The sequence below is a fragment of the Streptomyces sp. B15 genome, from assembly GCF_018070605.1.
GTDB classification, from domain to species: Bacteria; Actinomycetota; Actinomycetes; order Streptomycetales; family Streptomycetaceae; genus Streptomyces; species Streptomyces smyrnaeus.
On sequence record NZ_JAGPXJ010000001.1, the window covers coordinates 1 to 113,003 of the forward strand.

General features: G+C 70.4%; 104 protein-coding genes, 4 tRNA genes and 6 pseudogenes (1 of these 114 running past the window's edge). 69 read left to right on the forward strand and 45 right to left on the reverse strand.

All coding sequences use genetic code 11. The annotated features are described in order from the left end of the window. Positions 1-52: 52 nt before the first annotated feature. Positions 53-139: transfer RNA gene (locus KBY19_RS00005), tRNA-Ser, on the forward strand. 864 nt (positions 140-1,003) lie between these two features. On the opposite strand, the gene KBY19_RS00010 is transcribed toward KBY19_RS00005, so the two are convergent. From KBY19_RS00010 to KBY19_RS00060, 11 genes are all read right to left on the reverse strand, one after another. Further along, positions 1,004-2,236 carry a site-specific integrase gene (locus KBY19_RS00010; protein WP_210964829.1) on the reverse strand — a complete coding sequence of 411 codons (1,233 nt, stop codon included), beginning with the start codon at positions 2,234-2,236 and terminating at the stop codon, positions 1,004-1,006. A gap of 14 nt (positions 2,237-2,250) precedes the next feature. After that, positions 2,251-2,469, reverse strand: coding sequence for an excisionase family DNA-binding protein (locus KBY19_RS00015; RefSeq protein WP_210964927.1), 219 nt, complete (start codon positions 2,467-2,469; stop codon positions 2,251-2,253). A 350-nt stretch (positions 2,470-2,819) separates the two neighbouring features. Then, positions 2,820-4,793, reverse strand: a complete 1,974-nt coding sequence (locus KBY19_RS00020; protein ID WP_210964830.1) for a YfjI family protein — start codon at positions 4,791-4,793, stop codon at positions 2,820-2,822. 88 nt (positions 4,794-4,881) lie between these two features. Beyond that, the gene (locus tag KBY19_RS00025; RefSeq protein ID WP_210964831.1) at positions 4,882-5,169 is read right to left on the reverse strand and encodes a hypothetical protein; all 288 of its coding nucleotides are present in this window, start codon (positions 5,167-5,169) and stop codon (positions 4,882-4,884) included. A gap of 117 nt (positions 5,170-5,286) precedes the next feature. Next, on the reverse strand, positions 5,287-5,502 hold the full coding sequence (locus KBY19_RS00030) for a hypothetical protein (protein WP_210964832.1): 216 nt from the start codon (positions 5,500-5,502) through the stop codon (positions 5,287-5,289). Between the two features lie 17 nt (positions 5,503-5,519). Further along, a complete protein-coding gene (locus KBY19_RS00035; protein ID WP_210964833.1) occupies positions 5,520-5,714 on the reverse strand; it encodes a hypothetical protein in 195 nt (64 codons plus the stop codon). A gap of 21 nt (positions 5,715-5,735) precedes the next feature. Then, positions 5,736-5,987 carry a hypothetical protein gene (locus tag KBY19_RS00040; RefSeq protein WP_210964834.1) on the reverse strand — a complete coding sequence of 84 codons (252 nt, stop codon included), beginning with the start codon at positions 5,985-5,987 and terminating at the stop codon, positions 5,736-5,738. Positions 5,988-6,127: 140 nt separating this feature from the next. Continuing rightward, a complete protein-coding gene (locus KBY19_RS00045) occupies positions 6,128-8,320 on the reverse strand; it encodes an FtsK/SpoIIIE domain-containing protein (protein ID WP_210964835.1) in 2,193 nt (730 codons plus the stop codon). Positions 8,321-8,423: 103 nt separating this feature from the next. After that, a complete protein-coding gene (locus KBY19_RS00050) occupies positions 8,424-9,437 on the reverse strand; it encodes a DUF2637 domain-containing protein (RefSeq protein ID WP_210964836.1) in 1,014 nt (337 codons plus the stop codon). 50 nt (positions 9,438-9,487) lie between these two features. Beyond that, positions 9,488-9,775, reverse strand: a complete 288-nt coding sequence (locus KBY19_RS00055) for a hypothetical protein (protein WP_210964837.1) — start codon at positions 9,773-9,775, stop codon at positions 9,488-9,490. A 95-nt stretch (positions 9,776-9,870) separates the two neighbouring features. Further along, complete coding sequence (locus tag KBY19_RS00060; protein ID WP_210964838.1) at positions 9,871-10,224, reverse strand: hypothetical protein; 354 nt, start codon at positions 10,222-10,224, stop codon at positions 9,871-9,873. 293 nt (positions 10,225-10,517) lie between these two features. On the opposite strand from KBY19_RS00060, the gene KBY19_RS00065 reads away from it, so the two are divergent. The 4 genes and pseudogenes from KBY19_RS00065 to KBY19_RS00075 all read left to right on the forward strand — a co-directional run bounded on the left by KBY19_RS00065 (position 10,518) and on the right by KBY19_RS00075 (position 13,174). Beyond that, a complete protein-coding gene (locus tag KBY19_RS00065) occupies positions 10,518-10,877 on the forward strand; it encodes a GntR family transcriptional regulator (RefSeq protein WP_210964839.1) in 360 nt (119 codons plus the stop codon). 127 nt (positions 10,878-11,004) lie between these two features. Then, positions 11,005-11,256, forward strand: a pseudogene (locus KBY19_RS37690) (helix-turn-helix domain-containing protein); the annotation flags it as partial. A gap of 195 nt (positions 11,257-11,451) precedes the next feature. Beyond that, on the forward strand, positions 11,452-12,453 hold the full coding sequence (locus KBY19_RS00070; protein WP_247690446.1) for a DNA-binding protein: 1,002 nt from the start codon (positions 11,452-11,454) through the stop codon (positions 12,451-12,453). Between the two features lie 43 nt (positions 12,454-12,496). Beyond that, positions 12,497-13,174: a dihydrofolate reductase family protein gene (locus KBY19_RS00075; RefSeq protein ID WP_210964841.1), complete on the forward strand. Its 678-nt coding sequence runs from the start codon at positions 12,497-12,499 to the stop codon at positions 13,172-13,174. Between the two features lie 217 nt (positions 13,175-13,391). Here KBY19_RS00075 and KBY19_RS00080 read toward each other — a convergent pair whose 3' ends face one another. The 3 genes from KBY19_RS00080 to KBY19_RS00090 form a co-directional block, all read right to left on the reverse strand. Beyond that, positions 13,392-15,029: an ATP-binding protein gene (locus KBY19_RS00080; protein ID WP_210964842.1), complete on the reverse strand. Its 1,638-nt coding sequence runs from the start codon at positions 15,027-15,029 to the stop codon at positions 13,392-13,394. A gap of 23 nt (positions 15,030-15,052) precedes the next feature. Then, positions 15,053-15,562 (reverse strand): HEPN domain-containing protein, encoded by a 510-nt coding sequence (locus tag KBY19_RS00085; protein ID WP_210964843.1) that lies wholly within the window; start codon positions 15,560-15,562, stop codon positions 15,053-15,055. Between the two features lie 284 nt (positions 15,563-15,846). Next, a complete protein-coding gene (locus tag KBY19_RS00090; protein ID WP_210964844.1) occupies positions 15,847-16,608 on the reverse strand; it encodes a GntR family transcriptional regulator in 762 nt (253 codons plus the stop codon). Positions 16,609-17,317: 709 nt separating this feature from the next. Here KBY19_RS00090 and KBY19_RS00095 point away from each other — a divergent pair. After that, positions 17,318-17,620 (forward strand): hypothetical protein, encoded by a 303-nt coding sequence (locus KBY19_RS00095; RefSeq protein WP_210964845.1) that lies wholly within the window; start codon positions 17,318-17,320, stop codon positions 17,618-17,620. Then, complete coding sequence (locus KBY19_RS00100; RefSeq protein WP_210964846.1) at positions 17,614-18,033, forward strand: hypothetical protein; 420 nt, start codon at positions 17,614-17,616, stop codon at positions 18,031-18,033. The genes KBY19_RS00095 and KBY19_RS00100 overlap by 7 nt, the downstream gene beginning before the upstream one ends. Before the next feature lie 424 nt (positions 18,034-18,457). Here the strand turns inward: KBY19_RS00100 and KBY19_RS00105 are convergent, their stop codons facing one another. Further along, positions 18,458-18,979 carry a cupin domain-containing protein gene (locus tag KBY19_RS00105; RefSeq protein ID WP_210957321.1) on the reverse strand — a complete coding sequence of 174 codons (522 nt, stop codon included), beginning with the start codon at positions 18,977-18,979 and terminating at the stop codon, positions 18,458-18,460. An 87-nt stretch (positions 18,980-19,066) separates the two neighbouring features. Next, entirely contained in the window at positions 19,067-20,299 is a 1,233-nt protein-coding gene (locus KBY19_RS00110) for an MFS transporter (RefSeq protein WP_210964847.1), read from the reverse strand. A 118-nt stretch (positions 20,300-20,417) separates the two neighbouring features. On the opposite strand from KBY19_RS00110, the gene KBY19_RS00115 reads away from it, so the two are divergent. Then, positions 20,418-20,930: a MarR family winged helix-turn-helix transcriptional regulator gene (locus tag KBY19_RS00115; protein WP_210964848.1), complete on the forward strand. Its 513-nt coding sequence runs from the start codon at positions 20,418-20,420 to the stop codon at positions 20,928-20,930. 389 nt (positions 20,931-21,319) lie between these two features. Here the strand turns inward: KBY19_RS00115 and KBY19_RS00120 are convergent, their stop codons facing one another. Beyond that, positions 21,320-22,768, reverse strand: coding sequence for an MFS transporter (locus KBY19_RS00120; protein WP_210964849.1), 1,449 nt, complete (start codon positions 22,766-22,768; stop codon positions 21,320-21,322). 138 nt (positions 22,769-22,906) lie between these two features. Here KBY19_RS00120 and KBY19_RS00125 point away from each other — a divergent pair. From KBY19_RS00125 to KBY19_RS00150, 6 genes and pseudogenes are all read left to right on the forward strand, one after another. After that, positions 22,907-23,458 (forward strand): annotated as a pseudogene (locus KBY19_RS00125) (CGNR zinc finger domain-containing protein); the annotation flags it as partial. A 1,025-nt stretch (positions 23,459-24,483) separates the two neighbouring features. Continuing rightward, positions 24,484-25,431: an NADP-dependent oxidoreductase gene (locus KBY19_RS00130; protein ID WP_210964850.1), complete on the forward strand. Its 948-nt coding sequence runs from the start codon at positions 24,484-24,486 to the stop codon at positions 25,429-25,431. A 369-nt stretch (positions 25,432-25,800) separates the two neighbouring features. Further along, positions 25,801-25,965: a hypothetical protein gene (locus KBY19_RS00135; protein WP_180289686.1), complete on the forward strand. Its 165-nt coding sequence runs from the start codon at positions 25,801-25,803 to the stop codon at positions 25,963-25,965. 304 nt (positions 25,966-26,269) lie between these two features. Next, a complete protein-coding gene (locus tag KBY19_RS00140) occupies positions 26,270-27,115 on the forward strand; it encodes an RNA polymerase sigma factor SigF (protein WP_099882573.1) in 846 nt (281 codons plus the stop codon). Positions 27,116-27,314: 199 nt separating this feature from the next. Continuing rightward, positions 27,315-28,289: an RNA polymerase sigma factor SigF gene (locus tag KBY19_RS00145; RefSeq protein ID WP_185017549.1), complete on the forward strand. Its 975-nt coding sequence runs from the start codon at positions 27,315-27,317 to the stop codon at positions 28,287-28,289. Between the two features lie 303 nt (positions 28,290-28,592). Further along, the gene (locus tag KBY19_RS00150) at positions 28,593-29,423 is read left to right on the forward strand and encodes a hypothetical protein (RefSeq protein WP_210957324.1); all 831 of its coding nucleotides are present in this window, start codon (positions 28,593-28,595) and stop codon (positions 29,421-29,423) included. A gap of 104 nt (positions 29,424-29,527) precedes the next feature. Here the strand turns inward: KBY19_RS00150 and KBY19_RS00155 are convergent, their stop codons facing one another. Then, positions 29,528-29,752 carry a hypothetical protein gene (locus KBY19_RS00155; protein ID WP_180289687.1) on the reverse strand — a complete coding sequence of 75 codons (225 nt, stop codon included), beginning with the start codon at positions 29,750-29,752 and terminating at the stop codon, positions 29,528-29,530. Positions 29,753-29,955: 203 nt separating this feature from the next. On the opposite strand from KBY19_RS00155, the gene KBY19_RS00160 reads away from it, so the two are divergent. From KBY19_RS00160 to KBY19_RS00170, 3 genes are all read left to right on the forward strand, one after another. Next, the gene (locus KBY19_RS00160) at positions 29,956-30,435 is read left to right on the forward strand and encodes a MarR family winged helix-turn-helix transcriptional regulator (RefSeq protein WP_099886621.1); all 480 of its coding nucleotides are present in this window, start codon (positions 29,956-29,958) and stop codon (positions 30,433-30,435) included. A gap of 230 nt (positions 30,436-30,665) precedes the next feature. Next, positions 30,666-33,134 (forward strand): MFS transporter, encoded by a 2,469-nt coding sequence (locus tag KBY19_RS00165; RefSeq protein ID WP_210957325.1) that lies wholly within the window; start codon positions 30,666-30,668, stop codon positions 33,132-33,134. 185 nt (positions 33,135-33,319) lie between these two features. Then, on the forward strand, positions 33,320-34,252 hold the full coding sequence (locus KBY19_RS00170; protein ID WP_210964851.1) for a YceI family protein: 933 nt from the start codon (positions 33,320-33,322) through the stop codon (positions 34,250-34,252). A gap of 74 nt (positions 34,253-34,326) precedes the next feature. Here the strand turns inward: KBY19_RS00170 and KBY19_RS00175 are convergent, their stop codons facing one another. Together KBY19_RS00175 and KBY19_RS00180 are read right to left on the reverse strand one after the other, a co-directional pair. After that, entirely contained in the window at positions 34,327-35,157 is an 831-nt protein-coding gene (locus KBY19_RS00175) for a TetR/AcrR family transcriptional regulator (protein ID WP_210964852.1), read from the reverse strand. 97 nt (positions 35,158-35,254) lie between these two features. Beyond that, positions 35,255-35,593: pseudogene (locus KBY19_RS00180) on the reverse strand (winged helix-turn-helix domain-containing protein); the annotation flags it as partial. Between the two features lie 261 nt (positions 35,594-35,854). Here KBY19_RS00180 and KBY19_RS00185 point away from each other — a divergent pair. Next, entirely contained in the window at positions 35,855-36,370 is a 516-nt protein-coding gene (locus KBY19_RS00185; RefSeq protein ID WP_210964853.1) for a hypothetical protein, read from the forward strand. A 74-nt stretch (positions 36,371-36,444) separates the two neighbouring features. Then, positions 36,445-37,140 (forward strand): hypothetical protein, encoded by a 696-nt coding sequence (locus KBY19_RS00190; RefSeq protein WP_143674894.1) that lies wholly within the window; start codon positions 36,445-36,447, stop codon positions 37,138-37,140. A gap of 71 nt (positions 37,141-37,211) precedes the next feature. Here the strand turns inward: KBY19_RS00190 and KBY19_RS00195 are convergent. Continuing rightward, a pseudogene (locus tag KBY19_RS00195) lies at positions 37,212-37,346 on the reverse strand (TerD family protein); the annotation flags it as partial. Positions 37,347-37,448: 102 nt separating this feature from the next. Here KBY19_RS00195 and KBY19_RS00200 point away from each other — a divergent pair. Both KBY19_RS00200 and KBY19_RS00205 read left to right on the forward strand, forming a co-directional pair. Continuing rightward, on the forward strand, positions 37,449-38,246 hold the full coding sequence (locus KBY19_RS00200; protein WP_210964854.1) for a S9 family peptidase: 798 nt from the start codon (positions 37,449-37,451) through the stop codon (positions 38,244-38,246). Positions 38,247-38,571: 325 nt separating this feature from the next. Continuing rightward, a pseudogene (locus tag KBY19_RS00205) lies at positions 38,572-38,751 on the forward strand (site-specific integrase); the annotation flags it as partial. Between the two features lie 92 nt (positions 38,752-38,843). On the opposite strand, the gene KBY19_RS00210 reads toward KBY19_RS00205, so the two are convergent. Together KBY19_RS00210 and KBY19_RS00215 are read right to left on the reverse strand one after the other, a co-directional pair. After that, positions 38,844-38,916, reverse strand: a tRNA-Arg gene (locus KBY19_RS00210). Between the two features lie 229 nt (positions 38,917-39,145). Then, a tRNA-Ser gene (locus tag KBY19_RS00215) sits at positions 39,146-39,235 on the reverse strand. 506 nt (positions 39,236-39,741) lie between these two features. Here KBY19_RS00215 and KBY19_RS00220 point away from each other — a divergent pair. Both KBY19_RS00220 and KBY19_RS00225 read left to right on the forward strand, forming a co-directional pair. After that, on the forward strand, positions 39,742-40,254 hold the full coding sequence (locus KBY19_RS00220) for an SSI family serine proteinase inhibitor (RefSeq protein WP_099882597.1): 513 nt from the start codon (positions 39,742-39,744) through the stop codon (positions 40,252-40,254). 335 nt (positions 40,255-40,589) lie between these two features. Further along, positions 40,590-45,611: a PAS domain-containing protein gene (locus tag KBY19_RS00225; protein WP_210964856.1), complete on the forward strand. Its 5,022-nt coding sequence runs from the start codon at positions 40,590-40,592 to the stop codon at positions 45,609-45,611. A gap of 213 nt (positions 45,612-45,824) precedes the next feature. Here KBY19_RS00225 and KBY19_RS00230 read toward each other — a convergent pair whose 3' ends face one another. The 8 genes from KBY19_RS00230 to KBY19_RS00265 form a co-directional block, all read right to left on the reverse strand. Next, complete coding sequence (locus KBY19_RS00230; RefSeq protein WP_099882599.1) at positions 45,825-47,483, reverse strand: long-chain fatty acid--CoA ligase; 1,659 nt, start codon at positions 47,481-47,483, stop codon at positions 45,825-45,827. Between the two features lie 385 nt (positions 47,484-47,868). Beyond that, positions 47,869-48,477, reverse strand: coding sequence for a SigE family RNA polymerase sigma factor (locus KBY19_RS00235; RefSeq protein WP_247690447.1), 609 nt, complete (start codon positions 48,475-48,477; stop codon positions 47,869-47,871). 212 nt (positions 48,478-48,689) lie between these two features. After that, on the reverse strand, positions 48,690-49,826 hold the full coding sequence (locus KBY19_RS37135) for a glycoside hydrolase domain-containing protein (protein ID WP_282106769.1): 1,137 nt from the start codon (positions 49,824-49,826) through the stop codon (positions 48,690-48,692). An 81-nt stretch (positions 49,827-49,907) separates the two neighbouring features. After that, positions 49,908-51,068: a lipid-transfer protein gene (locus KBY19_RS00245; protein WP_210964857.1), complete on the reverse strand. Its 1,161-nt coding sequence runs from the start codon at positions 51,066-51,068 to the stop codon at positions 49,908-49,910. Beyond that, positions 51,065-51,631: a MaoC family dehydratase gene (locus tag KBY19_RS00250; RefSeq protein ID WP_307843408.1), complete on the reverse strand. Its 567-nt coding sequence runs from the start codon at positions 51,629-51,631 to the stop codon at positions 51,065-51,067. The genes KBY19_RS00245 and KBY19_RS00250 overlap by 4 nt, the downstream gene beginning before the upstream one ends. A gap of 35 nt (positions 51,632-51,666) precedes the next feature. After that, on the reverse strand, positions 51,667-52,638 hold the full coding sequence (locus tag KBY19_RS00255; RefSeq protein ID WP_210964929.1) for a bifunctional MaoC family dehydratase N-terminal/OB-fold nucleic acid binding domain-containing protein: 972 nt from the start codon (positions 52,636-52,638) through the stop codon (positions 51,667-51,669). A gap of 29 nt (positions 52,639-52,667) precedes the next feature. Next, positions 52,668-52,865: a hypothetical protein gene (locus KBY19_RS00260; RefSeq protein ID WP_210957333.1), complete on the reverse strand. Its 198-nt coding sequence runs from the start codon at positions 52,863-52,865 to the stop codon at positions 52,668-52,670. A 275-nt stretch (positions 52,866-53,140) separates the two neighbouring features. Continuing rightward, on the reverse strand, positions 53,141-53,422 hold the full coding sequence (locus KBY19_RS00265; RefSeq protein ID WP_099882605.1) for a hypothetical protein: 282 nt from the start codon (positions 53,420-53,422) through the stop codon (positions 53,141-53,143). A gap of 368 nt (positions 53,423-53,790) precedes the next feature. Between KBY19_RS00265 and KBY19_RS00270 the strand changes: the two genes are divergently transcribed. Next, positions 53,791-54,762 (forward strand): bifunctional DNA primase/polymerase, encoded by a 972-nt coding sequence (locus tag KBY19_RS00270; protein ID WP_210955852.1) that lies wholly within the window; start codon positions 53,791-53,793, stop codon positions 54,760-54,762. 79 nt (positions 54,763-54,841) lie between these two features. On the opposite strand, the gene KBY19_RS00275 is transcribed toward KBY19_RS00270, so the two are convergent. Beyond that, on the reverse strand, positions 54,842-55,495 hold the full coding sequence (locus tag KBY19_RS00275; RefSeq protein ID WP_210955853.1) for a TIGR03086 family metal-binding protein: 654 nt from the start codon (positions 55,493-55,495) through the stop codon (positions 54,842-54,844). Between the two features lie 299 nt (positions 55,496-55,794). Beyond that, entirely contained in the window at positions 55,795-58,206 is a 2,412-nt protein-coding gene (locus tag KBY19_RS00280; protein WP_307843409.1) for an excinuclease ABC subunit UvrA, read from the reverse strand. Between the two features lie 494 nt (positions 58,207-58,700). Here KBY19_RS00280 and KBY19_RS00285 point away from each other — a divergent pair, with 494 nt between their 5' ends. Next, complete coding sequence (locus tag KBY19_RS00285) at positions 58,701-59,489, forward strand: NUDIX domain-containing protein (protein ID WP_210964859.1); 789 nt, start codon at positions 58,701-58,703, stop codon at positions 59,487-59,489. On the opposite strand, the gene KBY19_RS00290 is transcribed toward KBY19_RS00285, so the two are convergent. Further along, entirely contained in the window at positions 59,473-60,483 is a 1,011-nt protein-coding gene (locus KBY19_RS00290) for an XRE family transcriptional regulator (RefSeq protein ID WP_210964930.1), read from the reverse strand. The genes KBY19_RS00285 and KBY19_RS00290 overlap by 17 nt on opposite strands. A gap of 999 nt (positions 60,484-61,482) precedes the next feature. On the opposite strand from KBY19_RS00290, the gene KBY19_RS00295 reads away from it, so the two are divergent. The 21 genes from KBY19_RS00295 (at position 61,483) to KBY19_RS00390 (ending at position 75,930) form a co-directional block, all read left to right on the forward strand. Beyond that, complete coding sequence (locus tag KBY19_RS00295; RefSeq protein ID WP_210964860.1) at positions 61,483-61,794, forward strand: hypothetical protein; 312 nt, start codon at positions 61,483-61,485, stop codon at positions 61,792-61,794. Continuing rightward, entirely contained in the window at positions 61,791-61,913 is a 123-nt protein-coding gene (locus tag KBY19_RS37140; protein WP_282106770.1) for a hypothetical protein, read from the forward strand. The genes KBY19_RS00295 and KBY19_RS37140 overlap by 4 nt, the downstream gene beginning before the upstream one ends. 336 nt (positions 61,914-62,249) lie before the next feature. After that, the gene (locus KBY19_RS00300; RefSeq protein WP_210964861.1) at positions 62,250-62,504 is read left to right on the forward strand and encodes a DUF6284 family protein; all 255 of its coding nucleotides are present in this window, start codon (positions 62,250-62,252) and stop codon (positions 62,502-62,504) included. Then, positions 62,504-62,791 (forward strand): DUF6303 family protein, encoded by a 288-nt coding sequence (locus KBY19_RS00305; protein WP_210964862.1) that lies wholly within the window; start codon positions 62,504-62,506, stop codon positions 62,789-62,791. The genes KBY19_RS00300 and KBY19_RS00305 overlap by 1 nt, the downstream gene beginning before the upstream one ends. Beyond that, positions 62,788-63,792 (forward strand): DUF2637 domain-containing protein, encoded by a 1,005-nt coding sequence (locus KBY19_RS00310; protein ID WP_210964863.1) that lies wholly within the window; start codon positions 62,788-62,790, stop codon positions 63,790-63,792. The genes KBY19_RS00305 and KBY19_RS00310 overlap by 4 nt, the downstream gene beginning before the upstream one ends. Continuing rightward, positions 63,789-64,304: a hypothetical protein gene (locus tag KBY19_RS00315; protein ID WP_210964864.1), complete on the forward strand. Its 516-nt coding sequence runs from the start codon at positions 63,789-63,791 to the stop codon at positions 64,302-64,304. Before KBY19_RS00310 ends, KBY19_RS00315 begins: the two co-directional genes overlap by 4 nt. Before the next feature lie 154 nt (positions 64,305-64,458). After that, a complete protein-coding gene (locus tag KBY19_RS00320; protein ID WP_210964865.1) occupies positions 64,459-64,800 on the forward strand; it encodes an RRQRL motif-containing zinc-binding protein in 342 nt (113 codons plus the stop codon). A 20-nt stretch (positions 64,801-64,820) separates the two neighbouring features. After that, a complete protein-coding gene (locus tag KBY19_RS00325; RefSeq protein ID WP_210964866.1) occupies positions 64,821-65,036 on the forward strand; it encodes a hypothetical protein in 216 nt (71 codons plus the stop codon). A gap of 92 nt (positions 65,037-65,128) precedes the next feature. Further along, positions 65,129-66,751, forward strand: a complete 1,623-nt coding sequence (locus tag KBY19_RS00330) for a hypothetical protein (protein WP_210964867.1) — start codon at positions 65,129-65,131, stop codon at positions 66,749-66,751. 1 nt (position 66,752) lies between these two features. Then, positions 66,753-68,903, forward strand: coding sequence for a hypothetical protein (locus KBY19_RS00335; protein WP_247690449.1), 2,151 nt, complete (start codon positions 66,753-66,755; stop codon positions 68,901-68,903). Between the two features lie 212 nt (positions 68,904-69,115). Further along, positions 69,116-69,583, forward strand: coding sequence for a hypothetical protein (locus tag KBY19_RS00340; RefSeq protein ID WP_210964868.1), 468 nt, complete (start codon positions 69,116-69,118; stop codon positions 69,581-69,583). A gap of 10 nt (positions 69,584-69,593) precedes the next feature. Then, the gene (locus KBY19_RS00345; protein WP_210964869.1) at positions 69,594-69,782 is read left to right on the forward strand and encodes a hypothetical protein; all 189 of its coding nucleotides are present in this window, start codon (positions 69,594-69,596) and stop codon (positions 69,780-69,782) included. A 19-nt stretch (positions 69,783-69,801) separates the two neighbouring features. Beyond that, positions 69,802-70,119, forward strand: a complete 318-nt coding sequence (locus KBY19_RS00350) for a hypothetical protein (protein WP_210964870.1) — start codon at positions 69,802-69,804, stop codon at positions 70,117-70,119. A 12-nt stretch (positions 70,120-70,131) separates the two neighbouring features. Then, positions 70,132-70,584, forward strand: a complete 453-nt coding sequence (locus KBY19_RS00355; protein ID WP_210964871.1) for a single-stranded DNA-binding protein — start codon at positions 70,132-70,134, stop codon at positions 70,582-70,584. Between the two features lie 91 nt (positions 70,585-70,675). Continuing rightward, on the forward strand, positions 70,676-71,452 hold the full coding sequence (locus KBY19_RS00360) for a hypothetical protein (RefSeq protein ID WP_210964872.1): 777 nt from the start codon (positions 70,676-70,678) through the stop codon (positions 71,450-71,452). Beyond that, the gene (locus tag KBY19_RS00365; protein WP_210964873.1) at positions 71,449-72,363 is read left to right on the forward strand and encodes a bifunctional DNA primase/polymerase; all 915 of its coding nucleotides are present in this window, start codon (positions 71,449-71,451) and stop codon (positions 72,361-72,363) included. The genes KBY19_RS00360 and KBY19_RS00365 overlap by 4 nt, the downstream gene beginning before the upstream one ends. Further along, complete coding sequence (locus tag KBY19_RS36090) at positions 72,360-72,719, forward strand: hypothetical protein (protein ID WP_247690450.1); 360 nt, start codon at positions 72,360-72,362, stop codon at positions 72,717-72,719. Before KBY19_RS00365 ends, KBY19_RS36090 begins: the two co-directional genes overlap by 4 nt. Further along, positions 72,716-73,948 (forward strand): DUF3631 domain-containing protein, encoded by a 1,233-nt coding sequence (locus KBY19_RS00375; protein ID WP_210964874.1) that lies wholly within the window; start codon positions 72,716-72,718, stop codon positions 73,946-73,948. Before KBY19_RS36090 ends, KBY19_RS00375 begins: the two co-directional genes overlap by 4 nt. Positions 73,949-74,105: 157 nt before the next feature. Further along, positions 74,106-74,276, forward strand: coding sequence for a hypothetical protein (locus KBY19_RS00380; protein WP_210964875.1), 171 nt, complete (start codon positions 74,106-74,108; stop codon positions 74,274-74,276). Between the two features lie 2 nt (positions 74,277-74,278). Beyond that, the gene (locus tag KBY19_RS00385; protein ID WP_173871371.1) at positions 74,279-74,470 is read left to right on the forward strand and encodes an AlpA family transcriptional regulator; all 192 of its coding nucleotides are present in this window, start codon (positions 74,279-74,281) and stop codon (positions 74,468-74,470) included. A 59-nt stretch (positions 74,471-74,529) separates the two neighbouring features. Next, entirely contained in the window at positions 74,530-75,930 is a 1,401-nt protein-coding gene (locus KBY19_RS00390) for a site-specific integrase (RefSeq protein WP_210964876.1), read from the forward strand. Positions 75,931-76,069: 139 nt separating this feature from the next. Here the strand turns inward: KBY19_RS00390 and KBY19_RS00395 are convergent. Both KBY19_RS00395 and KBY19_RS00400 read right to left on the reverse strand, forming a co-directional pair. Further along, positions 76,070-76,156: transfer RNA gene (locus KBY19_RS00395), tRNA-Ser, on the reverse strand. Positions 76,157-76,198: 42 nt separating this feature from the next. Continuing rightward, positions 76,199-78,052: a S1C family serine protease gene (locus tag KBY19_RS00400; RefSeq protein WP_185017560.1), complete on the reverse strand. Its 1,854-nt coding sequence runs from the start codon at positions 78,050-78,052 to the stop codon at positions 76,199-76,201. A gap of 572 nt (positions 78,053-78,624) precedes the next feature. Here KBY19_RS00400 and KBY19_RS00405 point away from each other — a divergent pair. From KBY19_RS00405 to KBY19_RS00415, 3 genes are all read left to right on the forward strand, one after another. Then, a complete protein-coding gene (locus KBY19_RS00405) occupies positions 78,625-79,641 on the forward strand; it encodes a glycerophosphodiester phosphodiesterase family protein (protein ID WP_210964877.1) in 1,017 nt (338 codons plus the stop codon). Positions 79,642-79,939: 298 nt separating this feature from the next. Beyond that, positions 79,940-80,461 (forward strand): ATP-binding protein, encoded by a 522-nt coding sequence (locus tag KBY19_RS00410; RefSeq protein ID WP_247690476.1) that lies wholly within the window; start codon positions 79,940-79,942, stop codon positions 80,459-80,461. Positions 80,462-80,606: 145 nt separating this feature from the next. After that, positions 80,607-81,620, forward strand: coding sequence for a DUF5926 family protein (locus KBY19_RS00415; RefSeq protein ID WP_099882652.1), 1,014 nt, complete (start codon positions 80,607-80,609; stop codon positions 81,618-81,620). Between the two features lie 268 nt (positions 81,621-81,888). Here KBY19_RS00415 and KBY19_RS00420 read toward each other — a convergent pair whose 3' ends face one another. Together KBY19_RS00420 and KBY19_RS00425 are read right to left on the reverse strand one after the other, a co-directional pair. Then, complete coding sequence (locus KBY19_RS00420; protein ID WP_210964878.1) at positions 81,889-82,575, reverse strand: hypothetical protein; 687 nt, start codon at positions 82,573-82,575, stop codon at positions 81,889-81,891. 238 nt (positions 82,576-82,813) lie between these two features. Then, positions 82,814-83,539: a bifunctional DNA primase/polymerase gene (locus KBY19_RS00425; RefSeq protein ID WP_099882656.1), complete on the reverse strand. Its 726-nt coding sequence runs from the start codon at positions 83,537-83,539 to the stop codon at positions 82,814-82,816. A 955-nt stretch (positions 83,540-84,494) separates the two neighbouring features. On the opposite strand from KBY19_RS00425, the gene KBY19_RS36095 reads away from it, so the two are divergent. The 3 genes from KBY19_RS36095 (at position 84,495) to KBY19_RS00440 (ending at position 88,708) form a co-directional block, all read left to right on the forward strand. Continuing rightward, positions 84,495-85,898 carry a PP2C family protein-serine/threonine phosphatase gene (locus KBY19_RS36095; RefSeq protein ID WP_307843410.1) on the forward strand — a complete coding sequence of 468 codons (1,404 nt, stop codon included), beginning with the start codon at positions 84,495-84,497 and terminating at the stop codon, positions 85,896-85,898. A gap of 171 nt (positions 85,899-86,069) precedes the next feature. Next, positions 86,070-87,509, forward strand: coding sequence for an aminopeptidase P family protein (locus KBY19_RS00435; protein WP_185017563.1), 1,440 nt, complete (start codon positions 86,070-86,072; stop codon positions 87,507-87,509). 158 nt (positions 87,510-87,667) lie between these two features. Beyond that, entirely contained in the window at positions 87,668-88,708 is a 1,041-nt protein-coding gene (locus tag KBY19_RS00440) for a PP2C family protein-serine/threonine phosphatase (protein WP_247690478.1), read from the forward strand. A 98-nt stretch (positions 88,709-88,806) separates the two neighbouring features. Here KBY19_RS00440 and KBY19_RS00445 read toward each other — a convergent pair whose 3' ends face one another. Then, positions 88,807-89,250 carry an ATP-binding protein gene (locus KBY19_RS00445; protein ID WP_099882664.1) on the reverse strand — a complete coding sequence of 148 codons (444 nt, stop codon included), beginning with the start codon at positions 89,248-89,250 and terminating at the stop codon, positions 88,807-88,809. Between the two features lie 289 nt (positions 89,251-89,539). On the opposite strand from KBY19_RS00445, the gene KBY19_RS00450 reads away from it, so the two are divergent. From KBY19_RS00450 to KBY19_RS00490, 9 genes are all read left to right on the forward strand, one after another. Further along, the gene (locus KBY19_RS00450) at positions 89,540-90,442 is read left to right on the forward strand and encodes a hypothetical protein (protein WP_099882666.1); all 903 of its coding nucleotides are present in this window, start codon (positions 89,540-89,542) and stop codon (positions 90,440-90,442) included. Between the two features lie 194 nt (positions 90,443-90,636). Continuing rightward, positions 90,637-91,350 (forward strand): YcnI family protein, encoded by a 714-nt coding sequence (locus tag KBY19_RS00455; protein ID WP_210955857.1) that lies wholly within the window; start codon positions 90,637-90,639, stop codon positions 91,348-91,350. Continuing rightward, entirely contained in the window at positions 91,338-92,000 is a 663-nt protein-coding gene (locus tag KBY19_RS00460; protein WP_099882670.1) for an SCO family protein, read from the forward strand. Before KBY19_RS00455 ends, KBY19_RS00460 begins: the two co-directional genes overlap by 13 nt. Further along, the gene (locus KBY19_RS00465; RefSeq protein ID WP_099882671.1) at positions 91,997-92,527 is read left to right on the forward strand and encodes a copper chaperone PCu(A)C; all 531 of its coding nucleotides are present in this window, start codon (positions 91,997-91,999) and stop codon (positions 92,525-92,527) included. Before KBY19_RS00460 ends, KBY19_RS00465 begins: the two co-directional genes overlap by 4 nt. Positions 92,528-92,658: 131 nt before the next feature. Then, positions 92,659-94,602: a copper resistance protein CopC gene (locus KBY19_RS00470; RefSeq protein WP_210964933.1), complete on the forward strand. Its 1,944-nt coding sequence runs from the start codon at positions 92,659-92,661 to the stop codon at positions 94,600-94,602. Positions 94,603-94,621: 19 nt separating this feature from the next. Further along, a complete protein-coding gene (gene efeB / locus KBY19_RS00475) occupies positions 94,622-96,019 on the forward strand; it encodes an iron uptake transporter deferrochelatase/peroxidase subunit (protein ID WP_185017566.1) in 1,398 nt (465 codons plus the stop codon). A gap of 42 nt (positions 96,020-96,061) precedes the next feature. Continuing rightward, positions 96,062-96,991: a prephenate dehydratase gene (gene pheA, locus KBY19_RS00480; protein WP_099882675.1), complete on the forward strand. Its 930-nt coding sequence runs from the start codon at positions 96,062-96,064 to the stop codon at positions 96,989-96,991. A 629-nt stretch (positions 96,992-97,620) separates the two neighbouring features. Continuing rightward, on the forward strand, positions 97,621-98,898 hold the full coding sequence (serS, locus tag KBY19_RS00485) for a serine--tRNA ligase (protein ID WP_185017567.1): 1,278 nt from the start codon (positions 97,621-97,623) through the stop codon (positions 98,896-98,898). Then, a complete protein-coding gene (locus KBY19_RS00490) occupies positions 98,895-99,743 on the forward strand; it encodes an HAD family hydrolase (RefSeq protein WP_185017568.1) in 849 nt (282 codons plus the stop codon). Before serS ends, KBY19_RS00490 begins: the two co-directional genes overlap by 4 nt. Before the next feature lie 71 nt (positions 99,744-99,814). On the opposite strand, the pseudogene KBY19_RS36100 reads toward KBY19_RS00490, so the two are convergent. Together KBY19_RS36100 and KBY19_RS00495 are read right to left on the reverse strand one after the other, a co-directional pair. Continuing rightward, positions 99,815-99,916, reverse strand: a pseudogene (locus KBY19_RS36100) (AsnC family transcriptional regulator); the annotation flags it as partial. A gap of 139 nt (positions 99,917-100,055) precedes the next feature. Further along, on the reverse strand, positions 100,056-101,135 hold the full coding sequence (locus KBY19_RS00495; RefSeq protein WP_099882679.1) for a YafY family protein: 1,080 nt from the start codon (positions 101,133-101,135) through the stop codon (positions 100,056-100,058). A gap of 120 nt (positions 101,136-101,255) precedes the next feature. Between KBY19_RS00495 and KBY19_RS00500 the strand changes: the two genes are divergently transcribed. The 6 genes from KBY19_RS00500 to KBY19_RS00525 all read left to right on the forward strand — a co-directional run bounded on the left by KBY19_RS00500 (position 101,256) and on the right by KBY19_RS00525 (position 107,534). Beyond that, positions 101,256-101,876 carry a TIGR03086 family metal-binding protein gene (locus KBY19_RS00500; RefSeq protein WP_307843411.1) on the forward strand — a complete coding sequence of 207 codons (621 nt, stop codon included), beginning with the start codon at positions 101,256-101,258 and terminating at the stop codon, positions 101,874-101,876. 42 nt (positions 101,877-101,918) lie between these two features. Continuing rightward, positions 101,919-103,322, forward strand: coding sequence for an FAD-binding oxidoreductase (locus KBY19_RS00505; protein ID WP_210964881.1), 1,404 nt, complete (start codon positions 101,919-101,921; stop codon positions 103,320-103,322). A gap of 328 nt (positions 103,323-103,650) precedes the next feature. Beyond that, a complete protein-coding gene (locus KBY19_RS00510; protein WP_210964882.1) occupies positions 103,651-104,460 on the forward strand; it encodes a hypothetical protein in 810 nt (269 codons plus the stop codon). A 183-nt stretch (positions 104,461-104,643) separates the two neighbouring features. After that, a complete protein-coding gene (aroQ, locus tag KBY19_RS00515) occupies positions 104,644-105,216 on the forward strand; it encodes a gamma subclass chorismate mutase AroQ (RefSeq protein WP_210964883.1) in 573 nt (190 codons plus the stop codon). 103 nt (positions 105,217-105,319) lie between these two features. Next, positions 105,320-106,126, forward strand: coding sequence for a FadR/GntR family transcriptional regulator (locus KBY19_RS00520; RefSeq protein WP_247690452.1), 807 nt, complete (start codon positions 105,320-105,322; stop codon positions 106,124-106,126). 52 nt (positions 106,127-106,178) lie between these two features. Further along, positions 106,179-107,534 (forward strand): MFS transporter, encoded by a 1,356-nt coding sequence (locus tag KBY19_RS00525; RefSeq protein ID WP_099886630.1) that lies wholly within the window; start codon positions 106,179-106,181, stop codon positions 107,532-107,534. A 109-nt stretch (positions 107,535-107,643) separates the two neighbouring features. Here KBY19_RS00525 and KBY19_RS00530 read toward each other — a convergent pair whose 3' ends face one another. From KBY19_RS00530 to KBY19_RS00545, 4 genes are read right to left on the reverse strand one after another with little or no spacing between them, the layout of a single operon-like run. Further along, positions 107,644-108,366, reverse strand: coding sequence for an ABC transporter permease subunit (locus KBY19_RS00530; protein ID WP_099882688.1), 723 nt, complete (start codon positions 108,364-108,366; stop codon positions 107,644-107,646). A gap of 22 nt (positions 108,367-108,388) precedes the next feature. Continuing rightward, a complete protein-coding gene (locus tag KBY19_RS00535) occupies positions 108,389-109,339 on the reverse strand; it encodes an ABC transporter ATP-binding protein (protein ID WP_099882690.1) in 951 nt (316 codons plus the stop codon). Between the two features lie 49 nt (positions 109,340-109,388). Next, a complete protein-coding gene (locus KBY19_RS00540) occupies positions 109,389-110,333 on the reverse strand; it encodes an ABC transporter permease subunit (protein WP_107488704.1) in 945 nt (314 codons plus the stop codon). Next, positions 110,323-111,303 carry an ABC transporter ATP-binding protein gene (locus tag KBY19_RS00545; RefSeq protein WP_185017572.1) on the reverse strand — a complete coding sequence of 327 codons (981 nt, stop codon included), beginning with the start codon at positions 111,301-111,303 and terminating at the stop codon, positions 110,323-110,325. Before KBY19_RS00545 ends, KBY19_RS00540 begins: the two co-directional genes overlap by 11 nt. A gap of 446 nt (positions 111,304-111,749) precedes the next feature. On the opposite strand from KBY19_RS00545, the gene KBY19_RS00550 reads away from it, so the two are divergent. Then, entirely contained in the window at positions 111,750-112,601 is an 852-nt protein-coding gene (locus KBY19_RS00550; RefSeq protein ID WP_210964884.1) for a M24 family metallopeptidase, read from the forward strand. Continuing rightward, positions 112,598-113,003 carry the start of an SDR family oxidoreductase gene (locus tag KBY19_RS00555; protein WP_210964885.1) on the forward strand. It continues 1,406 nt past the right edge of the window, so only the first 406 of its 1,812 coding nucleotides appear in the window; the start codon lies at positions 112,598-112,600; the stop codon falls past the right edge of the window. The genes KBY19_RS00550 and KBY19_RS00555 overlap by 4 nt, the downstream gene beginning before the upstream one ends.

Consider the following 113,003-nt stretch of genomic DNA (forward strand, 5'->3'; position numbering starts at 1 on the left):
GACCCCGATACCGATTTCGATCCCGGGCCCTCCTTGAGCTAGAGTTCCTCTCGGTAGCGTGTCCGAGCGGCCGAAGGAGCTCGCCTCGAAAGCGAGTGAGGGGGCAACTCCTCCGTGGGTTCAAATCCCACCGCTACCGCTTCTGAGCAGGACGAATGAAGGGGCTGGCCTACACGGGCCAGCCCCTTCGCCGTGCTCCGTCTCAGTTTCCGTCTCAGTTGTCCACCGAGGCGATACCCGGACGCGGGCCGCGCAGCAGTGCGTCTCGTGCCGCTTCGCCGAACGCGTTGAGAGTGACGCCCGTAGCAGGTGCAAGTTCCTCAGCTCGCTCCCGGGCCACCCTCATGCGATCACGACTAGTCCGTTGACGCTGATGACGGAGCCTCCGCTGTTCGGACGTCTCCTGTTCGGGCCTCTCCAGATCCATTTGCAGGAAGCGGCGGCGCCACTCGATGACAGCATCAGCATGATCACGGACCACGTCCCGAAGTCTTTGCGCCGCCGCAGAAACGTCATCGGGGCCGACAAGCTTGACCCGCGAGTAGCCCCGCTCCACTGCATCGACAGCCGGACCAATCTGATGCTCCCGGACACGCTCAGACGCAGAGACGTCCCCGTCTAACAGGCTCTTCATAGCGGTGACAGCATCTACGTACTGGTCATACGACGAGTAGAGCCGGTGCATTGCCTCCAATCGTTGTTGATGTAGCCACTGATGGTGTCCAACCTCTGCTTGATCACGTACTTGTTGCTCTGTCGCACGGGCGGCGGTCTCGGCAGCGACCCGAGCACCGTGTACCGCAGCCAGTCCACCCACCGCCGCGCCTAGGACCGCACCCACCAAACCCATCCCAGCCGCGATCACGGCTGCTACGCCTCCATCCATCCCCACAGGATTGCCTCTCCCAGCCGAACGCAAAATGGCCCGCTGCCCGGCCTGGAGTCCCCAAGATGAGCTCCCACCCAGCGCGGGCCATCTCGCGACACGCGGAGTTGACGACCGTTAGTGAGCCCGTTCGGTCTCCCAAATGAGCCCGTCGACCTGGGCAGCGATACCGTCGCGGACCGTGTCGACCATGTGCTGGTACCTCGCGGCCATCGAGGTCGAGGACCAGCCCATGAGGCCCATGACGGCTCGCTCCGGTACGCCGAGGATCAGCAGCACCGTCGCGGCGGTGTGGCGCGCGTCGTGCAGGCGGCCGTCTCGGACCTTCGCGTCTCGTAGCAGCTCCTTCCACTCGTCGTAATCGATTCGGGTGGACGTACCGCGACCGGTCGGCGTGGCGAACAGCCAGCCCTCGTCGTGCCAGTCGGCTCCTGCCGACGCCCGTTCGGCGTCCTGCTTCACCCGGTGGGCGCGTAGCAGCTCCACAAGCTGTGGAGGCAGCCCTACGGCGCGTCGACCGGCACGCGACTTCGTGTCAGCCGTCTCCGGGTTGGTCCGGCGACGCTGAGGGCAGTAGCCGGCCTTCCTGCCGCACGTGTCGCCGCAGCCGTGGGCGTAGCGGGGACGTCGCCGACTGCGGCGGACCCACAGGACACCGTTGGACAGGTCCACGTCCGTCCACTGGAGGCCCAGCGCCTCCCCCTGCCGTAGCCCCAGCGCCAGGGCGACGGCCCAGCGCGCTGAGTTCCGGCGGTTCTCTGCCGCACGGAGGATGCGGCGGACCTCCTCCACCGTGTACGGCTCGATCTCTTCCTCGTTGACGCGAGGGGCCTTGGCGAGGCTCACCGGATTCTTGCCGAGGTGGCCGCGTCGGACGGCCTCGTTCAGCGCAGTACGGAACGTTCGGTGCACCTGGTGGGCCGTGGCGGGCTTGCTTCCGTTGGCCTGCATCTTGGCGTAGAAGCGCTCGATGTGTTCCGGGCTGAGCTTGTCCAACCGGTGCGCTCCGAGGCCGGGTACGAGGTGAATGCGTACGGCGACGCCGTAACCGACCATGGTGTTCTCACCGACACCGAGCGGCGCGATGTTCTCCACCCAGTGCATGAGCCAGCTCTCGACAGTCCAGGCCCTACCGGCCTTCCGCACGGTGTTGGAGTCGCGCTGCTTCTCCAGTTTCTGGACGGCCTCCGTGACCTCAGCACGCGTCTTGCGCTCGACATGCCGCCGGTCGGGCTTCCCGTCGTCACGTACGCCGACAGTGACGCGGCCGTGCCACTTCCCGTCCTTCCCCCGGTAGATGGAGGAACGGCCGTTGGGCTGGCGGGTGCGGCGGTTCTTCTCGTCTCCCATGGTGTTCTCCCCCTTCAGGCAGCGGTACGGGCGGTCGTGCGGAGCCGTGCGACGTATTCGGGCACAGCGTCTGCGGGAACGCGACGGAGACGGCCGACCGTGACCGACTCAAGCTCTCCGGAACTGATGAGCCGGTAACAGACGGTCCGGCCGATGCCGAGTCGGCGAGCTGCCTCTTCAACCGAGAGCAGTGCGAGGGTGGGGTCGGTCTCGCCGGGATCGTGGGCGCTCAAGACGTGCTGCACGGTGCTACCTTCAGCCCTGGAAGTACGCCGGTCCGTCGCAGAAACCGCAGAATCCGCAGAAACCCGCGAACTTGACTGCTGACCTGGGGTGTTGTGGTTGTCAGGGTCGGCGCCGCAGAAAGTGCGGGGTTTGCCGCAGAAATACGGGGCGGCCAGGCCCTCCGGGCTGACGTCAGCCACGCACGGGCATTTGTGCGGCGGTTCCGCTGCTTTCTGCGGCGGCTGGCCCGACGTGGTGCCGAGGGTGCTGCGCTGCTGGTCAGCGTGCATGGCGTGGGGTTTTTGTTGTTTTTGCGGTTTGTGCGGCCGAGCGGCGGCGCGGGTGGCTGTGCGTGTGGTCATGCCAGCCCCTCCCTCACCTGGGGGTGGACGAGATAGCGCGGGGCCGGTGGACGGCCACGCTTGCCGTTCCGGGGCGGTGTGTGGGTGCGCAGGTAGCCGTGCTCTTCCAGAAGAGCGATGGCCGGCTCCATCTCGGCGACCGTGGGGAACTCGGAGCGGGAGAGCTTGGCGAACAGGTCGCGTCGGCTGACCGTCTCCCAGCCGTTCGCGGCAAGCACCTCCAGCAGAGTCCGAGCCCGCGACTGGGCCGCGTCCGCGCCCATGAGGTCGAAGACGTTCAGGGCGTGGTCCGCGAAGTACTCGCCGATCTCGATGGCAGCCAGCATGGTGGCGTCATCGATCGGCTTGCCGTACCCGTCGTGCAGGTGCGCGGCTAGGTGCAGCAGTCCGGCGATGCGGGCGACGGCGCCGACCAGCTTGCCCGCCCATTTCTGGAGGTGGCCCAGCTTGCCGCCCTTGGGCCTGAGCTGGATTTCCAGTTCCTCCTGGTAGCTCTTCAGCGCCTTGTCAGCGACCGAGGTGAGCTGAAGTGCAGCCGGGTCCGTCCAGTCCGCCAGGGAGAGCGTCAGGGCGACGATGTTGCGCTCGTAGCGGGCAGCGACAGCAGCCGACACCGGGTCGGGGTCGCTGTTCCGGTAGCCGACCAGGGATTCCGGCATGGAGTAGAGGAAGCGGGCCAGGAGGCCGCGACCGTCGAATCCGCGGTGCTTGCCGATGTCCTCCAGAACGGTCGGCTGCACTGCCAGGCCCATGGTCAGCGCCGGGGCCTCGATGGACTCCTCGCGGGAGCGGCGGTCGACGCGCAACCGGTCTCCCGCGTGCCCCTTCAAAAAGACTTCCATGTTGGGGGTGCCGGAGTAGCGGCCGGCGATGATGTCGAAGATGCCGCCCTCGGCCGACATGACGGCCAGGCGCCCGCCCTGCTCGGCCATGAGGGAAGTGACCGTTTCCGGCGTGGAGTCGTCGGCCAGCAGCCGGGGCCGTGCGGGCACGGTGAGCCCTTCGGCTTGCTGCGCCAGGCCGATTGCCTCGGCGACGAGCGAGTCACGCTCAGGGCCCTCGGCCGCCGCCGCGCGGGCGGCGGCCTTGTCGGCTGCCTCTTGAGCCATCTTCCGCGTCAACTCGGCCTCAACGATGCGCCCGGCCATCTCATCGGCCAGCGACTTCTCCGCTTCGTAGAGCGGTCCGGTCATCGCGGAGAACACGGCGCTCTTGCGGTTGGCGGGCGGGAGCGCGACGACCACGTACAGGTTGGTCGGTTCGTGCCACCGGCCACGCACCTGCACGGCACTGCGGCCACCGGCGGCCGTCGCCAGAACGGAGAGGGCCAGGGAGCCGGCCATATCGACGGGTGTCTGCGTCTCCTCGGCAATGCCGGCGGCGAAGTCGCGCAGCCAGTCGGGGAAGGTGTGCAGCGGGAAGGGCGGGAGCGTCGGGCGGGTGTTGAGGGGGATGGGTTCCTGCCAGGTGTCCGGCCGTTTCTCGTCGCTGAGGGCGAGTGCTTCCCGTACCTCGGCCGCTGAGGCGTCCGGGGTGGATGCGGCTTGCACGAGGCGCGTACCGGCCTCGATGAGGCGGCGCCGCTCGGCCAGCTCGTGAACGATCTCGGCGTAGTATCCGGCGTTCGCGGCTGTGGGCACTGCTTGGACGAGGGACTGAACGTAGCCGGGGCCACCGACGCGACGCAGCTCGCCGAGGCGGTCCAGGTGGTGAGTGAGGGTGATCGGGTCTACCGGCCGTCCCTCGTCGTGCTGGGCGAGGATGGCGCGGTGGATCGTCTCGTGAGCGGGCCGGTAGTAGTCCTCCGGGCTCAGGGTCCCGGTCACCTCGGTGATGACCTCGGCGCGGAGCATCATCGCGCCGAGCACTGCGGCCTCGGCTTCCACGTCGCTCGGGGGGCCGCTGCTTTCGGACTGATCGAAGAGAGCGCGCACATTGCTGTACGGCACGTCGACGGGCTCAGATGGCATGCTGGTGCCCTCCTGGTTCCTGGTTGGGATAGGGAGACCGGAGGCGGCGGGCGACCTTGGTCGGGAGTGCCGCCGCCTCCGGGCGCAGCTAGGAGTCGGTACGGACCTTGAGCCAGGCCAGATACTCCTGGCGGACGTACGGCCGGTACGACCGGCCGGGCGGGTTCAGCAGCGGCTTGATGGGGCCGCGCGTCGTGTAGTGGGTGTGGTCGAAGTCGGCGAGCCGTCCGGCCGCCTCTTCCGCCGTCTCGACTGCTGCGGCAGCGACCTCGGGCGCATACGTGTCGACCTCGGCAAGAGCGACGCGGTCGAGTAGAGCAGCCTTCCGGAGCCAGAATTCGCGCCCCACCGGTACGCCGAATTTCTTGTCGGCCACTGCGCCCGCAACCCATGAGAGCTCTCGGCTGATGCGGGGTGCGTGTCCGTACGCGGTATCGGGGGACGGACACCTTGCGGCATGCGGATCGGGGATCACTTCGCCTCCTCGGTTGGCCTACTGCTGGGGTTCGAGTGCTCTGATCAGGTCGGCGACGCTTCCGCCGAGGGTGGTGAGGCGGTGTTCGATGGCTCGCCAGGAGTCGGGGTCGATGGCCATGAGGCTGGCGACCGCGGTTCCTCGGTCGCCGCGTTCGAGGGCGGTGAAGGCGTCGCGCAGTTCACCGGCGGCCATGAGTGAGATGCGCTCCTGGCGTGGCGATATGGCGTTCAAAGGGTTCTCCCTTCTGCTCAGTTGCCGATGCCGGCCACGACGTCGCTGAGGGCGCCGATGAACTGGCTGATGGTGGGCGCCGCGTCGGTGCTGGAGAGGCTGAAGCCGAAGAGCGCGACGAGGATGAAGGCGCCGACGCCGATGGCGCGGAACTTCAGCGCGACGGCGACGAGGACGCCGAGGACGAGCACGACGGAAACCGTGAGGGTCATGGCAGCAGGGCCTTTCTCGGGTCAGCGGGTGCCTTGGTCGTGGAGTCGGGTGGCGCGGTTGTAGAGCCAGCGGCCGAGGCGGATGCGCTTGCCGTGGCCGTCGCAGCGGCGGCAGTCCTTGCCGCGCCGGAGCTGGCCACGTCGGTTGGTCTTGAGGTGGAAGCCGAAGCCTCGGCACTTGCGACAGGTGCCGAACGGCGAGATCGCGCACAGCGCGGCGTAACACAGTGTGAGGACGAGTAGGCCGGGTATAGCGGCCAGGACATCGGTCATGGAGCCCTCCCTGGGCGGGTTTCCGGGCGTGCGAGGAGAGGGCCGCTTTCCGCTAGCGGCCTGATCAGGTGGGTGATGGGGCGCTAGCGGGGCCGCTAACGTTAGCGATCAGCGCTGCTAGCGTCAGCGGCCCCGGGCGCTCATCCGGCGTCGCGCTTCTCGTCACGCTCCGCAGCGATGCGGGCGAGGTCGGCGCGGACGATGCCGCGCCGGTTGACGACCTTGCCGTCGATGCGGCAGCCGATCTGGGTTGTCTCGATGCCGAACGGCTTGAGCGCGGCGGTCAACTGTTCGGCGCCCCAGCCCTCATAGGTGTCGGGGCGCAGTTCGGCCAGGCGCTCGATGAGCGTCTCGTTCCACACCTTGGCTTCCTTGGGCGGGATGACGGCCAGGATGTCGGCCAGCAGTGTCTCGTTGCGCCCCTCGCGCTGGGGCTCCTCGCCGGCGGCCAGGCCGCTGAGGGTGCCTGCCTTGATGCGCGCTTGGCGGGCGCGCTCACAGACGCTGTCGGCCTGGGGGTTGTCGAGGTAGTTGCCGCGTACGATCTGCGGCTCGTCGACGGCGCCGACGAGGTAGCCGATACCCAGGTCGGACTTGGTGAAGGTGCTGGCCTGGATACCCCGCTTGTACATCGAGGTGCCGAGGATCATGTCGTTCTCCGTCTGCCCCATCACGCGCAGGCAGAAGCGGGTGCCGACGTTGGCGCTGATGGCCGTGGGAAGTGAGTCCTTGTCCGGGCGCTGTGTGGCCAACAGCAGGATGACGCCCAGAGCGCGGCCGCGCTTGATGATGGCCGTGCACAGGTTCGCTGCTTCCTTGCGGTACTTCTCGTGCGTGAAGAGCTCTTGGCACTCGTCGATGGCCAGGACGAGCGGGTGCAGGCCCAGGCTCTTGTTGTTGGCCAGTTCGGCGGTGACCTTGTTCTCCGGGCACTTGTCCTTGGGCAGTGAGGCGATGACCTTCGCCCGACGCTCCAAGTCCCGGTAGACGTAGCGCAAGGACTCCAGAGCAGCGGCGCCCGTGGCGTCATCCGGACCGCTGCCGTAGTCGGCCGCGACCCTGGCCAGGGGCGCCAGGTCGCCGGTTCCCTTCAGCTCCCACACCAGCAGCTCGGCACGCACGTCCAGCGCGGCGGCCAGCAGCAAGTTGCGCAGTGCGAAGGTCTTGCCCATGCCCGGCATGGCGCCGATGAGGACGTTGTCGTACATCAGCGTCAGGTCGACGCCTCGGCCGCGCTGGTCGGTGCCGAACGGAACGGGCTTGAACAGCGAGAGTGTCCCGCTGTTGAGCAGCGGTCCGGGGTTGGGCTTGCCCTTGTTGAGAGCCTGATGTCCGACCCACAGCATCATGCGTCCGGCGTGCTCGTCCGGTACCGGCTCGGGCCACACACAGCCCAGCGGTCGGCGCAGTCCGGAGGCGAGGCGTTCGCGGCGGTCGAGGATGTCGGCCACCGTCACCCCGTACGGCAGGTCGACATCCGCGCGCCACCCGGGGCCGTCCTGCCGGATCGGGTGCGGGAAGGTGACGCCCTCCCCGCCCTTGCCGAGCGCCTTGTTGATCTCGGCGATGCCCAGCGCGCCCAGTGCGCGCTCGATCATCGGGGAGGTCAGCCGCTCCACATGCGTGGGCACAACCGCCTGCGAGATGATCGGCTTGTCAGCGGGCGCCCCTACTCGGCCGAGAATGAGTACCAGCGCTGTGCCCGAGAGGGCCAGCAGCCCGGTCGGAGCCAGGACGTAGCAGGCGAGTGCAGCCGGAAGGCCGACCAGCAGCGAGAGCGCCGTGACAGCGCCGCGCCAGCGCACGCGCCGGTCACGCTGGCGGGAGAGCTTCAGATACTCCCCGATGTCCTCACTGGCTGCGGCTGCCTTCCGAAGCGGCTCCCCCTCGGTGTCGGAGACCCACCGCAACGTGCCCCCGACGACCTTGGCCGCGCCCAAAGGAGAGCGGACCGCGAGGTTCGCCGCGTAGAAGGGCGTCCGGATCGCGTGATACGCGGCAGTGTGGCCGACGTACCCGACCAGCCAGCCGGCCGCGTCCAGCAACTCGGGCTTGGAGCGCAGCCAGCCAGGCAGCAGCGCATTGCGCCGCGCTCCCCGGATGCGCTCCATCAGCCCGGGGCCGGAGACCTTCGGCGGGTCCACCATCACGGGCCGGTCGTCCGACTCGCGGGCGCTCTCCTCTTGGCTGCCGGCCGAAGAGTTGCTGTCCGCCTCGGCCGAGGCTGCACGGGCCGATCGGGCCTTGCCGAAGTCGAGCACCCTGCCCGACTCCTCCCCCGCCATTTCCGATTCGAGCCGCTTGAACAGCTCGTTCTCATCCTCGTGGTTCACTGACTTTTCCTTCCTGGTTGGGAGGAGCCAGGGGTCCGGCCGCTGCTTTGGTCGGTTCGTGACCGGACCCCTGGGCTCATTGAGGGGCTGCTCTGGCCAGTTCTCAGGCCACGGTTTGAAGTTCGCGCATACGGGCGCTGACCCAGCCGACGGACCAGCCGGTCAGCTCTGCGAGCTCCCGTACGGTGTCGTCCGCGTCGGCGGTACGGATGGCCTCCAGGGCCTCCTCCTCGCTCAGCTTTGCGGGCCTTCTGCCGGACTTCGGCGACGGCGGCTTGCCCTCCACGCTGGAGCGCTGCTGGCGTTCATGGGCGGTGTGCTCAGCGCGTTCATGAACGGAGCGCTGGTGCTTGCGCTGTTCACGCTGCTGGCGCTGCTGGCGCTGCTGCTGTTCACGACGTTCACGGTCGGTCCGTTCGCGCTCCTCGCGGGCCAGCTCGAACTCCCGCTGTTCACGCTGCTCGCGCTCAGCCCGTTCCGCGTCCAGGCGACGCAGCCGCTCTTCGTGCTCACGCTGCTCGCGACGCTCGGCCGCTTCCCGATCGGCGCGCTGCTGCTCCACCTGGGCTGCGTGCTCGCGCGCCTCCCGTTCACGGCGCTCAGCAGCCTCGCGCTCCCGCTCGCGCTCCTCACGCGCCAGACGCGCTTGATCTTCACGCTCAGCCTGTTCGCGCTGCGCCTGTTCACGCTGTTCACGATCGATGCGTTCAAGCGCGGCTGCGATCGCGCGCCGGTAGGCCAGTCCCGCCTCGGCGGTGACGATGAGCAGCGTGGGCGCGACTGCGTGAACAGCCACACCGACCAGGTCGCCGCGAAGCGCCGAGTCGCCGACGTTGAGGGCGAGGGTCATGACGCCGGTCAACCAGCGCAGCACGGTCGGCCAAGGCCCGGCCGAGGCTCCGAGGCGGGCAACGGTGGAGTCGAGACGTACGACGATCACGACTGCGGCGTCCACCACCAACGGCAGTACGGGGGCCGTCGACTCCCAGCCGTTCGGAGTCACGCTGCGAACGAGCGGCGTGACGGTCAGAACGGAGTAGAGGATCGCGCCGAAGGTGATGCTCCACGTTCCGGCCGACAGCGTTCGCTCGGCGGAACGGATCTGGCTCGTGCTCATGGTGGTGAGCCGCGGTGCGCCTACCACTCGGTGAGGTTCAGGAGTCGGGCTCAAGCTGCCTCACCGCCCAGCAGCGCTTCGGCAGAGCTGACAGCCGAGCGAGCCGACAGCGGCACCGGAACGCATGGCAGGCCCTTGGCGACGAGGGCCGTGACCCGGTCGTACAGCTCGGGTTCCTCGGCGAGGATGTCGCGCGCTGCGTCCAGGCGAGCCGCGCGCTCCTCGGCGCTCTCGTCTGCGACGCCGAGCCACAGCTCCAGCGGTGTGCCGAGAGCCAGTTCCAGAGCGTCGTCCTCGGTGACGACCTCATGGCCGGCGATGAAGGTCTTCATGGTCATGATCCGGACTCCTGTCCTGGTTGGGATAGGGAGGACAGCCACGGCGGGCGCTGCTTGGTCGGGAGTGCCGCCGCTGGCCGCTGATCGCGTGCGGGTCAGACGCGAAGGCGCCGAGGACGCAGAAAGAGGCTGGTCAAGGCGGAGATGACGGTCACGGCAGAGGTGAAGGTGACCGAGGAGACGAGGAACGCGCCTCCGCCGAGCTGAGCGACGGCGGTTCCCATAACGACACCGACGATCAGCCCGAGTGCGACGAAGCAGAGGTTCGCGACGTCCACGGTGGGAGTCCTGGGTTTCACCGCGCGAGCCACCATCTCGACGTTCGTCGAGGGAACCGGGCGCACCGTGTCGTTGAGCCGGAGCAGCACCACGCCGGAGGCCATGCCGGCGACCGTGCCCAGGGCGTCGTCCTGGCGGTCGCGGACGACGTCACCAATGGCGAGCAGCATGATCGTTCTCCTTTCGAGTCGGGGAACCAGGGGGTGCCCTGGCTGCGGACCGTTCGTCACAGACGAGCGGTCATGACCCGCGACGCCGCAGCTCAGGCGGCATCGCGGACCAAAATCACTCGGCTTGGACACACTGTTGAGTTCTCAAACAACGGCCGCTTCCTTCGGACCCCTTTCACCGGGCCCTTCGGGCGGTTCCAACACGTGACATGTTGTGCTGTCACGTGACATCCCGCAAGCCCCTTGAGGCGGTTTTCGTGCTGGTACGTGTTAGCGGTGGGTAGGCTCGGGGTGTGGCGAGAGCAGAGAACGACCCCAGAGCACCCTTTGAGCAACTAGCCGATGACCTGCGGGAACGGATCAAGAGCGGCACCATCGCGCCCGGCGAGAAGCTTCCTTCCGTACGGAAGCTGGCCGAAGAATCCGGCTTCGTTCCGGTGACGGTTCAAAAGTCCCTCGGCACCCTTCGCAATGAAGGGTGGATCTTCACCACGGGGCGCGGCAGTTTCGCCTATGACCCGGAGTCGCCGCACAGTCGCACGGCGCCCCCTGTCAGCGCGGAGCAGTTCGCCGAACTCAAAGCCCAAGTTGCAGAGTTGGCCGAGCGCCTCCAGGCCCTCGAAGAGCAACAGTCCGACCGTGCCGACTCGTAGGTTTCTCACCTCCTCTCCTCCCCTCTCCTGGCTGCGGTGAGCACTCAGCGTCGATAGGCTGTGTGCTGCTTGTGCATCTGTTGTACGGCTGCTGGCGAGCCGTCAAAAGACTGTCCATGTGGCCTTGATGGAGCCGCCACGAAGGACACAAGGGGGAAGGACGTTGGGACAGAAGCCCAGGAAACTGACTCCGGAAGCGGGCCCCCAACACGAACTCGGCGCGGAGATGCGCGCATGGCGCACGCACCGCGGCCGTTCCCTGGGCAAGCTGAGCGGCCGGATCAACTACAGCCCCAGCTACATGGCCCGAGTCGAGCGCGGAGACCAAGCGGCGTCCGCCGACCTGGTGACGGCCTACGACCACGAACTCCGCGCTGAAGGCGCCTTGGTCCGCATGTACAGGCGCCACCAGGCAGCGGCCACCCAGGACTCACCGTCGCGTGTCCATGTGTCCAATCCGAGCCCTGATGTGTCCCAAGGCTCTGTCCTACTGGAGGACACTCCGGACCCTGCTGCACCGTCGTCCGAGGGGATCTCCGTCCCCGCTCGAACCGACGACGGAAGGATCATTTTCGTGACGGTCTCGCGCCGTGCGCTGCTCGGCACCCTGGGTGTCACTGCGGCCTCAGCAGCGCTCCCGGATGCTGCGGCCGTCGCTACCGCACCGACGCAGGGAACGCTGTCGGGCCCCACCGCGATCGAGCATCTGGAAGCCACGCATCGCGTCCTCATCGACAGTGACAAGCTCTTCGGGCCGTACCAGAGCATTCCGATCGTTGAGCGCCAGATCGCGGCCATGAAAGCACTGCGCCGTAACATACGCGGCGGAGATCGAAAGCGGCTTCTCCTGCTGCACGCGCGATACGCGGAACTCGCCGGCTGGCTCCATCAGGACACGAGGAACTTCCGTGCCGCACAGCACTGGATGCGCGAAGCCCTGGAGGTCTCACATCTGACGGGCGACCCTCAGCTCACCACATTCATCCTGGCGCGTCGCAGCCAGCTTGCGGGCGACATGCATGACCCGATCGACGCCCTGGACGTGGCCGAGGCCGCGGAGATGCACGCGGCTCCGGGCAGTCGGCTGGAGGCAGTCGCGGCCACGTACGGCGCACACGCGCACGCGCTGCGGGGCGACCCCGACGCCTGCAAGCGCGCCTACGAGCACGCACACGAGCTGCGCGAAGCCATGGACCCTGATCCGGGTTCGCCCCTGGGTGTCTGGCTCGACGCCGCATACATCGAGGCCCAGCGCGCCCGGAGCCTCAACACGCTCGGGGACTTTCACGCTGCGGCGGAGGGCTTCGGCCGTGCCCTGGCCAACCTTCCCGCCGACTACCACCGCGAGCGGGGCGTCCACCTCGCCCGCCAGGCCGTCGCGCTGGCCGGGGCCGGCGAGGCCGAGGAAGCCGGACGGGCAGGCATGCAGGCTCTACGCATCGGCATAGAGACCGGCTCAGGCCGCATCACTCGCCAGTTGGCTCGCCTGGATACCGACCTGGCCCCGTGGAATAGCGTGACGCCCGTGAATGAGTTCCGGGACGCCATGAGAGACGCCGTACTCAAGCAGGCGTGACCCACCGCCATTCTTCACACCGCAAGGCCCAGAGGAGATACCAGTGCCCCGCCCCTACGTCACGCTCAAGGTCGCGACCTCGATCGACGGCTACATCGACGACACCAGCCCGACCCGTCTGCTGCTGAGCAACGAAGAAGACTTCGACCGCGTCGACCAGGTCCGCGCCGACTCCGACGCCATACTCATCGGCGCCAGCACGATGCGGGCTGACAACCCGCGGCTGCTGGTGAACAGCGAAGAGCGCCGGGCGGCGCGGGTGGCCGCGGGGAAGCCGGAGTACCCGCTCAAGGTAACGGTGACGAAGTCCGGCGACCTGAAGGAAGACCTCAAGTTCTGGCACCACGGCGGGGAGAAGGTCGCCTACACGACGGACGCTGCGGCGGAGGGTCTGCGCGCACGCCTTGGCAACCTTGCCGACGTTGTCTCAACGGGCGAAGAACTGGACTTCGGTGCGCTGCTGACCGATCTCGGCCAAAGGGGCATCAGTCGACTGCTGGTTGAGGGCGGGAGTCACGTTCATACCGCCTTTCTCTCGCAAGACTTGGTCGATGAGATCCACCTAGTGATTGCTCCGCTGGTGGTCGGTCAGACTGACGCACCGCGTTTCCTTAACCCTGCCGATTACCCGTGGGCCACTACTCGGCGCATGACCCTCGCGGAGGCCCGGACGGTCGGGGATGTTGTACTCCTTCGCTACCTGCCCAAGCAGAGGGAGTGAAGCCCACCCCACATCCGGTCACATTCACACGACTTACACACCACCCAAGCAATCAGCTGATGACATAGTCACTTCAGGCGACCCACTCAAGTAAAAATGCCTTCCCAGCCTCAAGGAGGCTCGCTCCGCTCACCGTGTGCAGCCCGGCTCCCCGGGCCACGCGATAACAGTGAGCGTTTCATGAGAATAGAGGGAACTTGGCACCGGAAGCAGACTCTCAGATATTTGCAACGCGTTCAGCCGCTTTCGATGCTAGCCTCTCCAGATCGATAACAGGTGACCGTCGCAATTCGTCGCGCAGAAGTGTTCCGGGTAGTTGCTTCTGGCTTCCGGCAGTTCCGCTTACCCGATAGCTCCACTTGCCATCCTTAAGATCAAGAATGGACAAACCACGCTTAAGTCGGACATCAGCATATTGGCTCAGATCAAGGATGTAGACCTCATACTTCACCCCTGGCCTGTGCTGGTCAGAAAGCGTCGCTTGAATCAAGTGCGCGAACCTCAGGTCAACAAGCTGACCCAGCAACTCATAGAAATTATGAGACTTTTGGGAAACATCAATCCTGAAATACGTGTACCCAGCTCCACGCACCTCCTCAACGAGAGTATCCAGGGCAGTAGTCAAACTGACTGCATTATCGGAGGAGACGTCCTGCTCCAAATCCCTCCTCTTGCTTCTAGCAGCACGCCCAGCCGCCTCTGCGACATCCTCTCTTCCGATCTCACGCACCTTTGGGCGGGAACGCGCAGCCACGATTGAGGAGGCGAAGAGATTCAAATAATCTCGCGGCACACCACCTGAAGCGAGAACCAACCTCCCCAGGGCGGCCGTCTTCGCGATGCTGGATGGCCTCGCCAAACCCGCAGTTGCCGTGTAATTGGACAAGACCGATTCAAGGAATCGCTGAGTAGACCCAGGATCTTCAAGAGTAACGTCAAGGTCAATCTTTGATGCGTCGTGAGGCACCTCGATACCAATCCTTGATGATGGCTCAAATGGTCGAGTCAGCCTCTCGATGCTGGCCAACTTAATCCACCCATTGCAATCGCGCAGCATGCCAGCGACACAATCCAGCAAATGGGGCTGCGCGTCCTGCGGAAAAAGGTAGAAGTCATCGATGTACAAGTAGAGACAGACAAGACCTTCCCGCAGAACGACACGAAGCGCCTGATTTAGATCCGCGATTATCTCGCCGAGAGCCGAGTCGGACACAGCACTCTCTTTGCGCAACTGCACTAGGCGAGAATTGGATTCCTTGAGCCGCGCAAAGGATTCCCCTTGCGAAGAACCAGCATGTTGAATCAAGGAATTCAGAGCTACTTCAGCAATGGACATGAAAGCACTGGCAACGTCAAGCCGCCGCAGCGTATGAGCGTTGGTCCAGGCTGTAACGTGTCCTTCCCTTTCAGCACTTCGTTTCGCTTCGAGAAGTAGCGCGGTTTTCCCCACCCCTCGTCGACCGTAGACGAGATGATGCCTTGATGCACCGACGGCTGCGAGACTGGCCCTAGGGTCCTCCATGTATTTGAGACTCGGAAGCGCATCCGATGTGCGAGACCTTGCCTCCAACAACTGAATGAGTTGATCCATTTTCGCGCCCGAGAGAGGGGTTTCGGGCTCTACCTCGGCCACTTTTTTCTCTTCAGTCCTGTGAGCCCTAAAGGTTACGGCCACAGACTGATTGGCGACGTCTGATGCGTCATTCAAGGCTTGCTCGATGGAGCCGGCCAGACTTTGGGCAGTTACCAAAGACTGTTCATCAACCCAGACCACGAACCATTTCTCACCAGGAAATGTCCTTTCATCCACTCGAATGATCGAAATGTCCGCTTCTTCGAGGGCGCTTGAGATCAAGGATTCACATTTGATACTCGACATCAGATATACCCATTCGTTGAGGCGAACGATTCACAGCACTGGAGAAAGCTGGCGGCGGTTATTGCGAGACTGCGTGCATCGTTTTCCCACTCAGTCTCATTCAGCGGATACGCATCATAATCAGCCTGATTACGCAACAAGCGTGCATCCGTCAATTCACTTTCCCTAGTTGCTGAATCCGAGAGGCGTGACGGAAGATTCCGAGAGAGCACGTTGTGGCGTTCGTAATCGTCGCCCCGATTTTCGGCATATACGATCGCTCTGGCAGCGTGATACATAGCGTAGTAGTGGCGACTGATCGCCGATCTATATTGCGCACTGAAGAGGAGGTGATCGCCTGCCCTTAGATGCTCACCAGCTAGTAGTAAGCGATCCACAACCACCTGTTGCATCAACTGCACTATGGGAAATGGATATCTGCCTCCACCTGTAGGAATCGCAGATATCACTGCGCTTTTACTGGTTGAAATATGAAGCAACAGTAGATCGGCAGGCGTGACTACTGGCATGGTCCTACTGCGCCCCCCTCGCGGCGATGAACGTTGCAGGATACCGCCCAACAGACCTCAGCGCCACTGCGGTGCGACGAGTGCTCCGCCTAGAGCTACCAAACCGAACTAGAGCGATCAGTAGCAAGCATGTCGTTCCTGTTCAGGCCAGCCCCTGTCTGGCGACCGGAGCCGATAGGTGGCGCGCATGCCTGGAGTGGAGGGGCGCGGTGGGCGTACCCGCTCGTTCATCGCACGCTGTCGTGGCAGTGCCCAGCCCTCTGGCGGACCTGCGGGGTGGTCCCTTACCCCTCCGGACGGATTTGCACTTCGTAGACGATCTCCGCATGTGCTGCCGGGATGATGATGTCGGCCGTTTCGACCGGGCGTCCTTCGGCTTCGTAGTACGTGCGCTGGATGCGTGTGACCAGTGATCCTCGCTGGAGGCCGAGGAGTTGGGCCTCTTCTGCTGTGGCGTGGCCGGGCTCGGGCTGTTCGACCGCATGACTGATGTGGATGTCGATCGCTGCCATGCGCTCCACAACGCCACGGCTGGCGTAGGGGCCTCCCTCAGGGAGGACGACGATCGTGCCACTCGTCAGAGTAAACGGCTCCCAACTGGTCGACAGCTGAACTGGCTTGCTGTCGGACAGGAATTCGTACCGGGTGCGTACGCAGAGATCACCCTCGTTGATGCCGAGGCGAGCCGCGATGTCGGCCGGCGCTGGCACCTTCGCGTCCGTGTGGTGCTCCCACGTGCCGTTCCGGCCGAGAGCGGCCATGTCTGCGCGGAACGGTGAGCCGCCGCGGCGCTCGCGGCTGAGCGAGCGGACCATGCGCATGCGCCGGCGAGGCTCCGCGACGTACGTGCCGGAGCCAGCGCGCCCCTCCAGCAGTCCCTGAGAGATCAGCAGCTCTTGAGCTCTGCGGATGACGTTGTCGCCTACGCCGTACTCGGCGCCGAGCGTGGCGCGGGAAGGGAGCCGGTCGCCGGGTGACCAGTCGCCGTCAGCGATGCGCTGCCGGAACAGGTCGGCGATGCGGAGATAGGGCGGCTGCTCAGGCATGTGGAAAATCTAGTCCACTAGCTCTAACCTAGTTAACTAGCTTTACTCCACGTGACCGAGCGGTGGCGGAGGATCGTCATGCCTCAACCCGTTGTACGAGCGCGTTCGATCGCAGCTCGGCTCTCCGCCATCGGCCTCAAACCGCGCATCAGGCGGGGCCGCGCTGGCTTTCGGGTCGAAGTGACCCCGCCCGTTGGGCCCAGTGCTGCCCACTGGACGGCGCTCCTGGCTGCGTTGGAGCAAGGCGACCAGTTCGGGCTCCGCACCGACGGTGCTTCCACCGTCGCGTGGGCCCTCGTCCTCTCCGAGGATCCGGCCTCGCCGACCAAGCGGGGCACGGATCCGCAGCCGTAAGGAGCTGCGTCGTGCGCCCCTACCTCCGAGCATTGCTCACACTGCTATGCCACCGACCGAGCCGCCGCACACCACCCGCCCAGGTGGACGAAGTCCGGAAGCTCCCGGCTCGGCGTCGTCCCTGCATCATCTCCCCGGGCAGTCGCTTCCACTGCCCGGACGCCTGGCGCCCGCTCCTCGTCCCAGCTACTGACGGCCCTCTCGTTCGGCCGTTCTTCCTCGCCCACGAAGCCCGCACCCTCCAGGGCGCTGAGGCCGTCGGCGGTGAACGCCCATGAGCTATCGCTCCACTGACTGTCACCTGGGTCGACACGGAGCCTGCCGCCATGCCCACGCCCGCAAAGGCCATCCCGGCGTGACGTTCGAAGCCTGCGACTGTGCGTGCCACCTCCAGCCCACCCAGATCCGAGCCCCACAGGACAAGCCGCTCCGAGCCCGCTCCGCGCAGCAGGTCGCTATCGAGGTAGGCGCCGGCGAACTGAAGACCGGCGACGTGATCCAGGTCGGTGGGTGCTCGATGGCCGTGGCGGACCTTCGGCACATCACTGGTGGCGCGAAGCGCATCGGTTTCCAGAGCGGCGAGGCCCTCACCATCACGCCCAGCACCACGCTGGTCGTCTTCCGCACAGTAGAAGGGTGGAAGGACTCCACATGCTGATCTACGACCGCGACGCAGTGCCCATGCCCTCGTCGCCGGAGTTGCGTCTTCTCCCGTGGGCCACCGAAACGGGGAAGCCCTGCTACCTGAACGGCAACCCCGGGTCTCCCCTCTCTCTGTACGCCAATGCAGTGGAAGACACCCACCTCATCAACGGGGACCGAGCCCTCAAGCGCGCCGTCCAGCTTCTCGACGCGGTCACACCGGAGGACGAGGAAGCAGAGGGCGGGGAAGCGGACAGTGCCCTCCAGGCGCTTCGGGACACCGTGACCGCCCTGAGTAACGCGCTCCGTATCGCTGACAGCCGCGGAGCCCGGTTGATGGACGAGGACGGCGATGCTCCCCGCCCTGAGCTCGTTGAGAGGGGACATGAGGGTGGCGGCCCCCTTCTGTCAGCCGAAGCCTTCGGCTGAGCGAGCGTCAGTGTCGCCCGCGCAGGGTCTCAGTTTGGGTCTCATTCACGGGCGTCCAACGCCGTCCGCTCGGGTTCACACGAACCGTCCCCCGCGCGTTCTGGACCCACCTGAACGACCCCGTACAACCCCCTCACCACCCCGAACAGACCTCGAAAGCGAGTGAGGGGGCAACTCCTCCGTGGGTTCAAATCCCACCGCTACCGCTGTGAGCAGGACAGATGAAGGGCCGGACCCCGCGCGGGTCCGGCCCTTCGTGCTGCGTCTCGGCGTCTCGGCCCTTCGCGCCTGGTCCGGCCTCTCAGGGTGGGCCGGTCAGTGAGAGGGCCCTTGCCTGCGCGGCAGTGTCATCCGAGCGTCCCGACCGCTCGCGTGGTTCCCCTCTTCTGGGAACGGGCGATCCGAAGCCGGGTCGTGGGGGCGGTCACGCGGAACTCTCCAGGGCAGCACGCCAGGCGGGGCTGTCGACATAGTGGTTGTCGAAGTGTTCCGACGACTCGGCGATCTCCTTCGGGTCCGCCTCGCCACGCATCACCCGGCCGAGCAGGCGCAGGTAGTCGAACCTGCCCATGCCGGGGGTGAAGACGAACAGGACATCCGCTTCGCAGCCCGGGGCGGCCGCGAAGGCGTGCGGGGTGTGGGGCGGCACCGCGAGGAAGTCGCCTTCCCTCAGGATGGTGACTTCCTCGCCCACCAGAACCTGCAGAGCCCCGCTGATCACGAAGAACAGCTCCGACGCCCGGGTGTGGAAGTGGGCCGGGGCTCCTGCCCCGCCCTGCGCGAAGGTGGAGCGGTAGCTCGTGAAGCCGCCTGCGGGGCTGTCCGAATCGGCAAGAAGAGTTATCACGCTGCTCGGGTCGGCGCAGGTCTCGGCTTCGGCATGGCGGGTCAGCACCGCTGCGGGCGGAGTGTTGGTCGCGGACATGGTGGGTGTCTCCTCGTTCATGATGACGCTCCTGGTATCGCGAGTGGTCTTTTGATCTTTGGCTTTGGGTGCATGTGTGCGCAGTTGGGGTCGGGTCGTGGCCGGCGTTCAGCCGCCCAGTGTGATCAGGGCTGCTATCGCCGGGCCGAAGGCGCCGCCCAGCTGGTAGCAGAGGGTGAAGAGGCCGATCGCTGTGGCGCGCTGGGTGGTCGGCGCGGCCTGAGTGGCCACTACCGCGAGCGTCGCCTGACCCGCACTCGCCGCGAACGAGGCCAGCGTCGCGACCAGCAGGAGCAGCGGCGCCCAGGGAGTCAGAAGGGCGGTGAGCGGCGCCAGCGCTCCGGCCGTGAGCAGAATCGTCAGTACGCGCGGGCGGCTCATCCGGGCCGAGGCCGCGGCCAGCATCATGGAGAGCGCCGAGCCCGCGAGGAGGGCGGCCAGCTGGCCGGTGCCGATCGCGGAGGCCGACCAGCCCGTGCGGTCGTCCAGCAGTTGCGGAACGGCGAAGAGCAACGTGAAGTACGACGTCGCGAGGACGCACGCGAGCAGGGCGGAGAGGACGAACGTCCGGGTGCGCAGCAGCGAGGACGGGACGAAGCCCACGGGCTCGGATCGGATGTGCAGGGCCAGCAGCGCGGCCGTCACCATGGAGGCGGTCACCGCCGGGAGCGGGTAGAGCGGGACGAACATCAGGGCTGTTGCCAGCGCAGCCAGCAGGGCGGCACCCCGGCTGTCGAAGGGGGTGCTCTGCTGCGGCGCGGGTGGGACGGCTCGACGCATGACCGCCGGAAGGGCGAACAGCGCGACCGCTCCGACGGCGAGGGACGCCCGCCAGGAGACGAGGTCGGCGATCGCCGAACCGAGCAGCGGTCCTGCCGCGCCCAGCGTCCCGAAGCCCGCCGTGATCACCCCCATCCGGCGGACCGAGACCGCCAGGCTCATCGCCGCAGTGATCAGGCCCGCGCCGCCCATCGCCTGGGCTGCCCGGCCCACCATGGCCAGCGGCAGCCAGGGCGCCACGGCGACGATCGCGGTGCCGGCCACGACCAGGATCGCGCTCAACCGGAGTGCGCTGTGCAGCCCACGACGACGCAGCAGGCCCGCCATCAGCGGGGTGCTGACGGCCAGGGCCCAGGCGAAGACCGTGACGAGCCAGGTTGCCGAGGCCGTACGGATGCCGAGGGAACCGGCCATGTCCGAAAGGATCAGGACCGGGCCGTTCGCGCTCGCGGCAACCGGAGTGGCCAGCAACGCCAGCCACGCGGCGGGAACTTGGCGTGCTGGCTGCACGGCAGCGGCGGAAGGTGTCTGCGCAGCGGGGTGAAGGGCGAGCTGGGTCATCGAGGGCCCCCATGTATTTCAACCTTGACAATCTCAACGTTGAAATAACAGCAGACCGACTCTCTCAACGTCAAGTGCTTTAACGTTGAGAAGACACACGTTGAGGGGAGTGGAAGAGATGAGCGATGTCGTGGACGCGATCATCAGCCAGTGGGTCAAGGAGCGCCCCGAGGTGCAGGAGGACCTCTGGCCGGTGGAACTCCTCGCGCGGGTCCAGCGGCTGGCCCGTGTGATCGACAAGTCCGCCAAGGCCACGGCCGCCGCGCACGGAGTGGAGCACGGCGAGTTCGACGTACTCACCACGCTCCAGCGCTCCGGGCCTCCCTACACCCTCACCGCCGGGTCCCTACTCAAGGCATCCATGGTGACCTCCGGCGCCATCACCAACCGCATCGACAAGATGGAGGCCAAGGGACTGGTCGAGCGGGTGCGCGAAGGTGACGACCGGCGCAGCGTCAAGATCTGCCTCACCGAGTACGGACACGAGGTCACCCGGGCCGCCTTCGCCGACCATCTGGCGAACTACGCGCAACTCCTCGCCGGCGTGGACCGCGACCTGGTCGAGAAGACGGCCGAGGGCCTCCGGCAGGTACTGGAAACCCTCGGTGACACCGCCTCCGCCATCGAGTGACGGCTCGGAGCCGATACCGCCGGGCCTCGGTCACGCCGGATGTATCGGGTGCGTCGGAGGCGTCGGGTACGTCGGCTAGGTCGGAGGCGTCGGAGGCGTCGGAGGCGTCGGAGGCGTCGGAGGCGTCGGAGGCGTCGGAGGCGTCGGAGGCGTCGGAGGCGTCGGAGGCGTCGGAGGCGTCGGAGGCGTCGGAGGCCAGGCTGCCGGACATGCGTGTGGCGAGATCACCTCGACGCCGGAAGGTGGCTGTCCAGTCACCAGCCCGGCTCACCGCTACCACCGGTGAACTGGAAGGACGAAGGGCAGGGCCCCGCACGGGGTCCGGCCTGCCCTTCGCCGTAGGGGCCCTTTCGGTGGTCGGCGCCCGGGGCCGCCTCCGGTCTGCCGCCTTACGCGCGCTTCTCGGCGAAAGCTCGCGCCAACGTCGAACGCGTCAGGACTCGGAGGAACGGCAGGACCGTGAGGGCGACCGACGCGGCGAAGGCCGCGAACGCGAGACGGATGCCCAGCCATTCGGCCAGCAGGCCCATGACGCCGGCGCCGATGGGCATGGCGCCCCAGCTGAAGAGGCGGCTCACGGCGTTGTACCGGCCGAGCATGCTGTCGGGCACGAGGTGCTGCCCGATGGTGCGCGAGTTGACCGTCCACAGCGTGCCGCCCATGCCGCCGACGAAGGCAGCGGCAGCGACGGCCCGGACGTCGGTGGTCAGCGCCGGTACGGCCATCATCGCGAAGGTACCGATCAGGTCGGCGAACATCACCCGGCGACGGCCGAAGAGCCGGTTGCCCCAGGAGACGGCGAGAGCACCGAACAGCCCTCCGATGCCCAGGGCGCTCAGGATCGCTCCGTACTCCGCCGAACTCACCCCTATGACGTCGGTGGCGTAGAGCGGCATGAGTGCCAGCCAGGCGCCCCAACAGGCACACAGGACGGTCAGAATCAGGGCCATGGTGCGCAGCAGCACATGCCGCCACAGATAGCGCAGTCCTCCGACGAGCTGCTTGTTGACGCTCTCGGGGCCGCTGTCGGGTGCGCCCTCAGGGGTGTTGCCGGGAGCGCCCTCAGGGGTGTTGCCAGGACTGCCGCGCCTCGGCGTGCTCCCTCGCGCGGCCGTCTCGGCGCTGTCCCGTGCGGCACGGAAGCGGCCGACGAGCAGCAGCAGAAGGAACGAGGCGGCCAGGTACGACACCCAGGTCACGCCCAGGGCGACACCGGCGCCGGCTGCGAGGAGGAGCCCTCCGACGAACGGGCCGCAGAACTCGTTGCAGACGGTTTCCGCCCCGGCGATCCACGCGTTCGCCCGCTCCCGGCCCTCCGGCGGTGTCAGGGCCGGGATCAGCGCCGAGGCCGCGGTCAGCGCGACCACTTCGGCGACGCCCAGTACCGCGCCGACGGTACAGAGCACCGCGATGCCGACGCTGTCGGCCGCCGCGGCCTGGATCAGCGCGCCAAGGGCCAGCAGCCGCAGGCCGTCCGCCGCCCACAGCAGGCGGCGGCGGTCCACCCGGTCGACCAGGACCCCGACATGGAGGGCCGCCAGCAGCCAGGGCAGGGACAGAGCCAGCGACACCGCCGAGACCTGAGCCGGGGAGCCGGAGGCCCGGGTGGCGAGAAGCGGTAGCGCGATCTTTGTGACGCCGTCCGCGAGGTTGGTGATCGCGGTGAAGACCAGGAGGACGACGGTGTTCCGTGTGCCGTACCGCGCGGCCGACGGCGTGACCGGTTCGGCATCAGCCTCTGCGGCGGACTCCGCGACAGGCTCTGCAGGAGGTTCGTGCTCCGCCGTGGGCCCCGCTGTCGCCGATGGTTCCGCCGTTCCGAGCGCCTGGTCACTCATCGGCTCCCCTAACCCTCTATCGCGCTTTGCCGGTTACGTCGAACGGGAGTCTGGCACAGGAGGGGCGATTCTTCTACCGGTAAAACCGTTAGCCGGTTAGCAGGGTGTAGGCTGGCGCCCTTCACAGGAGGTGCCCCCATGCGCGAAGCGCCGGCTTCGGCCCAACTGATCGAAGCCTTCGCCAACACCGTCGACGTGGAGCTCGGCACCGACGAGTTGGAGACGGCGAGCGGGCTGGCCACCTGGCTCGTCGCTCAGGGGCTGCTCGACCGCAACCGCCGGATCGGCCCCGACGACCACACCCTCTGCCTGCGGCTGCGTACCGGCATCCGGGAGGAACTGGGGATCAACGTCGGCGACACCGCGGACGCCGCGCTCCTCGCGAGGGCCGACGAGGCGCTGCGCGAGCTGCCCGTGCTCATCTCGGTCCGGGGCGGGGGAGGACAGGACTCGCGCGACGGCGTCCTCTCTCCCGCCCCGGACTTGCCGCCGACCAGGAAGGCTCTCGCCCACCTCGCAATCGCCTGGAGCGAACTGGCCCTCGCCGGGGAGGCCGGTCGGCTCAAGCGCTGTGCGGAACACTCCTGCGCCTGGGTGTTCTGGGACGTGTCCAAGAACCGCAGTCGCCGCTGGTGCTCGATGCGGGTGTGCGGCAACCGGGCCAAGGCCCGTCGACACACCGCCAAGCAGGCGTCGGACACCACGCGAAGTGCGACGCCACAGCGTGCCGAGACCCTGGAGCGACCCGCAGCCGCCGAGCAGACCACGAGTCCCGAGCAGACCACGGGCCCTGAGCAGGCCACGAGCCCTGAGCAGGCCACGCCCTCCGAGCGGACCGCTTCCGCGCGCCAGGAGGCTTCCTCGGCGAGTCGTGTTATCAGGACCTGACGTCGGCACAATCGCGAAGAGGAAGCATTTCCTGTCGGCCTGTCGGCCTGTCGGCAATCCCGCGCCTGCCCGGACCCGCACCGAGACCTGTCCCAAGACCCTGTCCGAGCACGCTGTTCGGCCGACCGGCTGGATGAAAAGGCGGCAGCGAAGTCAGGCAAAACAATAGCGAAACAATAACCGCGTTTTTCTCCGGGATGCGCTTGTGCGTTGCTGTATCGTCATCTCAACCTCCCATTTGAGAGGGGGTGAGGAGAATGGCCGGTGCGGGCTGCAAGTCTGAGCCGGCGAGGACGACGTTGCAGCGATTCGCAGATCTCGCGCGAGCAATCGCCGGCTTCTTCCAGGCAGTGTATTACGCCGTCCGGACGGAGCAGTTGTGGTAGCTCCCGTACGAGTTGATGGGCCCACTCGCGGCCTGGAGTGAGCCCACCGTCGATCCTCGTCCGCGGCCCCGCTCTTCGTTTGCGCCGGAGGTGCGGGGTCCGCGCCATGGGGACCGGCAGCAATTGTGCTGTTGCTCGCAGACTAGCATTGTTCGCGCTGTTTTTTGTACTCCTTGCGACGCCATGGCTAATCCTTCGGTTACGCGTCGGGACAGGTTTGGCCTCGGGCAGGGCCTGCTTATGCGGGCCCTGCTTCCGGGCGTTTCGAACCCTGCTCCCGGCGTTCCTCCGGCCGCCAGGTATTCGGCCGTATTCGGTTGCATTCGGCTGGGCCCGGTCCAGTTCGGGTGCGGGGTGGGCGGGCGATCTGCGGATGGCCGCGTGCTGTCGTACGTTGAGAGCGTCCGCTGGTCCCAGGGGGGAGCAGGGAGGCGCGGGTGCATGCGTGCTGTCGGTGTGCGGGAGAGGAACGGGCGGCCCGAGGTCCTGCAGGCGCGGCAGCCTGAGCCGGGCGAGGGCGAGGTGCTGGTACGGGTGGTGGCCGCGGGTCTGAATCCGCTGGACTGGAAGATCGCCGAGGGCATGCTGGAGGACCTGGTTCCGTACGACTTCCCGCTGGTGATGGGGGTGGACTTCGCGGGTGTCGTGGAGGGCGGCGGTGCGGAGACGTACCGGTTCACCTCGGGCGAGCAGGTGTTCGGGCACGTGGTGAGTGAGCCGGTGGGCCGCGGGACGTACGCGGAGTACGTGGTCGTGAACGAGGCGGGCAGCATCGCCCGCGCCCCCGCCTCCATCCCGCTGACCGCCGCGGCGGGGGCTCCCACGGCGGGGATGGCGGCGCTCGGGATCATGGACTCGGCCGCGCTGCGCTCGTACGAGAGCCTGCTGATCATCGGCGCCGCCGGCGGCGTCGGTACGTTCCTCACCCAGCTCGCCGCCGCCCGCGGGCTGCGCGTGGTGGCCGCCACGCACGGGCACGACCAGCCCCGGATGGCGGCCTTCGGCGCGGCCCTGACCGTCGACGTACGGGAACGGGACTTGGCGGACGCCGTACGGGAGGAGTATCCGCGCGGCGTGGACGCGCTGGTGGATCTCGGGTCGGCCTCGCCGGAGGAGTTCGCCCGGCACGCCGCGCTGGTACGGGACGGCGGGGTGGCCGTCTCCACGTTGGACGCGGCGTCGGTGGAGGCGCTGTACGGGCGCGGCATCGAGGGCATCAACTACCACATCGCGGCCTCCGCCGAGCTGCTGGAACGGCTCGGCGAGGAGATCGACAGCGGCCCGCTGACAGTCCCCATCGAGACCGAGGTCCCGCTCGACCAGGCGCCCGGCGCGGTGGCGCGCAACCGGGCGGGCGGCGCCCGGGGCAAGACCGTCCTCCTCCCCTGAGCCCCGCCGAGCCCTTCCCGGCCCCCTCCTGGACCTCCCCGGCCCTCTCTTGGGCGCCCTGGCCCCTTTCCGAGTCCGTCCCGCCGTGCCTCTCCTGAGCCCGCTCGCGGCCTCCCCCTCCGCCCTCCGCCCAGCTCCGGAGCCTGCTCACGGCCGTCCCCTCCGCCCTCCGCCCAGCTCCTGAGCCCGTCGGCCCCGCGCCCCCTCGCGCCGTCCGAAGGCCTCCCCGCAGGTCCGGTGGCGAGCCCAGGAGTCTCTTTCGCCTGCTGGCCCCGCACCGTTCCCGCTACACTCACACCGCCGCACAGGTGTACAGGGTGTCGATGATCGAACGCCCGGGGGATCGACGCCCGGGGGAGGGGCAGCGCGATGGCGCAGACGAAGAAGCTCGCGGGCTATGTGCTTGTCGTCTTCGTGCTGTACACGATCATCACGTCCCCCGAACGCGCGGCAGATCTGGTCCAGATAGGTTTCGAGGGCATCTCCAGTGCCGCGCAGGGCGTCGGCCGATTCATGACCTCGCTCGTCAACTGAGGCCCCCGCCCCGCCCCGCCGAAACACCTGTTCCGCCGCTCCTGCCCGGGCACCGCTGTGCCCTGTGCGCGGGCGCTTCCGGCCGCAACTGGCAAGCAACACGGAGTTATACGGTGCTTGCACACGGTGCACATGTCTTGTGATGCTATGACCGCTTTTTGGCTGATGAATCGTGCCCGCTTGCACAGCGCGGCTCGGGGCCCAGCGGGCACAGCAGCCGAAGCACGCCGCGAAGCAGGCAAAGCAAGCGCAGCAGTCGAAGCGATCGACCAGACAGATCTGCACCGTAAGGGGTGGTGGCTGAGTGGACGGGACCCGTACCCCCACCCAGACTCCCTCCGGCGACGCCGAACCAGCCTCCTCCCCCGCCGAGGCGCAGCGGGAACGGGCCGCGCGGACCCGGGCGCTGACGCAGTCCCTCTTCGAACAGCTCGCTCGGCACGAGCCCGGCTCCGCCGAACACGAGCGCATCCGTGCCGCCCTCATCGAGGCCAATCTGCCGCTCGTGCGGTACGTCGCGGCGCGCTTCCGCAGCAGGAACGAGCCGATGGAGGACGTGGTCCAGGTCGGCACCATCGGGCTGATCAACGCGATCGACCGGTTCGACGCCGAGCGCGGGGTGCAGTTCCCCACCTTCGCGATGCCGACGATCGTCGGTGAGATCCGCCGCTACTTCCGCGACAACGTCCGCACCGTGCATGTTCCGCGCCGGCTGCACGAGATGTGGGTGCAGGTCAGCGGCGCCACCGAGGATCTGACGACATTGCACGGGCGGTCCCCGACCACCGCCGAGATCGCCGAGCGGCTGAAGATCTCCGAAGAGGAAGTGCTGGCCTGCATCGAGGCCGGACGGGCCTACCGGGCCACCTCGTTGGAGGCGGCCCAGGAACGCGAGGACGGGATGCCGGGGCTGCTGGACCGGCTCGGTTACGAGGACCCGGAGCTCGACGGGGTCGAACACCGTGACCTCGTCCGCCATCTGCTCGTACAACTGCCCGAGCGCGAGCAGCGGATCCTGCTGCTTCGGTACTACCGGAATCTGACGCAGTCCCAGATCAGCGCCGAGCTCGGCGTCTCGCAGATGCATGTGTCGCGGCTGCTCTCGCGCAGCTTCGCCCGGCTGCGAGCCGCAAATCGAATCGACGCGTAACCGGTTCGAGCGACCTCAACTTCCGCATCACCGCCCTCAACTGTGCAGTTTTATCGACATGAGGCTACGTCGCGTTGCCTACTTGTGACATTCTGCAAGAGCTGCGTTTGCCGCAGTGGCGTGCCCGGTATGGAGGGGGAGGTGCTTCCCTCAGAGCCGAGGGCGCCGCAGCGACCGTCCGCGACCTCAAGGGGGTGGCATGTCCGTAGAACTGGGCAGCTCCAAGGTGCTCGCCGAGAACACGTCCCCGACCCCGGGGGCTCCTCCCGGGCCCACTGAGCCAGGCAGCGTGTCACCGGTGCTCGACGAGGTGGCGCCGGAAGACCTCGCGGGCGCCGCGCCGGCGGAGCTCGCCGGGGCCGCAGTGGTGCCCGACAGCGACACGCTCGACACCCGCACGCTCTCCCGCTCCCTCTTCCTGCGGCTCGCCGCGCTCGACAAGGCCGCGGCCGAGTCGCCGGGGACGGCCAACACGGCTGAGCGGATGTATGTACGAGACACCCTCATCGAGCTGAACCTGCCGCTCGTCCGCTACGCCGCGGCCCGCTTCCGCAGCAGGAACGAGCCGATGGAGGACATCGTCCAGGTCGGCACCATCGGGCTGATCAAGGCGATCGACCGGTTCGACTGCGAACGCGGCGTGGAGTTCCCGACGTTCGCGATGCCGACCGTGGTCGGGGAGATCAAGCGCTTCTTCCGCGACACCTCGTGGTCGGTGCGGGTGCCGCGCCGCCTCCAGGAACTGCGGCTCGCGCTGACGAAGGCGAGCGACGAGCTGTCGCAGACCCTGGACCGTTCCCCGACCGTCACCGAACTCGCGAGCTGCCTCGGCGTCTCCGAGGAGGACGTGGTCGACGGGCTGGCCGTCGGCAACGCCTACACCGCCTCCTCGCTGGACTCACCGGCGCTGGAGGAGGACGGCGGCGAGGGCTCGCTCGCCGACCGGCTCGGCTACGAGGACAGCGCGCTGGAGGGCGTCGAGTACCGCGAGTCCCTGAAGCCGCTGCTGGCCAAGCTCCCGCCGCGGGAGCGCCAGATCATCATGCTGCGCTTCTTCGCGAACATGACGCAGTCGCAGATCGGCGAGGAGGTCGGCATCTCGCAGATGCACGTCTCCCGACTGCTGACGCGCACGCTCGCACAGCTGCGCGAGGGGCTGATCGCGGAAGACTGACCGAGACGGGGGCGGAGTGCGGCGGGGGACACCGACAAGGACACCGACAGCAGGACCGGAAGCGGAACCGACAGCCAGGCCGGAAGCCGGACCGACAGCGGCACCGACGGCCGGACCGACAGCGGTACCGCGACGGACGTCGAGAGGCACACCGGGCGGGACGCCTGCTCGGGGAGCCACCGGAACACGGAGAGGGGTGCGGCCAGGGACAAGGCCAGGGACAGCGGAATGGACCGGGGCTGGGACACCCGGGTTCGCCCACAGAGGGTTCACTTCTGACGAGGCGTCAGTGACACTGTCGCCATGCGAAGCCAGGAGAGCACCGCACGAAGCCGTCGAGGCAGCCGGTTAGCCGCCTCGGCGGCTCTCGTATGTCTCGGGGCACCGCTGGTCGCGGGCTGCGGCTCAGGCGGGGACGACGGCTATGTGGCGGTCGGCGCGGCGGACCCGTCGGGACGCAGCGGCGACGGTGCCGGTCCCGCACGCCCGGACGACAAGGTACGGATGGTGCCGTTGCCCGGCGACGGCGACGGGAAGGGTGGCGACGCCGCCCGCGAGGCCGACGGCAGCACGAAGGGCGCGCGCGGGGGCGCCGGCGACGGGCGTACGGGAGGCACGGCGGACGCGGACGACGGCGCCGGCACCGACGGCGGCGCCACGGAAGCGTCCGGTTCCGCTCCATCAGGCTCGGAGGGCTCGGGAGGCCCGGGCGGCGGCTCCAAGGACTCGACCGGCCCGGACGGCTCGACCGGCGCATCGCCCGGCTCCGGCAACGGCGGCGGCTCCGGCCCGGGTGCACCCGGCTCCCCGAGCACGCCGAGCGGCCCGGCCGCGCTGACGGCGAGCGAGCCGCAGCGGGCGAAGACCGAGGACCGGTGGTGCGAGAAGGTGACCGTCCGCTTCACCAACTCCGGAGGCCGTACGGTCACCGGAGGCAAGGTCACCTTCGGTACGCACATCATCGGCGCGCTGGGCGTCGACTGGGCCACCCGCGAGAGCACACGTGCGCTCCCCGTACCGATCAGGGCCGGGGAGAAGAAGGAGAAGACCTGGACGGTGTGCGTGGACGCCTGGCGGGTGCCCCTGGGCATGCACGTCGAGACCCGTGAGGTACGGCTGTCCGGCTGGAAGTAGCCGGGACCCGTCCCCAGGTCAGGGCCTCTCCCGGGGCCGTTCAAGGACGCCGGTCGGTCCTTCGGGCGGCGTCCGGGGCCCGAGCAGGTCGGACCCCGTCGCCGTCAGGAGAAGGCGAGCCAGGCGACACCGGCCAGGACGACGAGCACGACGACGACTCCGACGATCACGCCGATCCGCGGTCCGGCCGAGGCCGGAGCGGGCGCCTGCCTGCTGCCGGGCCGAGTGGTGCCCTCGTCGACAAAGGCGCGGAACATCTGGGTGCTGCCTGCCGGGTCGGGGTGTCCCTGTCCGTCCGGACCCTGCGGCGCCTGCGGGTTGTGAGCCATGTCCCAGGACCCTAGCGAACCGTCCCCCGGATGGCACAGCCACGCCCCGGCGGGCGCTGTGCGCTCGCTCACACACGTTCCCGTGCCGCCTCCACGGGTCCTCACTCTTTGCTCAGAGTTTGCCTGGCTTGCCCGAAATCAATTTGCCTACAGCAACCAACAATCTTTATGGTTGCCCTAAGCAACAAGTTCATGGGGTGCAGATGGCCGAACGCAGTCAGTACGAGGAGCTGGCCCGGCAGATCAGCGCCATCGGCGCCGTCAAACGAGAGATGGCGCGCGGTCTCCCCGCGGAGTGTCCGCCCGCCTCGGCGGCCGTACTGATGCTCCTGGACAAGCACGGGGAGATGCGCACCAGCCGACTGGCCGAGCTGATGGCGATCGACATGTCGGTCACCAGCCGACACGTCACCCACGTCGCCGACCGCGGCTGGATCGAACGGCGCCCTGACCCGCAGGACGGCCGATCCCGACTGCTGCGGATCAGCCCGAGCGGCGAGCGGTTCCTGGCGGACCTCTCGGCACACACGATCGAGGTGCTCGCCGCCCACCTGCACGACTGGAGCGACGAGGACGTCGCCCAGCTCAACACGCTGCTCAGCCGGCTCCGTACGAGCTTCGGGGACTGCCGCGCCCGCGGCGGGCTGCCCCACGAGACGAAAACGACCGCACCACTGAGTTAGAAGGACGCCGAATGGCAACAACCCGATCCCAGCCACCGGTTGGGGGGTCCCATGACGCCGCGCAGGGGACCGGCGGCGGGGCCCGGCACGCGGCACACGCCGCATCGTCAGGCCACTCCGGTGCCGCCCGCGCCCGGACGGCCCCCCAGGGCCAGGCACAGGCTGCCGGGTCCACGGTGGCCCCGGGCGCGGACCCCGCCGCCGCGGCGGCATCCGGGAGCACGCCCCCGATGACGCACCGGCAGATCATGGAGGCGCTCTCCGGGCTGCTGCTCGGTATGTTCGTCGCCATCCTGTCGTCGACGATCGTCTCCACGGCGCTCCCCAAGATCATCTCCGATCTCAACGGCAGCCAGAGCTCCTACACCTGGGTCGTCACCGCCTCACTGCTGGCGATGACCGCGACGACCCCGCTGTGGGGCAAGCTGGCCGACCTCGCCAGCAAGAAGCTGCTGGTGCAGATAGCCCTGGTCGTCTTCGTACTGGCCTCGGCGGGCGCCGGTCTGTCGCAGAACCCGGGGATGCTCATCTCCTTCCGTGTCGCCCAGGGCATCGGTATGGGCGGACTGTCGGCGCTGGCCCAGATCATCATGGCCGCGATGATCTCCCCGCGGGAGCGCGGCCGGTACAGCGGCTACCTCGGCGCCACCTTCGCCATCGCCACCGTCGGCGGCCCGCTGCTCGGCGGCGTGATCACCGACACCAGCTGGCTCGGCTGGCGCTGGTGCTTCTACGTCGGCGTCCCGTTCGCCGTCATCGCGCTGATCGTCCTGCAGAAGACGCTGCACCTGCCCGTCGTCAAGCGGCCGGGCGTCAAGGTGGACTGGGCCGGCGCGTTCTTCATCGCCGCCGCGGCCTGCACCCTGCTGCTGTGGGTCACCTTCGCGGGTGACAAGTACGACTGGGTGTCCTGGCAGACCTACACGATGGTCGGCGGAGCCGTGGTGCTCGGGCTGATCTTCGTGCTCGTCGAGTCGAAGGCCAAGGAGCCGATCATCCCGCTGCGGCTGTTCCGCAACGGCACGATCACGCTGGCCTCGGTCGCCTCGCTGTTCGTCGGTATCGCGATGTTCGGCGCGACGGTCTTCCTCAGCCAGTACTTCCAGCTGGCGCGCGGCAAGTCGCCGACGATGGCCGGGGTCATGACCATCCCGATGATCGCCGGGCTGTTCGTCTCCACCACCGTCTCCGGCCAGATCATCACCCGTACCGGCAAGTGGAAGAAGTTCCTGATCGCCGGCGGTGTGCTGATGGCGGCGGGCATGGGCCTGCTGGGCACGCTGCGGTACGACACCGAGTACTGGCACATGTCGATCTTCATGGCGCTGCTCGGCCTCGGCGTCGGCATGATGATGCAGAACCTGGTGCTCGCCACCCAGAACCAGGTGGCGGCCAACGATCTGGGAGCAGCCAGCTCCACCGTCAACTTCTTCCGCTCGCTGGGCGGTGCGGTCGGCGTCTCGGCGCTCGGCGCCGTGCTCTCCAACCGGATCACCCACTACATGGAGGACGGTTTCACCAAGCTCGGCATCAAGCCCGGCGGCAGCGCCACGGGTGGGGGCGGCAGCTCGCTGCCGGACCTGGACAAGCTGCCCGCGCCCGTCCGTACCGTCGTGGAGAGCGCCTACGGCCACGGCATCGGCGACATCTACCTGTACGCGGCGCCGGTCGCCCTGCTGGCGCTGGTGTGTGTGCTGTTCATCCGGGAGGTGCCGCTGCGGACCACCGCCGCGAACCAGGCGAGCGAGGCCGCCGCAACCGGCGGGGCGACCGCGAAGGCAGCGGCGACCGGGTCCCCCGCCTCGGCGACCGAGGCGCTCTCGGCAGCCGAGGCCCCGATGCCGGGGGCATCATCCACGGGGGGCGACACTCAGCAGCTCAGGGAGTACGCAGCCATGGCCACAGCCCAGTCCCCGGCCCCGACACCGACCAGCGGCCACGGGGTCTACGGCACCGTCCGCAATGCCGACGGCATCGGCGTCGCCCGCGCGGCCGTCACGCTGATCTCGCTCAGCGGGCGCCAGCTCGGCCGCTCCGTCGCCCACGCGGACGGCTCCTACACGCTGGACGCACCAGGGCCCGGCTCCTACGTCCTGATCGCGGCGGCCGACGGCCACCAGCCGCAGGCGTCCACGGTCGTGGTCGGCGAGGAACCCCTCAGCCACGATCTGCTGCTCTCGGGCACCAGCGGCCTGGCGGGCCAGGTGCGCGGGATGGCCGACGGCGCCCCGGTGCACGGCGCGATGGTCGTCGTCACGGACGTCCGGGGTGAGGTGGTGGCCACCGGCATCACCGGCGAGGCGGGCGAGTACCGGTTCGACGAGCTGGTCACCGGCAGCTTCACGCTGGCCGTGAACGCCAACGGCTACCGGCCCACCGCGGTCCCGGTCGAGGTGCAGGGCCAGGGCACCACCCGGCTCGACGTCGATCTGGCGGCGGGCGCCCGGGTGACCGGTACCGTACGGGCCGGCGGACACGGCAGGCCGCTGCCGGACGCGCGCGTCACGCTCGTGGACGCGGCGGGCAACGTCATCGCCACGTCCACCACCGGTGAGGACGGCGCCTACGCCTTCACCGACCTGGACGCCGGCGACTACTCGGTCATAGCCAGCGGCTACCCGCCCCAGGCGAACGCGCTGCAGGTGACCGGATCCGGAGTGGACGCGTACGACATCGAGTTGCACCACCCGGACGAGTGACCCCCCGGTCCTGACGGCGTGCGAGTCGAGCGGAGCGCGCGCCGTCGGGTCCGGTTCGGGGAAGGGCCCCGGCGGCCCGGAAACGCATTGAGCGAGTGCGGGCAAGGGACGGCCCGCCGCCGAGGCGCCGGGGCCCGTCGTAGGCGAGGCCGGGGCCGTCGTATGTGAGAAGGAGCTGGAAAGAGATGACAGGCGGGGCAAGCGGAGCGGACCCGGGCGGCGTCGCAGGCGCTGGTGGGACCGGCGGGGTCGGCGGGACCGGCGGGACCGGTGGCGGGACGACCGGCGGCGGGGCCCGCCAGGACGGCGTGCGGGCGCGGGTGCGCACCCGGGACGGCTGGGCGGTGCAGCACGCCGTGCTGACCGTCACCGATATGACCGGCACCCAGGTGCGGCGCGTCGAGGCCGACGACGAGGGCATCGTGCGCGGCGGGGAGCCGCTGCCCCCGGGCGCGTACACCGTCATCGCCACGGCCGTCGGCTACGCACCGGCCGCCTCCACGGCGATGGTCACCGCCTCCGGACGCGCGGACCTGGGCACTCTGGTGCTGGCCCGGCAGGGTGGCGTGGAGCTGCCGCCGCCGGGGCCGTGGACCATCGACCCGATGCACTCCACGATCGCCGCGACCGCGCAACACCTGGGGATGACCAGCGTCCACGGCCGGTTCACCGACTTCGGCGGCCGCATCGAGATCGCCCAGGACCCGGAGAAGTCGTCCGTCGAGGCCGTCATCAAGGCCGAGTCCATCAACACCGGCAACTCCATGCGCGACCAGCACCTGCGCTCCAGCGACTTCCTCAACATCGAGTCCTACCCCGACATCACCTACCGGAGCACCGGTGTCGACGTGGCAGGGCCCGACCGGTGGACGGTGCGCGGTCACCTCGGGATGCACGGCGTGGTGTGCGAGGTCGACCTGGACCTCACCTATCTGGGCAGCGGCCCCGACCCGTGGGGCGGGCTGCGCGCCTCCTTCCACGCCACGACCGAACTGCGGCGCTCCGACTTCGCGATGAACTACAACCAGGTCGTCGCTGCGGGGATCGCGGCCGTCGGTACGACACTCAAGGTGGACCTGGACGTCCAGGCGGTCCAAGGGGAGTCACTGCCGTTCTGACGACGGCTCAGCGATCCCAGGAGCACTCAGCGATGCCCAGGCCCTAGGAACACTCAAAGCGGCCCCGGGAGCACTCAGCGGTCCTCGGGGGCCGGAGGCTGGGGCGGAATCACGGGCGCGGCGCGGTCCCACGGGGCCGCGCCGCGCCCGTACCGTGCCATGGCCTCGATCCCGGCGACGACGCAGTCCAGCGCGACGCCGAAGTCCCGCTGCTCGACCGGGCGTACGGCCTCCGCGCGTACGCCCTCCCCACCGTCGCCGCACTCCGCGTACTCGGGGCGCACGCCGACGGTCGAGCGCAGCGCGTCGACACAGTCCTGCGAGCTGACACCCGCCTCACTGCAGCGCCGGTGCCAACTGGCCTCCACGGCGGCGTGCCCGTACACGAACGAGAACAACGCCGCCAGCGCACCGTCCGCCTGCTGCTCGGGCAGCCCGGAGCGCAGCAGTACGCGGCGCACCCCCAGTTGGAACGACATCGCGCTCGGCCCGACGTTCAAGAAGCTGCCCAGCGTGCCCGACGCCCATGGGTGACGGCGCAACAGTCCGCGCAGTGCGTAGGCGGACTGCCGCAGCTGGTCGCGCCAGTCGACGTCCTCGGCATCCGCGTCCGGCACCTCCAACTCGCCCTCGACGGCGTCCAGGGCCAGCTCCAACAGATCGTCCTTGCGATCGACGTACCAGTACACCGACATCGCGGTCACCCCCAGATGGGCGGCCAGCCGACGCATGGAGAACTTCGCCAGCCCCTCGGTGTCCAGGAGCCGTACGGCAGCTGCCGTGATCTTCTCCCGGTCCAGCCCCTCGGTCTGACCGCTCCCGGCGGCTCTACGACGGGTCCCGGTCCTCTCCTCGAGCCACACGCTGGTCCTGCGCATCCGACTCGTGCGGCTGCCGTCACTCATGGCACGCGCTCCTTCGGGGCCGGCTCCGAAGGCCGGTCGGAGAGACGGAACGGGGTGGCAACGGCCGAGGTGCCTCACAGACCGTCACCCCTCGATGCTAATCCGTATCCGACCCGTCCCTCCGCCTGTCCACGCCGCCCACGCCCTCCCCGGGCTTGAAGACATAACCCGCCCCGCGCCGGGTGTGGATCATCCGCTCCCGGCCCACATCGATCTTCCGCCGCAGATACGAGATGTAGAGCTCCACCAGGTTGGCCTGCCGCCCCACGTCGTAGTTCCACACCCGGTCGAGGATCTGCGCCTTGCTGAGCACTCTGCGCGGGTTGCGCATCAAAAAGCGCAGCAGCTCGAACTCGGTGCCGGTCAGCCGTATCCGGTCGCCGCCCCGCCACACCTCGCCGGTCTCCTCGTCCAACACCAGGTCCCCGACGACGAGCAACCCCTCGGGCCGCAGCCGCCGGCCGGACCGATGCACGCACCCGCGCGAGGTGCGCTCGCCCCTCGTGCGCGCCCCGTACACGCGCCCCGTACTTCCCGTACCCCGCGGCACCGAGGCCGCGCCCGTCCCATTCCTGCTTCCGCTCCCGCTCATGCGCCCACCCTCGAACGCCCGGGTGAGAGGAGGCTTGCCGAGACCTGTGAATGCTCTGAGAAAGACCTGGGCGCCCACGGGTGGGAAAGACCTAGGCTGCCACGGGTGAGCGCAGTCATAGCAGCGATGATCACGGCCGTCGTCGGCGTCCTGGGCACCCTGTTCGCTCCCGTACTCACCCAACGCATCACGGCGCGGCAACGGGTCGAGGAGCGGGCCGAGGCCGATCGGCTGCGCCGCCTGGAGGAGCGCCGCGCCGCCTACACCGCCATGAACCGCGCCTCACGCCAGTTCAGCACCCTCCTCAAGGACGCCCTGCACCGGCTCCGCGACGACGTCTACACCGACCACGAGCGCGCCGCACTGGAAGAGGCCCGCCTCGACTACCGCGACCGCTACGCGGAGGCCCAGATGATCGTGCCCGAACACATCCTGGACGCCTCCCGCGCGGTCAACCGCGTCCTCGCCGGAGCCGACGCCGCCGTCAAACGCCTCGACCGCGGCCGTGCCCGCGACGGGGAGACCCCCGACTCGGTACGCCTCACCCTCACCACCGAGGGCGACCGAGAACTGGCCGCCATGCGCCGACTGATGCGCGAGGACCTGGGCATCCACGACTGAACGGCGGCCGACGACGGGCCCGAATCGACCGCAAAGGGCAAGGGGCAGAGGGCAAGGGGCAAGGGGTGGACAGCATGCTGGAGGCAGTGGGATCGGAGCTGGTGAGCGCGCTCGTCGCCGCCGCGCTCACCGGGCTGGTGGGGCTGACGCGCTGGTTGCTGGCCCGCCGCCTGCCTGCCCGCCGCATCTGGCGCTTCGAGAAGGCCGCCGAGCTCTCAACAGTCGTCGACACCGACCATGTGGACACCGGCCGCTATCGGCGCCCCGTCTCCGGACTGGGCCAGGTCCGCGCGCTCTCCCTCCTCGTGCCGAGTCTGCACCTCGCCTATCGTGACCTGGATCTGGAAAAGCTCCACCTCTCCGCTCACCTGCCGGGCCCCGCCCTGGAGGGCGACCTCCTCGTCCTCGGCGGTCCGAAGACCAACGAAATCGCGGGCCGCCTGCTGACAGCCATGGCGGACTCCCTCCCGTTCCGCACCGGCGGCGGGAGGATCGTCTGGGACGGCACTCCCTATGAGGGGGACGCGGCGGACGGCGGCGTCACCCGGGACCTGGGGGTGGTGATCCGCGCCCCCAATCCCTTCAACCCCGCAGCTCGCGTCGTCCTGCTGTGCGGTTGGTCCACCTACGGCACCCTCGCAGCGGCCCGCTGGCTCACGACCGAGGGCGCGAACCGCTCCCTCCCGGCAGACCTCACCGCCCTCGTGGAGTCCCACGTCCTGTCCGACGGCCATGTCTCCCCACCCCGCATCCTGAGACTCAGCCGATGAGCCGGCCCCGCAAAAGCCGCCCCCTCTGCTGAACGGTGGCGGTGGCCCTCAGATGTCACCGCCCGGGTGAGTCAGGCCACTTCGATGCCGTGGTCCTGGACCAGTTCCTCCAGGCCGCCCCGGTACCCCTCGCCTCCCGGGACGAAGTTCCAGTCACCGTTGGCACGGCGGCGGAAGGAACCAAGGACCAAAGCGGTCTCGGTGGGCGCCCGTCAGAGACCAGATCCGGGGACCGGGCCGGGCCGGGCCGGTTCTGCTGGGGGCGATAACCGACGCCAGGTGCGCGGCAGCACACCTACGGTGGCCGTATGGACTCACCGCTCACGGGAACAGCCGCCGGCGTGCCGTTCACCGCGCTGCCCCCGGCCGACAACGGCGCCGCGCCGCTGATCGTCACCTGGCACATGCTGGACGCGCCGAGGTCGGACGCCGCGTTCGCTGCCGCGCTGCCGATGAACGGTCTGCCCGCGTGGCGGGTGCACCTCGGGATGCCGATGTGCGGGGCTCGGATGGTCGACGGCCGTACGGACGCGATCGTGGAACTCTTCCAGCGGGACCCCCTGATGTCCTTCCTGGCCCCGTTCGTTCAGCAGGCGGCCGAGGAGTTCCCGGCCGCGCTGGCATCGCTGCGTGCCCAGTTGCCGGTCGGTGACGGCCCGATCGGTGTGCTCGGCGGCTCCCTTGGCGGAGCCGTCGCGCTACGGGTCCTTGCCGAGACCGGCACTCCGGTCTTCGCCGGCGCCGTCGTGAACGCCGCCGTCCGGATACGGTCGGTCGTGGACCTGTTCCCGGGCGACTACCCCTACGACGCCGACTCCGAGAAGGTGGTCGACTCCCTCGACTTCGTCACCAAGGCGCCCGCCATCGCCGGTCGCGCGCCGCTGCTCGTCGTCAGCGGCGAGTCGGACCACCCTGCGCTGCGCGCCGACGCGTTGCACCTCGTCGACGCGCTGGGGGAACGGTCCGAACTGCTGTCGATCCCCGGGTTGGCGCATCCGCTCGCCGACGAGCCCGGCATCGAGCCCGCCCCCCAACTGCCACCGGCGCGCAAAGTGGACGCCGGCCTGACCGCATGGTTCCTACGCCACCTCCCGAGTGCGGACTAGTACCCCGCCCCGCTTCCCCGGCACCACCCGGCGTCGTTGCTACCTCGGTCCGGCTGTACACAGCGAGACGAGAAGGGACTTGAGCCGGTGCGCCACACGGGGAGCCGACCTACAACGGGACGCCAACCGAGTGCCCCTCATGCCTCAGCCACAGGAAGTCAGCCACGACGGCGGGAGAGGCGTCCGAGCACCTGCACGTGGCCCCCTCAGCCACCCTCCGGCATCAGCCACGCTTCCAAAGTCCTGATCTTTGACCCGCAGACGCCTCCGCGTAGCCCCGGCCGGCGCTCTGGCGATGGCGGGACCGGCCCGCAGACCGCGACGAGCCGCACGGATGATCATGGAAGTACTCGGGCACAGTTCGATCCGCGTGACGATGGACGTCTACACCTTCGTGCGACTCGACTCCCAGCGGTCTGCCTTCGACCGAGTGGGCGACGCCCTGCGCGACGCGAACGAGGGCGACGACGATGACGGCACGAGCGGCGTTCCTGTCGCGGTCTGATCACTTACGCTCAGCCGGTTGATGTCAGCGCTGATGTCAATACCAACGCCAGAGGCCCCTTCCAACACTTGGAAGGGGCCTCTGAGCTGCTGCGCGCTCGGCAGGATTCGAACCTGCAACCTTCTGATCCGTAGTCAGATGCTCTATCCGTTAAGCTACGAGCGCTTGCTCTCCGGCGGTTTTCTGCCGGTCGGCGTTGCGGGAACAACATTACATGACCTGCGCGCCGAGGTGAAATCCGTTTGGGTCACCCCCTGTGACCTGCGAAAACGCCATGGTAAGGGTGCCGCGCAGCGGGATCAGGGGGACGGGGTGGAACGAGAGAAGCCCCGGACGGGCCGGGGCTTCGGTGATCTTGAGATCCGTGGACGATCCTGGATCCGGAGATCGTGAGCGGAGGCTCCGGGATTTGAACCCGGGATGGGGGGTCACCCCAAACCGCATTAGCAGTGCGGCGCCATAGACCAGACTAGGCGAAGCCTCCAGACACACTCGGGACGCCCGGAGGGCGGCAAAGTGTGTGCTGATGATGGCACAACCCTGGGGGCTGTCTCCAATCGGCCCCTACCGTACTCGGTCCGCGGACCCCTGGGCAAAGCGTTAGCGCGGCGGCCCGGCAGCGCCGCCGCCATCGGGCGGGTCGGCCTGGGGGCTGCCTCGGCGAAGTCGGCCCCGGGTCCCCGGGTGGCCCCGGCGGCCCGGGTGACCCGCCTGGGCCCGTCTGGGCCCGGGGCAGGCGGGCGGGCGGCTCGGCGCCGGTCAGCGGCGGTGGGGACGGTCGCGGGGGGGCGGGACGGTCGCGGGGGGCGTCGGTGCGGCCGTACGGGGGTGCGCTGCGCCCGGACGGGTCCGCCCGCGCAACGGTGGGGGCGGAGCGGCGTTGAAGAAGAGGGGGCGTACTCGCGGCGCCCCCGTCTCCCTCCCATCACGAAGGCCGCCCCCGTCCAGCCTGTCCCGGCGGGGTGTGCTCTCGAGCCTCTGGAGTCAGTCATGCCGCGTCGTACCGCGCCCGTAGCCTTCCGCGTCCGCCCGCTCCTCACCCTCACCATGGTCACCTCCACGGCGGCCGGCCTGCTCTCGCTCCTCGGGGCGCCGGAGGCGGTGGCCGCCGAGCCGTCGGCAATCACCGGCCCGTCGGCCACCGCCGGTGGGACCACCGCCGCTGTCCGGCCCCGCGACAAGCTCACTTTCACCGTCACCCACAGCGGTAGGGCGGCGCACGACGGGTCGTACACGCTCCGCTGTCACCCCCCAGGGGGCAGGCACGCCGCTCCGAGCCGGGCGTGCGCGGCGCTCGATCGGGCGACCTCCCAGGGCCGTGACCCGTTCAAGCCGGTGGCGGCGGGTGCCACATGCACGATGATCTACGGCGGCCCGGCGACGGCTCGTGTGACCGGCACCTGGCAGGGCCGGAAGGTCGACGCCCGGTTCAGCCGGACCAACGGCTGTGAGGTGGCGCGGTGGAACAGCCTCGTTCCGGCGCTGCCCCGGATGTCCTCCTGAGTGCGCGGTCCGAGCGGGCGGCTTGAGCCTGCTGTCCGAGCGGGCGGCCTGAGTGGCCCGTGTCGTACCGGGGGTGAGCCGAGGGCGTTCGGTCTACTCTCCGCTGTGCGCCGGGTGTTGGCCGGCGACGCCCGCGCAGCCGGCCGTCTGCCCCGCGGTACGGGGGTGACCTGACACGCATCCGCCGCCGCTTCCAGGAGTGCGGCCCGTAGACTCCCCCTAGTGGCACGCCCGGGGTGAACGGCAGACTGGCAGCCGTGACCTGACCGGACCAACAGGGAAGAAACGGGCGGAAGGTCACGAGCACCTGAGGTCAGCAGGAGGGAATTGTCGCCGTGAGCAGCAGGCCATCCCGAGGCGCTGCTCGCCTCGCCGCCATACTCGACGCACTGCCCGACGCGCTCCTCCTGGTGAACTGCAACGGCACAGTGGTGAACGCCAACGCCATCGCGTTGGAGACCTTCGAGACGCCGGGCACGGCGCTGGTGGGGCGTGGACTGCTCGACCTGCTGCCCGAGTTCGACTCGAAGCGCATCCCGGGCTCGATGCGGCGGCCGGACGAGGCCGCACAGACGCAGGGCCGCCAGAAGCCGACCCGGATGGTGGCGCGGCGTACGGACGGCAGCGAGTTCCCGGTCGAGGTGACCAGCGCCAACCTCGAGGACGGAAGGACGCCGTACGCCTCCGCGTTCGAGGCCGCCTTCGCCGACCATCCGGGCGGTGGCGGTTACACGGGCGACGAACTGCTGATGCTCGTCGTACGCGATCTGACCGGCACCCTGGACACCGAGGCCGAACTGGCGCGGCAGCAGCGTCAGACGGAGATGATCCTGCGCGCCGCCTCGGAGGGCGTCGTAGGGGTGGACGCCGAGGGGCGGGTGGTGCTCGTCAATCCGGCGGCGGCCCAGATCCTCGGCTACCGCGCCAGCGACCTCGGCGGCCGGCAGTTGCACCCCCTCGTGCACCACTCACGCCCCGACGGCAGCCCCCTCCCGTTCGAGGAGACCCCGCTGGCCGACACCCTGCGCTCGGGCCGCAAGCACCGGGTGCGGGCCGGGCAGGTGCTGTGGGCGAAGGACGGGCAGGCGGTGCCGGTCGACATGACGACGGCACCGGTGCGGGACGGCGAACAGCTGGTAGGCGCGGTATTGACGTTCGCCGACCGGCGTCCGTACGACGCCGTAGCGGCCAGGCAGACGCAGTTGCGCGCCGTACTGGAGGAGTCGCTGCGCGGTCCGCTGGAGGAGTTGCGCCAGGAGCTGTCCGGGCTGACCTCCGACCCGGCGGCGCAGCTGTGGCCGGAGGCGAACCAGATCCTCCACCATCTGTCGGCGGGCTACGCCCGGATGACGACGCTGGTCGACAACGTCCTCGGCTACCAGCGGCTGGATACCGGCCAGGAGCGGCTGCGGACCGAGCCGGTGCCGATGGACGCGGTGGTCTCCGCCGGTGTCGAGGGTGCCACCGAGCTGATCGGCCCGGGGCGCGCCCAGTTCGCCGTGCACGCGCCGCCCATCGAGGCCGAGGTGGACCCGGAACGGCTCGCTGTGGCGCTGGCGCATCTGATCGCGGATGTGGCGGGTGTGGACGCGACGGGTCGTACGACCGCGGCGCCGCCGCCCGGCGTCGACCCGACGATCGTGGTCGCCGCCGCCCAGCGCGGCGAGGTCGTACGCGTCGAGGTGCGCGGCCCGCACAGCGGCGGCAGCCGGGTGCACGAGCCGCTGGTGCGCGGCATCGTCACCCGGCACGGCGGCGTTCTCCAGACGCATGAGGTGCCCGGCTCGGCGGGCGGCAGCGCGTATGTGCTGGAGGTCCCGGTGAAGGCGGTCGGCAACACGACGCGCCAGTCCGGCAGCCGGGCCCGCAGGACCGGCCCGGGCGACACCAGCGGTACGGACAGCACGGGCGGCGGCATCGGTGCCGACACCATGGGCGGCGGTATCGGTGCCGACGGCACGGGCGGCGGTATCGGTGCCGACGGCACGGGCGGCTCGGGCCGGCACGACCGGGACGGTTCGACCGGCGCGGGCCGCTCCACAGGTGGCCGTGCGGCGAGCGGTGGCGACTCGACGGGCGGCGGCCACGCGCGCGGGCGGAGCGGGAGCCACGCCCGGGGCGGCAGCCGCTCCCCCGGGAACGGCTCGCAGGGCGGCGAGGACGGGGCCTTCGGGGTGCCGAGCGTCGTGCCCGGTACCGAGCGCGGCGAGACGACGGTGATGCCGGTGCCGTCCGCCCCGGCGCGGGGGACGGCGGGGCACGCGCAGGAGAGCGGCGACGGAGGTCATGGCGCGGGCCCGGACCCGGCCGGACAGGCCGGACAGGCCGGACAGGTACAGCAGGCCGGGCAGACGCAGCAAACACGGCAGGCCGGGGGTGCGGAGCGCGGGCAGGGCACCGGCGAGGGTGTGTCGGCGACCGCTCTGGAGCCGGTGGCGGACCCACGGCAGTCGGCGGGCGCGCTCGCTCCGGTGCCCGACCCTCGGCAGAGCTTCGAACTGGGGCCGGGACCGTCCGCGGCCACCGGCACCGGTGGTGGCCACGGTGACGGTGACGGCCCCCATGGCGGTCACGGTGACGGTGGCGGTCACAGTGACGGTGGCGGTCACAGTGACGGTGGTGGCCAGGCTCGGCATGAAGCGGGACCGCGTGCGCTGGGCCCCGCGCGCCCTACCGCGGGAAGCGAACAGCCGGGAGCCGGTACGCATCCGGCCCCGCTGCCCGCGGAGCACCCGTCGGCCGCGCCGCACGGCCGTCCGATCGCCCCGGTCCCCGCACAGGGAGCCCCGTACCAGCAGGCCCAGTACGGAGAAGGCGCGTACGAGGACGCTGCGGCCATGCCCCGGCCCACCGGGCGACGGCGTGGACGGCCGAGCCCGGCCGAGCAGCACGAGCAGGCGGCCGTCGGCGGACAGCCCGGCGCCCGTACCGCGTCCGGTGCTCTCGAACTCCCCTCGGGCGGAACAGGCGGCTCGGAAAGCTCAGGAGAAGGCGTGCCCGCGACCGTGCCCGCGCAGGGCTCGGGTCGGCGTGCGCGACGCGCGCTGGGCGAGCGCGCGGAGGACCCACACACCTCCGGGCACTCCTCCGCGCCCCCGTCTCCGGACGCGGAGACAGCTCAGGACGGCCTGGCGGCGCAGGTACCGAGTCAGCAGGAAGCGGGCGGCGCGGAGAGCGGACAGCCCGGGGAGGTCGGGGAGGCCTCCGGTGGTCTGGAGCTGACGCCTGCCGGGGGAGGACGCCGGGCACGGCGCATCGCGGCCGCCCGCGCGCGGGCGCAGGCGGAGGCCGCGGCCCAGCAGGGCCCGCACCACGCGCCGTTCGCCCTCCCACCCGCTCCCTCGCAGGAGGGCCCTTCGTCGGCGGAGGCGGAGCAAGCCGCCCCGTCGGACCCGGTCTACGACCCGTACGCCGCACAGGCCGCGAGCAGTGCCATGCCAGGCGGGATGCCGCCCGCGACCTCCGAGGGGGGCGCGAACACGGACGCGGGCGCCCCCGAGGCGCAACAGGAGAGCGGCCCCCCGCAGCGGGGGGATTCCTCCGTCGTCGCCGCCAGTCCGATCCTGGGCGGCGGAGCTCTGCAACAGCCACAGACACAGACACAGGCACCACAGAGTCAGCAGGGCCGGCAGGAACAGCAGAGCCGGCAGGAACAGCACGGGCAGGCCGGACAGCCCGGCCAGCCAGGTCGGCAGGACGCGCCCTCCGGCCCGTACGGCGCCGAACCCGGCCCTCGCGTACGAACGCTGGGGCAGGGTGTGCCGTTCGCCGAGCGGATGGCGGAGCAGACGGCTGCCGCTCAGCAGTGGCCTCCGGCGCAGTCCACGACACCGTCGGCCACTTCCGCCATACCGTCCACCCCCTCCAGCCCTTCCACACCGTCCGCCACCGGCAATCCGCCCACTCCGGCTGCTCCGGCGGGAGCGGCACCGCCTCCCGGCTCCGGCCGTCGCCGGAAGCTGGCGACGCCGGAGGAGCGGGCGCAGGGCGGCGCGCCTTCCGGTCCGCCCCGGAGCGACACCGCCCAGTCGGCCGAGGCCCCGCACACCGGGTCACAGGGCGGACGGGACGGACAGTCCGGTTCCGCACCGGGGCAGGTCGGGCACGGTGCGATCCCGGCGGAGCAGGCCGCTCCGCCGGGGGCAGCCCCCACCGGTCGGCCGCAGCCCGGCTCACCGATGGCGACCGCGCCCGGACAGGCTCAGCCGTGGACTGCCGGGCCCGGGCAGGCGGACCAGGGCGCTCAGCACGGAGCCGCAGGGAATCCGCCGGGGCAGCTGCCGGGACCGGTAGCCGGCCAGGCCCCGGGGCAGTTGCCCGGGGCCGGTCCCGCACCGGATGCGGCCCCCCGCTCGCAGGCGCAGCCCCCGGCGCTACGACAGCCACCCGGCCAGGAACAGGGACCCGGGCAGGGGCCCGGACAGGGGCAGGGGGCCGGGCAGCCCGGTCCGATGCCGGGGCCGATGCCCATGCCTCGGCCCGGTCCTCAGGAGTTCACCGTCGGTTCGTCCGGCGGCGCACCGGGTACCGAGGTGACCGAGGGGCCGGAGCCGCTGGACGGGCCGGACAGTCCCGTGGAGATGACGGACGGGCGGGGCTTCGGTGTGCCGCCGCACGCCATGGACGACGAGCTGCCGCCCGAGCCGCTCGACAACCCGCGGCGGTTGCTGGTCTGGCCGGAGCCGGACGTCTCCACCCAGCAGGCGCTCTCCGAACGCGGCTACCGTCCCGTACTGGTGCACTCGCGCGAGGAGGTGGACGCGCAGATCGCGGCCTACCCCGCCGCGCTGTTCGTCGACCCGCTGACGGGGCCGATCACCAGGACGGCGCTGCAGTCGCTGCGGACGGCGGCGGTCGCGGCCGAGGTACCCGTACTGGTGACTGCGGGGCTGGGGCAGGCCACCCGCGAGGCCGCCTACGGTGCCGATCCCGCTGTGCTGCTGAAGGCACTGGCCCCGCGCGACAGCGAGCAGCATCCGCCCAGGGTGCTGCTGGTCGAGGAGCAGCAGGCGATCGCCGCGGCACTCGCGGCGACCCTGGAGCGGCGCGGTATGCAGGTCGCGCACGCGCCGACGGACTCGGAGGCGGTGCATGTGGCCGGCCAGATCCGGCCGAACCTCGTCGTGATGGACCTGATGCAGGTACGGCGGCGGCGCGCCGGGATCATCGACTGGCTGCGGGTGAACGGGATGCTCAACCGCACCCCGTTCGTCGTCTACACCTCGGCCGACCTGGACCCCGGCGAACTGCCGCGGCTGGCTTCGGGCGAGACGGTGCTGTTCCTGGCCGAGCGGTCCACCAGTCCGGAGGTGCAGTCGCGGATCGTCGACCTGCTGACGAAGATCGGCGCACACTGACCGGCCGCCGGAACGCGCGGCCGAGCCCGCAGCCGCGCCCGGGGCGAACCCAGGGCGCTAGGGCCGCGCCCGGGGGCGCCCCAGGGCCGCGCCCGGCGGTGCCGGAGCCTCCAGGCCCAAGGCCTCATGGCACCGACCACGCCTCCGGAGCAGGCACGGCTCCCGTGTCCGGCAAAGGCGCGGCTCCCGCGTTCCGGCAGCGGCGCGTCGGTTTCAGCCCAGCTTGGTCACCTCCAGCTCGCCCGCCGCGTACTGGCGGCGCAGTACCTTCTTGTCGAACTTCCCCACGCTCGTCTTCGGTACGACGTCGAGGGTGACCCAGCGCTCGGGGAGCTGCCAGCGGGCGATGGTCTTGCCGAGGAAGGTGCGCAGTTCCTCGTAGGGGACGGGGTCGTGGCCCTCCTTGAAGACGACGCCGGCCAGCGGGCGCTCTCCCCACTTCTCGTCGGTGACGGCGACGACGGCGGCCTCCGCGACCGCCTCGTGCGCCATCAGCGCGTTCTCCAGCTCGACGGAGGAGATCCACTCGCCGCCGGACTTGATGACGTCCTTGGCGCGGTCGGTGAGCGTCAGATAGCCGTCCGGACTGATGACGCCGACATCGCCGGTGCGCAGCCAGCCGTCCGGGCTGAACTTCTCCTCGGGGAGCAGCGGCTCCTCGCCCACCCCGCCGAAGTAGGCGGCGGCGATCCACGGGCCGCGCACCTCCAGTTCGCCCGGCGAGGCGCCGTCCCAGGGTGCGAAGCCGCCGCCCGGGGCCGCCAGCCGGGCCTCCACACCGGCGGGGAAGCGGCCCTGGGTGATCCGGTACGGCCACTCCTCCTCCGGGGTGAGGCCACCGGGCGGGTGGGCGAGGCTGCCCAGCGGGGAGGTCTCGGTCATCCCCCAGGCGTGGCAGACCCGTACACCGTGCAGGTCCTCGAAGGCCCGCATCATGCTCGGTGGGCAGGCGGAGCCGCCGATGGTGACGGTCTTGAGGCTGGAGATGTCGCGCGGGGTGGCGGCCAGCTCCTCCAGCAGGCCCTGCCAGATGACGGGGACGGCGGCGGCGTGGGTGGGCCGTTCGGCCGCGATCATCTCGGCGAGCGGCGCGGGCTGCAGGAAGCGGTCGGGCATCAGCATGCTGACGCCGGTCATGAAGACGGCGTGCGGCAGTCCCCAGGCGTTCACATGGAACATCGGGACGACCGGAAGCGTGGTGTCGGCGGTGGTCAGGCCCATCGACTCGGCCATGTTGACCTGCATGGAGTGCAGATAGACCGAGCGGTGCGAGTAGACGACACCCTTGGGGTCACCGGTGGTGCCGGAGGTGTAGCACATGGCCGCTGCGGCGCGCTCGTCCAGCTCAGGCCAGTCGTAGGAGGTGGGGCGCCCGGCCAGCAGTTGCTCGTACTCGTGCACCTGTGGGGTGCAGCCCTCCAGCACCGAGGTGTCGCCCGGGCCGACGACGACGACGTGCTCGACCGTCTGCAGACGGGGCAGCAGCGGCGCCAGCAGGGGCAGCAGGGTGCCGTTGACGAGGATGACGCGATCGGCCGCGTGGTTGACGATGAAGACGAGCTGTTCGGCGGGCAGCCGCAGATTGAGGGTGTGGAGTACGGCGCCCATGGAGGGGATCGCGAAGTACGCCTCGACATGGGACGAGTTGTTCCACATGAGTGTGGCGACCCGGTCCTCCGCGCCTGTGCCCAGCTCGTCGCGGAGGGCGTGCGCGAGCTGTGCGGCGCGCTCGCCGGTCGCACGGAACGTGGTGCGGTGCGGCTCCGCCTCGCCTGTCCACGTGGTGATCCGCGCGTCCCCGTGAACGGTCATCCCGTGGCGCAGGATGCGCGAGATGGTCAGCGGTACGTCGTCCTGCATCGTGCTCAGCACCGGGGCCTCCCCTTGAGCGGTGGATACGCGGAGCAGACGCATGCCGCGTGCGGTCACGCACGGGCGTGCCCGCCGGGAGCGGTCACGCGCAGGTGCGGTCGTACGCACGGGTAATGCGCCGGTTTCGCGGAAGCCTGCCACCGACCGCTCGGTATGTCACGGGGTCCTGTCCCGATCCGTACCCGATAGTTGTCCGCTGCTGGCCCGATCCGTGACCGACCCTTGCCCGGTCCGCCCCCACTCCCTCTCCTCGCCCGGTGCCCGGCCGATCCGGCCGGTCATCGCTCTGGCCCGGCTCCGGACCCGCCCCGCCCCGCCCCGCCCCGCCGCCGATCCGGTGCCGTACACGACGGCGCCGTCGACGTCGACAGCGACAACAGCGCCCTCAGGCCGCCAGGGGCTCCTGGTCCAGGGAGCCGTGCCCCGCCCCGCGTCCGTCCACGCGCCCGTCCGCACGTCCGTCCACGGGGGCGTCCGCGCGGACGTCCGCTGCCAGCTGCGGGTCCTCCCGCAGCTTGGCCAGGGCACGCGAGACGGCGCTCTTGACCGTGCCGACGGAGACCCCGAGCACCTCGGCCGTCTGGATCTCGCTCAGGTCCTCGTAGTAGCGCAGCACCACCATGGCGCGCTGCCGGGCGGGCAGCTTGAGCACGGCACGCCACATGGCGTCCCGTACGGCCTGCTGCTCGGCGGGGTCGGGGGCGGGCAGCGGGTCGGGCTCCGGCAACTCCTCGCAGGAGAACTCGTCCACCTTGCGCCTGCGCCACTGCGAGGTGCGGGTGTTGACCAGCGCCCGGCGGACGTAGCCGTCCAGCGCGCGGTGGTCCTCTATTCGCTCCCAGGCCAGATAGGTCTTGGTCAGCGCCGTCTGGAGCAGGTCCTCGGCGTCGCTGGGGTTGGCGGTCAGGGAGCGGGCCGTGCGCAGCAGCACCGGCCCCCTGGCCCGCACATAGGAGGTGAACGTCAGTGGCTGTCCCCCGGAGCCTGGCTGCATCGCAAGGGACCGCGCGTGCTTCGCATTGGTGGTCCGGGGAGTCCGAACTGTCCCAGGCGTGGTCATGGCATCCACGCTATGAGTCGCCCGGCTTCCCCGGATCGCCCCAAGGTCCCGATGCCGAGTCCGCCTCAGGGTGTAGTGGTGGTGCTAACTACACCTCCTGAAGGTGGAGAGCATCCACCAGGCGGATCAGGGTGCGCCTGGAGGCTTCATCCGACGACCGCCACCGGGGCATCCACGAGGTTCTGGTCGATGTGCACCGTGTGCCCGCCGTAGGTGCGCTTCACATTGCCCGTGTGCTGGTGGATGCGGCGGTGCGGCTGCCATGCCCGGGGATGCAGATTCTTCTCCCCGTCCACCGACGGCCGCGTCCGCCAGCGGGCGAACCACACGGCCGTGGGCAGTCCCCGCGCCCCCGCCGCTCGGGCCTTCTCCAGGTGCGCGATGCCGTAGTTGGCGCTGCTGTAGTAGCCGGCGACGTACCCCTGGGCGCGCACCGCGCTGTTCCAGCCCTGGATGAAGCGCAGCGTGGTGTCGGCGCAGCTCTTGCGCTTGTACCGGTACGCCTCCATGTCGAGGTAGACGGCGCTGCTCTTGCCCATCCCGAGATGCTGCGCCTGGCGTACCGCGTCCAGGCCCTCCCGCTTGCCCTGCCCGTAGGGGTCCTTGCTGGACATCCGGACCTTGCGCTTGTTCTTGGCGATGACGCAGGGGGACTGGGAGCCGACGTAGATCGGCAGCAGCTTCCAGCCCTGCTGGTCGACGCTGCGCACCCAGTCCGGGCTCAGATGCTTCTGCTTCGGGCACGCCCTGCCACGGCCGCCGATGTAGACACCGACGGCACCGAACGGCGAGGTCCCGTGCCACGCCCGCATGGTGGCCGCCGAGGGGGCCTGGCAGGTGTCGAAGGCGTTGCCCTGGAAGATGTGCGCCCCGAAGTCGCGGGGGTCGCCCCGCACGAGCGACGGCTGGTCCCCCGGTACACCTGCGGAGCCGGGTGCGGCCGGGTCGGCAGGCGCGTCGGGTGCGGCCGGGTCGGTCATCCCTCTCGCACCCCCAGGCTCGCCGGTGGGACCGCCGGTCGGATCACCGCCGGGGTCACCGGTCGAGGTGGCGGGCCCGCCCGGGTGGGCCGGCTCGCCCGGGGGCGGAGCGTCACCCGTCGGCGCTGTGGTGCCGTCGGCCGGGGAGGTGCCGTCCGGGGTGTCCGTCGCGGGACGGCTGGTGGCCGGGCCGGGAGGGGTGGGTTCCACACCGGAGGCGGGGACAGCGCCCCCGGTGAGCACGGTGGCGAGCGCGGCCGACAACAGGGCCGCCCGTCTCATCATCTGATTTTTGGTCGCCATGGGCCGAGTGAACGAGCCGAGACCCGTCGAGCCGGTCAGACACGCCCACCGCATGCCGGGGTTCAGCCATCTGCCCGATGCTCAACGGGTCAGCAGCAGCCCGGACGTCGGTACGCCGGTGCCCGCCGTGACGAGCACTCGCGCACAGTCGTCAACCTGGTTGACGGCAGTACCGCGTAGCTGGCGCACCGCCTCGGCGATGCCGTTCATGCCGTGCAGATACGCTTCCCCCAGCTGCCCGCCGTGCGGGTTGAGCGGCAGGGACCCCGCAGCGACGAAGTCCGCTCCTGTGCCACGCGCACAGAAGCCGAACTCCTCCAGCTGCATCAGCACGAACGGTGTGAAGTGGTCGTACAGCACGGCCACGTCGATGTCCCGCGGCCCCAGCCCGCTGGTGCGCCACAGCTGCCGCGCCACGACGCCCATCTCGGGCAGTCCGGTCAGGTCGTCGCGGTAGAAGCCCGTCATCTGCTCCTGGCCCCGGCCGGCGCCCTGTGCGGCGGCCGTGATCAGGGCGGGCCGGTGCGGCAGGTCGCGGGCGCGTTCGGCAGAGGTGACGACCAGCGCCTGGCCGCCGTCCGTCTCCTGGCAGCAGTCCAGCAGCCGCAGCGGCTCCACGATCCAGCGTGAGGCGGCGTGCTCGGCCAGGGTGAGCGGCTTGCCGTAGAAGTAGGCGGCCGGGTTGGTGGCCGCGTACTTCCTGTCCGCCACCGCGACGTGCCCGAAGACCTCGGGCGGCAGACCGTAGGTGTGCAGATAGCGCTGGGCCGCCATGGCGACCCAGGAGGCGGGTGTCAGCAGCCCGAACGGCAGCGACCAGCCGAGCGCCGCGCCCTCCGCCGACGGCTCGCGCTGCTGCACACCCGAACCGAAGCGCCGCCCGGAGCGCTCGTTGAAGGCCCGGTAGCACACGACCGTCTCCGCCAGGCCGCAGGCGACCGCCAGCGCTGCCTGCTGCACGGTCGCACAGGCCGCACCGCCCCCGTAGTGCACCCGTGAGAAGAACGACAGCTCCCCGATCCCCGCCGCCTGCGCGACGGTGATCTCGGGACTGGTGTCCATGGTGAAGGTGACCATGCCGTCCACGTCGCCCGGCGCCAGTCCGGCGTCCTCCAGGGCCGCCCGCACGGCTTCCACGGCGAGCTTCAGCTCGCTGCGCCCCGAGTCCTTGGAGAACTCTGTCGCACCGATGCCGACGACGGCAGCACGGCCGCCGAGAGCGTCGGCCTTCCGGAGGCTCATGCGGTGCCACCTCCCGGCTCGGCTTCCCGCTCGGCCGCATGATCGGCTGTCCGCTTCGGTGTACGGGCCGACGGGGGAGCGTCCTGCTGCCCGGTCGGGGACTCCCGGAGGGTGACGGTGACCGTGCCGGTGACGTGGTCACCGAGCCGGTTGGTGCCCCGTACGACGATCTCGACAGTGGCGCCTTCGCCCTCCGGTGCGTCAGGGGCCGGAGGCGTGACTGCGGTGACGTGTCCGGACAGTGCCATGGTGTCGCCCGGATAGTTGGGCGCCCCCAGGCGGACGGCGACCTTGCGCAGCACGGCGTACGGACCCGCCCATCCGACGACGTACCTGCCCACCAGTCCGTTGGTCGTCAGGATGTTCATGAAGATGTCGGGGGAGCCCTTGTGGTGTGCCTCCTCGGTGTCGTGGTGCACGTCCTGGAAGTCCCGCGAGGCCAGGGCGCCGGAGACGATGAGGGTGCGGGTCACCGGGATCTCCAACGGCGGCAACTGGTCGCCCTCCTCCGGCCCCGCCGACGGCATGGCCGGAGTGCGTGAACGAGCGTCGGTGTGTGACATCGGAACTCCTGCCTCCCTTCGACGACGCTTGCCGGTCAGGTGGATCGGGCCGCTCCACGGAAGACGGGCAGCTCCAGGTCGTCGTCCACCCGCAGGAACTCCAGCTCGACCGGCATCCCGATCCGCACCTGGTCGTGGCGCACCCCGGTCACGTTGCTGATGACCCGCACCCCTTCGTCGAGCTCGACCAACGCCACCGCGTACGGCGGGTCGAAGGCCGGGAAGGGCGGGTGGTGCATGACGACGTACGAATAGACGGTGCCGTGTCCGGAGGCCGCGACGGCCCGCCACTCGGCGGATCCGCAGGCGTTGCAGCCGGGCAGCCACGGGAAGCGCGGAACCGCGCACGTCGCGCAGCGCTGGAAGAGGAGCTGGTGCCGCTGGACGCCTTCCCAGAAGCCCGCGTTGTCCCGGTTGACGACGGGCCGGGGCCGCAGCGGCATCCCCTGCGGCCTCTCCGGCCGGCTTTCCCGTGCCCTGTCGGCGGCGGAGCCCGATGCGCCCGTCCGACGCCGCGCCGGGCGGTACTTGAGGATCCGGAAGCGGTGCGTTCCGGCGAGTGCGGGACCGACCCGCACCTCCATCCGTGTCGTCACGAAGTAGCCGGTGCCCAGCTTGGTCGTCTTGCGGGGGGAGACGGAGTCGATCACCGCGTCGAAGGTGATCTCGTCCCCGGGACGCAACGGACGCATGTATTCCTGTTCGCAGTCGCTCGCGACGACCGAGCTGTAGCCCGCACCGTCCAGCGTGGCGAGCAGTTCTCCGTACGCCCCCGAACGGCCGGAGTCAGGCCCCGCGAGACCGGCCATCGTCCAGACCTGGAGCATCGTCGCGGGCGCCGAGCCGTCGGGCGGTACGGGGTGGCCCAGCGCCTCGCACCAGTGCCGGATCATCGGCTCGTTGACCGGGTCCCGGCCGGGCGCCGAGGCAGCCGCCGGTCGGCCCGCGTACGCGCACAGCCGCTCGTACAGCGCGTCGGGCTCATCGGTCTCCCTCTCACCGGGCACCGCCCGTGCCCCGGCACCGTTCCCGGCGCTCACCGCCGCGCCCGCCGCATGCCGAGCCGCATCGTGGCGCCGCTCTCCAGTGGAACCTCGCGCACTCCGCCACCGGACATGTCGAACCGGGCTGCTGCGGCTTTGTTCAGCCGTACGGGCCGGGGCACCGACGCGCAGACGTACGCGCGCGATCCGGCGCGGAAGCGGTGCTGTGGCTCCTTCAGGACAGGACGCATTATCTGACTGTCCGTCAGCTTCAGAGCAGTGTCAACAGCCGGTGGCGTCGACAGTCGGCGGCGCCACCGGTCGGCGGTACCAACAGCCGGCAGTGCCAGCGGCCGCGCGGCAAAGACGCAGAGACGACCGTGGGCCCCCCCCCACAGCGTCGCGGGCCCACGGCCTCAGCCCATCCCCATGAGCGTCCGGCCCTTCGGGCCGGTTGACCCGTCTGTCCGTCTTCCGTCAGTTCGTCCGGCCGTCTCCCGTCAGCTCCCGGCCGTCGGCCGGCCGGTCACCACAGGTTGCGGAAGACGATGGTGGCGGTCTCGTTGTGCGTCTCGTTGACCTGGTTCACGACAGCGCCGTTTCCGTTGACGGTGGCGTTGTTGGCGTTGTTGGTGTTGTTCCCGTTGCCCACCGCGCCCTGCACCTGAGCGCTGGAGCTCGCGTTGGAGTTCGATCCGTCGTCCGCGAGGGAGCCGTTGTCCGCCTGTGCCACGCCGGACATGACGGCGACAGCGAACGGAAGGGCGGCGGTGGCCGCGATGACGCGGGCGGTACGGATGCGTGCCATGTTCATTCCTCCAGGAATGGTAAGTGCGCCCCGAGGGACGCTGCACCGGAAGTGCGTTGCTGCCGCAGACAGTTGGCCTGCTGCCTCCGGCTTCGCTTGCGACGTCGCGGGTCCAGAGTTGCCCAAGGCGACGGGCACGGATTCGCCCAGGCCGCATCTTTCCCCCGCACGTATGACGACGTGTCGATAAACCTCCCGTACGCCCCCAACGCCACCCTTTCCACCCTTCACTCCCCGTCCGCCGCACCACCGCACTCACGACCGCGCTCACGCGCGCGTGCGATACGGGGAAACGCGGGTGCGACACGAGGAAAAGACGAGCCCCTCAGGGCCTTTTCGGCTCCGAACTGCCGTACGACGCTGGAGGGATGGGCTCCCTCGCTCTCGCGCACGCACTGGCCGCCGCCGAACGGGGACTCGCCGTGCTGCCGCTCTCCCGCACCAAGCTCCCGGCTCTGCGCTCGCCGCACCGCGCACACGGTCTGCCGCACGCCGCCCCGCGCTCCCCCGCCACCCCGGGCCACCCCCCACCGGGCCGCCCGGACGAATCCACGGCGCCCCCGGAGCGCCCCTGTCGCGGCGAGTGCGGACTGCTCGGTCACGGCGTGTACGACGCCACGTCCGAACCCGCCCGGGTGCGCGCCCTCTTCGCCGCCGCGCCGTGGGCCACCGGTTACGGAATCGCCTGCGGCCGCCCGCCGCTGCACCTTCTCGGGCTCGATCTCGACGTGAAGCACGGCATCGACCCGCTGGGCGCCCTCGAACGGCTCGCCGCCGCACACGGCTTCGTGGTTCCGGCGACCACCACGGTGCTCACTCCCAGCGGAGGCCGCCATCTGTGGCTGCGCGGCCCGGCCGACACAGCGGTACCCAACTCGGTGGGACGGCTGGCCCCCGGTATCGATGTACGCGGCACGGGCGGCTATCTCGTCGGGCCGGGCTCCGTCACCACAGGCGGCACCTACCGGCTCGCCCCCGGCCGGGGAACCATGCCGCCCGCACCCGTGCCCCCGGCGCTGCTCGCTCTGCTGCTGCCGCCTCCCCTGGAGCGCGACGACAGGCCGGGCGGCAGGGCCGCGACGGGAGGGAGAAGCGGCTCTCAGGGGCCGGGCGGATCGGACGACGGCGCCGCGCTGGTGCGCTTCGTCCGGGGCGCACCAGTGGGCCAGCGCAACGCACGGCTGTTCTGGGCCGCCTGCCGGGCCTACGAGAACGGCCGGGGCGACAGCCTTGCGGAGCCCTTGATCCGGGCGGCCCTCGCCCTCGGCCTGCCGGAGCAGGAGGCCCGCTCGACCGTCGCCTCAGCGGCCCGCCACGCGGGACGGCTCGCCCCGGGGTAGACCGTGGTCGCGCCCCCGCGGGCGGCCCGAGGGCTGCCCGCGGGGCGGGCGGAAGGGATGCGGGGCGTAGCCGGAGGCGTCACGCGGCGGTAGCGTGCCACCCCGGGTCCCGGCCGGCGAGGCCCACCACCTGGTCGAGCAGTGGAGCGTCCTTGGCGACATGGACGATCTGCCCGAAGATCCCTTGTTCCCCGTCCTCCTCGACAGCGCCCGCCAGGAAGCCGTGGACTGCCCGCAGACTCTCCTCGTCCACGTCGTAGTGCTGACCGGTGGCCCGCGCCAGATCCCAGCCGTGCACGACGAGTTCGTCCAGCGTGACCAGACCGCCCTCCGTACCCGTCAGGGTGAAACCGCCCGCCTGGGTGGTGCCCGTCCAGGCGCCCGGTGCCGACCAGGCGACCGCCAGATCGGCGAGCTGGTGCGGCAGTCGCTCGCGCCAGTCGTCCGGCAGGGGCTGATCCCCCGCACTGCCCGGCGCGGCTGCGGTGACCTCCCCCAACTCCTTGCGCGCCGTGTACTGCAGCCCCACAGCGAGGTTCCCGATGTGCCGCAGCAGGTCGCGTACGGCGAACTCCGTGCAGGGGGTGGGGCCGTCGAGCTGGGCGTCCTCCACCCGGGTCACGAGGGCCGCCGTGCGGCGCGCCGCGGGGCGCAGATCGACGGGCGCGTCCGCGCCCCCTCCCGGACCGGCCCCGATGCCCGTGCCCGGCGCGCTGTTCCCACCGTCCGTCATATCGCTCGCCTCCTGCTCCGCAGACCCACGCTGCCGCCCGCACATCCGAGCCGCCCGTGGAGTCCTGCAGGCACTCGTAGGGGCCCCTAGGCACTCCGCAAGGCCTCGTAGGCACCGCAAGGTCCCGAAGGTCCCGTAGGCCCCGTAAGGCGCTCGTAGACAACAGCCTCCGTGGATACGGACCATCCGGCACGGCGGAACTCATCACCCGGCGGGTCGTCACCCGGTCACTGCCCCTCCCATCAAGCCGACCCGATCGCTGCCGGGACGGCTCGTCCGCTCCCCTGCTGGCGTGGCCGTCACTCGGGCAGGGCGCGCCGCAGATACTCCGCCGTATGGGTGTCGGCGGTCCGCGCCAGTTCTTCGGGCGACCCGGCGAAGACGACCTGCCCGCCGTTCGCGCCCGCTTCCGGACCGATGTCGATCACATGGTCGGCGTGCTTGACCACATCCAGGTCGTGTTCGACCACGACGACCGTGTTGCCCGCGTCCACCAGCCGGTCGAGCAGCGCCAGCAGTGCCTCCACGTCGGCCATGTGCAGTCCGGTGGTGGGCTCGTCGAAGACATAGATGCTGCCGGTCTCGTGCAGTCGATGAGCAAGCTTGATCCGCTGGCGTTCACCACCGGACAGATGCGAAAGCGGTCGCCCGAGCGTCAGATATCCCAGGCCGACCTCGCTCAGCGGACCCAGTCTGCGCCGTACGACCCGAGCCCCCTGGCCGGCCCCTCCGGCCTGGTCGGCCTGGTCGGCCTGGTCGGCCTGGTCGGCCTGGTCGGCCTGGTCGGCGAAGTGTTCCAGCGCCTCGTCGACCGTCATCGCCAGCAGGTCGACGACGTTCTTGCCCGCCATCCGGTACGAGAGAACGTCCTCCCGGAAGCGCCGCCCCTCGCACACCTCGCACACGGTGGTCACCGGGTCCATGAACGCCATGTCCATGGTGACCGTGCCGCGCCCCTGGCAGCCGGGGCAGGCGCCGGTGGAGTTGAAGCTGAACAGTCCCGGTTCCACACCGTGTGCCCGGGCGAACATCCGCCGGATCGGCTCCCAGGTTTCCGTATACGTCGCAGGGGTCGAGCGGGGCGAGATACCGACCGCCGACTGATCGAGAACGATCGCTTCGGGATACGCGTCGGCGAAGACACCCGTCACCAGGGTGCTCTTGCCGGACCCTGCCACCCCCGTCACCGCGGTCAGCACTCCGGCCGGGATGTCCGCGCTCACCTGGCGCAGGTTGTGCAGGGAAGCGCCCCGCACGGGCAGCACCCCCGTGGGCGTTCTGCGCCGCGCCGAAGGCTTGAGGCCCTTACGGGTACGGAAATGCTCCCCCGTGAGCGTTCCACTCCGCTCCAACCGCTCCACGCTGCCCTCGAACACGATCTCCCCGCCGTGCGCGCCGGCGCCCGGCCCCATGTCGATCACATGGTCGGCCAGCGCGATCACGTCCCGGTCGTGTTCGACGATCACCACGGTGTTGCCCTTGTCGCACAGCGCCCGCAACAGCCCGCCGAGTCGGTCGACGTCGCGGGCGTGCAGTCCGACGCTGGGCTCGTCGAACAGATACGTCATGCCGGTGAAGCTGCTGCCCAGATGCCGTACCGTCTTCAGCCGCTGCCCCTCGCCGCCCGACAGCGTCCGGGTGGGCCTGTCCAGCGTCAGATAGCCCAGCCCCACCGCGTCGATCCGCCGCAGGGCTGCCGATGCGGCCGCCACAGCGGGCCCGCCCACGGGGTCGCGCGCCACCTTGGCGTCCGCCAGCCACCCCACCAACTCCCGGATCTCCCAGGTGCACAGGTCAGCCAGCGACTGCCCTTCGATACGGGAGGTCAGGGCGCGCTCGTTCAGCCGCGCGCCCTGACAGTCCGGGCACACGCCCTCACTCACCACCCGCTCGGCGTGCTTGCGGTCCCGCTCGCTCAGCGATTCGAGCCCGGGTTTGATGAAACGGCGGGTGAAGCGGGGCACCAGCCCCTCGTAGTCGTTCACCGCGATGGACGGCGGCGCGTCGTCGCCGTGCGGACGGTGCGGCCGCTGGGTCCGGAATCCGCCGCCGTACAGCAGCAGCTCACGCTCGTCCGGCGAGTAGTCGCGCAGCGGCTTGTCCGGGGCGAACAGCAGCTCGGCGTCCTCCCAGACGGGGGTGGCGGCGCCGTCGTACCGCGTGACCTCCGCATAGCGCTTCCAGTAGTTCGTCCCCACCGCGAAGGCCGGGTGCCGGATCGCGCCCTCGTTGAGCGACTTCGACTCGTCCAGCAGCTTGTCCGGATCCAGCCGCACCGTCCGCCCAAGACCCTGGCAGCCCGGGCACATGCCCTGCGGATCGTTGAACGAGTACATGTTCGAGAGCCCCGCGCTGGGCTCACCACAGCGCGAGAACAGCACCCGCAGCACCGGATTGACCTCGGTCATCGTTCCCACGGTCGACCGGGCCCCACCGCCGACCGGCTTCTGGTCCACGATGATCGCGGGCGTCAGATTCTCCACGAACTCGAACTTCGGCCGCTCGAACCGCGGCAACCGGTTCCGCAGGAACCACGGGAAGACCTCGTTCAGCTGCCGCTGCGACTCCACCGCCAGGGTGTCGAAGACCAGCGACGACTTCCCCGAGCCGGACACCCCCGTCACCACCGTCAGCCGTCCCGACGGCACCCGTAGCGTCACCCCTCGCAGGTTGTTCTCCCGCCCCCCGCGTACCACCAGCTCCCCGCGCACCGCACTCTCCTCCGCTCCGCGCTCATGGCCGAGCGGCCAGCCTGCCCCCGAAACCAGACACGTTCTGTCTGCTTTTCTCATGGCCCGAGAGCGCACCGGTCGACAGGGCGCGAAAACCACGAGTAGGGGCGCCACGCTGCGGCGTGGCGCCCCTACTCTGCTGCTTCTTTGCTGCTACTGCTGCTTCTCTGTTGCGGCGTTCGCGCTGCCCGCAGTGATCCTGCGGTGCTATCGCCAGTGCGGAGGCGGTGGGATTTGAACCCACGGAGGTGTTGCCACCTCTACGGTTTTCAAGAGCGATGCGGCCGAAGTGGCATTTCGCGCTCTGAGCTGCGGCTTCTTCCTCGCCGGAGTCGTGGAGTGCGCACCGTGGCCCGCCACTGGCCCACAGCCCCTCGGATTTGGAGGTTCGGCCGATGAAGACCGCCAGCAGTAGCAGGCCCCCGGCTCGGTACGCTGGTATGCACCACTTCAGAACGGAGAGTGCTCCGCGGATGGGACCGAAGACGGCCAAGGTCTACGAGACGCTTCGCGCGCGGCTCGCCTCCGGCGAGTTCCGCGCCGGCGACAAGCTGCCCTCCGAACGAACTCTCGTGGAAGAGCTCGGCATCGGTCGGACTGCGCTTCGGCAAGTGCTGGCACGGCTCGTCTCGGAGGGTTCCTTGGAGGTTCGAGGCAGGAGCTCCTACCGGGTACCCGGCGCCGTGAGCGTCGCGCCGCCCGAGGGGCTGGAACCATGGCGCATCCACGGTGAGCGGGACCTTTACGACAACCGATGGGTCAAGCTCCAACTCTGGGACGTGGAGCCGCCCGGCATGGAGCGCTTCGAGCATCACGTGGTCAAGCTCCACCACGTCGCCATCACGGCGATTCTGGATGACCAGGACCGCGTGCTGATGATGTGGCGGTACCGCTTCGTCCCGCAGCAGTGGGGTTGGGAGCTGCCCGGCGGCATCGTTGACGAGGGGGAAGACCCTGCCGATACAGCGCTGCGGGAAGTCGTGGAGGAAACCGGCTGGCAGCCCAAGGAGCTGGAGCACGTCGTCACCTATCAGCCCATGGTCGGCATGGTCGACTCGCCTCACGAGATTTTCGTCGGCCATGGAGCCGAGCAGGTGGGCTCACCCACGGACCTTGAGGAAGCGGGCCACATCGAATGGGTGCCGCTGGCGGACATCCCCGGGCTGATGTCCCGCGGCGAACTGATGGGCTCCGGGACGCTCGTTGCCCTACTGCACATTTTGGCGAATCGCGGCAGGTACGGGCTTACACCCGCGCGCTGAGCTGGTCGATACGGCGTCGTTGGCGAACCGAGCCCGTACGGTTCGCCAACAGCCGTGCCTTCCGCAGGTGAGCATCGGCATCGTCGTACTCGGCTCGCACCAGGTGCGCCTGCGCGAGGTCAGCGTGTAGCCCGGCCTGGGCCCGGACAAAAGTCGGATCAACCACGTCTAGGGCCCCGTACAGGCTGGTCACGGCTTCAGTGTCGCCCAGGAGGGCCAGAACGTTGCCGCGCCACCGGGCCAGGTGAGCGCCGTTGAGGAAGATGCTCAGCATGTCGGGATCCCGAGCGTCGGGGCCAGGCGGAATGCTCGCTGCGGCACGGTCAAGGGCCCGTTGGCAGTCGTCCGGTAGGCCCGCATGAGCACACAGTTCCGCCTCAGCCGCGTGCAACCAGGCTCGAAGGCGAGGTGATCCAGCCTGGCCGAGGGTCCGTTGGGCGTCGCGCACCAAGTCCAGACCAAGCGACGGCCGGCCAGCCTCGCACAGAACGTATGCCTGCTCCCCCATTGCGTGAGCCAGGTACATGGGCTCTTCCGCGTCGCGCGCCGCCCGCTTCGCAAGCTCGTAGTGCCGCCAAGCGCGTTCCACCGCTCCCGCGTCGATTGCCTGCCAAGCGGCAAGCGTCGACGCTCCCGCCAGTGCAAGGGCAACAGGTCGACGCGTGCTGGGCAGGACGGCGAAGTTGAGGGCGTCTTCCAAGGCTGAGAGATGTCCAGCCATCTGGTCTACCAGCCCGGCTGCGCCCCTCTCCCTGTCCATGGTCCGCAGGAGTTCGGTCTGGTCGTTGAACGCCTTCACCATCGACTCGCTGACGCTGCTGGCTGAGTCGATCCTGCTGAGTAGTTCGTCGTAGCCGTCGGCCGTTGCAGGCCCAGGTGCGGGCGCGCCGTCCCCACGCAACTCTGCGTCTGTGACGCCGAGAAGCTGCCGCAGGATCGCCGCATAGCGATCCGAGAGCGTGCGCTTGTCGTTCTCCCACTCCGACACGTACACACGCAAACTCGCCGTGGACGCAACGTCGGTGACGTGCCGTCGGGCGTGCAGCTCGATCTCGCGAACCAGTCGGTCCTGCGACCAGCCACGGGCAGCACGTGCCTTCTTCAGTCCTGTGCTCACAGGGCACCGCCAGGCATCGAATCCCCTCACTGACTTTCTCAGCATGCCTCACATTCCCGCAGGTCAACAGGGGTTAACAGCAACGAAGTTAAGAGCTGTTGGCTACCGGCACCCCTGCGCTGAGCGGTCTTCTGGAAGTGCACCAGGGCGGACGGCCTCCGCTCGAATCGGTGAAGCCGCTTGACTCTGGTGCGCACCAGTTGCATTCTACTGGTGCGCACCAGATGAGCGCAGGCGGAGCGATCCGCCTGCACCGCTGGCGCGGGCAACGCCCGGAGGGCCCCGTGAAACGGGTCCGAAGGAAGCGTCTGTTCGTTGAAAACTCCACAGTGACCTCAGAGGACGGGGCGTGGTCCCCGTCCCCCGCAACGGCCCGGGTGATGGCCGCCGGCGGCCACTTCGTGGCAGGCGAACCTGTCCTGTCCGCGTGCCAGCTCTGGAGAACACCCATCGGGATCATCCCTTCATCACTGGAGGTCAGCCCCTTGGGTGCCACCTGGTGCGCGCCGCCCTGCTGGCGTCAGAGCAGCGACGATGACGCACCCGAATCTCCCGGCTCGGGACCGGTGCGCCGTGGCAACGGGGCGCCGGTGAAGCCGTGTCCCTGCGATCTGCGGGAGGTCGGTGTGTACCGACGACATACCAGGGCGCCGCCGTGATGGACCGGCCGACGGCGCCGAAGGACGACCCGGTCCGCCTCTCCCTAGTCCGCGGCCTTCACCGCGGCCGGTTGCCTCCTCCGCCCGTCCGGGGCCGCGTGCTACGCGGTCGCGTACGGGCGGGGCTGAGGGGAGCCGGAAGGGCTTCACAAAAAGACGTCGCCCGAAGCTGCAACTTCGGGCGACGGAGAGACAGGCACCTGAATAGGAGGCACCTGTGTCCTCGATCATTGCTGCTCCCGCGTCCGGGAGCAAGCGAGTCGCCACCCCGGTGGATGTGCTGCTGCGGCGAGCGTCGGAGGGACTGATGGCCGGCATGCTGCGCGGCGGACTCCCGCCGCGGATCGACGTCGCCGGGTTCCTGGCCCGCTACGCCCGTCGCCTGCATGGCACGGACCGGGCGGCGGCGGCCCGCACTCTCGCCGTGGCGATGGGACGGCTGGGCTGCACCCGCGGCCCGCTGCCTACGCGGGTTCTGGCGGACCGGCTGCACCACGTTCTGCGGGCCCGGGCGGGTGAGGCTGCGTGAAGTCCATCAGCCGAGCACTCACGCACCTGACCGACGAGGAGCGGGAGGAGCTGTCGCGTCAGGTACGCGAGGCCAACGAGCGGTCCGAGCAGGACGCGCAGGTGCGTGGCAATGGCTGAGCCCGAGCCGCAGCACGAGCGCGTCCCCGACGGCCAGGAAGAGAAGACCCCGCCGGACCAGCGCACTCCCGGCGGCTCCCTGTAGCCGCAGCGGCTGTCCCTGCCCACACACCCCACATATCGGAGGCGCGGTCGGGGACAGCCGGGTGCCGGTTCTCATTTCTACACAGCCCCGACGGTCGCAGGCCGGGTTCGACTCCCGGCCGGGGCACCAGGCTGCCTCCCGGCGAGCCGGGCTGACGCCATTGCGTCGGCCATTCCCCTGCGACGGCGCGGCCCCGGTGTGGCACCACCGGGGCCGCTGTTGGGCCGTCGAACCCGGAAGGAATACGACCCATGACGAACCGTACTGTCCGACACCTGACCGTGGTGCGCGGTGGTGATGACGGTCCTTCGGCTGCCGAGCTGGACGCCATTGAGGCCGAGATGCCCGTCATCGCCGCTGAGGTGGAGTTGCTGGACGCGCAGATCGCTGTGCTGGACCGCACGCCGAGCGAGGTGGACGGTCAGCGTCTCCGCCGGGCCCGGCGCCGACTGCTGGTCGCCCGGCGGGACCTGGCCAACCAGTGCAGCGCGCCGGAGGTGGCCTGATGGCGGAGACGTTCACCGCGCAGATGTCCAACGTCCCCGATGGCACCTGGCGGCTGTATGTCGTCCGGTACAACACCACCGCCCCGTGGCCGGAGTACCGGTTCGAGCAGACCCAGCCGCCGACGTTCACCGACCGGATCGAAGCGTTCAACCTGCTGGGGTTCGAGCCGGTTCCGGGCGCTGGATGGACGTGGGTGGAGGACCGCCAGGACCCGGATGATGCCGCGTCGCCGGTGGTGCTGATCGCCGCCATCCGGGTGCGTTCATGCTCGGGGGTGGTCGCGTGAACGGCACTCACGTCCGTTCAGCGGAACGCGCGTTGTCGGTCGGGACGTGGCTGATCGTGGCCGGGGCGATGCTCTACTCGATCCTCACGGTCACCCCGCTCGCTGCGGCCCACACACCGGATGAGTGGGACTGGACGGCGCCGATTCTGCCGCTGGTGGTGGACGCTGCGGTGGTCATCGTCGTCCGGCTGGACGCGGTGCTGGCCCGCCTGGGCGGCCAGGGTGGCCGCTGGCCGGTGGTGCTGCGCTGGATGACCGGCGGCATGACCCTCGCGCTCAACGTCGCCGACTCGGCCCTGAAAAAGGACCTGGTGGGCGTCGCCGTCCATGCGGTGGCGCCGCTGCTGCTGATCGTGACCGCCGAGACCGGTCTGGCCTACCGCCGGGCCATCACCGCCGCTGTGACCGCGCTGGAGGCCCAGCGCCGGGCCGAGCAGGCCGAGCGGGAGCAGGCGGCCACACAGCGGCGTGAGGCCGCCGCACGGCAGGCCCGCGAGGAACGCGAGCACACGGCCATGCTGGCGCGTGAACAGCGTGAGCACGAGGCCCGGATGGCGCGCGAGCAGGCCGAGCGCGAGGAGCGGGCGCGGCGCGAGGAACGCGAACGCGAGGAAGCCCAGCGCCGGGCCGAGGAGCAGGAGCGTGAACGCCAGCAGCGGGAGCGTGAACAGGCCCGGATCGAGCGTGAACGCCGTGAGCGCGAGGAGGCCCAGCGCCGTGAACAGGCGGCGCGGGAGCGAGCCGAGCGTGAACGCCGTGAGGCTGCCGAGCGGCAGGAGCGGGCCGAGCGTGAACGCGCCGCCCTGCTGGCGGCCGGCCCCGCAGTCGAGAAGCAGCCCGAGCAGCAGGCCCGCCACACCGTGCAGGCCGCATTCGCCGCTGGGCTTTCGGTGCGTCAGGCGGCCGAGCTGTGCGGCTGGTCGGTCGGCTGGGTCTCCACCCGCTACCAGGAACTGCGCGAGACCGAGACGACCCCCGCCTTGGAAGGAGCGTCGGCATGATCACCCTCGTCCGCGCCCGCACCCTGAACGCCCTGCGCTCCGGTCTCTCGGAGGCGGAATCGGCGGCTGCCGCCGCCCGCGAGGAAGCTGAGCAGCGCCGGGCGGAAAGTCGGCACAGCGCCGACTCCGCAATCCGGGCCGAACTGGTCGTCGAAGAGCTGCGTGGCGCGCTCGCCCGCAGCCGGGCGGATGCCGCCCGGCTTGAGGGTGAGCTGGAAGCCCTGCGTGCCCAGTCCCTGCTCGACACCGAGGACCGGCAGGCGCTGCGGACGCTGCTGCGCATCACCAGGAAGCACAGCGCCCAGGCCGACCGCGTCTACGTCCTCTTCCACCAAGGGCAGCTGCACAGTGTGCACGCCACCTTGGAGGCCGCCGAATCCGCAGCCGAAGCCGAGGGTGCGCCCCGCTCGGGATGGACCACACACACGCCCGGGGCCGCTCTGCTCCCGGCCGCCGAGGTCACCTGGCGGGTGCAGCCGCTCCCCCTCGGAGGAGCGGGGGTGGCCGCATGAGCGACGTGCTCTACTGCGGCCACTGGGACCGCACTGGTCGCCGGTTTTGCGCCTCCACGCGTGGTGTGCGTCTGGTCCGGCTCGGGTTCCGCTGCCCGCAGCACGCCGCCCAGGCCGCGCCACCGGCGCGCTCCGTGCAGAAGCCCGAGTCGCCGTGAGTCAGACGCTGCCGGTCTTCCCGTGGCGCTGCGCTCCGGACGGCTACGCCACCTACCGCCAGCTGCGCGCCATGGGCCTACGGCCCGGCGGACAGGACGTGGCGGCGGTCATCGAACGGCCCCGCCGCCGGCGCGAACCGCTGGTGGCCTACCTGTACCGCATCGAGCTGGCGAAGCCGGTGCGGCCGATGACGGCTGCGAAGCGCGCGGCGCTGGCCAGGGCAGACGCCGCTCAGCGCCGCTGCCCCGGCTGCGGTATCGACCGCGGCTACCGCATCCCCCGATCCCTCGGTGTCTGCGCCTGGTGCGCGGACGCCCCGGCGGCTTTGGCCGCCTGACCCGCGGAAGGGAAAACCCCATGTCCGAGCAGGGCACGCACCACTTCGTCATGAGTGTCCAAAAGCCGCAGGCCGGTGGTTTCGCGATGGCCACCTGGTCCGGCGACTTCACGCCCCCGCCCGGGTCGACGCGCCGGGACGCCTACGGGTGGCTGTGCGAGCAGTTCGACCGCGAGTACCCCGACCTGGCCCGCGGCGTCGTCATCTTCTTCTCCCTGGAGCCCAACAAGCTCTGACCCGTTCAAATCGCCCCTCTGCGAGGGCCCGGCCGCCCCACCTCCTACAGCGTGCGGCCGGGCCCTCTTCTCCTGAAAGGAGTGCTCCCAGCATGACCGAGACCACGACGCAGGCGGTAGAGCGGCAGGGGACAGCCGCCCCGCCTCCCGAGACGCCGCCGCCCACCCCGGCACCGGTGGAACAGACAGGCAAGCAGGTGGCGCACACGCCGGGTGGCTACCCGGTACTGCCGCTGACCCTTTCGGGCGCGAACAGCGCCGTCGGGCTGGTCGGCGCTGCGGGCCTGTCCGGTGGCCCGGTAGCCGCTGCCGGGGCCGCTGCCGGCGCGGCGCTGATCGGTGCGGTGGCCACCGCCCGCACCAAGGCCAAGAAGCGCATCCGCAGCGCCACCGCCCCGAGTGGCTCCACACCGCGCGGGGCCCGTGGCCGCGGCGCTTTGGGAAGCTCGCGCGGTGGCGGGCTGGGCGGGAGTCGAGCAGGCTCCCGCAGCGGCGGCGGCGCTGGCGGTCGCCGCGGTGCGGGCAAGTCGCCTGCGGCCGGTGGCCGCTCCGGTGGTGGCGCGTCCGGCGCCGGGCGCCGCGGCTCCCCGACGACGCGCGCTGGGCGTGCTGCCGGAAGTCTCTCGCCCCGCAAAGCCGGTGCTGGTGCGGGTAAGGCCGGCGGGCGCCCGCGCGGTGGTGCGTCGGCCGGTGGGCGGTCCCCGGGTGGTGGCCGTGCTGGGCAGGTGCGCGCGCTGCGGGCGGACAAGGCCCGCAACACGCCGTCGCGTTCGGCCGCCCGGAAGCAGCAGACCCGCGACCGGCGCAACGTCGCCGACGCCCGCCGCCAGGCCAAACAGACAGCGCGCGCGGCCAAGGCCGCCGCCAACGGTGGCCGCGGGCCCCTGGGGCGTGGCGCCGCACGGATGGGCCGGAAGGCTGCTGCCACCGCCCGGTGGGCGGTGGGCAAGGCCCGGCAGCAGCGCGACCGGGCCAACGACCGCGATGTGGCCGTGAAGCGGTCGGCGGTGCGTAAGGCCCCTGCCCGCCGGGCTGCCCGGTGGGCGCTGCTGAAGTCGGCCGCCCGCTTCCACGGGCGCCGCATCCTCGCCGCCCTGCTGGCCGGTGTGGTCGGCACGGCCGGGTTCGTGTCCTCCCCGCTGGGCCGCAAGCTCGGCATTCCCGCCCTCGTCCACCCCGGACGGCGCCTCTACCGCCGCCTGGTGGCGTCCGCCCGCGGCTCCCGTATCGAACGGGACGCGGCGATCCGCGAGCGGCTGCGCGAGGCGGAAGCCGCAGCCGACGCCGCCCCGGAAGACGAGATCAAGGACCGGGTGGAGCGTCCCACCCACCTCACGCCCCGTATCCCCGCTGCCCCGATGGAGATTCGCGTGTCTGGTTTCAAGTTCGAAGAGGCCGCCGCCGAGATGGAGCAGGCCGCCCGCACCTACGACCCCGACGGAAACATGGAGGTCGTGGCCATGGTCGACAACCTCCCTCAGGCCATGGAGTCCATCGCCAAGACGTTCCTGACCCTGGCCGAGCGCGCCGATGGCGAGTTCGCCTTCGAGAAGGACGTCGCCAACGCCTTCGACGACATCTACAAGACCCTCATGGACGCCGTGGACGCCGCGGAAGACCTGACCAAGACCTTCCGGCAGGTGCACGAGGCCGACATCGCCCGCCACGAGGACCCCCGCAACGGCACCGAAGCCGAGAAGGGCTGGAACGTCTGAGATGACCACCACTTCGGCCAACAAGCAGACCAAACCCGCCAAGACCAAGGGCGCGGGTGAGGTGGGCGCTGGGCCGGTGTGGGACTGGGCGGCCGGTCACGGACCCGTGACCGGCGCCCTGTCCGCCACCACCGGAGCCTGGGCCACCGCCACCGTCGGCGCCGCCACCGGCATGCCCCCCGGCTGGGCCTTGGCCGTTGGCGCCGCCGGCGCCATCGGCCACACCGCCGCAGGACTTCGGCTGCGCAACGCGGGCCGCACCATCGCCGCCCGCGCTGCCTCCTGGCTGGTGGGCGCCGGGTGGACCACCTGGGCCATCACCCACGGGCCGCTGACGTGGGCCGCGCTGGGCTCCCTGGCCACCATCGGTGTCGGTATCGGCACCGCCACCCGCTCCACCAACCTTTACGAGGAAGCCCGCGAGGCCGAAGCCCTCACAGCCGAGCAGCGGCAGATCGCCGCGGAACTCTCGGCTGAGCGACGCGAGATCGCCGCAGAGTGGGCCGAGCGCGTCAAGCGGGTGTGCGGGATCGAGGTGCGCATCCTCGCGGTCGAGAAGTGGCCCGCCGGTACCGGGTTCACGCTGGATGCGGAGCTGCCCGGCGGTGTCACCTACGACAAGATCGCCGCCCACGCGGCCGGTCTGTCGGCGGACGCGCACCTGCCGCACGGCTGCACCGCATCCGCCAGCCCTGGCATCCACCAGGGCCGCACCCTGATCGACGTGGGCACGGTCAACGTCCTGGAGCAGGAGCGCACCTACCCGGCCGACTACGCGCCCGTCTCCCTGATGACCGGCATTCCGTGGGGCTACCGCACCAACGCCGATGACATCTGCGTCTTCCTGCGCGAGCAGTGCGCGCTGGCCGTCGGCCCCACCGGCTCGGGCAAGACCAACCTCGTGCACGTCATCCTGGCCGGGTTCGCCCGCGCCACCGACGTGCTCACCTGGGTCATCGACCTCAACGCGGGGTCGGCCGGGCTGCCGTGGGTGCTGCCCGCGCTGGAGAGCACCGAGCAGGGCACCCCCATGCGGCCGGGGATCGACTGGCTTGCCTCCACTCACGCGGAAGCCGTGCTGATGCTGGAGACCGCGCTGGCCATCGCCCGGCATCGCAAGACCGCCTACCAAGGGCTGATGCGGCAGCACGACACGGATCTGCTGCCCATCAGCCCGGCGATCCCGCAGATCGAGCTGGTCATCGACGAGGGGGCGGAGATCCTGGTCAGCAGCGACCGGCGGTTGAAGAAGCTGGCCGAGAAGATCCTCGAAGTCAAACGGATCGCCCGCGCCATGGGCGTGCGCACCGTGCTGACCGCACTGGGCGCAACCGGCAGCGTCCTGGGAAACCTCCTCATCCGCCGTGAGGCGAAGGTGCGCGTAGCGCTGACCGGCGGGGAGGTGGAGGGGATGGACCTGAGCAAGATGTTCCCCGGCTCCCGCGGCCTGCGCGTCGAACAAGCCCCCTACAAGGGCAGCGGGTTCATGGGCACCCCTGAATCCCCCGCAGGGCTGTTCAAGACCTGGCGCATCCTGCCCAGCCAGATCAGCGAAATCGTGGCCGCCACCAGCGACCGCCACCCGACCCTGGACGCCCCCTCGGCGAAGGCGGCGGGGGAGGCGTATGCGAAGCGCTGGGACGCGGAGCGGATCGCCTGGATGCGCGACCCCGCCCACCAGCCCCAGCAGCCCACCCCCGCCCAGACCGCAGAGGCGGAAGAGCAGGGTTCGCGGCGGGGCCTGAACCTGCGGGCCCTGCGCAACCAGCCCGAGGACGGGCAGCCCAGCGACCCGGACGAACTGATCTCCCAGTTCCGCAAACAGCTCGATGAGTTCGGCGCCGACGCGATCGAGCAGCCGGCCCGCGAACGCACCGAACGCCCCGGGCTCAACCTGCGCGCCCTGCGCGAGAACGACACCCCTGCGGCTGGCGAGGGCATCGAGCAGGAGGGGCCCGAATGGCTGGCGCAGGCCCTGGCAGCCATCCGGGACGCCGGCCGGGACGGACTCAAGCCCTCGGCCGTCGCCGATCTGGTCGGCCGCAGCCGTCAAGCCGTGCGGGACGCCCTCAAGTCCGCCGCCAGCCGCGGCGAACTGGTCTACCGCGACAACGGCCCGCACTCCGTCTACGTCCACCCCGACCACGCCTGAAAACCCCCTCAGCGCGACGACAGAGCGCTACTGGTTACTGGCTGCCGCCAAACCCGCCACTGGCCAGTAGTCGGCCGCCCAGCGGCCCCCTGCGGCCTTTCACGAGGGCGTTTGCCACTAGCCAGTAGTCAGTAGCCACTAGCCACTACGACCACACAGAGTGACCACGAGGCGGCCCCGAACGGGCCGCCTCTTCCCCTTGGAGGCGACTTGTGGAGACCCCCTACGAGATCACCACCCTCACCCGCACCGACCGCACAACCCCGCCCGCGAACATCGTTCACCCGCCGCTCGCCCCGGCCGAGATCCCGCCCGGGGTGGAGGTGGTGACCCTGCCCGACGGACGCCGCACCCTCGCCTACACCCAACCCCCGACGCAGGCCGCCCCCGCTGCCGCACCGCCGTCCGGAGTGCCCGCATGGGCCAAGACGACCGCACTGCTCGCCCCCACCGTCGGCGCCGGCATCGGCGCCGGCGGCTTCGGCCTCTCCTACGCCGCACCCGGAGTCATCGCCATGACCGACGCCCTGTGGGCCGCCGCCGCACTGGTCGCCACCGGATGCGGCGGCGCCGCCCTCCTCCTGAGCCGCTGGCGCCGCAGCGCCCCGACCCAGGTCACCCAGAACATCACGGCCAACGGCCTCTTCGGCCGAGCCAACGGCACCATCAACAACCACTGAGGAGCACGCCGTGACCGTCTCCTTGTTCATCCTGCTCGCAGTCGTCGTCTTCGCCTTGCTGCGCTCCCGCTCCGTCGGTGCCTGGGCCGCGATAGCCGTCTTCCTCCTCGGCTTCTACACCGCCAGCACCGACGCTCGCTCCACCATCAACAACCTCGTCTCCTCCATCACCAACACCGCCAACAGCTTCGGTGGCTGACCGAAGGAGAACGCACGCCATGACCGACACCGCCCCCGAGAGGCAGACCGGCTACCTCCGCCTCGTCGACGAGGCGGAGGACTGGGGATGGGACGACTTGATGGCCGTCGTCTTCCCCGGCCATCTGCCTGACCGCATCGTGTGGGCCGCGCTCAACGCCCGCGCGCGGATCGTCTGGAACGACCCGCTGCACACCTACACCCCAGGACGGCCGCAACACCTCTACGCCCGCCCCGTCCCGTGTCCGGAGCCCACCTACTGCGGCTGCGGCACGACTCACCCCGAAGCAATCGAGATCCCCACCCCGGACCCCATCACTCTCATCGACTTCCTCTGAAAGGACACCGCTATGGCCATGGGAGACACCCCCATCACCGTCGTCGGCAACCTGACCGCCGACCCCGAGTTGAAGTTCACCGCCTCGGGCGCCGCGCTGGCACGGTTCACCGTCGCCTCCACACCCCGCCAGTTCGACCGCGAGTCAGGCCAGTACAAGGACGGCACCGCGATGTTCATGCGCTGCTCGGCATGGCGCGGCCTGGCCGAGAACGTGGCCGCCTCGCTCGCCAAGGGACACCGCGTCGTCGTCTCCGGACGGCTGCGGCAGTTCGACTGGCAGACCCCCGAGGGGGAGAACCGCTCCATGCTCGCCATGGAGGTGGACGAGATCGGCCCCAGCCTGCGCTTCGCCACCGCCCAGCCGGTCAAGGCCACCGGCAGCAACGGGAGCGGGAAGCCCGCCGACGACCCTTGGAACACCGGCAGCAATCGCCCGGCCGCCGGGGACGAGCCTCCGTTCTAGACACGCCAGGGGCGGCCCCACTCGCGCCAACGATCACGGGGCCGCCCCTGCCCACCCAGCAACTCCATAGAGAGCACTGGAGGTCTCCAGCATGACACTTCATGTCGTCCAGTTCAGCGGCGGAATCGGCTCATTCTGTGCCGCTGTCCGCGTCGCCGAGAAGTACGGCACTGACCAGCTCGTCCTTCTTATCGCCGACACCGGTATCGAGGACCCGGACCTGTGGCGCTTCGCCGACGACACCAGCCGCCTGCTCGGCGTGCCGCTGACGAAGGTGGCCGACGGGCGCACGCCCTGGCAGGTCTTCCGCGATAAGCGGTTCCTGGGCAACGACCGGCTCGCCCCCTGCACCCGTACCCTCAAGCAGATTCCCTGCCGGTCCTGGATGACCGAGTACGCCGACCCCAGCGACTCCCTCGTGTACGTCGGTATCGAGAACACGCCCAGGGACCGGGCCCGCATCCCCGCGATCGCCCGCAACTGGAAGCCCTGGACAACTCGGTTCCCCCTATGCAACAGGTGGGCCCCCGCCCGCAGCAAGACGGAGCTGCTGGACGAAGCGCGCGCGCTGGGCATTGAACCGCCGCTCCTGTATGCGCTGGGCTTCGCGCACAACAACTGCGGCGGCACCTGCGTACGTGCTGGCCAGAAGCAGTGGAAGCACACGCTGGATGTGCTGCCCGAGCGGTACGCCTACGCCGAAGCCCAGGAAGAGTCGCTGCGGGACCTGCTGGGCGATGTTTCCATCCTGCGTCAGCGCCGCAAGGGCATCGGCTCTGCGCTGCCGCTGGCCGAGCTGCGGCGTCGCCACCAGGCCACCGCCACTCTCCCCGCCTTCGACCTGGGTGAAGGGCAGGCCGCCGCATGACGCATCCCCCCACCTGCAACCTGGCACTGCTGGCCTGGGCGCTGGAGGCCACACGGCGCGGATGGCACGTCATCCCCCTCCGGCCCGGCGACAAGCGCCCCGCCGGACACGCGGACAAGTACTGCCCCGGCACCGGCCGCTGCGCAGACGGGCACAAGACGCCCGAGCAGCGCGCCACCACCGACCAAGACCTGGTGACAGTGGCGTGGAGCTGGCAGCCGTACAACATCGGCATCGCCACCGGCCCCTCCGGGCTGCTGGTCGTAGACCTCGACACGTGCAAGGACACAGACGACGAAGGAGCGCCTGACGGCGCGAACTGCTTTCTGGCGCTCTGCGAGCGCGCCGGACAGCCATACCCGGCCACCTTCCGGGTGCGGACGCCCAGCGGCGGTGAGCACCTGTATTTCAGCCAGCCGCCGGGCGCCCGCCTGCACAACACCGCCGGCCGCCTGGCCGACCGGATCGACACCCGGGGATGGGGCGGCTACGTCGTCGCCCCCGGCAGCACCACGCCCGAAGGCACCTACGCCATCCTCGACGACCAGGCGCCCGCACCGCTGCCCGAGTGGCTGCACAACGCGCTGAAGCCACCGCGGCGGTCTGCTCAGGCCGCCGGGCCGGTCACGACCAGCGCAAGCGGGTACGCCGCCGCGGCACTGCGCGGCGAGGTGGCCAACGTCGCCAGCGCGGCGGACGGCACCCGCAACGCCACCCTGCTGCGGGCCGCGCGGGCACTGGGGCGGCTGGTCGCATCCGGCGACCTCGACCGCACCGAGGTCGAAGAGGCTCTTAGTAGGGCGGCGGCGGGCAACGCCACACAGCCGCAGCGCTACTACGACGACGTGATCCGCCGGGGCCTGGACTGGTCCATCGCCCACAACCCGGCATCCGGGAGGCGGGCCGCATGACCAACCCGCCACCTACTAAGAGCACCACCACCGGCAACAGCCAACCGGCCGCCCAGCAGCCGCAGCACCACAGCAGCGGCGGCATGAGCCAGGGCGGCCGGCAGGCCGGCCTTTCAGCTCTTCCCTTCACCCTCCTCACCGAGGAGGAGACGCGGGCCGACGGGCGCCACCCGGTGGCCTGGCTGCACATCACCGCACCCGGCGGCGCCACCCCGACCGCCACGTCGGTGTGCGCCTGCGGCCGCAACCGCAGCGCCGTCGGCAAGCCCAAAGTGCTCGCGCTGGTCGAAGACCACACCGCACACCGAACCACCTGCCACCTGCTCACCCGCACCGAAGGGAGGGCCGCCGCATGACCGAACCCATCGACGGCGCCGCACTGCTCGATGAAGTCGAGCACTTCCACCGCCGGTTCAACATCTTCCCCACCGAAGCGGCCTACGTCGCCGTCACGCTGTGGGACGCGCACGCGCACCTGATCGACGCCTTCGACGGCACCGCCCGGATCGCGTTCCTCTCCCCGGAACCAGGCTCGGGCAAGTCCCGGGCACTGGAGATCTCGGAAACCCTCACCCCGAACGCCGCAATGCTGGTCAACGCGTCGGCCAACGCACTATTTCGCCTGGTGGAGGCATCCGAGGGCCTGCCAACGCTGCTCTTCGACGAGATCGACACCATCTTCGGCCCCAAGGCCGGAGACAACGAACCACTACGTGCCTTCCTCAACTCGGGCTACCGGCGTGGCGCCAAGTCCCTGCGCTGCGTCGGAGACGGCGCCAACCAGAGCGCTGGTTGGTTCCCCTCGTTCTGCGCAGTCGCCATGGCTGGGCTCGGCTCCCTCCCGGACACGATTCTGACCCGCTCGGTCATCATCCGGATGCGCAAGCGCGCCCCCAACGAGAAAGTCGAGTCCTACCGCCGTCGCATCCACGAGAAGCAGGGCCACGCCCTGCGAGACCGGCTCGCCGAGTGGGCCGCCACGGTCTTCGACCAGGTGGCCGAAGCGTGGCCGGAGATGCCCGAAGGCGTCACCGACCGCCCAGCCGACGTATGGGAACCACTCCTCGCGGTCGCCGACGCCGCCGGCGGCCACTGGCCCGAGCGAGCCCGCGCCGCCTGCATCGAGCTGGTGACAGCAGGCCAGGACAACGAGGAAGCCTCACTCGGCATCCGGCTGCTCACCGACCTACGCGACCGCGTCTTCTGCGGCGCCGACCGCATGCCCACCGCCGTCATCCTCGAAGCCCTCCTGAGCATGGACGACGCCCCCTGGGCCGACGTGGACGACAAGCCCCTCAACGCCCGCGGCCTCGCTCGCCTGCTGGGCCAGTACGTCACCCCGGGCAACAAGCCCATCAAACCGCGCGGTATCCGCACCCCCTCCGGCTTCCCCAAGGGCTACTACGCCGAAGACCTCGCGGACGCCTGGGAACGCTACTGCCCGCCTCCCCCCGAGAAGTCCGCCACGTCCGCCACGTCCGCCACACCCCAGGTCAGCGACGGTGAACCCGTGGCGGAACCCCCCTCCGGCAGCCGCCACACGCCACCGGGAACCGACACACCACCACTGACCCTCGTGCGCTGACCAGACCACACATCCAATCGCGCCGGGGCGCCGAGCACGCCCCGGCGTGGCTGCACCAATCCGCCACACAACCGCCATCCGCCACGGATGCAAGGCGCTGACCTGCGACGTGGCGGCGTGGCGGACGTGGCGGATTCCCCAGAAGGGCACCGAAGACATGCGCATCAGGCTCCAAGGAACCGAAGACGAGTGCCGCCGCACCGCCGACGCCATCGCCACCGTCCTCGACGTGCTGGAGACCAGCCACCCCTACCCCAACCGACCCCCAAGCCGCCTCGTACGGCTCTACCTCACCGTGCAGCCGCCTGCACCGCAGAAGGAGGCGTGACCATGGCCCGCGCTCGCCAGATGCTCAAGCTCCCGGAAGTCCTCGAAGAGATAGGCATGAGCCGCCCCGCCTTCTACCGCATGCGCGCCCGCGGACAGGCTCCGAAGCTCATCAAGCTTCCGAACGGACAGCTCCGCGTACGCCGCAGCGACCTGGACGAGTGGTGGTCCAGCCACCAGGAAGACGCCGCCTGACCGATCAGTGACCACCCAGGGGGCCCGCCGCCGGCGGGCCCCCTTCGTCATGGAGAAGCATGCTCACCTACGACGTTGAAATCTGGTCCATCCGGCGCCGCAAGGGGCGCCCGAAGCCGTATGAGCTGCGGTGGCGCGTCGGCACGCGCGCCCACTCGAAGAGCTACAAGCTTCAGCCCCAGGCAGACGGGCGCCGGGCAGAGCTGCTGGCGGCGCTCCGCAACCGCGAGCAGTTCGAGGAAACAACCGGACTCCCGGCCAGCGAGTATGAAGCCCTCAGCTCACCCACTTGGTTCGAACACGCCACGGACTACGTGCTGATGAAGTGGCCGCGAGCAGCGGCCAAGCACCGCGTCGGCATCGCCGAAGCCCTCGCAGTCGCGACGCCGGTCTTTGTGTCGAGCACCCGTGGCGCACCTGACCGGAAGGTGATGCGGCACGCGCTCTATGCCTGGGCGTTTCGCGCCGTCGTCAATTCGGAAGGCACGCTCGTGCCCCGGGCTGAGGCGGAGACCCCTCCCAAGGATGTCGCTGCTGCACTGGCGTGGCTCTCAAAGAATTCCTTGAAGCTGAAGGATGCCGCGAAACCGGAGCACATGAGAGCGGCTCTCACCGCCCTGTCGCTCAAGCTGGACGGTAAGCCCGCTGCCGACAACACGGTGACTCGCAAGGTCATGGTGCTCAGCAATGCCATGCGCTTCGCCATCGAGAAGGGCATTCTCACGAAGCACCCCATGCTGGGCATCGACTGGAAGCCACCGGAGACGGACGATGAAGTCGACCTCCGACACGTGCCGGGGCCCAAGCAAGCACGCGCTCTCATTCAGGCAGTGAGGGAGCAGGGCCCTCGCGGTGAGTACCTGGAAGCCTTCTTCGGCTGCTTCTACTACGCCGCCATGCGCCCCGGAGAGATCGCTTCCCTGAAGAAGGCCGACTGCCACTTGCCGCCCGAAGATGAGCCGGACGCCTTCGGCGAACTGCTGCTGGCGGAGAATCGGCCGGAGACCGCTACGGGCTGGACCGACAGCGGGAAGCCGTACGACGAACGAGGGCTCAAGCGTCGCGCTCGCGGTGCGACTCGCCCCGTTCCCATCCCGCCCACGTTGGTACGAATGCTCCGAGCCCACATGAAGAAGTACGGCACTGCTCCCGACGGCCGGCTGTTCTGGGCTGCTCGTGGAGGACGCATCCGAACCACTGAGTACTGCGACCTGTGGGCGGAAGCCCGCGTCAAAGTCCTGACCCCGGAGGAGGCAGCAAGCCCCTTCGCTGATGACCCGTACTCCCTGAGGCGTGCGGGTATCTCGCTATGGATCAAGGCAGGGGTCGACCCTGTAGAAGTCGCTCGCCGGGCCGGGCACAGCCTGGCAGTCCTCTACCGCTTCTACGCGAGGCTGCTCCGGGGCGGCGAGGGGCGGGCAAACCGGCTGATCGCGCGGGCGCTGGAGGCCGAGGAGTAGCCCACATCCTGGCCCACGTATGGCCCGCACAGGCTGGTCAGCGGTGGCATACGAGCGAGACAGGGTGAGACACGCATGCGAAGAGGGTGTTCCCCCGCACCGGGGGAACACCCTCTGACCTGCATTCTTTCTAGCTGTGCGGAGGCGGTGGGATTTGAACCCACGGAGGTGTTGCCACCTCTACGGTTTTCAAGACCGCTCCCTTCGGCCGCTCGGGCACGCCTCCCCGCGTCGTCTGCTGACGGCGCGGGGACAGCCTAGCGTGTGGTCAGTCGTCGCCCTTGCGGGAGCCGAGGGTCACCTCGACGGTCTTCTCCTTGCCGTCGCGCTCGTAGGTGAGCTCGACCTCTTCGCCCGGCTTGTGGGTCCAGATGGTGCCGATGAGGGTGGGACCGCTGTCGATCAACGTGTCGTCGAGCTTGGTGATGACGTCGCCGGGCTTGAGACCCGCCTTGTCCGCGGGGCCGCCCGGGGTGATCGGCTCGGAACCGCCCTCGCCGGTGTTGGAGATGACGGCGCCCTTGCCGCCGCCGCCCAGCTGCACGGTCGCGCCGATCACCGGGTAGACGGGCTGACCGGTCTTGATGAGCTGCTCCGCCACACGCTTGGCCTGGTTGGAGGGGATCGCGAAGCCCAGGCCGACGCTGCCGGACTGGCCGCCTTCGAGACCGCCACCGCCACCACCCGGCTGGATCGCCGAGTTGACACCGATGACCGCGCCCTGGGCGTTCAGCAGCGGGCCACCCGAGTTGCCCGGGTTGATCGAGGCGTCCGTCTGCAGCGCACTCATGTACGACGCCTGGCTGCCCTGGCCGTCGCTGGAGGCCACCGGACGGTTCTTCGCGCTGACGATGCCGGTGGTGACCGTGCCGGAGAGGCCGAACGGGGCGCCGATGGCGATCGTCGCGTCACCGACGGCCACATCGTTGGAGTCGGCGATCGGCAGCGGGTCCAGCTTCCGGTCGCCGGCGCCGCTCAGTTTGAGCACGGCGACGTCGTAGCCCTGCGCCTTGCCGACGACCTGTGCGTCGTACTTCTTGCCGTCGGAGAAGGTCGCCGTCAGCTTGCCGCCCTGCGCACCGTTGGCCACCACGTGGTTGTTGGTGAGGATGTGGCCTTCCTTGTCGAAGACGAACCCGGTGCCGGTGCCCTCTTCGCCGCCGCCCGAGGAGCGGATCGTCACGACGCTCGGCAGCGCCTTGGCGGCTATCCCCGCGACCGACTTGGGCGAGCGGTTCAGCTTCTCCGGGTCGGCGGAGGAGCTGATCGTCGTCGAACCGCCGTCGCTGCGGTCGGCCGCCCAGAAGCCGATTCCGCCGCCGATGCCGCCCGCGACCAGCGCGCCGACGAGGACGCCGACGAGTAGCCCGCTGCGGCGCTTCCTGCCGTCCGGCCCGGGGCCGGACGGGCCTGCCGGCATCCCCCAGGGGTCGTACGGCGGCATCCCGCCGCCGCCCGGTCCACCGGGCCCCGCCGGTCCACCGGGGCCTGCCGGACCGCCGGGGCCACCGCCGTACGGAGGCGGGGGCGGGGGCGGCTGGTTGCCCGCGCCGTCCTGGCCCCAGCCGCCGGAGTGTCCCGCGCCGCCGTTACCCGGCCCCGCGCCCGCACCCGACCCGGCGCCGGCGTCGTCACCGGGCCGCCCCGGCCCGCCCGGTTCCGTCGTCGCGACGGCCGGAGCACCGGAGGCGGGTGGTGTCCCGGGGGCGGGTGGGGCATCGGACACGGCGGGGGCGCCCGGTGCCGAGGGGGGCTGCGGCGGTGCGACGACCGTCGGCTCCTCACCCGTGCTCCCCGGCTCCCTGGGCGCCGCGCCTGTACCGCCCTGGGACGACTGCACCAGCGTGTCCCCCGCGGGCTCCCTCGGCGATACGACCGTGTCCTGGACGTCCGGACCATTCTGCGTACGGTCGGCGACGGTCGCAGTGGCGGCCGGAGCGGCGGCGGGGGCGGCGACGGTCGAGGTGGAGGGGGAGGCGGATGAGTCAGGGGAGGGCAGCGAGAAGTCGCCGTCCTCGCGGCTCGTCGGGGCGCCGGTCGACGGGGCCTGGGCCGGCGCCGGGGGCGTGGGACCCGGCCCCGCCGCAGGCGTCACGGCAGCGCCCTCGTTCTCGGTGCTCACAGCTCACTCCTCATCAGGTACACGACATCGCAGGGCTGGCTGGGTGTGTTCACGTATGCGGGTATCCGTGGACAGCTTTTCCCATCACACGTCAGACGGGCGTAAGCCGACGCTGAGCGTCCGCGTCCCCTTCCTTACATCGGACCAACACCGGACAGAACCCCCGGATTTCCCCTCACCGTCAGGGTCACCGGCCGCTGTCGGGCGCGCACGAGCCGCCGTTGGTGCGACGTCACCCACACGCCCCACCACTCGCACTCCTGTACACCGTGATCACAGCAACCAGCCTAGGCGCGCCCAGCCCGAACCGCCCCTCGGCAACCTCCGGCAACCTCCGGCAACCTTCGGCAACCACAGCGCCGGAGGACGGCACCGGCAGCGGACCCGCAGCGACAGCAGCGACAGCCCGACGGGAGCCGACTGGCGGCAACAGCAGCAGCGAACGGCCGGCGGGCGGGACCCCGCGGACCGAAGCACCGGAGGCAGTCCGCCGGGGGCCCCGGACGGGACCGCACAGCTCTCCGTAGAGCCCTGCACAACGTGTCCACTCCGAGCGGTGGCACGATAACCCGGTGAGCAACGAGATCGACGCCGGATCGCGCCACCGTCTCGACCGCCCCCCGTCCGTCATCGCCCACCGCGGTGCCTCCATGGCGGCACCGGAGCACACGCTGGCCGCCTACCGCCGTGCCATCGAGGAAGGCGCCGACGGCCTGGAGTGCGACGTACGGCTCACCGCGGACGGCCATCTCGTCTGCGTCCACGACCGCAGGGTCAACCGCACCTCCAACGGACGCGGCGCCGTCTCGGCGCTGGAGCTCGCCGACCTGGCCGCGCTCGACTTCGGCTCGTGGATGGACCGGCACGCCGACCCGTACGAGTCGCCGGACAGCGCGCTGGACACCGACCGGACCGACGCCCGCGCCGGAACGGCGGAACGCGCATGGACCACGGAAGGCGCCGGAACGGCGGAGCCGGTCGCGGCGGAGCAGGTCGCGGCGGAGCAGGTCAGCCCGTCGAGGCCGACCGCTGCCGCGGAATCGGGGGCACGCGGAAGGGCGCCGGGAGGTTCCGGACCAGCCGGGGGCCCTGGTACGGCGGACCCCGAGCGCACCTCCGTCCTCACCCTGGACCGGCTGCTCACCCTCGTCGCCGAGGCGCCCCGCCCCGTCGAACTGGCCATCGAGACCAAGCACCCCACCCGCTGGGCGGGTCAGGTGGAGGAGCGGTTGCTGGAGCTCCTCGACCGGCACCGACTTCGCACACCTGTGCGCGTCATGAGCTTCTCCGCGCGTTCCCTGCAGCGCGTGCGCACCGCGGCGCCGCACGTTCCGACGGTCTTTTTGATGCAGTTCCTCCTTCCCCGCCATCGCGACGGCCGGCTGCCGCACGGGGTGCGCATCGCCGGTCCGAGCATCCGCATCCTGCGCGCCCATCCGGAGTACGTGGCGCGTGCGCACCGCGCGGGCAACGAGGTGCACGTGTGGACGGTCGACGAGCCGGAGGACGTCGAGCTGTGCGTACGGCTCGGCGTGGACGCGATCATCACGAACCGTCCCCGCCAGGTCCGCGCCCAACTCGGGCGATGAAGCAGCCGTACGCGGACGCGAAGTCCCCTGGGCACTCGTGACGCCGAAGCCCCCGACGGGCGGGAGCCGTCCGGGGAACGGAGTACACCGGCGCACTCGGCGCTTATTGCAGACACGCGAGTGCGTCAAGAGAAGCGGGGTGGCCGGTTTCCGCCGCACTCTGCTGGGGCATTCATCCGGATGGCGTGGGGCAAAGGAGGTCTCGGGGGTGGCGTTGGTGGTGGCACAGGAGGTGCCTACTTCGTCGACCATGGCCGTGCCCCATGGTCCGTCGGGTGTACGCGCCGCGCGGCGCAGGATGCGCGAGGAACTCCACGCGTGTGGCGCGCCCGACACGGTAGTCGATGATGCGATCTTGATTCTTTCCGAACTGCTCAGCAACGCGTGCCGGCACGCACGTCCCCTGCACGAGGAACAGGGCGGCGCGAACGGCACGAGCAGCGCGAGCAATCCGGTCAACACCGTCAGAGCGTCTTGGCGCAGGGATGCACGGGGTGAGGTGACCATCGCCGTCACGGACGGTGGCGGTCCGACCCGCCCACTTCCGGCCAAGCCCTCCGTCACCGCACGCGGCGGCAGAGGGCTCGCCATCATCTCCGCCCTCGCCCGCGACTGGGGCGTGCGCTCCGAGCCGGACACCAGCGCGAACGAGCCACCCGGGGTGACGGTCTGGGCCGTGCTGCGGCCGGACAGCTCGTTCAGCGGCCGGGTCGCCGCGAGCCTCAACGGTTTCGAGGGCGAACTGGACGGCGACCTCCCCGGCGGAAGCGGCGGACCGAACGGCGGGTTCGACCTCGCCTCGGTGGAAGAGCTCAAGTAGCCGACGGACCCGGCGAGGGTCGGGCCACCGCCCGGCAGGAGAGAGGCTGCCGGCGGGGAGCACGCCGCACGGGGAGCGACGCGCACCGTACAGCTACTAGGATCGCGGCGCCCACACACCGCCGCATACCTGGAGAACCGCTCGTATGGCCAAGAAGCGCCGACCCCAGACAGCCGCCGCGGCGCCCGCCGGAACCTCCGCGGGCGCGGCAGACGCCGGAAGCTACCCGGTGGTGGGAGCCCGGCAGCCGTGCCCCTGCGGTTCGGGCCGCCGCTACAAGGCGTGCCATGGCAGGGCAGCCGCACAGGCGGCCACCGAACTGGTGCGTCGTCCGTTCGAGGGGCTGCCGAACGAGAGCGACTGGGTCGCGATGCGCGAGCTCGTGCCGGCGGCCACGGCGCGTCTCACGCTCAAGGACGGGCTGCCCGAGGGCGTCCCCGCGGTCACGCTCGCGACGGTGCTGCCGATGGCGTGGCCCGCACTGCGCCGCGAGACCGGTGAGGTCCTGCTGGGGCTGCAGAACGACACGGCGTCCGGCGACATCAGCCGCGACCTGGCGGACACGCTGATCCGGGCGCTGGCCGCCGAGCCGGGCACCCCCGTCGACGCGGGACGGGCAGCGCCGGACGGCCCTCGGCTCCAGGACCTGTTGGACCTGAACGCGCCGTTCGTCCCTCAGGTGCACTCGGGGTTCGAGTTCTGGCTGGACGGTGACGATCAGCCGGCCGGTGAGGTGGCCGCCTCGCTGGAGAGCGCCAACGAGGCCGCGATCCCCACGGCCCGGCTCTCGGGTGTGGAGGGCGCCTACTGGTGCGAGGCGCCCGGGAAGAACCATCTGCGCTGGGTGATGACCCACCCCGAGGAGCAGCTGCTGGACGCCCTCGCACGGCTGCACGCGGCCGGTGGCTCGGCGCTGGGTGAGCCGGGTGACGCCTCCGGCAACGGCGACGGCTCCCGGCTGGTGGGCTCCTTCCGCGCCCACGGCCTGACCGTGCCGGTGTGGGACCTTCCGTCGGGTATGAGGTCGGAGGACTGCGAGAAGCCCGCCGCCGCGTTCGCCGAGCGGCTGGCCGAGGCGCTGGCGGTGACGACTCCGCTGACGGCGGACGAGCGCAGGGCGCGCAACGGTCTCACCAACCGTCAGGTGACCCTCAGCTGAAGGCTGTCGGCGGATTCGGCGAGGGGTTTGCGAAGGACTCGTGACCGTGACTCCGGTCACACTGGCGCCCCAACTTGCCCTACTCGCAGGTAAATCGGCGTCCGGATCTGGGCGATCGAATTTGCTAACCGCCGATCTCTTGTTACCGTTCTTAGAGCCCGGTCGCTGGTGCATCCCCCGTCGCCAGCGACCGGGTTCTTTTGTGCCCGGCTCCGGAGGATCTCGCGTCCCGCAGTCAACTCCCGTCACGGGTGGGCGAGTTGCCACCTCATCGGCGTCGCCGGTCGCTCTCGGCCCGCAGCACTCTCCGCCCGTCAGCTGACGAAACGTCGGCCACCGCCATGTACGTGTCCTTGTCCGCCGTGGCCTTCGCACTACGGCCGCGAGGGGTCTCGCACACGCCTGGATCACCATCGCCGCGCAGCGTGCAGTGCGCGCGCGCCAGCGAGCCATCGGGTCCGTGCAGGGTGAGAACGACGGGCAGCCGGCCACCGGTGGGGTTGCGGTAGTACGCACGGGCCCAGGTGTCACCGCCCTCCGTCAACACGCAGGCGCGCGCCGCCACCCCTTCGGGCGAGACGATTTCCAGCCCGCAGGAGGAGGCCGGAAGTCCTCTCCCGCCCGGGCGGTCCTCGGAGGTCTGACTCCCGGACGGACTGCGCTCAGAAGGGTGGCCGGCCCAGGAGTCGCTGCCGGGGGAGCGCGTGCCGGTTTCGTGACCGCCGGTTTCGTGGCCGCCGGAGTCGTGGCCGCCGGATTCCTGGCTCTGGGAGTCGTGGACCCTGCGGGCGTGGTCGTCGCTGTGCCGGGGCTGTGCGGCCTGGAACGCCTCGGCCGCCAGTCGGGCATCCTGCCCCGCCACCGCCGCCGCCAGCGGCAGTGCGACGGCGAGCGCCACCGTGCTGGCGAGCGTGACCACACGGAGCCGGGAGGAGCGCTCTTGCGGCTGGTGCATGAGGGACCCACCTGGGACACGTACGAGAAGGAGGGAGAGGACCGGGCCGACTGATGAGGTGAACATATCGGGGTCAAGGGGCCGCCGGTGCGACCAGCGTCCCGATTTCCCCATAACTCCGGTCGGCTCCTACCCGTACGGGTGAACGCGCCTGCCCCGCCCCAGTGGACCGGCGCCGGGGGACCGACACCGAGGGGGCCGACACCGGGTGGGCCGGTGCCGGGGCGGCGGGCCGGCCTCAGTAGGCCAGCCGACTCCCGTTGCCCGGCGTGGCCGCGCTCTCCTCGACCAGGACGTCGAGCAGCGTCTCCATCCGGGGCAGCCACGGCCGCCCCTCGCCGCCGCGCTCGGGCTCCCGCTCCCAGCGGACCTTGCCCGCACCCGTGAGCGAGCCGGGCAGCGCGACATAGCCGCCGTCACCGTGGAACCGCAGCGAACTGGGCACCCGGTCCTGGGCGTACAGCAGGTCGCCGAGCTCTTCGAGGGCGTACGGCTCGACCAGGACGGAGAAACGGGTCGGCGTGGCGATCACCGGGCCGACGCGGACGCCGGTGCGGTCGAACGTCGCGAGCGCGCGTGCCCCGGCGACGGCCGGCAGGCTCAGCGCGCAGGGCGCGGAGCCTCCGGTCGCGAGGATGACGGGAGCGTCCGGGCGGTTCTCCCACCACCAGCGCACCATCGTCGGGTCCGTGGTGGCCGCCAGCAGCACGGGTTCGAACGGATGTGCGCCCGGCACCACGCACTCGGGGTCGGGACACGCGCAGGTGGCGGCCGCGCCTCGGGTCCCCTCGGACGCGAGTGCGGCACCGGGCACCACCGGCCACCGCCACTCGGTGGCCGCAGTCAGCGCCGTGCTCCGCGTCGATGACCTGTGGTTATACCGTCCGGGCCGCGCCCAGAGCCGTCGGCCCTGGAGCTGCGCCCAGGCCCGGAGGGAGCGTCGCCTTCCGAGGATCTCGCGCATGAGCGCTCGTTCCTTTCCGTGAACGCCGAACAACGGCTACTACGCAAACACAGCAAACACAGCAAACATCGCCAACTGGCCGTACCGACCGATCTCTAGCTCAATCCACCACGTGTAGCTCTGGTGACCGTGCGTGCCGAACAGCGCATCATGGTGCGGTCCGAGCGTGGAACGTGGCGGGGGGTGGCGCACGTATGGCGTTCGTGCTGTGGACTGCCACCCGCGCCGATGCTGCTCGCACTTGCTCGTTGCTTGCCGAGAACCTGCCCGGCCGCAGCCAGGAGGTCCCCCAGAATCCGCTCGTACCGCGCCTGTGCTGCCTGGTGCAATCCTGCGACTGGTGCCTCCCGCAAGAAGCGGGCGGGTCGGGGCCCGCTGCTCCCTAGGACGCCATGACTCCCCACAGGGTTCCGTACCCGCAACGGCGGTGCCAACGCGCTGCCGAATGGCCTCAGTCGACAGCAGTATGCACGCCACGTGGGCGATTTTCCGCCAATCTTTCCACACCTCGGCCTGCCCCCGTGAGGTGGGCCCACTCCCCGGACATCCTCGGCACTGCAGCGTACGTGCTGGACATGCCCCAACGGCATGTGTAGATGTAGTGGCATTGATAGCGGAGCAGCACGACATGGGGGTTTGCGATGCTATTGGGACAGTTCACCCGCAGCCTGAGCCGCCGCCCATGACCTCCCCGCACCTGCCGAAAGTGGCTGGAATCCAACCGGCGGTTTCCTCGAGCACCTCGACAACCGCAGCGGGCTCGTCCGCTGCGGCACCCACGGCGTCCACGGCAGCTTCGGGATCCGCGGCCACCGCGGCGTCGGCCGCCGGCCCGGCCGATCCGTCGGCGGCGGATCCGTCGGCCCGGGCCGCACCCACGGACACCGCAAGCGCGCTGGCCGACCGCAACCGGATCTGCGACCTCTCCTCGCTCCACGACCTGACCACGCGCCTTGTGCGCACCAAGAGCCTCGACACAGCGCTGCGCGAGACCCTGCGCGCCGGTTCCGCGCTGCTGGGCGCTCCCCGGGGCATGATCGCGCTCGAACCCGGCACCGACCCCGGAAGTGAGCCCTCCACCACTCCGGGCCGCGCCCCCGAACGCACCATCGGTCTCGGCCTCGCCCGCGCCGACCTGGGCCAGATCGAGACCGTCCCGCGCTCTTCCGCCGCGTACGCGCGCATCCTCGACGCGGCCCCCGCCTGCGGTGAGCGGAGCCGGCCGGACCGCACGAACCCATCAGGGGACCTTTCGGACCCGGCGGACCGGACGGACGTGGCGGCCTGGCTGGACGACACCGGCGTCGCCGGGAGCGCCGCGCCGGACGTCCCCACCCCCGACGCGCTGCCGTCCGCCCCCGACACGCCGGCGGCACCCGCCCCGGCACCCGGCATCGCCTGCCCCGACATCGCCGCCGACCAGGACCTCGCCCCCCGGCACCGGGAGGTCGCGGCCCGGCTCGGCTACGCGGCCACCTACGCCGTACCGCTGACCACCGAGTGCGGCACCCGGCTGGGGGCCGCCGTCTGGCTCTACGACGAGCCCGGCGAGCCCACACCCCGCCAGCGGGAGCTCCTCGGCAGCTATCTGCGGCACGCCACCGAGCACTGCGCCCGCCTGGGTGAACTCGCCCGCACCCGCGCCGACATGGCCACGCTCGGCGAGGAACTGCTGCCCAGCACGCTGCCCCGGGTCCCCGGTGTGTCGCTGGCGGTGCGGCACCGTACCGGCCGGTGCGGCGGCGGGGACTGGTACGACGCGCTGCCGTTGCCCGACCGGGCCGTGGGGCTCGCGGTGGGCGGGGTCACAGGCAGCGGCCCGGCCGCGGTGGCCGCCATGGGGCGGTTGCGGGCCTCCCTGCGCGCGTATGCGGTGATGGAGGGCGAGGACCCCGTCGCCGTCCTGTCCGACCTGGAACTGCTGCTGCGGCTGACCGAACCGTCCTGCTCGGCGACGGCGCTGTTCGCCTACGCCGAGCCCGCCACCCGCAAGGTTCTGCTGGCCGGAGCGGGGCACTGCGCGCCGCTGATCGTCGGCCCCCGGCGCATCGAGCCGGTGGAGACGGCCGTCTCGGCGCCGCTGGGAATGCTGGCCTGCTGGGAGGCGCCGAGCGCCGAGATCGTGCTGCAGGAAGGCGAAACGCTTCTGTGCTACACGGACGGACTGCTGCACCGCACCGGCCACTCCATGGACCGCGCCTTCGCCCGGCTGCGCTCGGCCGCCGCCGCGGCCCCGCGAGCGGCCCGGGAGGACCCGGACGCCCTCGTCGACCATGTGCTGCGCACCGTGCTGCCCGGACCGTTGGCCGACCTGCCGGACCACCCCGAGGACGTCGTCCTGCTGGCCGCCCGCTTCTGAGCGCACCGCCCGCCGGCCCCTTGTCCGCCCCTGCCCCCACGCGGGCATCCGAAGCGGCGCCCGCCGGACGTCACGTTCGTACAGCCGAACATCACATTCGTACAGCTGTGGACCAGTCGCGCCCCACCCATACGATGGAAGGTGGTTTTATCCGTCGAAGAGGAGGCAGACGTGGCAGACGCCGCTGACGAACAGCCGATCAAGCAGCGTAAGAACGGCCTGTACACGGGCGTCTCCGATGAGCTGGCGGAGAACATGAAGTCCGGCTGGGGAGACACCGAGCTGCACGATCTGCAGCCGGTCGCGCAGGCCGCCGAGCTCGCCGAGCGGCGCGAGCGGCTGTCGGCGCGCTTCCCGGGCGAGCGTCTGGTCATCCCCGCGGGCAACCTCAAGACCCGGTCCAACGACACCGAGTACCCCTTCAGATCGTCCGTCGAATACGCCTATCTCTCCGGCAACCAGACGGAGGACGGTGTGCTCGTCCTGGAGCCCACGGGTGCGCAGGGCCACACCGCCACGCTCTACCTCCTGCCCCGCTCCGACCGGGAGAACGGCGAGTTCTGGCTGGACAGCCAGGGCGAGCTGTGGGTCGGCCGCCGGCACAGCCTCACCGAGAGCGAGAAGCTCTACGGCCTGCCCTGCGCCGATGTGCGGACGGTCGCCGACCTGCTCCGCGGGGCGAGCGGCCCGGTCCGGGTCGTGCGGGGCCACGACGCCGGGATCGAGGCCGCCCTGGCGGACCAGGTCACCGCCGAGCGCGACGAGGAGCTGCGGAGCTTCCTGTCCGAAATGCGGCTGGTCAAGGACGGGTTCGAGATCGGCGAGCTGCAGAAGGCCGTCGACTCGACCGTGCGTGGCTTCGAGGACGTCGTACGCTCCCTCGACAAGGCCGAGGCCACCTCCGAGCGCTACATCGAAGGCACGTTCTTCCTGCGGGCCCGGGTGGAGGGCAACGACGTCGGTTACGGCTCCATCTGCGCGGCCGGACCGCACGCCACCACACTGCACTGGATGCGCAACGACGGACCGGTGCGTTCGGGCGAGCTGCTGCTGCTCGACGCGGGCGTGGAGACGCACACCCTCTACACCGCCGACGTCACCCGCACCCTGCCCGTCAACGGCCGCTTCACCGAGCTGCAGCGCAAGATCTACGACGCGGTGTACGAGGCGCAGGAGGCGGGCATCGCCGCCGTCAAGCCGGGCGCCAAGTACCTCGACTTCCACAACGCGGCACAGCGCGTCCTCGCCACCAAGCTGGTCGAATGGGGCCTGGTGGAGGGCCCGGTCGAGCGGGTGCTGGAGCTGGGCCTCCAGCGGCGCTGGACGCTGCACGGCACCGGCCACATGCTCGGCATGGACGTGCACGACTGCGCGGTCGCCCGGCGTGAGACGTACGCCGAGGGCACGCTGGAGCCGGGCATGTGCCTGACGGTGGAGCCCGGGCTGTACTTCCAGGCGGACGACGAGACGGTGCCCGAGGAGTACCGCGGCATCGGGGTGCGCATCGAGGACGACATCCTGGTGACCGAGGACGGCAACCGGAACCTCTCCGCCGCGCTGCCGCGCAGCAGCTCCGACGTGGAGAGCTGGATGGCGAAGCTGCGGGCCTGAAAGCCCGGCGGCAGGTCACAACTGTTCGAGCACAGCGGCGAGGACGGGAGACGACGTCACGGCACGAGCCTGCTGAGCGAAGTCACCCCCCAGGAAGAGAGCACGCTTTGGTCTCCCGGTTGCGGACCGGACTGCTGTCCGCGTTTCCCTTCCTCGCCATGGGCATCGTCGGTGCCGTCGACCTGACGGCCGGGCCCAAGATCGGGCTGCAGCCGATGATGGCGCTCGGGCCCGCCTTCGCCGGTCTGACCGGTGGCAAGCGCCGCACCGCACTGGTGGGCGCGCTGGCGATGGCGCTGTCGATCGCGCTGAGCCTCTACAACGAGCAGTTCGGCGAGCGGCGCGGCAACGCGACGCTGATCTCCGTTGCGGGCGTGTCCGTCGCGGCGCTGCTGGCTACCGCGATGCGACAGAAGCGCGAGGCCGAACTGGCCAACGTGCGTTCCATCGCGGAGGCCGCGCAGCGGGTGCTGCTGCGCCCGGTGCCGCGCAGCGCCGGGCAGCTGCGGGTCGCCGTCTCCTACACCTCGGCCGTCGCCGAGGCACGGATCGGTGGTGACCTGTACGAGGTGGTCACCTCGCCGAACGGCGTCCGCGTCATCATCGGTGACGTCCAGGGCAAGGGCCTGGAGGCGGTGGAGACGGCGGCAGTGGTGGTGGGCGCCTTCCGCGAGGCCGCCTACGACGAACCGGACCTGCCGGCCGTCGGCGCACGCCTGGAGCGCGCCCTGGACCGGCATCTGCTGGGGGAGAAGTTCGTGACGGCGGTGCTCGCCGAGGTGCCGCACGGCACGCACTCCCCCAGTGCGACACTGCTGAATTTCGGGCACCCGGCGCCGCTGGCGATCCGGCAGGACGGCAGCGTGTACTTCGCCGAGCCGCCGCAGCGCTCCCTTCCGCTGGGTCTGGGCCTGCACGGGAGTGAATCGCCGCGCCCGCACGAGGTGCGGTTCGCCCCGGGAGACCAACTGCTGCTGTACACCGACGGCGTCACCGAGGCCCGCGACCCCGACAACCTCTTCTACCCGCTCGACCATCGGGCCCATCTGCTCAAGGACCCCGACGCGGAAGCCGCGCTGGAGGCCGTACGGCAGGACATCCAGGAGCATGTGCGCTCCCCGCTGCACGATGACGCGGCCATGCTGCTGCTGCGCTACCGGAACCCGGCCCCGCCGCCCACGGCTGCAGCGGAGGCATGAGGCTGCTCCGGCGTCGGAGCGGTGGCGGGGGCGGTGTCGGAGCGGTGCGGGGCGGCGTCGGGACACCGTCATCCGGAGCGGCGTAGTCCGGAGCGGCGTCAGGACGCTGTCATGAGGTGCCCGTCGCGGCGGGCGAGAACCTTGTCGAAGCTGACGACCGCGCCGCCGTGCCCCGGCCGGTTGCGGAACCGTACGTGGTCGGCCAGTGACTCGATCAGATACAGGCCCCGTCCGCTCTCCGCCTCGTTCGGGCAGCGGGCCGGGCTGTAGCCGGCGGGGAAACCGGGTCCGGTGTCCGCCACCTCGATACGGCAACGGTTGCCCTCCAGATACGCGGAGACCCGGTACGCGCCGACCATGTCACCCGCCGTGCTGCCGTGCTCGATCGCGTTCGCGCACGCCTCGGACAGAGCGAGGCACATGTCGTAGGCCACGTCCGGATCGGCTCCGGCCGAGGCCATCGAGCTCAGCAGGAGCTGCCGCGCGAGCGGCACACTGGCGGCTTCGCGCCGTAGCCGGAGAGACCACCACAGGCTGCTCATGCTCACCCTCCATGCGGCTCGACACAGGATTACCTATTGCCTGCGCGTTCCAGCACTACGCCGTGCCGTCACGATGACCCCCGTACGGCGGAAGAGGGCAGCTCCATGTGCAGCTCGGGGGCACTGCGTGCGGGTACGGCGGAAGCGCGACGCGGGGTGCGCGCCCCCTGGATGACGGAGGGCACCGGCCAACCTGACGCGGTGCGCCAAAACGGCGGTCGAGTGCTGGTGGAGCAGTTGTGGCCCTGCCGTGTGCGGGCTGGGAGGTCGGTGAGATGATGGCGCGGCCATGACTGCCGGTGCGGATCTGAGACTGCTACGGGCCGCGGTGTTCGCCGCGGTCTGTGTCACCGTGTCCGCCGCGGGGCATCTGCTGGCCGCCGACACCGTGCTGCCGTTCGGCACGCTGGCGCTGGGCTTCGGCTGTGTCTTCGTCGTCGCCGTCGCGCTGGCCGGGCGGGAGCGCTCGCTGCCGGGCATCGCGGGGCTCCTCGCGCTGGGACAGGTCGTTCTGCACCTGGTGTTCTCGATGGGCGCCGGTGGGCAGCATTCAACGGCGGCAGCCGGCTCCACCGTCGGTGCCGGTTCGGCCGCAGGTGCGGGTCCGGACTCGGGAGGGCTGCAGGCGCTCGCCGGGAAGCTGCTGTGCAACGACAGCGCGACGGGTATGAGCGACGCCGAGGCGCGGCGTGTCGTCGTCCGCGCGGGCCTCGATCCGCAGGCGGCCAGCGCCGGGGGCACCAGCGCGGGTGGTGCGGCCGAGCATGCCGCGCACGCCGGACACCAGGCCGCCGCCGCGGCGCCTTTCCCCGACTCCCCGCTCGACTGCCTGCGCGAAGCCGCGCGGGCGGCGGCAGGCATGTGCGAAGTTCCGATGCTGCTCGGACACCTGTGTGCCGCCCTGCTGCTCGGCTGGATGCTGCGGCGGGGCGAGGCCGCGCTGTGGCGGCTGGTGCGGCTGTCGGCGGACGCCGCTGCGGCGGCGGAGGAACTGGTGGCCGCGCTCGCCCTGCGTACCGCCCTGGCCCTCGTCCGGGCGCTGCACACCGGGCTGCTGCCCCGGGCTGTGGTACGCGTCCGCCTCGACCGGCCGGACGACGAGACGGCGCCCCGGCCGCTGCTGCTCCAGCACTCCGTCCACCGCCGCGGACCGCCCGCACAGCAGGCGGACGCCTTCGCGCTCGCGGCCTGACGAACTCACGACGCTCGCTGAGACCGAGTTGCCCCGGCCCCTCCCCTTCGCACACCTTCGCGCAAGGGGACGTGGGGGGCGCAGCGATGACAGCGGCGCCGTGCGGGCCGCCGCGCGCCCGCGCGTCCGCCTCCGGCGTGCCATGTCACTCGTCTCACTCGCCCTGTGCCGACAGGGCACTCAGGAGCATGCTCATGAAGATCGTCAACCGCCGTGCCGCCACCGCCTGCGCGCTCGCCGCCGGGACCGTCCTGCTGGTCGCGGGGCCCGCTTCGGCGCACGTCAGCGTCGACCCGAAGGAGGCGGCCAAGGGCGGCTACAGCACCGTCAACTTCAAGGTGCCGAACGAGAAGGACGACTCCTCCACCGTGAAGCTGGAGGTCACCTTCCCGACGGATCATCCGCTGGCTTCCGTGATGCCGCAGCCGGTGCCCGGCTGGGACATCAAGGTCGACAAGAAGAAGCTGGACAAGCCGATCGAGATGCACGGCGAGAAGATCACCGAAGCCGTCTCCAAGGTCACCTGGAGCGGCGGGAAGGTCGAGCCGGGCCAGTTCCAGCAGTTCCCCGTCTCCATGGGGCAACTGCCCGAGGACGCGGACCGGTTGGTCTTCAAGGCTCTGCAGACCTACGACAACGACGATGTCGTCCGGTGGATCGAGGAGCCCGAGGAAGGCGCGGCCGAGCCGGAGAACCCGGCGCCCGTACTGAAGCTCACCGCGGACGGCTCCGGTGACGGAGCCGCCGCCACCGGTTCCTCGGCGGACGACGCCAAGGGCACCGAGAAGACCGCGGCGGCCGCCGACAGCGACTCCGCGTCCACCTCCGACACCACCGCGCTCACACCGCCCCTCACTCCCTGCACGATCCCTACTGCACGATGCGGACAAGCACTATGCGCACCATGAGAAAGGCCGCTGCCGCCGCCGTCGCCGCGGCCGCCGCACTCGCCCTGGCGGGCTGCGGCTCCGACTCCGGCGGCGACAAGGCCACCGACAAGCCGGCGACGGTCGAGAAGCCGGAGAAGAAGGGCGGAACGGTCCTCGACCAGCCCTTCGCCAAGCCTGATCTGGAGCTCACCGACACACACGGCAAGAGCTACGACCTGATCAAGGAGACCAAGGGCCACCCCACCCTGCTGTACTTCGGCTACACCCACTGCCCGGACATCTGCCCGCTGACCATGAGCAACATCTCGATGGCCAAGTCCAAGCTGCCCGAGGAGCAGCAGAAGAAGCTGCGGGTCGTCTTCGTCACCACCGACCCGAAGCGGGACACCCCCAAGGAGCTCGGGGAGTGGCTGGACGGCCAGGACCCGTCCTTCATCGGGCTGACCGGCGACTTCGACACCATCCAGGCGGGCGCGCGTGCCGTGGGCGTCAGCGTCGAGCCCTCGTACAAGAAGAAGAACGGCGACATCGTCTCCACCCACGGTGCCCAACTGCTGGTCTTCTCCCCCAAGGACGACAAGGCGCACGTCCTGTACACCGAGAAGAACACCGGGCCGGAGATCCTGGAGAAGGACCTGCCCAAGCTCATCGAGGGGAAGAACCCGTGACCGCCCGGCGCCTCGACGCAGGCGGCCCCGGCGCCCGCCCCCGCAACCGCAGCGACCGCCGTCCGCTCGCCGCCGTGGCGACCGGCGCGGTGCTCGTGCTCGCCCTGGGGGCCTGCTCGTCCTCAGACGACAAGGAGAGCACCACCAAGAGCGACGGCCGGCCCGAGCTGAAGGTCAGCGGCGCCTATGTGCCGCAGCCGCCGACGAAGGAGATGGCCGGCGGCTTCCTCACCGTGCGGAACGGGGGCGGCCAGGCCGACAAGCTGACCTCCGTCTCCAGCGACGTCGCGGGGAAGGTGGAGATGCACAAGACGGTCGAGCAGCAGATGCAGCAGGTGAAGTCCCTGCGCGTGCCCGCCCACGGCACTCTCCGGCTGGAGCGCGGCGGCAACCACCTGATGCTCATGGAGTTGGAGCGCAAGCCGACGAAGGGCCAGACGGTCACCTTCGTACTGCACTTCGAGCGGTCCGGTGCCGTCACGGTCAAGGCTCCCGTCGAAGCGACGAACTACACACCGAAGAAGTGAGGTTCGCAGGCGTGCCGTCCACCACCCGAGCCCCCTTCCGCGCGGCCGTACTCCGCGCCGTCGGCCGCTCCGTCGCTCCCCGTCCGGCAACCGCTCCCCGTTCGGCCACTCCCCGCTCGACCGCCACCCGGGTGCTGTTCGCCCTCGTCACGGGTGCCGTCGCGCTGCTGGGAGTGCTGGCGGCCGCGGGACCGGCCGGGGCGCACGCCGCGCTGACGGGCAGCGATCCCGCGAAGGGCTCGGTGGTGCGCGGCGCGCCTGAGCAGGTCACGCTGGACTTCTCCGAGGGCGTGGCCATGTCGGACGGTGCCATCCGGGTGCTGGACCCACGTGGACAGCGGGTCGACACCCGGAAGGTCCGGGACACCGGCACGGCCGGGAAGGTGCAGCGTGCCGTCTCGCTGAAGCCGGGGCTCGGCAAGGGCACCTACACGGTCGCCTGGCAGGCCGTCTCCGCGGACAGCCACCCTGTCTCGGGCGCGTTCACCTTCTCCGTGGGCAAGCCGTCCAAGACGAGCGCGACAGTGCCGCAGCAGGACAAGGACGCGGGCGGCGGGACGGTGGGTGCCCTCTACGGGGTCGGCCGGTACGCCGCCTACGCGGGCTTCGTGCTGCTGATCGGCGGTGCTGCGTTCGTGCTGATGTGCTCGCCGCGCGCGGCTTCCTCGCGCGCGGTGCAGCGGCTGACGGTGACCGGCTGGACCACTCTGGCGGCGTCGACGCTGGCGCTGTTGCTGCTGCGCGGCCCCTACACCGGTTCGGGACGGTTCGCCGACGTCCTCGACCTGGGCGCGCTCAAGGACGTGGTGGCCACCAAGCCGGGCGCCGCGCTTGTCTCCCGGCTGCTGCTGCTCGCGGCGGCCGCGCTGTTCGTCTCGGTGCTCTTCGGCGCGTACGCGCGGCGCGGCGGGGAAGAGGCCGCACAGGAGGAGGCCGCACGGCAGCGGCGGGATCTGCGCTACGGGCTGTCCGTGGGCGGCACGGTGGTGGCGGCCGGTCTCGCGGCGACATGGGCGATGGCCGAGCACGCCTCCACCGGTATCCAGGCCGGAGTGGCGATGCCCGTCGACGTGCTGCATCTGCTCGCGGTCGCGCTGTGGCTGGGCGGCCTCGCCGCGCTGTTCTGCCTGCTGCGCTGGGGCCCTGCTCCCACGGGTACGACAGTGCGGCGGTTCTCGCGGCTGGCGTTCACCTGTGTGACCGTGCTTGCCGCGACGGGGCTGTACCAGTCGTGGCGCCAGGTGGGGTCCTGGAGTGCGCTGACGGGCACTTCGTACGGACAGTTGCTGATGGTGAAGGTCCTGCTGGTCGGGGTGCTGGTGTCCGTGGGCTGGTTCTCCCGACGGTGGACAACCCGGTTGACCGAATCTCCGGCAGAGGCTTCCGTCCGGAGGGCGACCGTACCGGCAAGGCGCAGCCCGGAAAGCGACACTGCCCGAACGTCCGCCCGGAGCGCCCCCGAAGCCCGGGACGGCCAGAAGGCCGGGACCACCGATCCGGTGCGCGCCGCACAGCTGGCGCGGCAGCGGGTGGCCGCCGACGCGGCGAGAGAGCGTCAGCAACGGGAGGCCGACCCGCAGCGCAGCGAGCTGCGCCGCTCGGTGCTGACCGAGGCGGCCGTCGCCGTCGTACTGCTGGCGGTCACCACGGCCCTGACCGGCACCGAACCCGGCCGCACCGAGGAACAGGTGCGCGCGGCGACCGACACCGCACGGAACGCACCCGGCGGACCGGTGGATGTGAAGGTGCCGTTCGACACGGGAGGCCCCGACGGCAAGGGCACCGCCGAGCTGGAGATCGACCCGGGCAGCAGCGGAGACAACAGTCTGGAGCTGCGCACGACCGGCCCCAGCGGCAAGCCGGTGGAGGCGCCCGAGGTGAAGATCGCCTTCACCCTGCCCGCCAAGGACCTCGGCCCGCTGTCGGTGCCGCTGAAGCCGGTGGAGCGCGAGAAGGGCCACTGGAAGGCCACCGGGCTGCAGCTGCCCATGGCCGGAAAATGGGAGGTCGCGATCACCGTTCGCACTTCCGACATCGACCAGGTCACCAAGACCACCACCGCCACCATCGGCTGAGCCGGAACCGAGCGACGACATGAGCACGAACAGCACGAACCGCCCGAAGAACACGAAGAACACGCAGGACACGCAGAGCGCGCGGAACACCGCGAAGAGCGCGGACGACGGCGCCGCGAAGACCGGCGCCGACGGATCGGCGACCGGCAGCGGCTCCGACGTGCGGGGCGGTCAGCGCCCCGCGGCGGTGCGGCTGTCCCGACGTCGGCTGCTGGGCACCGCCTCGGCGGCGGGCGCTGCGGGACTGGCCCTGGGCGGTGCGGGCGGCGCCTGGGCCCACTCGGCGACCCAGGAGGAGCCGCCCACCGCGCTGAGCACACTGGGGTCAACCACCGTGCCGTTCCACGGCACGCACCAGGCGGGCATCGCGACACCCGCGCAGGCGCACGGGCACCTGCTCGCCTTCGACCTCGCCGCGGACGCCGGCCGCAAGCAGGCCGCGGCACTGCTGCGCCGCTGGTCCGACGCGGCCCGGCGGATGATGGCGGGCGAGCCGCCCAGGGACGGCGAGCGGGACACCGGGATCGCACTGGACGCCGGACCGTCGTCGCTGACCGTCACGTTCGGCTTCGGCCGTACGTTCTTCACCCGTACCGGACTGGAGGACCGGCTGCCGACGCAGCTCGCACCGCTGCCGGACTTCTCGGCGGACGCGCTGGACAAGAAGCGCTCGGACGGCGACCTGTGGGTGCAGATCGGCGCCGATGACGCGCTGGTCGCCTTCCACGCGCTGCGCGCCCTGCAGCGCGAGGCGGCGGGCACCGCGCGGGTGCGCTGGCAGATGACCGGCTTCAACCGCTCTCCCGGTGCCACCGACCGCCCCCGTACGGTGCGCAATCTGATGGGCCAGGTGGACGGCACCAACAACCCCGATCCGGACGACAAGCAGGACGCCGAGAAGATCTTCGTTCCGGCCTCCGGTGAGCCCTCCTGGATGGCTGGTGGCTCCTATGTGGTGCAGCGGCGTATCCGGATGCTGCTGGACGAGTGGGACGAGCGTTCGCTGCACGAGCAGGAGAAGGTCATAGGGCGCCGCAAGTCCGACGGAGCACCGCTGTCCGGCGGCCATGAGCACACCGACCCGGATCTGGACAAGCTCGGCCGGGACGGGCAGCCGCTGATCGCCGGGAACGCGCACATCAGGGTGACGGCTCCGCAGAGCAACGGTGGAGCGACGATGCTGCGCCGTCCGTTCTCCTTCCACGACGGCTTCCGGGACGACGGTACGCCGGACGCCGGGCTGCTCTTCCTGGCCTGGCAGGCCGACCCGCTGCGCGGCTTCGTGCCCGTCCAGCGCAAGCTCGACCGGGGGGACGCGCTCTCGCGCTTCCTGCGGCACGAGGCGAGCGGGCTGTTCGCCGTGCCGGGCGGTCCACGCAAGGGCGAGTACGTGGGGCAGCGGCTGCTCGAAGGCTGAGACCGGCACCCGGTGCGGTGCCCGCGCGACTACCGTGGCGGCATGTCACCTGCGAGCCGCTACACCTACCTCGGCCCCGAGGGAACCTTCACCGAAGCCGCGCTGCACACCCTTCCCGAGGCCGCCACCCGCCAGCTCACGCCGATGGTGTCGGTCCCGGCGGCCCTGGACGCCGTACGGAACGGGGAGGCGCAGGCGGCGTTCGTGCCGATCGAGAACTCGGTGGAGGGCGGTGTCACCGCCACCCTGGACGAGCTGGCCGGCGGCCGACGGTTGATGATCTACCGCGAGGTGCTGCTCCCCATCGCCTTCGCGCTGCTGGTACGGCCCGGCACGCCGCTGGAGGAGGTCAAGACGGTCACCGGGCATCCGGTCGCGCAGCCGCAGGTGCGCAACTGGCTGGCGGAGCATCTGCCGGACGCGCTGTGGGAGTCGGCGGCCTCCAACGCGGACGGTGCCCGGCTGGTGCAGGAGGGCCGTTACGACGCCGCCTTCGCGGGTGAGTTCGCCGCCGCCACCTACGGTCTGGAGCCGCTGGTCACCGGGATCCACGACGCGGAGAACGCCACGACCCGGTTCGTGCTGCTGGGCCAGCCGGGTCGGCCGGCCGCGCCGACGGGCGCCGACAAGACCTCGGTCGTCTTCTGGCTGCGCGGGGACCAGCCGGGTGCGCTGCTGGAGGTGCTGCACGAGTACGCCTCCCGCGGCGTCAACATGATGCGGATCGAGTCGCGGCCCACGGGTGAGGGCATCGGGCAGTACTGCTTCTCGGTGGACTGCGAAGGTCATGTGCAGGACCGCAGGGTGGGGGATGTGCTGATGGGGCTGAAGCGCTCCTGCCGTGCGGTGCGCTTCCTGGGCTCGTATCCGCGCGCCGACGAGCAGCCGCCGACAGTGCGCTCGGGCACGGCGGACGAGGACTTCGTGGCGTCGGCGGACTGGCTGTCGCGGTGTCTGGACGGGCGGGACTGAGACGCCGGAGGACTGTCGAGGGCTTATCGGGGGCCGGATGGGGGCCGGTCGGGCTCCGGGTGGGCGTCGTGCACAGGCTCGGCAAAGTTATCCACAGGGGTGGGTGGCGACCTGTGCACAAGTCGACAGGGAAAACGGACTCAGTCGACAAAGCGGCATGCAGACCGCATCTCCCTCCACAGCCCCCAACTCCCACCCCGTCACCACAATTCCAGTGATCAACTCTTTGGGGTGAGTCAATCCCCCTCGATTGAGTGGGTATTTCTGGTTTATCCCGGGAATTCCGCGCCGACCGAACAGGTGCCGGAACCGAACTCCCTCATTTCCACAGCACCACTACTCCCCCTGTGGAAAACTCGACGGGCGCCTGCCACAGCTGTGGATAAGTGCCGCCGAGTGCCTGCTCAACTCCCCCGCGAGTGCGTCCAGTCCACGCGACCCGGCGGGACCGGCCGGGCCCGGTACGGCGCTCACGGAAATCCGGAAAACCGGAAGAACGAGAAAACCGGAAGAACGAGAAACCCAGAGAACAGTATTTTTTCCGGAGCTGCAAAACGCTCAATTCGGACAAAACACAGCAAAGCGATATCGAATCGAGCGCCCTTCGAGGCCACCGGTACCCTGGCGGGGTGATTGACCTTCGCCTGCTCCGTGAGGACCCCGACCGTGCGCGCGCCTCCCAGCGCGCCCGTGGAGAGGACGTCGACCTCGTCGACGCGGTGCTCTCCGCCGATGAACGGCGCAGGTCCTCAAGCGTCCGCTTCGACGAACTCCGCTCCGAGCAGAAGCAGCTCGGAAAGCTCATCCCCAAGGCGGAGGGCGATGAGAAGGCGGAGCTGCTGCGCCGCGCCGGGGAACTGGCGAGCGCGGTGAAGGCCGCCGACACGGAGAAGGACGAGGCCGCGGCCGAGACCCAGCGGTTGCTGAGCCGGCTCAGCAACCTGGTGCACCCGGATGTGCCGGTCGGCGGCGAGGAGGACTTCACCGTCCTGGAGACCATCGGCACGCCCCGCGACTTCGCAGCCGAGGGCTTCGAGCCCAAGGACCACCTGGAGCTGGGCCAGAAGCTCGGCGCCATCGACGTCGAACGCGGCGCCAAGGTGTCGGGCTCGCGCTTCTACTTCCTCACCGGCGTCGGGGCGCTGCTGGAGCTGGCCCTGGTCAACGCGGCCGTCGCGCAGGCGACCGAGGCGGGTTTCACGCCGATGCTGACGCCCGCGCTGGTCAAGCCGCAGGCGATGGAAGGCACCGGCTTCCTGGGCCAGGCCGCGCAGGACGTCTACCGCCTGGACAAGGACGACATGTACCTCGTGGGCACCTCGGAGGTGGCGCTCGCGGGGTATCACATGGACGAGATCATCGAGGCCGACCGGCTGCCGCTGCGCTACGCCGCCTTCTCGCCCTGCTTCCGGCGCGAGGCCGGCTCGTACGGCAAGGACACCCGCGGCATCTTCCGCGTCCACCAGTTCGACAAGGTGGAGATGTTCTCCTACATCGACCCCGAGGAGTCCCAGGCCGAGCACCGCAGGCTGCTCCAGTGGGAGAAGCAGTGGCTGACGAGCCTGGAACTGCCGTTCCAGGTGATCGATGTGGCCACCGGCGATCTGGGGTCCTCGGCGGCGCGCAAGTTCGACTGCGAGGCGTGGATCCCCACCCAGGGCAAGTACCGCGAGCTGACCTCCACCTCGGACTGCACCGAGTTCCAGTCGCGCCGGCTGTCGATCCGGATGCGCGACGGCAAGAGAGTGAAGCCGCTGGCGACGCTGAACGGCACGCTGTGCGCCGTCCCGCGCACCATCGTGGCGCTGCTGGAGAACCACCAGCAGGAGGACGGCTCGGTGTGGGTGCCGCCGGTGCTACGTCCGTACCTGGGGGGCCGCGAGGCGCTGGAGCCGGTCGCCAAGTGAGCGCGTCACCGGCCGTCCCGTCCGGCCCTTCCGGCCCGGCAGCGTTTCCGTACCGGCTGATCGCCACCGATCTGGACGGCACACTGCTGCGCTCCGACGACACCGTCTCCGAGCGCACCCGTGCCGCGCTGGACGCCGCCACCGCGCGGGGTGCCGCCCACATCGTCGTCACAGGGCGGGCGGTGCCGTGGACGAAGCAGATACTGGCGAACCTCTCCTACCGCGGGCTGGCGGTGTGCGCACAGGGCGCCCAGGTCTACGACGCGGGTTCCGATCGGCTGCTGACCTCCGTCACGCTCGACAGGCGGGTCGCCGAACAGGCACTCCTGCGGCTGGAGAAGGAGATCGGCACCGTCGCGGTGGCCGCCTCCCGCGACGGTGTGGACGGCGAGGTGCTGGCGGGGCCGGGCTACCGCGTCCACGACGGGCCGCTGCCCTACGTTCCGTTCGAGAACCGCGAGACCATCTGGCGGCAACCGCTGAACAAGCTGTACATCCAGCACGGGCAACTGGACGACGACGAACTGGCGAAGGCCGCACGTGCCGCCGTCGGCGACCTGGTGGGTGTGGTGATGGCCGGCGAAGGCGTCGTCGAGCTGCTGCCGCTGGGCCTCACCAAGGCCAAGGGGCTCGCCCTGGCGGCCCGCCGACTCAAGATCCGCGCCGCGGAGACCATCGCCTTCGGCGACATGCCCAACGACCTCCCCATGTTCGCCTGGGCCGGTCGGGGCGTCGCCATGGAGAACGCGCACGAGGAGCTGCTGACCGTCGCCGACGAGGTGACCGCCTCCAACGACGAGGACGGCATCGCGCTGGTGCTGGAGCGGCTGGCCGCCGCCCAGTGACCCGCCGGCCCTCGCTGGGGGCAGCCCCGCAGGGTCAGTGCAAGCCGCTCAGAAAGGGCCCTGGCCGGCGTTCCGGTGGCACGCAGTTCCGCCATCCGCCGCCGCGCCGTCGAGAGTGACCAGCCGGTCGCGGCTGCCAGGTCGGGCACCGGTCTGCGGCCGTCCTGCGCGAGGGACAGGCGGAGGCGGGCAGGCGGCCGGACACGGACAGGTGGACGGGCGCGGGCAGGCGGCCGGACACGGGCACGAGGCTGCCGCCGGGGGCGTGCTGGGCGCTGCCGGGCACGTACAGGGCGACGCCCGGCGGCCGGTTCACTCCTCGGGCTCGTAGGGCGCTGCGGAGCCGCCCCGCGGCCGGTACAGCGCCGCCACCTCGTCGGCGCGGAGCAGGAGGAGATCGAGGGCCTCGGGAGGATCGAGAACCTCCACCCAGGGGCCGAACTGGAGGAGCATCGCGACACCGGCGAGGACGGAGAAGGCGAGGCGGACAGTGACCCATTCCCCCTGTCCCTCCCCCTGCCTCTCCTCCTGGCCGTCCCCGCCGCCTGCGCTCTCCGTGCCGCCCTCGGCCTGACCGCCGCCCTTCTGCTCCCCGTCCGGGCCGAGTGTTCCGATCAGGGTCGGCCCGACGATCCGGGTGAACATGTCGAACCGGGAGCGGTGCACCCGTGCGGTCACCAGCACCTGTCTGGGCCGGTCCTCGACGCGGCGGCGCAGCGTCTGCCAGACGTCGGCGAGTTCCGCCCCGTCGCGGCGCCGCACCTGCTCCTCCAGCACACTCGCCGAGGCGATCCGGTCGACACGGAAGAGGGCGGGGGAGCGGCGCCGGTCGGCGACCAGGTACCAGACGCCGGCTTTGCTGACGAGGCCGTACGGATCGACTGTGTAGGTGCGCAGCCGGCTCTCGCCGCTGTGCCGGTAGCGGAGCCGCAGCCTGCGGTCGGTGAAGACGGCGGTGTGCAGTACCTCCAGTTCGACCTCGGCGCGGGGCCCGTTCAGCCACCGGTCGGGGTCGACAAGGATGCGGCGGCTGGTCAGTTCGGCGACCGGGCGGTGCGGGGCGGGAAGCGCGGCCATCACCTTGCGGAGCGCGGAAACCAGCGCACTGTCGAGCCCCAGCGCCGAGTGCGCGCCCTGTGCGGCCAGGATGAACAGCGCGCGGGCCTCGTCGCTGGTCAGGCCGGTCACGTCGGTGCGATAGCCGGACAGCAGTGTGATGCCACCGTGCCGCCCGCGTTCCGCGTACACGGGCACCCCGGCGGCCGACAGTGCCTCCACGTCCCGGTAGATGGTCCGCGCGGAGACTTCCAGCTCCGCCGCCAGCTCGTCCGCGGGAACGCGCCCGCGCGTCTGGAGGAGCAACAGGATGGCCAGCAGGCGGTCGGATTTCACTCGTCCACAGTGCACCAGAAAAGTTGACGGAATATGTCAAGTTTTCCCGGCACACTCTCCTCAGTCGAAGCCACCAGCGGCTCCGTACAGCCGGAGCCTGCCGCGCACCGAGGAGTGACTGTGAACAGCACGCCCGAGATCCCCGACCCCCGTCCCCTGTACGCCCGCGCCAGTGCACAGTTGGTCACGCTGATCGCCGCCGTCCGGCCCGAACAGCTCGACAACCCGACGCCGTGCGCCGAGTACGACGTACGGGACCTGCTCGGCCACCTGGTCAGCGCCGCCCGCAGGATCGCGACCGTCCCCGAGGGCAGCGAGGGCAAGGGCGCCGACGTGCCCGAGTGGACGGCCGAGGTAGCTGCCGAGCAGTGGCCGGAACTCTACGAGGACAGCCGCAAGCAGATGATCAGCGCCTGGGAGGGCGACGAGGTCATGGACTCCGTCGTCACGGTGCCCTGGGGCCGGATGCCGGGCCGGATCGCCCTCGCGGGCTCGGTGATGGAGACGGTCGGCCACACCTGGGACCTGGCACGGGCCATCGGCTGGACGGGCGAGCTGGACGAGGAAGTGGCCCGGTTCGCACTGGGCACCGCACGGCAGGCGCTGCCCGCGAACGATCGGGAGCAGTTGCCCTTCGCCGAGGCGCGGCAGGCCCCGGAGGGTGCCGACACCAGCACGCAGCTCGCCGCCTGGCTGGGGCGGGACCCGGAGTGGCAGGGGCCTGACGCGGCACGGCAGTGAGCCGGATCAGGGACGGATCGTACGAGCACAGGAGACAGCAGCATGGCGGGGAAGTCGGACGGGGCACGGGCAGCGGCACCGGGTGCGCTGCGTGACGCGGTGCGCGGCAGTGTCCTCGTCCCCGGGGACGAGGAGTACGAGCAGGAGTGCGCCGGTTTCCAGACCGGGGACGTGCACCGCCCTGACGTGGTCGTCGCGGCGCGCACACCTCAGGACGTACAGGCGGCGGTCGACCACGCTCGGCAGCACGGGCTGCCGCTGGCCGTACAGGCGACCGGGCACGGCCTGGGCGCACCGGTGCGCGGGGGCGTGCTGGTGAGCACGCGTCACATGACGGACGTCCGGATCGACCCGACGGCACGTACCGCCTGGATCCAGGCGGGCGTCCGCGCGGGCGACCTGGTGGCGCAGGCGGCGCGGCACGGACTGGCGCCGGTCAACGGCTCGGCCCCGGGCGTCGGTGTCGTCTCGTACGCGCTGGGCGGCGGCGTGGGGCTGCTGGGGCGGGAGTTCGGCTACGCCGCGGACCACGTCCGGCGCATCGACATCGTGACGGCCGACGCCCGGCTGCGCCAGGTGACGGCCCAGAGCGACCCGGAGCTGTTCTGGGGACTGCGCGGGGGCGGCGGCGGTCTCGGAGTCGTGACCGGGCTGGAGATCGAACTCGTGCCGGTGCAGCGCATCTTCGGCGGACGGCTCGTCTTCGACGGGGGCCTGGTCGCGGAAGAGGTGCTGCGGGTCTGGCAGAAATGGACGGAATCGGTACCCGACGAGCTGACCTCCGCGGTGACACTGCTGCCGATGCCGGACGTGCCCGGCGTTCCCGCGCCTTTGCGGGGCCGCTATCTGGCCCAGGTGCATCTCGCCTTCAGCGGATCGCGGGACGAGGGTGAACGGCTGGTGGAGCCACTGCGGGACATCGGCTCGCTCCTGGTGGACGAAGTGCGGGAGATGCCGTACGAGGAGTGCGCGTCGGTCTTCAGCGAGCCGGACGCACCGCACTCCTACCGCAGCGCCAACGTGCTGCTGGGTGCGGAGGGGCTGAGCGACAGTGCGCTGCGGTCCGTTCTGGCAGCTGCCGGACCGTCGGCCGAGGCGATGTGCGTGCTGAGCATGCGCCATCTGGGCGGAGCCTTCTCCCGTGCGCCGCAGGTGCCGAACGCGGTGTCCTACCGGGGCGCGGGCTATCTGCTGTACGTGCTCTCCCCGGTGTCGGACCCGGGCGAGGACGTGGTGCGCGCCCTGCACGAGCGGGTGCTGGCCCCGGTGGGCGACCGGGCGCTCGGGCGGAGCGCCAACTTCCTGCACGGCCGGCAGGACCGGGACACCGCACGGGCCGCGTACGCGGACGAGGTGGCTGCGCGGCTGGCGCACCTGAAGGCCGAGTACGACCCACAGGGCCTGTTCCGGTTCAACCTGTGGGACACCGGCGCCGGTCGCGGCTGAGGGCCAGGTCGGCGACACGGGGCGAAGGCCGGGTGGTGCGGGCGGAGAACTCCCGCGCCACCCGATTCGCGTAACCGTACGACTTTCGCATCGTTGTACTCCTTGCGCGGAGACGACTGGCGAGCGTGGCGTCGAGAGTGTGTGAAGTGGTGGTGGCCGGTCGGGAGTCGCCCGAAGGAGGGCATCGAGGGCTCCTGCCGGTGGTGCAGTACAGGGAAGACATGAGCTGATCTCCGCTCCTGGCTCCTGGATACGGACACCTGACGACCCCCGGGTGATCGGGGTCTCCCCAGGCATGTCCGAAAACCAGGACCCAGGAGGGTCTGCCATGTACACCGATTCCGTTCTTCTGGAGTCGCGCAGTGCGCGCTCCGGTATGACGCACAGGGTCGAAGTCCTCGACAAGGTGAAGGCGTTGGCGTTTTCCACAGGCGCTGCACAGGCCACCACCCGGGATGTGGCCAACTACTTCGAAGTGCCCGTGAAGACTGTGGAAAAGCTCACCGAACGGCACCGCGACGAGCTCATCAACAACGGAATGACCGTCCTGCGAGGCGCTGACCTGCACGCATATCAGACCGACGAGTTGTCGGTCTCATCCGAGCCGGACAGCGGTTATCCACAACGGCGCAGTGGACTCACCGTCTTCAGCCGCCGTGCCGTCCTCAATGTGGCGATGCTGCTGCGCGACAGTGTGGTCGCTCAGCGGGTCCGTGCGTACCTCCTCGACGTCGAGGAGGTCGCCCGTGCTCACCCCGGGGTGGAGGCGGTGCGGCAGTCGGCGGAAGAGCTGCGGCAGACGGTCCGCACCCTGGCTGCCGGTTACGGGTCGCTCGACCGCAGGGTCGGGAACCTGGAGGCGGCCGGTGCCGAACTCGGCGCAGTGCTCCAGGAGCTGGGGCCGGTCATCGGCCGCATCTCCACGCGGGTCGAGCGCATGGACCACCGGCTGGCGGAGACCGGGCGCCGCACGGAGCGCACCGAGCAGGTGGTGTGCGCGATGAGTCAGCGGCTCGCCGACATGGGCGAGGACATGCGCGCCATGCGCGAGGAACTACGAGGTGTCGTCCGCGCCGTGGGCGCCGGTCCGACTCCCCCGGAGTCGCGCACGGAGTCCGCCCCGCACACGGAGCCGTAAGCCGCCTCATCGGTGGAGCGGCTCTCCGAACTCATCGAGGAAGGAGGGGGTGCCTCCGGCTTGTCGTACCGGGCCGGGGGCACCGCCCGTCCGATACTGCTGCGGCGTCGGCCTCGCTGCCGTGTACGGCAGGGTGAGGAGCGCGGTGGTGAAGAGCGGGGGGCGTGTGGTGGCAGCCGCTGTGTGCGCTGCGGCACTCGCGTTCGGCACCCAGGGGGGCCGACAGCGGCGGTCGAGCGCCCGCACCTGGCCACCGGTCTGGACCTGGTCGCTGATGTCTCCGCCGAGCGGCTGGCGCCGGCGGATGTCGTGGCCGCCGCGAAGTACGGGACGGGGAAACCGATCGACGACCCGGTACGCGAGCGTGCGGTGCTGGAGGACGTGGCGAAGCAGTCCACCGAGCACGGCCTGGACGCCCGCGGGACCAAAGCGGTCTTCCGCGACCAGATGGAGGCCGGGAAGCGGGTCCAGCGCGGCCTGCCCGCCCGCTGGGCGGCGCACCCGGCCGAGCGCTCCACCGAGCGGGTGGACCTGGCCACACAGGTGCGGCCGACGCTGGACCGGCTGACCAGCTGCCTGCTGAACGCGCTGGCTGCGGCTGCTCCGGCGCGCGACCACCCGTCGTGCGCCGCACAGCTTGCGACGCACGGCACCCGTGCGGCTCGGGAACGGCACTTCGACAGCCTGCACACCGGAGGCACTGCTGCACGCCCTCACTTCCGTCTGCTGACAGCCGGGAGCCCTTCCGCCTGCTGAGCTCCTTCCACCTGCTGAAAGAGCCGTCCGAGACACTTGTAGGATGACTGGGCAACCGGGCGAATATCCGGAAGGGCACTGAAGGGCTGAAGGAGCGGTAGACATGGCACTGCGGGCTGCGGGACGGCAGTCGCTCGTCGACACCGTCGTCGGTGAGCTGCGGGCTCAGCTCGCAGCGGGCGAGTGGCCGGTCGGCGAGCGCATTCCGACGGAGCACGCACTGGCCGAGCAGCTCCAGGTCGGGCGGAACACCGTCCGTGAGGCGGTCCGCGTGCTGGTGCACGCCGGAATGCTGCGCTCACGTCAGGGCGAGGGCACCTTCGTCGTGGCCACCGCCGACCCCGGCGAGATCGTCCGCGGGGTGCAGCGCGCCGACGTACGGGACGTGCTGGAGCTGCGGATCGCCCTGGAGGCCGAGGGCGCCCGCCTGGCGGCCCTGCGGCACCAGCCGGCAGACCTGGAGCGGATGCGCGCCGCGCTCACCGCACAGGCCGCCTTCCGCGACAGCCAGGGCCGGCCCACGCACGGGCAGTACGAGCTGTACGCGGAGCACGACATCGAGTTCCACATCGCCGTCGTGGACGCCGCGCACAACGCAGCGCTGAGTGCGACGTACGCCTGGTTCAGCAGCTCGGTGCGGGACGCGCTGGTCGCCTCGCTGCACGACCACCACATGCCCCGGATCCACGAGACCGACCACCACGACCTCGTGGACGCCATCGCGACCGGCGATCCGCAGACCGCCGAACGCGCCGCGAGGGCGCTGCTCGCCAAGCCGAAGCGGGCCGTGGAGGCCCTGCTGGGCACCGGCGACGGCGGGAGCGCACAGCTGCTCGGAGCACAGCCGCCCCGGGACGCAGGACTGCCCGGGGAGGCCGGCAGTGCGGCCGGCTCCCCGAGCGGCGGCTGAGCCCTCGCCCGTCCCTCGCACCACCCTGTTCGTCGAGAAAGGCACCACCTTCATGCCCCCGTCCCCGCGCCCGTCGTCTTCCGAGGAAGGGCTCTCCACCGAGGAGCTTCTCAAGGCCGAACTGATCGACGCCGAGGAGGATCTGGCGCCCGCACCCTCCGTTGCGGCTGCGCGGAGAAGGCTGCGGACGCATCCGCTGTTGCTGCTCGTCGGCATCGTCCTCGCCTCGCTCAACATGCGTGCCGCGCTCGCCGGTGTCTCACCCGTCCTGGGGGAGATCAGCGACGACTTCGGTATGACGTCGACGATCAGCAGCCTGGTCACCACGATTCCGCTGATCTTCATGGGCGTCGTCTCACCGCTCGCCCCGAAGCTGGCGCGCCGGTGGGGCACCGAGACCGTGCTGCTCGGTGCGCTCCTGCTGCTGGCGGGCGGGATAGCGCTGCGCATCGCACCGCCGATGGTCGCGCTGTTCGCGGGATGCGCGGTGGTCGGTTCGGGCATCGCGCTGCTGAACGTGCTGATGCCCGGCCTGATCAAGCGGGACTTCCCGGAGAAGGCGGCCGGGATGACGGCCCTCTACTCGACCGCGATGATTCTGGGCGCGACCGTCTCGGCCGCCGCTGCCGTGCCGCTGGAGCACGCGCTGGGCGGCTGGCGCGGTTCACTGGTCTCCTGGGCGCTGCTGGCCGCGCTCGCGGCCTGCGTCTGGCTGCCCCAGGCCCTCCTCTCACGACGCGGAGTGCGGCACGGCCAGTCCGCTGCCGTACCGGCCCCCGGCTCCGCTCCGGCGCACGGCCCCGCTTCGGCGCACGGATCGGCGGCCCGACTGACCCGGTCCGCGCTGGCCTGGCAGATCACGCTGTTCATGGGCTCGCAGTCGCTGATCGCGTACGTGACCATCGCCTGGCTGCCGACGGTCTTCACCGACCACGGTATGAGCAAGGCGAGCGCCGGGCTGGTCTTCGCGTTCAGCACGCTGGTGCAGATGGGCGGTTCGTTCGTGGTCCCGACGCTGGCCGGGCGGATGCGCAGGCAGCGACTGCTGTGCACGACAGTGGCACTGTTCATGGCTGCCGGAATCGCGGGGCTGCTGGTGGCTCCGGTGGCCGGCGCCTGGCTGTGGGCGACACTGCTGGGGCTGGGTCAGGGCGGTGCGCTCGGCATGGCGCTCACGCTGATGGTGCTGCGCTCCGGTGACGCGCACACTGCGGCACGGCTGTCCGGCATGGCACAAACGTGGGGCTACCTGCTGGCTGCCGCCGGCCCTGTGGTGCTGGGTGCGGTGCATCAGGTGACCGGCGGCTGGACGGTGCCGATCGTGCTGCTGCTGTGCGTGTGCGCGGGTCTGGTGCTGCTGGGCCTGGGTGCGGGCAAGGACCGCAGGATCGGCGGTACGGCCCACTGAGTGCTACGGCGCACCGGAGGGATCTCGTCGAGCCGGGACCGACGCAACGTCCAGCGGGTGGGAGCGCATGCTCGCTCCCACCCGCTTCTGTCCTCCCGTCCGGTGCGGCTTACTCCTCCCCCGCCAGCGTCAGCGTGCGCAGCTTCTGCCCCGCGAAGAGGGTGCCGCCCACCGTGACGACCACGATGAGCACCAGCGCCGCGGGAAGCCCCACCGACGAACTGACGTCCGCGCCGCTGCCCGCGACCTTCTCCGCGAGCGCGAGGGCCCACTGCTGCACGCTGAGCGTCTTGGCGCCCGGCACCAGGCTGCCGATGAGCGCCTCCCAGATCAGCGCGTACACCAGACCGATGACGACGGCGTGCCTGCTGACCGTGCCCAGCAGCAGGAACAGTGCGCTGTAGGCGATGGAGGCGACCACCGCGGCGAGTGCGTAGGCGACGGCGATCTGCTGGCTGTTGCCGTTCAGGACGAAACCGGCGACGAGCACCGGCACAGCCGAGAACACGGCTGTCGTACCGGTGGCGACCAGCAGCTTGGTGACGATGACAGAGGTGCGGGATACCGGCTTGGAGAGCAGGTAGACGACCGATCCGTCGTCGATCTCGGGTCCGATGGCGCCCGTGCCGGCGATCACACCGATCAGCGGCACCAGCGTGGCGAGCGCGAAGCCGCCCAGCAGTTCGCTGGTGACCGCGTCGTCGGCGCCGTTCATGGCGCGTACGGCGACGGCCACGACGAGCAGCAGTGCCGGCAGCGCACACAGGATGAGCGCACGACGGCGGCCGAGTAGCGCGCGATAGGTGAGCCGCGCGACCGTCGGGTTGTACATCTGGTCAGCTCCTTTCCGCCGCTCAGGCCGCGACGAGGTACGAGAAGACGCTCTCCAGGGACTCGTCGGAGGGCGAGACGGTGTAGAGCCGGATGCCGTGCTCCCGCGCGATGCGCGGCAGCAGCGTGGTGAAGCGGGTGAAGTCGACAGCCTGGATGCGCAGCGCCTCCTCGGCCTTGTCCACCTCGATACCCGCCGTGGAGGAGTCCGCGATGAGCGCGGCGGCCAGCCGCCGGTCGTCGCTGGAGCGCACCAGATAGCGGTGCGGGCGGTCGGTCATCAGACGGCGGATCTTGCGGAAGTCACCGCTGGCGGCGTGCCGCCCGGCGACGATGACCTCGATGTGGGAGGCGAGCTGTTCGACCTCCTCCAGGATGTGCGAGGAGAACAACACGGTGCGGCCCTCGTCGCCCATCTTGCGCAGCAGTTCCATCAGGTGCATGCGCTGGCGCGGGTCCATCCCGTTGAACGGCTCGTCCAGCAGCAGCACCGAGGGGTGGTGCACCAGTGCGGAGGCCATTTTCACGCGCTGTCGCATGCCCTTGGAGTAGGTGGAGATACGCCGGTCCTGCGCGTACTCCATCTCGACCGTCGAAAGAGCCTCGGCAGCCGCTGCGCGCGGATCGGGCAGACCGTGCAGTTCGGCGTTGGCCAGGACGAACTCGCGGCCCGTGAGGAAGTCGTACATCCCCTCGCGTTCGGGGACCAGGCCGATGTGCCGATAGGAGTCCTCGTTGCGCCAGATCGGCGCCGCCACCGTCGGCCTGCCCTCGGGACCGGGCGAGGGCTCCAGGGAGACGGTGCCGTTGGAGGGGGCCAGGAAGCCGCCCATCATGTGGATGAGGGTGGACTTGCCGGCACCGTTGGGGCCGAGGAGGCCGGTGACCCCGGGGCCGATGTCCATGGTGATGTCGTTGACCGCGACGACGTTTCCGAACCAGCGGGAGACGCGGTCGAGAGAAAGAGTGCTCATGGGCGCAGCCCTATCCTTCGCAGGGTGGTGGCGGGCGACGGACGGGAGGTCACAGTCCGGCCTTTCGGTAGCGGCGCAGCAGGAGCGCGTAGAAGCAGGCGACCAGCGCGACGAAGACGACGAGGTAGACGGCGCCCTGGGTACCGGTGAGGGTCTGCGCGTCCGGGAAACCGGAGCGGCCGTCCAGGAACCTGCTCTGGATGCCGTCCAGCAGCGTCCCGGGCGACCCCAGCCCGAGCCAGCCGATGGCACTGCTGTTGTCGGAGGTGAGAGCGATCCCCTGGAGCGCCGTGATGAGGAAGTACGGCACCGTGATCGCGACGATGATGGCGGCGATGCCGAAGCCGCGCCGCGGGGTGAGCGCGGCGATCCAGGCGGCGATGGCGGCGTGCAGCAGGGCGAACAGTGCGCAGAAGACGAGGCCTTGGACTGCTCCCTTGGTCTGGTCGCCGAAGTCGAGCTTCACCAGCAGGGCGCCGACGTACATGATCAGTACGGGTACGGCAGTGAACAGGAAGAGCGCCGCGGAGAGGGCCGCGTACTTGGCGGCCACGTAGTCGCTGCGCTCCATGGGGCGGGAGAAGTAGAGCGGCGTCGTCTTGAACCGCAGGTCCATGGAGATGGCCTGTGGTGCGGCAGCGGCCAGATAGATGCCCAGCAGCGGCTGCATCAGCAGTACGTACTCCGCGTATCCGACCTCCAGCTCCTTGCTCTTGGTGAGGGCCGCGACCGCCACCAGGATGGCGGCCGGTACGCACACCGCCGCGAACAGCAGCATCGGCAGCACCTTGGACTTCGCCGAGCGGCCCAGTCCGTAGGAGCCGCGCAGCGACTGGGTGAACAGGGCGCGCCGGGCGTAGGAGCGGCCCAGTCGGGGGCCCTCGTAACCGCGGTAGCCGATGTTGTGGATGACGTCCTGGCCGCGTCCGGCAGTGGTGGCCTGGCCGTGCGCGGGGGCGGTCGTGGGGTGCGCGGGGGTGCGGTCAGGCGACATCGCCGGCGCTCCTTTCCGTGAAGACCTCGGAGATCTGGTGCCTGCGCTGCTCCATGCGGACCAGCCCCAGGCCGAGCTCGGCCGCGGTGTCCCGCACGGTGTCGAAGACCGATTCGTCCGCGCCCTGGGCCTCGCCGCCGATGTCGAGGGTGACCAGGTGCCCGGCGCCTGGTGCCATGGCGCTGTCGGGTGCCGGCTCGTGCGGAACCAGTCCGGCCTTCCGAAGGGCGGTACGCAGCGCCGCGGTGCCGTCAGGGTGCTCGTCGGTGTCGGTGACCTCGACGGCCAGCACCGCGGTGCGCTGGGTGAAGTCGGCGGTGGAGGAGGAGCGCAGCAGCTTGCCGCCGTCGATGACGACGATGTGGTCGCTGGTGCGCTCCAACTCGCCCAGCAGGTGCGAGGTCACCAGGACGGAGATCCCGAAATCGGTGTGCACGCGGCGGATCAGGCCGAGCATCTCGTCGCGGCCGACGGGGTCGAGTCCGTTGGTCGGCTCGTCGAGGAGCACGAGCCGCGGGTCGTGCACGAGCGCCTGCGCGAGCTTGACGCGCTGCTTCATGCCCGTCGAGTAACCGCCCATCGGCCGGTAGCGCTCCTCGTAGAGGCCGACGTGGCGCAGCGTGTCGGCGGTGCGCTCCCGAGCCGCGGTCGCCGGCAGCCCCGACATGCGCGCCATGTGGACGACGAACTCGGTGGCGGACACGTCCGGAGGCAGACAGTCGTGCTCCGGCATGTACCCCACCCGCTCCCGGATCGCGCCGCCCTGGGTGGCCACGTCCATGCCGAGCACGGACGCGGTGCCTTCGCTGGCGGGGGACAGCCCGAGCAGGATCTTGATGAGGGTGGACTTTCCGGCTCCGTTGGCGCCCACCAGGCCGGTGACCCCCGGCTCGATGCCGACGGTCAGCCGGTCCAGGGCGGTCACCCGCGGGAACCGCTTGCTGAGGCTTTCGATCGCGATCACAGTCACGCTTCGACGCTATGAGCCGATCGTCGCGTCCGCGTCAGACACGGCGCCGGTTTCCGCACCGGCCGCATACCTCTCAGGTGCTTGGGTCGGTCCCCCTCAGGTCGGAGGACCCCGTAGGGGACGGGCCGGGCGGACGCGGGGCGGTGGGCCGTCGGCCGTCGGGCATCGGGCATCGGGCATCGGGCATCGGGCATCGGGCGTCGGGCATCGGGCATCGGGCGTCGGGCGTCGGGCGTCGGGCGTCGGCGAAGACCATGATCCGGAGTTATCCACAGCCTGGGAGGGCCCCTTGACCCCGCCACGGGCCGATGTCACATTCATCGGTGTCAAGTTGCTCACGCACCGGCACGGCGTGGCGACGGACCGCACCCTGTCGAGGACCGCCCCCGATTCGAGGACGACCGACGCACCGATATCGACGATCACCCACGGACGGAAGGCCTGCGATGCGCGCGGCGACGATCGGTTATTCCTCCGCCGACCTGCGGAGGTTCCAAGAAGTACAGCAACTGGCCTACGCCTGCGCGGAGTCGGTGGCCGCCCGCCTGAAGCCGGGGGTGACCGAGCGGGACGCCGCCCGGATGCAGCGCGAGTGGCTGCGCGAACGCGGTGTTCGCGACTGGTTCCATCTGCCCTTCGCCTGGTTCGGGGATCGCACGGCATTCACCGGCTTCAAGGTCCCGCTCCAGTTCTTCCCCACCGATCGGAAGCTGGAGCCGGGGATGCCCTTCATCCTCGACCTGGCGCCGATCCTGAAAGGCTGCACCGCCGACGTCGGCTACTCCGGCTGCCTGGGACTCGACCCGGTGCACGAGCGGCTGATGGCCGACCTGCTGGAACACCGCGAGCTGATCCTCAACGCCGTCCGGGAGCGGCGCTCGCTGCGGGAGATCTACGAGGACGTGGAGCGGCTGATGGTCACCCAGGGGTATGCGAACCGGCACCGCGCCTACCCCTTCGGTGTCATCGCGCACAAGGTCGACCGTGTTCCGGAACGTCGCTGGTCGCCCACGGTCCTCGGCTTCGGCACCAATGCGCTGCGCGGGCTGGCACGGGACGCGCTGCACGGGCACCGGGACGGCTGGTCGCCCCTGTGGAGTCCGTACCGCTTCTCGGACCACCCGCCGCAACCCGGGCTGTGGGCGGTGGAGCCGCATCTGGGGTTCCGCGGCACGGGCGCGAAATTCGAGGAGATCCTGGTCGTCACCGACTCCCGGGACCCCGAGGAGAGCGCGTTCTGGCTGGACGACGATCTGCCGCATGTGCGGCGCCGGCAGAAGGAGGCACAGGCGGTATGAGCGCGAAGACGGACGGCACCGCGCCGGGCGGGACACCGATGCGGGGCGGCTTGCTGCAGGGCGCGCGGGAGCGCCGGGTCACCACCGGAGGGATCGAGTTGTGCGTCGCCGAACTGGGTGACGCCACGCGGCCGACGGTGGTACTGCTGCACGGCTATCCGGACAGCAAGGAGGTCTGGTCCCAGGTGGCGCACCGGCTCGAGGAGCGCTTCCATGTGGTGCTCTACGACGTGCGGGGCTGCGGCAGGTCGACGGCGCCCAAGCCGCTGCGCGGCGGCTTCACCCTGGAGAAGCTCACCGACGACTTCCTGGCGGTCGCCGACGCGGTCAGCCCGGACGAGCCGGTGCACCTGGTGGGGCACGACTGGGGCTCGGTGCAGGGCTGGGAGTTCGCGACGGTAC

Excerpts from the sequence above, each read along its gene's own strand:
- KBY19_RS00325 (WP_210964866.1), top strand. The coding sequence starts at position 64,821 with ATGTCCGAGCAGGGCACGCACCACTTCGTCATGAGTGTCCAAAAGCCG.
- KBY19_RS00285 (WP_210964859.1), top strand. The coding sequence starts at position 58,701 with ATGGGACCGAAGACGGCCAAGGTCTACGAGACGCTTCGCGCGCGGCTC.
- KBY19_RS00265 (WP_099882605.1), bottom strand. The coding sequence starts at position 53,422 with ATGGCACGCATCCGTACCGCCCGCGTCATCGCGGCCACCGCCGCCCTT.
- KBY19_RS00060 (WP_210964838.1), bottom strand. The coding sequence starts at position 10,224 with ATGCTGCTCGCCATTGGTGACGTCGTCCGCGACCGCCAGGACGACGCC.
- KBY19_RS00350 (WP_210964870.1), top strand. The coding sequence starts at position 69,802 with ATGACCGACACCGCCCCCGAGAGGCAGACCGGCTACCTCCGCCTCGTC.
- KBY19_RS00360 (WP_210964872.1), top strand. The coding sequence starts at position 70,676 with ATGACACTTCATGTCGTCCAGTTCAGCGGCGGAATCGGCTCATTCTGT.
- KBY19_RS00530 (WP_099882688.1), bottom strand. The coding sequence starts at position 108,366 with ATGTACAACCCGACGGTCGCGCGGCTCACCTATCGCGCGCTACTCGGC.
- KBY19_RS00410 (WP_247690476.1), top strand. The coding sequence starts at position 79,940 with ATGCGCGAGGAACTCCACGCGTGTGGCGCGCCCGACACGGTAGTCGAT.
- KBY19_RS00175 (WP_210964852.1), bottom strand. The coding sequence starts at position 35,157 with ATGAGTGACGGCAGCCGCACGAGTCGGATGCGCAGGACCAGCGTGTGG.
- KBY19_RS00535 (WP_099882690.1), bottom strand. The coding sequence starts at position 109,339 with ATGAGCACTCTTTCTCTCGACCGCGTCTCCCGCTGGTTCGGAAACGTC.
- KBY19_RS00160 (WP_099886621.1), top strand. The coding sequence starts at position 29,956 with ATGGCCGAACGCAGTCAGTACGAGGAGCTGGCCCGGCAGATCAGCGCC.
- KBY19_RS00275 (WP_210955853.1), bottom strand. The coding sequence starts at position 55,495 with ATGACGGACGGTGGGAACAGCGCGCCGGGCACGGGCATCGGGGCCGGT.
- KBY19_RS00315 (WP_210964864.1), top strand. The coding sequence starts at position 63,789 with ATGATCACCCTCGTCCGCGCCCGCACCCTGAACGCCCTGCGCTCCGGT.
- KBY19_RS00250 (WP_307843408.1), bottom strand. The coding sequence starts at position 51,631 with ATGTCACACACCGACGCTCGTTCACGCACTCCGGCCATGCCGTCGGCG.
- KBY19_RS00085 (WP_210964843.1), bottom strand. The coding sequence starts at position 15,562 with ATGCCAGTAGTCACGCCTGCCGATCTACTGTTGCTTCATATTTCAACC.
- KBY19_RS00460 (WP_099882670.1), top strand. The coding sequence starts at position 91,338 with ATGCGCACCATGAGAAAGGCCGCTGCCGCCGCCGTCGCCGCGGCCGCC.
- KBY19_RS00300 (WP_210964861.1), top strand. The coding sequence starts at position 62,250 with ATGACGAACCGTACTGTCCGACACCTGACCGTGGTGCGCGGTGGTGAT.
- KBY19_RS00165 (WP_210957325.1), top strand. The coding sequence starts at position 30,666 with ATGACGCACCGGCAGATCATGGAGGCGCTCTCCGGGCTGCTGCTCGGT.
- KBY19_RS00540 (WP_107488704.1), bottom strand. The coding sequence starts at position 110,333 with ATGTCGCCTGACCGCACCCCCGCGCACCCCACGACCGCCCCCGCGCAC.
- KBY19_RS00035 (WP_210964833.1), bottom strand. The coding sequence starts at position 5,714 with ATGACCCTCACGGTTTCCGTCGTGCTCGTCCTCGGCGTCCTCGTCGCC.
- KBY19_RS00090 (WP_210964844.1), bottom strand. The coding sequence starts at position 16,608 with ATGCCTGAGCAGCCGCCCTATCTCCGCATCGCCGACCTGTTCCGGCAG.
- KBY19_RS00365 (WP_210964873.1), top strand. The coding sequence starts at position 71,449 with ATGACGCATCCCCCCACCTGCAACCTGGCACTGCTGGCCTGGGCGCTG.
- KBY19_RS00115 (WP_210964848.1), top strand. The coding sequence starts at position 20,418 with ATGAGCGATGTCGTGGACGCGATCATCAGCCAGTGGGTCAAGGAGCGC.
- KBY19_RS00040 (WP_210964834.1), bottom strand. The coding sequence starts at position 5,987 with ATGACCGATGTCCTGGCCGCTATACCCGGCCTACTCGTCCTCACACTG.
- KBY19_RS00510 (WP_210964882.1), top strand. The coding sequence starts at position 103,651 with ATGTACACCGATTCCGTTCTTCTGGAGTCGCGCAGTGCGCGCTCCGGT.
- KBY19_RS00260 (WP_210957333.1), bottom strand. The coding sequence starts at position 52,865 with ATGCGTCCTGTCCTGAAGGAGCCACAGCACCGCTTCCGCGCCGGATCG.
- KBY19_RS00170 (WP_210964851.1), top strand. The coding sequence starts at position 33,320 with ATGACAGGCGGGGCAAGCGGAGCGGACCCGGGCGGCGTCGCAGGCGCT.
- KBY19_RS00455 (WP_210955857.1), top strand. The coding sequence starts at position 90,637 with ATGAAGATCGTCAACCGCCGTGCCGCCACCGCCTGCGCGCTCGCCGCC.
- KBY19_RS00550 (WP_210964884.1), top strand. The coding sequence starts at position 111,750 with ATGCGCGCGGCGACGATCGGTTATTCCTCCGCCGACCTGCGGAGGTTC.
- KBY19_RS00375 (WP_210964874.1), top strand. The coding sequence starts at position 72,716 with ATGACCGAACCCATCGACGGCGCCGCACTGCTCGATGAAGTCGAGCAC.
- pheA (WP_099882675.1), top strand. The coding sequence starts at position 96,062 with ATGTCACCTGCGAGCCGCTACACCTACCTCGGCCCCGAGGGAACCTTC.
- KBY19_RS00190 (WP_143674894.1), top strand. The coding sequence starts at position 36,445 with ATGCTGGAGGCAGTGGGATCGGAGCTGGTGAGCGCGCTCGTCGCCGCC.
- KBY19_RS00105 (WP_210957321.1), bottom strand. The coding sequence starts at position 18,979 with ATGAACGAGGAGACACCCACCATGTCCGCGACCAACACTCCGCCCGCA.
- KBY19_RS00335 (WP_247690449.1), top strand. The coding sequence starts at position 66,753 with ATGACCACCACTTCGGCCAACAAGCAGACCAAACCCGCCAAGACCAAG.
- KBY19_RS00135 (WP_180289686.1), top strand. The coding sequence starts at position 25,801 with ATGGCGCAGACGAAGAAGCTCGCGGGCTATGTGCTTGTCGTCTTCGTG.
- KBY19_RS00010 (WP_210964829.1), bottom strand. The coding sequence starts at position 2,236 with ATGGGAGACGAGAAGAACCGCCGCACCCGCCAGCCCAACGGCCGTTCC.
- KBY19_RS00145 (WP_185017549.1), top strand. The coding sequence starts at position 27,315 with ATGTCCGTAGAACTGGGCAGCTCCAAGGTGCTCGCCGAGAACACGTCC.
- KBY19_RS00330 (WP_210964867.1), top strand. The coding sequence starts at position 65,129 with ATGACCGAGACCACGACGCAGGCGGTAGAGCGGCAGGGGACAGCCGCC.
- KBY19_RS00120 (WP_210964849.1), bottom strand. The coding sequence starts at position 22,768 with ATGAGTGACCAGGCGCTCGGAACGGCGGAACCATCGGCGACAGCGGGG.
- KBY19_RS00050 (WP_210964836.1), bottom strand. The coding sequence starts at position 9,437 with ATGAGCACGAGCCAGATCCGTTCCGCCGAGCGAACGCTGTCGGCCGGA.
- KBY19_RS00055 (WP_210964837.1), bottom strand. The coding sequence starts at position 9,775 with ATGACCATGAAGACCTTCATCGCCGGCCATGAGGTCGTCACCGAGGAC.
- KBY19_RS00425 (WP_099882656.1), bottom strand. The coding sequence starts at position 83,539 with ATGCGCGAGATCCTCGGAAGGCGACGCTCCCTCCGGGCCTGGGCGCAG.
- KBY19_RS00525 (WP_099886630.1), top strand. The coding sequence starts at position 106,179 with ATGCCCCCGTCCCCGCGCCCGTCGTCTTCCGAGGAAGGGCTCTCCACC.
- KBY19_RS00445 (WP_099882664.1), bottom strand. The coding sequence starts at position 89,250 with ATGAGCAGCCTGTGGTGGTCTCTCCGGCTACGGCGCGAAGCCGCCAGT.
- efeB (WP_185017566.1), top strand. The coding sequence starts at position 94,622 with ATGAGCACGAACAGCACGAACCGCCCGAAGAACACGAAGAACACGCAG.
- KBY19_RS00220 (WP_099882597.1), top strand. The coding sequence starts at position 39,742 with ATGCCGCGTCGTACCGCGCCCGTAGCCTTCCGCGTCCGCCCGCTCCTC.
- KBY19_RS00150 (WP_210957324.1), top strand. The coding sequence starts at position 28,593 with ATGCGAAGCCAGGAGAGCACCGCACGAAGCCGTCGAGGCAGCCGGTTA.
- KBY19_RS00440 (WP_247690478.1), top strand. The coding sequence starts at position 87,668 with ATGGGCATCGTCGGTGCCGTCGACCTGACGGCCGGGCCCAAGATCGGG.
- KBY19_RS00505 (WP_210964881.1), top strand. The coding sequence starts at position 101,919 with ATGGCGGGGAAGTCGGACGGGGCACGGGCAGCGGCACCGGGTGCGCTG.
- KBY19_RS00110 (WP_210964847.1), bottom strand. The coding sequence starts at position 20,299 with ATGACCCAGCTCGCCCTTCACCCCGCTGCGCAGACACCTTCCGCCGCT.
- KBY19_RS37135 (WP_282106769.1), bottom strand. The coding sequence starts at position 49,826 with ATGGCGACCAAAAATCAGATGATGAGACGGGCGGCCCTGTTGTCGGCC.
- KBY19_RS00245 (WP_210964857.1), bottom strand. The coding sequence starts at position 51,068 with ATGAGCCTCCGGAAGGCCGACGCTCTCGGCGGCCGTGCTGCCGTCGTC.
- KBY19_RS00270 (WP_210955852.1), top strand. The coding sequence starts at position 53,791 with ATGGGCTCCCTCGCTCTCGCGCACGCACTGGCCGCCGCCGAACGGGGA.
- KBY19_RS00450 (WP_099882666.1), top strand. The coding sequence starts at position 89,540 with ATGACTGCCGGTGCGGATCTGAGACTGCTACGGGCCGCGGTGTTCGCC.
- KBY19_RS00355 (WP_210964871.1), top strand. The coding sequence starts at position 70,132 with ATGGCCATGGGAGACACCCCCATCACCGTCGTCGGCAACCTGACCGCC.
- KBY19_RS00420 (WP_210964878.1), bottom strand. The coding sequence starts at position 82,575 with ATGCACCAGCCGCAAGAGCGCTCCTCCCGGCTCCGTGTGGTCACGCTC.
- KBY19_RS00390 (WP_210964876.1), top strand. The coding sequence starts at position 74,530 with ATGCTCACCTACGACGTTGAAATCTGGTCCATCCGGCGCCGCAAGGGG.
- KBY19_RS00200 (WP_210964854.1), top strand. The coding sequence starts at position 37,449 with ATGGACTCACCGCTCACGGGAACAGCCGCCGGCGTGCCGTTCACCGCG.
- KBY19_RS00380 (WP_210964875.1), top strand. The coding sequence starts at position 74,106 with ATGCGCATCAGGCTCCAAGGAACCGAAGACGAGTGCCGCCGCACCGCC.
- KBY19_RS00305 (WP_210964862.1), top strand. The coding sequence starts at position 62,504 with ATGGCGGAGACGTTCACCGCGCAGATGTCCAACGTCCCCGATGGCACC.
- KBY19_RS00235 (WP_247690447.1), bottom strand. The coding sequence starts at position 48,477 with ATGCAGCCAGGCTCCGGGGGACAGCCACTGACGTTCACCTCCTATGTG.
- KBY19_RS00130 (WP_210964850.1), top strand. The coding sequence starts at position 24,484 with ATGCGTGCTGTCGGTGTGCGGGAGAGGAACGGGCGGCCCGAGGTCCTG.
- KBY19_RS00155 (WP_180289687.1), bottom strand. The coding sequence starts at position 29,752 with ATGGCTCACAACCCGCAGGCGCCGCAGGGTCCGGACGGACAGGGACAC.
- KBY19_RS00020 (WP_210964830.1), bottom strand. The coding sequence starts at position 4,793 with ATGCCATCTGAGCCCGTCGACGTGCCGTACAGCAATGTGCGCGCTCTC.
- KBY19_RS00100 (WP_210964846.1), top strand. The coding sequence starts at position 17,614 with ATGCTGATCTACGACCGCGACGCAGTGCCCATGCCCTCGTCGCCGGAG.
- KBY19_RS00520 (WP_247690452.1), top strand. The coding sequence starts at position 105,320 with ATGGCACTGCGGGCTGCGGGACGGCAGTCGCTCGTCGACACCGTCGTC.
- KBY19_RS00385 (WP_173871371.1), top strand. The coding sequence starts at position 74,279 with ATGGCCCGCGCTCGCCAGATGCTCAAGCTCCCGGAAGTCCTCGAAGAG.
- KBY19_RS36090 (WP_247690450.1), top strand. The coding sequence starts at position 72,360 with ATGACCAACCCGCCACCTACTAAGAGCACCACCACCGGCAACAGCCAA.
- KBY19_RS00415 (WP_099882652.1), top strand. The coding sequence starts at position 80,607 with ATGGCCAAGAAGCGCCGACCCCAGACAGCCGCCGCGGCGCCCGCCGGA.